General features: G+C 36.5%; 64 protein-coding genes, 1 tRNA gene and 2 pseudogenes. 28 read left to right on the plus strand and 39 right to left on the minus strand.

Annotated elements, in window-relative coordinates:
* Positions 1–318: 318 nt before the first annotated feature.
* The 8 genes from AC1DCD_RS03315 to rsmI form a co-directional block, all read right to left on the minus strand.
* Positions 319–391, minus strand: a tRNA-Phe gene (locus tag AC1DCD_RS03315).
* A gap of 181 nt (positions 392–572) precedes the next feature.
* The gene (locus AC1DCD_RS03320) at positions 573–1,508 is read right to left on the minus strand and encodes a DMT family transporter (RefSeq protein ID WP_464640326.1); all 936 of its coding nucleotides are present in this window, start codon (positions 1,506–1,508) and stop codon (positions 573–575) included.
* Between the two features lie 5 nt (positions 1,509–1,513).
* Positions 1,514–2,623 (minus strand): thiamine-phosphate kinase, encoded by a 1,110-nt coding sequence (locus AC1DCD_RS03325; protein ID WP_464640324.1) that lies wholly within the window; start codon positions 2,621–2,623, stop codon positions 1,514–1,516.
* A 19-nt stretch (positions 2,624–2,642) separates the two neighbouring features.
* Entirely contained in the window at positions 2,643–3,440 is a 798-nt protein-coding gene (locus AC1DCD_RS03330) for a purine-nucleoside phosphorylase (protein WP_455566625.1), read from the minus strand.
* On the minus strand, positions 3,328–4,515 hold the full coding sequence (gene lpxK, locus AC1DCD_RS03335; RefSeq protein WP_019035714.1) for a tetraacyldisaccharide 4'-kinase: 1,188 nt from the start codon (positions 4,513–4,515) through the stop codon (positions 3,328–3,330). The genes AC1DCD_RS03330 and lpxK overlap by 113 nt, the downstream gene beginning before the upstream one ends.
* A gap of 7 nt (positions 4,516–4,522) precedes the next feature.
* Complete coding sequence (sppA, locus tag AC1DCD_RS03340; RefSeq protein WP_464640322.1) at positions 4,523–6,301, minus strand: signal peptide peptidase SppA; 1,779 nt, start codon at positions 6,299–6,301, stop codon at positions 4,523–4,525.
* A gap of 224 nt (positions 6,302–6,525) precedes the next feature.
* Positions 6,526–7,437 carry a Cbp1 family collagen-binding glycoprotein adhesin gene (locus tag AC1DCD_RS03345; RefSeq protein ID WP_060933427.1) on the minus strand — a complete coding sequence of 304 codons (912 nt, stop codon included), beginning with the start codon at positions 7,435–7,437 and terminating at the stop codon, positions 6,526–6,528.
* Between the two features lie 30 nt (positions 7,438–7,467).
* Positions 7,468–8,163 carry a 16S rRNA (cytidine(1402)-2'-O)-methyltransferase gene (gene rsmI / locus AC1DCD_RS03350; RefSeq protein ID WP_464640320.1) on the minus strand — a complete coding sequence of 232 codons (696 nt, stop codon included), beginning with the start codon at positions 8,161–8,163 and terminating at the stop codon, positions 7,468–7,470.
* Between the two features lie 186 nt (positions 8,164–8,349).
* Here rsmI and AC1DCD_RS03355 point away from each other — a divergent pair, with 186 nt between their 5' ends.
* The 4 genes from AC1DCD_RS03355 (at position 8,350) to AC1DCD_RS03370 (ending at position 11,861) form a co-directional block, all read left to right on the plus strand.
* Positions 8,350–8,940, plus strand: a complete 591-nt coding sequence (locus AC1DCD_RS03355; RefSeq protein WP_464640318.1) for a thymidine kinase — start codon at positions 8,350–8,352, stop codon at positions 8,938–8,940.
* Positions 8,941–8,958: 18 nt separating this feature from the next.
* Positions 8,959–10,041 carry an AI-2E family transporter gene (locus AC1DCD_RS03360; RefSeq protein WP_060933424.1) on the plus strand — a complete coding sequence of 361 codons (1,083 nt, stop codon included), beginning with the start codon at positions 8,959–8,961 and terminating at the stop codon, positions 10,039–10,041.
* Between the two features lie 72 nt (positions 10,042–10,113).
* The gene (locus tag AC1DCD_RS03365) at positions 10,114–10,329 is read left to right on the plus strand and encodes a hypothetical protein (RefSeq protein ID WP_019035719.1); all 216 of its coding nucleotides are present in this window, start codon (positions 10,114–10,116) and stop codon (positions 10,327–10,329) included.
* 2 nt (positions 10,330–10,331) lie between these two features.
* Positions 10,332–11,861: a RapZ C-terminal domain-containing protein gene (locus AC1DCD_RS03370; protein ID WP_464640315.1), complete on the plus strand. Its 1,530-nt coding sequence runs from the start codon at positions 10,332–10,334 to the stop codon at positions 11,859–11,861.
* A gap of 236 nt (positions 11,862–12,097) precedes the next feature.
* On the opposite strand, the gene AC1DCD_RS03375 is transcribed toward AC1DCD_RS03370, so the two are convergent.
* The 3 genes from AC1DCD_RS03375 to AC1DCD_RS03385 form a co-directional block, all read right to left on the minus strand.
* Entirely contained in the window at positions 12,098–13,486 is a 1,389-nt protein-coding gene (locus AC1DCD_RS03375) for an MFS transporter (RefSeq protein WP_060933422.1), read from the minus strand.
* Positions 13,487–14,227: 741 nt separating this feature from the next.
* Positions 14,228–15,436: a bifunctional 3,4-dihydroxy-2-butanone-4-phosphate synthase/GTP cyclohydrolase II gene (locus AC1DCD_RS03380; protein ID WP_464640313.1), complete on the minus strand. Its 1,209-nt coding sequence runs from the start codon at positions 15,434–15,436 to the stop codon at positions 14,228–14,230.
* A 28-nt stretch (positions 15,437–15,464) separates the two neighbouring features.
* Positions 15,465–17,366: an LptF/LptG family permease gene (locus AC1DCD_RS03385; protein WP_008450456.1), complete on the minus strand. Its 1,902-nt coding sequence runs from the start codon at positions 17,364–17,366 to the stop codon at positions 15,465–15,467.
* Positions 17,367–17,649: 283 nt separating this feature from the next.
* On the opposite strand from AC1DCD_RS03385, the gene AC1DCD_RS03390 reads away from it, so the two are divergent.
* Positions 17,650–19,614, plus strand: coding sequence for a beta-N-acetylglucosaminidase domain-containing protein (locus AC1DCD_RS03390; protein WP_464640311.1), 1,965 nt, complete (start codon positions 17,650–17,652; stop codon positions 19,612–19,614).
* Positions 19,615–19,763: 149 nt separating this feature from the next.
* On the opposite strand, the gene AC1DCD_RS03395 is transcribed toward AC1DCD_RS03390, so the two are convergent.
* The 4 genes from AC1DCD_RS03395 to AC1DCD_RS03410 all read right to left on the minus strand — a co-directional run bounded on the left by AC1DCD_RS03395 (position 19,764) and on the right by AC1DCD_RS03410 (position 24,287).
* Positions 19,764–20,810, minus strand: a complete 1,047-nt coding sequence (locus tag AC1DCD_RS03395; RefSeq protein WP_464640309.1) for a hypothetical protein — start codon at positions 20,808–20,810, stop codon at positions 19,764–19,766.
* 30 nt (positions 20,811–20,840) lie between these two features.
* Positions 20,841–21,602 (minus strand): hypothetical protein, encoded by a 762-nt coding sequence (locus AC1DCD_RS03400; RefSeq protein ID WP_464640307.1) that lies wholly within the window; start codon positions 21,600–21,602, stop codon positions 20,841–20,843.
* A 27-nt stretch (positions 21,603–21,629) separates the two neighbouring features.
* On the minus strand, positions 21,630–23,759 hold the full coding sequence (locus AC1DCD_RS03405; RefSeq protein WP_464640305.1) for a TonB-dependent receptor: 2,130 nt from the start codon (positions 23,757–23,759) through the stop codon (positions 21,630–21,632).
* A 198-nt stretch (positions 23,760–23,957) separates the two neighbouring features.
* Positions 23,958–24,287, minus strand: coding sequence for a hypothetical protein (locus AC1DCD_RS03410; RefSeq protein WP_308532543.1), 330 nt, complete (start codon positions 24,285–24,287; stop codon positions 23,958–23,960).
* 465 nt (positions 24,288–24,752) lie between these two features.
* On the opposite strand from AC1DCD_RS03410, the gene AC1DCD_RS03415 reads away from it, so the two are divergent.
* Together AC1DCD_RS03415 and AC1DCD_RS03420 are read left to right on the plus strand one after the other, a co-directional pair.
* Positions 24,753–25,181, plus strand: a complete 429-nt coding sequence (locus tag AC1DCD_RS03415) for a hypothetical protein (RefSeq protein ID WP_019036237.1) — start codon at positions 24,753–24,755, stop codon at positions 25,179–25,181.
* 129 nt (positions 25,182–25,310) lie between these two features.
* Complete coding sequence (locus AC1DCD_RS03420; protein WP_464640302.1) at positions 25,311–26,009, plus strand: GDSL-type esterase/lipase family protein; 699 nt, start codon at positions 25,311–25,313, stop codon at positions 26,007–26,009.
* Between the two features lie 49 nt (positions 26,010–26,058).
* Here the strand turns inward: AC1DCD_RS03420 and AC1DCD_RS03425 are convergent, their stop codons facing one another.
* The 7 genes from AC1DCD_RS03425 to AC1DCD_RS03455 all read right to left on the minus strand — a co-directional run bounded on the left by AC1DCD_RS03425 (position 26,059) and on the right by AC1DCD_RS03455 (position 39,746).
* Entirely contained in the window at positions 26,059–27,159 is a 1,101-nt protein-coding gene (locus AC1DCD_RS03425) for an Mrp/NBP35 family ATP-binding protein (RefSeq protein WP_464640300.1), read from the minus strand.
* A 61-nt stretch (positions 27,160–27,220) separates the two neighbouring features.
* Positions 27,221–27,925: an HAD family hydrolase gene (locus AC1DCD_RS03430; protein WP_464640298.1), complete on the minus strand. Its 705-nt coding sequence runs from the start codon at positions 27,923–27,925 to the stop codon at positions 27,221–27,223.
* Between the two features lie 331 nt (positions 27,926–28,256).
* Complete coding sequence (locus AC1DCD_RS03435; protein WP_464640296.1) at positions 28,257–31,145, minus strand: PD-(D/E)XK nuclease family protein; 2,889 nt, start codon at positions 31,143–31,145, stop codon at positions 28,257–28,259.
* A gap of 25 nt (positions 31,146–31,170) precedes the next feature.
* Complete coding sequence (locus AC1DCD_RS03440; protein ID WP_464640294.1) at positions 31,171–34,593, minus strand: UvrD-helicase domain-containing protein; 3,423 nt, start codon at positions 34,591–34,593, stop codon at positions 31,171–31,173.
* Positions 34,594–34,614: 21 nt separating this feature from the next.
* A complete protein-coding gene (locus AC1DCD_RS03445) occupies positions 34,615–36,675 on the minus strand; it encodes a DUF5686 family protein (protein WP_464640292.1) in 2,061 nt (686 codons plus the stop codon).
* 89 nt (positions 36,676–36,764) lie between these two features.
* Positions 36,765–38,252, minus strand: a complete 1,488-nt coding sequence (locus AC1DCD_RS03450; protein ID WP_464640332.1) for an MBOAT family O-acyltransferase — start codon at positions 38,250–38,252, stop codon at positions 36,765–36,767.
* Positions 38,253–38,339: 87 nt separating this feature from the next.
* Positions 38,340–39,746: an SGNH/GDSL hydrolase family protein gene (locus AC1DCD_RS03455; RefSeq protein ID WP_464640290.1), complete on the minus strand. Its 1,407-nt coding sequence runs from the start codon at positions 39,744–39,746 to the stop codon at positions 38,340–38,342.
* A gap of 198 nt (positions 39,747–39,944) precedes the next feature.
* Here AC1DCD_RS03455 and AC1DCD_RS03460 point away from each other — a divergent pair.
* From AC1DCD_RS03460 to AC1DCD_RS03485, 6 genes and pseudogenes are all read left to right on the plus strand, one after another.
* Positions 39,945–41,228 (plus strand): annotated as a pseudogene (locus AC1DCD_RS03460) (malic enzyme-like NAD(P)-binding protein); the annotation flags it as partial.
* Positions 41,229–41,411: 183 nt separating this feature from the next.
* Entirely contained in the window at positions 41,412–42,092 is a 681-nt protein-coding gene (locus tag AC1DCD_RS03465) for a hypothetical protein (RefSeq protein WP_008450275.1), read from the plus strand.
* Between the two features lie 85 nt (positions 42,093–42,177).
* Positions 42,178–43,038: a LicD family protein gene (locus AC1DCD_RS03470; RefSeq protein WP_464640288.1), complete on the plus strand. Its 861-nt coding sequence runs from the start codon at positions 42,178–42,180 to the stop codon at positions 43,036–43,038.
* An 85-nt stretch (positions 43,039–43,123) separates the two neighbouring features.
* Positions 43,124–44,713 carry a phosphotransferase gene (locus AC1DCD_RS03475; RefSeq protein ID WP_464640286.1) on the plus strand — a complete coding sequence of 530 codons (1,590 nt, stop codon included), beginning with the start codon at positions 43,124–43,126 and terminating at the stop codon, positions 44,711–44,713.
* Positions 44,710–45,684 carry a DMT family transporter gene (locus AC1DCD_RS03480; protein WP_464640284.1) on the plus strand — a complete coding sequence of 325 codons (975 nt, stop codon included), beginning with the start codon at positions 44,710–44,712 and terminating at the stop codon, positions 45,682–45,684. The genes AC1DCD_RS03475 and AC1DCD_RS03480 overlap by 4 nt, the downstream gene beginning before the upstream one ends.
* Positions 45,681–46,379, plus strand: a complete 699-nt coding sequence (locus AC1DCD_RS03485; RefSeq protein WP_464640282.1) for a sugar phosphate nucleotidyltransferase — start codon at positions 45,681–45,683, stop codon at positions 46,377–46,379. The genes AC1DCD_RS03480 and AC1DCD_RS03485 overlap by 4 nt, the downstream gene beginning before the upstream one ends.
* 165 nt (positions 46,380–46,544) lie before the next feature.
* On the opposite strand, the gene AC1DCD_RS03490 is transcribed toward AC1DCD_RS03485, so the two are convergent.
* The 15 genes from AC1DCD_RS03490 to spt all read right to left on the minus strand — a co-directional run bounded on the left by AC1DCD_RS03490 (position 46,545) and on the right by spt (position 65,617).
* On the minus strand, positions 46,545–47,396 hold the full coding sequence (locus AC1DCD_RS03490; RefSeq protein ID WP_464640280.1) for a GIY-YIG nuclease family protein: 852 nt from the start codon (positions 47,394–47,396) through the stop codon (positions 46,545–46,547).
* A gap of 438 nt (positions 47,397–47,834) precedes the next feature.
* On the minus strand, positions 47,835–50,135 hold the full coding sequence (gene gltA, locus AC1DCD_RS03495; protein WP_464640278.1) for an NADPH-dependent glutamate synthase: 2,301 nt from the start codon (positions 50,133–50,135) through the stop codon (positions 47,835–47,837).
* A gap of 93 nt (positions 50,136–50,228) precedes the next feature.
* Positions 50,229–51,518 carry a serine--tRNA ligase gene (gene serS / locus AC1DCD_RS03500; protein ID WP_464640276.1) on the minus strand — a complete coding sequence of 430 codons (1,290 nt, stop codon included), beginning with the start codon at positions 51,516–51,518 and terminating at the stop codon, positions 50,229–50,231.
* 226 nt (positions 51,519–51,744) lie between these two features.
* A complete protein-coding gene (rpmA, locus tag AC1DCD_RS03505; RefSeq protein ID WP_008450267.1) occupies positions 51,745–52,035 on the minus strand; it encodes a 50S ribosomal protein L27 in 291 nt (96 codons plus the stop codon).
* Positions 52,036–52,053: 18 nt separating this feature from the next.
* Complete coding sequence (gene rplU / locus AC1DCD_RS03510) at positions 52,054–52,371, minus strand: 50S ribosomal protein L21 (RefSeq protein WP_008450517.1); 318 nt, start codon at positions 52,369–52,371, stop codon at positions 52,054–52,056.
* Between the two features lie 263 nt (positions 52,372–52,634).
* On the minus strand, positions 52,635–54,275 hold the full coding sequence (locus tag AC1DCD_RS03515; protein ID WP_464640274.1) for a dipeptidase: 1,641 nt from the start codon (positions 54,273–54,275) through the stop codon (positions 52,635–52,637).
* A gap of 28 nt (positions 54,276–54,303) precedes the next feature.
* On the minus strand, positions 54,304–55,941 hold the full coding sequence (locus tag AC1DCD_RS03520; protein ID WP_464640272.1) for a M23 family metallopeptidase: 1,638 nt from the start codon (positions 55,939–55,941) through the stop codon (positions 54,304–54,306).
* A gap of 7 nt (positions 55,942–55,948) precedes the next feature.
* Entirely contained in the window at positions 55,949–56,158 is a 210-nt protein-coding gene (locus AC1DCD_RS03525; protein ID WP_008450367.1) for a hypothetical protein, read from the minus strand.
* A 15-nt stretch (positions 56,159–56,173) separates the two neighbouring features.
* Positions 56,174–57,130: a DUF4296 domain-containing protein gene (locus AC1DCD_RS03530; protein ID WP_308532527.1), complete on the minus strand. Its 957-nt coding sequence runs from the start codon at positions 57,128–57,130 to the stop codon at positions 56,174–56,176.
* Positions 57,131–57,796 (minus strand): lipoprotein signal peptidase, encoded by a 666-nt coding sequence (locus tag AC1DCD_RS03535; RefSeq protein WP_353586552.1) that lies wholly within the window; start codon positions 57,794–57,796, stop codon positions 57,131–57,133.
* Positions 57,796–58,179 (minus strand): TraR/DksA family transcriptional regulator, encoded by a 384-nt coding sequence (locus AC1DCD_RS03540; RefSeq protein WP_019036253.1) that lies wholly within the window; start codon positions 58,177–58,179, stop codon positions 57,796–57,798. The genes AC1DCD_RS03535 and AC1DCD_RS03540 overlap by 1 nt, the downstream gene beginning before the upstream one ends.
* A gap of 79 nt (positions 58,180–58,258) precedes the next feature.
* Positions 58,259–61,921 carry an isoleucine--tRNA ligase gene (gene ileS, locus AC1DCD_RS03545; RefSeq protein WP_464640268.1) on the minus strand — a complete coding sequence of 1,221 codons (3,663 nt, stop codon included), beginning with the start codon at positions 61,919–61,921 and terminating at the stop codon, positions 58,259–58,261.
* Between the two features lie 464 nt (positions 61,922–62,385).
* Positions 62,386–62,508, minus strand: coding sequence for a HincII family type II restriction endonuclease (locus tag AC1DCD_RS03550; RefSeq protein ID WP_464640266.1), 123 nt, complete (start codon positions 62,506–62,508; stop codon positions 62,386–62,388).
* A complete protein-coding gene (locus AC1DCD_RS03555; RefSeq protein ID WP_464640264.1) occupies positions 62,505–64,049 on the minus strand; it encodes an Eco57I restriction-modification methylase domain-containing protein in 1,545 nt (514 codons plus the stop codon). The genes AC1DCD_RS03550 and AC1DCD_RS03555 overlap by 4 nt, the downstream gene beginning before the upstream one ends.
* A 377-nt stretch (positions 64,050–64,426) precedes the next feature.
* Positions 64,427–65,617, minus strand: a complete 1,191-nt coding sequence (gene spt / locus AC1DCD_RS03560; RefSeq protein ID WP_060933398.1) for a serine palmitoyltransferase — start codon at positions 65,615–65,617, stop codon at positions 64,427–64,429.
* Positions 65,618–65,824: 207 nt separating this feature from the next.
* Between spt and AC1DCD_RS03565 the strand changes: the two genes are divergently transcribed.
* The 6 genes from AC1DCD_RS03565 to AC1DCD_RS03590 all read left to right on the plus strand — a co-directional run bounded on the left by AC1DCD_RS03565 (position 65,825) and on the right by AC1DCD_RS03590 (position 74,215).
* On the plus strand, positions 65,825–66,820 hold the full coding sequence (locus AC1DCD_RS03565) for a diacylglycerol/lipid kinase family protein (RefSeq protein ID WP_008450260.1): 996 nt from the start codon (positions 65,825–65,827) through the stop codon (positions 66,818–66,820).
* Between the two features lie 2 nt (positions 66,821–66,822).
* Positions 66,823–67,527, plus strand: coding sequence for a tRNA1(Val) (adenine(37)-N6)-methyltransferase (locus tag AC1DCD_RS03570; protein ID WP_308532902.1), 705 nt, complete (start codon positions 66,823–66,825; stop codon positions 67,525–67,527).
* 83 nt (positions 67,528–67,610) lie between these two features.
* A complete protein-coding gene (lon, locus tag AC1DCD_RS03575) occupies positions 67,611–70,070 on the plus strand; it encodes an endopeptidase La (protein WP_464640261.1) in 2,460 nt (819 codons plus the stop codon).
* Positions 70,067–71,194, plus strand: coding sequence for a tRNA guanosine(34) transglycosylase Tgt (gene tgt / locus AC1DCD_RS03580; protein WP_008450233.1), 1,128 nt, complete (start codon positions 70,067–70,069; stop codon positions 71,192–71,194). The genes lon and tgt overlap by 4 nt, the downstream gene beginning before the upstream one ends.
* Positions 71,195–71,217: 23 nt before the next feature.
* Positions 71,218–72,435, plus strand: a complete 1,218-nt coding sequence (locus tag AC1DCD_RS03585; protein ID WP_019036261.1) for an LptF/LptG family permease — start codon at positions 71,218–71,220, stop codon at positions 72,433–72,435.
* A gap of 76 nt (positions 72,436–72,511) precedes the next feature.
* Positions 72,512–74,215 (plus strand): DEAD/DEAH box helicase, encoded by a 1,704-nt coding sequence (locus tag AC1DCD_RS03590; protein ID WP_464640258.1) that lies wholly within the window; start codon positions 72,512–72,514, stop codon positions 74,213–74,215.
* Positions 74,216–74,285: 70 nt separating this feature from the next.
* Here AC1DCD_RS03590 and coaW read toward each other — a convergent pair whose 3' ends face one another.
* Positions 74,286–75,134, minus strand: a complete 849-nt coding sequence (coaW, locus tag AC1DCD_RS03595) for a type II pantothenate kinase (protein ID WP_019036263.1) — start codon at positions 75,132–75,134, stop codon at positions 74,286–74,288.
* Between the two features lie 173 nt (positions 75,135–75,307).
* Here coaW and AC1DCD_RS03600 point away from each other — a divergent pair, with 173 nt between their 5' ends.
* The 9 genes and pseudogenes from AC1DCD_RS03600 (at position 75,308) to AC1DCD_RS03640 (ending at position 86,013) form a co-directional block, all read left to right on the plus strand.
* Positions 75,308–75,592, plus strand: a complete 285-nt coding sequence (locus AC1DCD_RS03600; protein WP_464640330.1) for an HU family DNA-binding protein — start codon at positions 75,308–75,310, stop codon at positions 75,590–75,592.
* Positions 75,593–75,885: 293 nt separating this feature from the next.
* Complete coding sequence (locus AC1DCD_RS03605; protein ID WP_008450301.1) at positions 75,886–77,457, plus strand: Rne/Rng family ribonuclease; 1,572 nt, start codon at positions 75,886–75,888, stop codon at positions 77,455–77,457.
* Between the two features lie 162 nt (positions 77,458–77,619).
* A pseudogene (locus AC1DCD_RS03610) lies at positions 77,620–77,748 on the plus strand (site-specific integrase); the annotation flags it as partial.
* A gap of 117 nt (positions 77,749–77,865) precedes the next feature.
* Positions 77,866–78,069 (plus strand): helix-turn-helix transcriptional regulator, encoded by a 204-nt coding sequence (locus tag AC1DCD_RS03615; RefSeq protein WP_036868481.1) that lies wholly within the window; start codon positions 77,866–77,868, stop codon positions 78,067–78,069.
* A 13-nt stretch (positions 78,070–78,082) separates the two neighbouring features.
* Positions 78,083–80,356 carry an N-6 DNA methylase gene (locus AC1DCD_RS03620; RefSeq protein ID WP_353586540.1) on the plus strand — a complete coding sequence of 758 codons (2,274 nt, stop codon included), beginning with the start codon at positions 78,083–78,085 and terminating at the stop codon, positions 80,354–80,356.
* Between the two features lie 5 nt (positions 80,357–80,361).
* Positions 80,362–81,717, plus strand: a complete 1,356-nt coding sequence (locus AC1DCD_RS03625) for a restriction endonuclease subunit S (protein WP_036868477.1) — start codon at positions 80,362–80,364, stop codon at positions 81,715–81,717.
* A 2-nt stretch (positions 81,718–81,719) separates the two neighbouring features.
* Positions 81,720–83,501 carry an ATP-dependent nuclease gene (locus tag AC1DCD_RS03630; protein ID WP_036868475.1) on the plus strand — a complete coding sequence of 594 codons (1,782 nt, stop codon included), beginning with the start codon at positions 81,720–81,722 and terminating at the stop codon, positions 83,499–83,501.
* A gap of 1 nt (position 83,502) precedes the next feature.
* Entirely contained in the window at positions 83,503–84,444 is a 942-nt protein-coding gene (locus AC1DCD_RS03635; protein ID WP_052044482.1) for an AlbA family DNA-binding domain-containing protein, read from the plus strand.
* Between the two features lie 24 nt (positions 84,445–84,468).
* Complete coding sequence (locus AC1DCD_RS03640; RefSeq protein WP_464640253.1) at positions 84,469–86,013, plus strand: RNA-binding domain-containing protein; 1,545 nt, start codon at positions 84,469–84,471, stop codon at positions 86,011–86,013.
* A 57-nt stretch (positions 86,014–86,070) separates the two neighbouring features.
* Here AC1DCD_RS03640 and AC1DCD_RS03645 read toward each other — a convergent pair whose 3' ends face one another.
* Positions 86,071–86,541: a hypothetical protein gene (locus AC1DCD_RS03645; RefSeq protein WP_480348967.1), complete on the minus strand. Its 471-nt coding sequence runs from the start codon at positions 86,539–86,541 to the stop codon at positions 86,071–86,073.
* Positions 86,542–86,601 lie beyond the last annotated feature (60 nt).

Genomic DNA, 86,601 nt, shown 5'->3' on the forward strand with positions numbered 1-86,601 from the left:
TCTTCATGATGCAAAGATAACAAATACTTATGAAATTATGTGCCTGAGAGGAGAGGGCTTGCAACTGGGTTTTACGACTGACCCATAATATACATCATTTGAAGATAAGAAAAACTAACTCATGCTTTTCTATAATAGAATAATGCTAAACAAAAGATATATCAAAGAAACTATCCATAACCCTCTGAACAAAAAAAATAAAGTAATAATAATACTTTTGCTTGTCTACATACGAGGAAACATAAATATAACAACAAACAAAAAGACATGAAAAAAGGACGAACCTATAAATAGATATCGCCCTGATGAAAGGAGGAGTGGTGCTTCTTGGAGTTGAACCAAGGACACACGGATTTTCAGTCCGATGCTCTACCACCTGAGCTAAAGCACCTCCAATTATTAATTTTTGAGTTATGAAAGGATATCTCTATATCCTTAATTGCGAGTGCAAAGTTACTGATTTTTTTCTTATCTGCAAGGTTTATGTAAGAAAAATTGTCTGTTTTAACATTTATTTTATATCTCTATACTTTTATCTTTCCTATTCCCATCACTAAGAAGGAAGATATAATCTATATAAAAAACATAGCCACACCAAGCACCGAGATAACAGCTCCTAATACGCTTTTTAACGTAATAGGCTGATGGAAAAGGAAATAAGTGGGTAAAAGTATCATTATAGGAGTTGTAGCCATGATAGTACTTGCCACACCAGCCACTGTATATTGCGATGCCATTAGCGAAAGTCCCACACCTATAACAGGCCCTGTAAGCACTGCAAGCACAATATAAAACATACTCTTAGCATCAAGACAACTACGCCTAAAGACTCCTCCCTTACCCTTAAAGATTAATATTACAGTAAAAAGTAACAAGCCAGCTACCAACCTAATAATATTAGCTGAGAAAGGTAATCCTAAGGAAAACCTATCTAAATAAGCCCTTGGAACAATGCTTGTGTAATGATGTAAGCCTATAACGCTCAACACATAGCCCACACCCTGCCCTATGCCAGCTCCTAAACCAAAGAGAACACCCTTAAGAGGCAAGTCAAGACTTATCCTCTTTTTGCCCTCTCCTCGCCCTAAAACAGATATTGCTATACCTAAAAGGGTTACTATCATGGCCATAATGCTCATAAAAGTCATGCGCTGTCCCATGAGCACCCATGCTGAAAGGGCAGAGAAAATAGGAGCTGTAGTCATAAAAAGCTGTCCGTATCGCGAACCTATAGACATGTAGCTATTAAGCAAACACATATCGCCCACAACAAAACCTACTGCCCCTGATGATAATAGCCATGCCCACGTCTGAAGGTCAGCATAACGAGGAAGAGCACTGCCCATAAAGATATAACATAATATCATAGACAAGACGAGCCCTAAGAGCATACGCCACACATTAGTAACAGCTACACCTACGCGCTTACTCGACACCTCACACGTAAGAGCAGCAACAGTCCATAGTACTGCCACTGCCAAACTTATAAATTCTCCTATAAAGCTCATGCCTTTTAGCCTTTATCTTCTGACCAACCCTGAGCCTTTAGTTCAAACTCATTACCATCACGAGTAATTAAGAAAGCACCCAAACTTGCATCTGTTATATATCCTATCTGGCGCACACCCTCTAAATGTTCTAACTTCTCATGGTCGCCTATAGGGCAAGTAAAGAGCAACTCATAATCCTCTCCACCATTGAGAGCTGCTGTGGTAAGGTTCATATTAAACTCTTCACAAGTAGCTGCTGTCTGGTAATCGATAGGTATTTTGTCCTCATACACCCTACAGCCACAACCACTCTGCTTACAAATATGCTTCAACTCTGAGGCTAAACCATCTGAAATATCTATCATAGATGTAGGGTGAATACCTGCAGCATAAAGACTTTCTATTACATCACCACGAGCCTCTGGCTTTAGCTGACGATCGATAAGATATTCTTTACCAGCAAAATCGGGCTGGAAATGGTCTATAAGCTCTTTGCCCTTAGCCAAAGCCTGCAAGGCTTGCTTGTCATTACTACCCTTAGAAGCCTTCAGCTTACTATTATATTCCTGCACTTGCTGATAATATACCGTCTTTTCTCGCTCAAGGATTTGAAGCCCCATATATGCAGCACCAAGATCTCCTGAGACACAGATAAGATCCGTAGGGTGAGCTCCTTTACGCGTAAGCACCCCCGCTTTAGACACTTCACCTAAACAAGTAAGAGTAATGGCTAATCCGGTATAAGAAGAAGAGGTGTCGCCACCTACTATATCTACATGCCATTTATCACATGCACGACGCAAACCACTATAAAAGCTCTCAAGATCTTCTACTATAAAACGTTTACCTATAGCTATGGCGCATAACATCTGACGAGGATTTCCACCCATAGCAAAAATATTACTCATAGTAGCCATAGCACACTTATACGCTAAATGCTCCATATCTATATAGGTAAGGTCGAACTGAATACCCTCCATAAACATCTGCGTAGTAACCAAAGTATGCTTATTCTCATAACTTAACACAGCGGCATCATCGGTGAGAGAAACTACAGTAGAAGAGTTTTTTTTCTTTATACCTTTTGTAAAATGCTCAATTAAGCCAAACTCGCCTAATTCTTTTATTTCCATCTTATATAATTCTTTTCTTTTAAGAACGCTTAATAATTTCACGGAATATCTCCGTCATATTAGGTTGGGCTGCATTAGCTGCTTGCTGCACCTCCTCATGGCTTACTCTTACAGGCACATCAAAGCCCCCAAGATCCGTAATAACACTAATACCAAACACCTTTATACCACTATGGCGAGCTACAATAACCTCAGGAACGGTACTCATACCTACCGCATCGCCACCTAAAATATGATACATTCTATATTCTGAAGGAGTTTCAAACGTAGGACCTTGCACACCTACATAAGTGCCATGCTTCACGTCAATATGCTTTTGGGCAGCTATCTCATCGGCAAGATTTACCAAAGCCTTATCATAAGCCTCATGCATATCAGGGAAACGAGGACCTGTAGGAAAGTTTTTACCATGCAAAGGGTGCTCTGGAAAGAAATTAATATGATCAGTAATAATCATAAGATCGCCTATCTTAAAGCTCGGATTCATTCCTCCGGCCGCATTAGAAACAAATAAAGTCTTAATGCCAAGCTCATGCATAACACGCACGGGGAAAGTTACCTGCTTCATATCGTAGCCCTCATAATAATGAAACCTACCTTGCATAGCCATAATATCCTTACCCCCCAGCTTACCAAAGATAAGTTTGCCAGAATGTCCCTCTACCGTAGAAATAGGAAAGTTTGGTATATCACGATATGAAAACTCATAACTTTCTGTTATCTCTGAAGCTAATTGTCCTAAGCCCGTTCCCAGAACTATTGCTGTTTTTGGGCTTGTTGTTATTCTTTCTCTTAGCCAAGATGCTGTTTCTTGAATTTTTTCGTACATAAGATTGTATTTTTTCATTAAATAGCTCTCCCCCGTTTAACATAAATTCCACTTTTATGGGTAGAGCATATATATTTTGTTTTACTTCTTCTGATAATCCTTTAAGACCTACAAGCCGAGCCTGATCCTTCTCAGTAGTAATAATACGCTTAGGAGAAGGCATAGAGGCAAATCTCTCGTTAAGACGCTCTATATCATGAGCGGTAAAATTATGATGATCGGCAAATGCCATCACCTCTGGTTGTGCACCACGAGTATATTCCATAATATCCGCTTGTAGATGCTCCGGAGACGCTATACCCGTTAGCAATAAGATATTTTCACCCATAATATCGCTAAGAGGAATATCACCCTTATTGTTAAAGATAGGCTTTAAGTCGCAATAAGATAATGTAGTAAAATATAAATGCTGAAAAGCCTTAAGATCCATCTTCTTAGAAAGCACACGATAATCGATAGGATTTAAAGTCTTAGGACATTTAGTTACAATAACAATATCGGCACGTATCTTAGCTTTATGTGGCTCACGCAGCCTGCCTGCAGGGAGAAGCTTGTCGTAAATGATAAACTTATGATAGTCCACTAACAGAATATTTATCCCTGCCTTTACGTACCTATGCTGAAAAGCATCATCTAACAAAATTACATCGACATCTTTAGTAGCCTCATCGGATATTAAACGCTCTATGCCATGACAACGATTCTTATCTACTGCGACATAGATGCCATCAAATTTCATCTTCATCTGATAAGGCTCATCGCCTATATCCCTCATTAATGTGCTATCATCTGCTATAACATAGCCTCTACTCTTACGCTTATAACCTCGTGATAACACAGCTACCTGAATGCTATTCTTAAGCAAACCTATAAGATACTCCACATGAGGCGTCTTTCCTGCGCCACCCACAGTGATATTACCTACCGAAATAACAGGTACAGAATAGCTCTTACTCTTCAATATCTTTGCATCAAAGAGGTAATTCCTAAGCCATACCCCTATGCCGTAAAGCCAACTGAAGGGTAACAGCCAATAACTTATTTTTATATAATCGCCTTCCAAAATATTATTAATGGATATTTGGTTCGAACGGTATACGTGCTTGAATAGCACTAAACTTATTAATATTTTTAAGCATTATATAAGGTTGATAGAAATCGCCAAGCTGCGCCTTTACCTTATCATCGAGATAACTACCTACTATATCTTCATCGAATATCTGCTCTACCCAAGACAAAGGCTCTGGATAGTCCTGCGTATAATAATCGCGTATCTTAGCAAGATTAGCTGCCTTTGATATTGCTACATCTAATCCTCCCAAATAGTCTACAAGCCCTATCGTCTTAGCATACTCTCCTGTATACACATGTCCTTGAGCGATATTGTTTACCTGCTGGAAAGATAACTTTCTTCCCTCTGCCACACGATTACAAAAGAGCTTATATCCACGACCTACATACTGACTAAGCAAGCGCATCTCCTCTATGGTGAAAGGACGAGATATAGTGCCAAAAGCTGCATGCTTATTAGTAGAAACTTCATCAAACTTTACACCTAACTTTTCTCTTAACAGTCCGCTAAAATCTGGGAACATTCCAAAAATACCTATAGAACCTGTTAAGGTAGTAGGATCAGCCACTATAAGATTGGCCGGAGCCGATAGATAATAAGCCCCACTGGCTGCCATACCTCCCATACTAACCACTACAGGCTTCTTTTTCTTTAGCTCCATTATATAATGCCATATCTGTTCCGAGGCATAAGCCGATCCTCCTCCAGAATTAACACGAATAACAACAGCTTTTACATCATCGTCGGCAGCTATTTTAGCCAAATCCTTACATACTTTCTGCGCATCTATAACGCTCCCTCGTGCCATCGGATTTGACACAGTACCATCTACTATATCACCTGCCATATAGTAAACGGCTATCTCTTCTTTATCGTTTATGCTTTTTACATCTTCATCTTCTATCAAGGTTTCTAAAGAAGTCTGCTGCAAATCGTCTTCCACTCCCATCTTCTTCTTTACAAGCTGCTTTATCTGATCTGAATAAAGCAAACCATCTACCAGCTTCATACGCTTATAATCGGTAGGAGCTGCAAAGGTAATAGCACTATCGGCATAGTTGTTAAGCTGCTCTACCGTAAGATTACGGCTCTGTGCTACCTCTTTCACAACATTACCCCATATACCTGATATATAGGCTTTAGTTTGCTCGCGGTTAGCTTCGCTCATCTTATCCTCTGTAAACATTTCTGTAGCACTCTTATACTTACCTACTTTTGCTACATGCATCTTAACACCAAACTTAGCCATTGCATCTTTTAAAAATAAAGGCTGGGCGGCTAATCCGTGCCAGTCTATCATTCCCTGTGGGTTAAGATATACCTTTGTAGCTGCTGATGCAAGATAATACGACTGCTGTGTGTAGCTATCGGCATAGGCTATAACCCATTTGCCACTTCCCTTCTGAAAGTCTAACAAAGCCTTACGAGCTTCCTGTAACGTAGCATAAGAATCTGCTTGAAACAAACCTGCCTCTAAATACACACCCTTTATTTTCTTATCTTCCTTTGCTATCTTTAACCCTTTTACAAAAGTATTCAAACTTATAGACTTTATAGCATTACCCATAAACTTATCTAAAGGATTATCCTCTTGCTGGTTATCAGCCATCTGACCTGTAAGATTTATTGTTAAGACAGAATTATCAGCAACCGACTCTTTATGGCTACTACCTATAATCATTAACAATATACTACCAATAAAAAAAGCTATCGCTACAAAGCCTGCCACAAAAATACCTACAACAGTAGAAAATACGTTGATGAAAAATGTTTTCATACGTTTACACAATTTTATATATATAATACCTCCCTGCAAAGATAGAAAAAAAAATGAATATAAAAAAAATACTACGTTTTTATATATCACAAAAACACTTATATACAAAAAAGAGTACCCCCACTATCTTTTATATATAAGGGATACTCTTTTATATATTACAGAAAACTATATTTTTTTATATAACCTTCCTTAAAATTTTAATTTAACGACATCGCTTTATTTTATTTTACTTGAACTACAAGATACTTACTTGTGCTCCAGAAAAGCTGTGGATCAGTAACACGAAGCATATACTGACCATTACTATCTGTAGTAAGCGTATAACTACCATTAGGGTGAACGGTAAGCAAACGAACACTCTTACTATAGAATTTCACCTCCTTAGTTACACGAATATCTATCTTTGTAAAGTAGTTCTTGTTAAAGTTGCCTTTAAGAACCTGACCACCAGCAAGGATTCCCTGCGACTTAAGCTCACGCTTTGTTCCAAACACATACCATGCCGTGTTAAGCTGCTTATCCTGAGAGTTTATTGTCTCTGTCTTCTTGCTGCTCTCTACCTGAAGGTTTTCCTTATCGGCCTGCAAAGCATGCTTTTCGTTTGTAAGGTTTTCCTTATCGGTCTTAAGATTGCTTACATCGGTATTCAATCCTGTAATAGCATCGTCAAGCTCTTTTATATGAATATTCTTAGATTCTAATTCTGAACGTAGCTGACGAAGCTCTGCATCTTTAAGCTGCAATTGTGTAGTAAGCTGAGATAACATCTTCTTCATAGCCTCGCCCTTAAAGCCTGTTGAACGCAACTGCTCCTCAAGACGCTTTATGAGATCTCTATTCTCTTTCATACGTTGCTGAATAAACTGCACATTCTCCTTTATCTGTGAAGCTTTATCAGCACGCTCGCCATCTTTAGCTATCGTTACACGATGCTCAGCAGCATTAATATCTGCAAACCCTTGCTGAATCTCATTCATAGTATTCATCATATCGTTAATCTCACTATCACGAGCATCAATAATAGAACGCAAAGAATCATTCTGCAACGCCATAGGATTAGCCGACTTCTTTCCCTGATTACAAGATGTTAGAGCTATCACTCCACAAATTGCCATTAAAAACAACTTTTTCATAATTATAATGATTTATATTACTATTTTTTTTTATTTTTTGTTACTCTGCTTTATCTTTTCTTTCCCTGCCACAACAATGACAAATTCGCCACGAGGCTCTATGGTCTTAAAATGGTCTATAAGCTCTGAAAGCGTGCCCCTAAGAGTCTCTTCATGCAGCTTAGATATTTCACGAGAACAACTCGCTTTGCGATCAGCCCCAAACACCTCAGCAAACTGTTCCAATGCCTTAACCACACGATAAGGCGACTCATAAAAAACCATTGTGCGAGGCTCTTCTTTCAAACTTTCCAACATCGTCTTACGCCCCTTCTTCTGTGGGAGAAAACCCTCGAAAGCAAACCTATCACAAGGCAAACCACTCGACACCAAGGCTGGAACAAATGCTGTAGCACCGGGCAAAGCCTCTACTGTAATGCCATTAGCAGCTGCCTCACGTGCTAAGAAAAAACCCGGATCGCTAATACCCGGAGTACCTGCATCAGAGATGCAAGCTATCTTCTGTCCTGCCTTAAGCCTACTTACTAAGCCCGAAGTAGTGCCATGCTCATTATACTTATGATGAGCCATGAGCTTATTCTTTATCTCAAAATGCTTTAAAAGCACACCCGATGTACGAGTATCCTCGCACAAGATAAGATCTACCTCCTTTAAGATACGAATAGCTCTAAAGGTAATATCCTCCATGTTTCCAACAGGTGTTGGCACTAAATACAATATCCCCATATTGTGCGCAAATGTAAATTAATAAAAGAAAAAGACAAAAGAAATTATATTTTTTTACAACTATGTCATTTTAATTCACACCTTTTTTTATATATTTACAATAAGAAAAATAGGATAACTTATTTGTAATTTTGTCCCTACTTTAATGGTAAAATAGCTATCTTTGCACTATATAAAATAAAAGCAATGGATAATATTAACGGAGAAAGACGGCATCAAGGTCGTATAGAAGTAATATGTGGTAGTATGTTTTCGGGTAAAACGGAAGAGCTTATTCGACGAATGAAGCGAGCAAAGTTTGCCAAACAAAGGGTAGAGATATTTAAGCCCGCTATAGATGTACGCTATTCTGAAGAAGAAGTAGTAAGCCACGACCACAACTCTATCCTATCTACGCCTATAGGCTCATCTGAAAGCATTCTCCTTTTAGCTTCAGACATAGACGTTGTGGGCATTGATGAAGCACAGTTTTTTGACCAAGGCCTTGTCGAAGTATGCAACACGCTTGCAAAAAACGGTATGCGTGTCATAATAGCAGGGCTGGATATGGACTATAAAGGTGTGCCTTTCGGGCCTATACCTGCCCTATGTGCCATAGCCGACAATGTTACTAAAGTGCATGCTATATGTGTAAAATGTGGTGCGTTAGCTTATCTTAGCCATCGGCTTGTAGCTAATGAGCACCGTGTTCTGCTTGGAGAGCAAGGCGAATACGAGCCTCTTTGCCGCGATTGCTACAACAAAGCAATACTCGCGGACGAGTCTATAAAGAAATAACCACCCCATTAAAAGCTTATGTTACACCCTATTTCATTAGATAAATTTCTACGCTGGACGGTCATTACACTGATTCTTGCAGCTGTGTTTTTTACGCTTAAAGCCCTCTCCGAAGTGCTTTTGCCCTTTTTCATAGCTTGGCTTTTGGCTTATCTGCTTTACCCTGTAGTAAAGTTTATACAATATAAGATGCATGTAACATCGCGAGCTATAAGCATCATTATTACCTTTATCCTTATAATAGCCATCATCGCAGGTATCGTCTTTATCATTGTGCCGCCTTTCATAAGTGAGATGGAAAAGCTCGAAGTGCTGGCAAATAAATACATACAAAGCAATACCCATTCTAACAACATTGCAGCCATGCTTAAGCAATGGTTTACCACTCATAGATTTGAGATAAACCATTTCTTAAAAAGTCGCGACTTTACAGATGCCATCAAAACTGCCATGCCACAGGTATTCGCCCTATTGGGGCAAACTGCTAACGTGGTGTTTTCTGTCATTGCCTCTTTTATCACATTATTATATATGTTCTTCATCTTACTCGATTATGAGTCGTTAGGAGAGAACTTCTTTAAAATGATACCACGAAAGTGGCGCTCTTTCTCTCGAGTGTTGGCATCTGATGTAGAAAAAGCACTCAATAGCTATATTCGTGGGCAAGGCATGGTAGCTCTATGTATGGCTATCATGTTTTGTATAGGCTTTTCTATTATCGACTTCCCCATGGCTATAGGCTTAGGAATACTCATAGGCATACTCGACCTTGTACCTTATCTACACGCCCTGGCTCTTATCCCTACTGCTATCTTAGCACTTATGAAAGCTGCCGATACTGGACACAACTTCTGGATGATATTCGGAGGAGCTTTGCTCGTTTTTATTATAGTGCAGATTATAACAGATATGGTAATAACACCTAAGATAATGGGGAAAGCTATGGGCTTAAACCCTGCCATGCTGCTATTATCACTATCCATCTGGGGAGCACTACTGGGATTTATAGGGCTAATCATAGCCTTACCACTTACTACCATCATCATTGCTTACTGGAAAAGATATGTTACAAAAGATGAAGAAGTAATAAAAAACAAGTAATGAAAACTCACAGAATAATATTTTAAAATAAATAATAACAGCACAAACTAAAATTATCACCTCTGCCACATTATGAAAGCAAAAATCAATTGGAAACATTTCTTAGTACTTTTCATCGTAATAGGTGGGCTATATTACATCACACGCTCCATATTGCTAACCTGTGCTATCATGGTTATTCTCCTGCTTATAGACGGACTACTTATGCAATACGAACACCGTAAACGAGGAGAAAAAGAAATTAAAGATATTACAAAAAAGCTAAACGACGCTGAAAAGGATTCTTGAAAATGGACAAACTAATAGCTCTATATGAAAAATATTTAGGATATACACCCCTAAACACTCAGAAGATACCACTATCAGGTAGCAATAGAAGCTACTACCGCTTTACTGATAAAGAGGGGAAAACTATAATAGGTGTAAAAGGAGTAAGCAAGGAAGAAAACCATGCTTTCATATATCTTGCTAAACACTTTTATACAAAACAGATACCTGTACCAAAGGTATTAGCAGTGAGCGATGATGAGTTATATTACCTACAAAGCGATCTGGGGCAATTATCTCTATACGATGCCTTAAAAGGAGGTCGTGAGGCTAACGGTAAATACAATCTTAAAGAAATAGAACTGTTAAAAAAAACTATACGTGCACTGCCCAACATACAGATAAACGGAGCACATGGGCTTGATTTTAGCAACTGCTATCCACAGCCTGAGTTCGATAAAGAAAGCGTACTATTTGACCTTAACTACTTTAAATACTGCTTTCTAAAGTCTACAGGCTTAGATTTTCATGAATTAAAGCTTGAAGCTAACTTTCAGATGCTTGCTAAAGACCTTACAGCAGAACCCATGCAAGCCTTCTTATATCGTGATTTCCAAGCACGAAACGTAATGTTAGACCATAACGGGAACCCCTTTTTTATAGATTTCCAAGGAGGGCGAAAAGGTCCTTACTACTACGATTTGGCGTCTTTTCTATGGCAGGCAAGCGCAAAATATCCCTTTAAATTGCGCCGACAACTTATAGCAGAATACTATGAAAGCCTAAAACAATACACCGAAGTGCCATCTGTAAGACATTTCGTAAGTCGCCTTTCGCTCTTCATACTATTTCGCACATTACAGGTATTAGGAGCCTACGGCTTTAGAGGATACTTCGAGCATAAACAGTATTTCATCAATTCCATACCATACGCGATACAAAACCTACGCGATATGGTTAACACCGATGGCTTACATTTCCCTTATCCGCACCTTATGGATATACTTAAAAGGCTCATTAACCTGCCACAGTTTAGCCCTAAGGACGAAACTTCAACTAAAACAAAAGACCATTTAAGCCTGCTACATATAGACAAATCGGGAAATACTTCCGATAATATCCAGCAGCATAAAGATAAAAGCAAACTGGTAGTTAAAGTGTTTAGCTTCTCTTTTAAGAAAGGAATACCTGACGATGATAGTGGTAACGGAGGAGGCTACGTCTTTGATTGTCGCAGTACACACAACCCCGGACGCTACCCTCTTTATAAAGACCTTAACGGACTAACAGAGCCAGTAATACGATTCCTTGAAGATGATGGTGAGATACTAAACTTCCTAAAACCTATTTACGCCCTTGCCGATCATCACGTAAAACGCTATATAGAACGTAACTTTACCCATCTTATGTTTTGCTTTGGCTGCACTGGTGGACAACATCGCTCTGTATATAGCGCACAACATTTAGCCGAACATATTCATAACAAATTTAACATAGAGGTGCATATCATTCACCGAGAGCAAGGCATTAAACAGATACTATTACCTAAATAAGTTGATGCAATAAAGCTACATTCTTTTTCCTTTCTAAGCTCTATGATATCACCTTGTTTAGCCTATACTGTTTAAAGTATATCATATACCAAAGAAAAAGCATTTTTTATAATATGTAAAGCTCACAAATAAAAAACAAATAATCCTTATATATTCTTTAAAAGAGAAACATATAAGGGTTATTTGTTATAATATTAAAGCCTCTTAATGTAAGATGCCTACAAAATAAAGATTTATTATTTGTTTAATTTTTTAGCAAGATACTGTTCTTCATGGTATGTTAAAGCCATAAAGACAATGGAAAGAATACAAGCTATGAGAAGCAGTATAAAGGTTATATCCCAACCCCAGTCTTTAGCAACATAGCCTATAACGATATTAGCAAGTAATGCTGTACCAAGCACATAGCCCATAAAGCCTGTTAAGCCTGCTGCAGTACCTGATACGTTCTTAGGAGCTAAGTCGAGTGCCTGAACACCTATTAACATCACAGGACCATAGATAAAGAAACCTATAGCTATTAAGCAGCCTATTACTACATTAAGATTGTCGAGGAATTGCCAATAAATAACAATAGCAACAGCCACTAACACCATAAATAATATAGTAGGTAGAGCACGACGCCCTTTAAACACTTTATCCGATAGCCAGCCACAGATTATTGTTCCGGGAATAGCTGCCATTTCGTAAGCAAAATAAGCCCAACCTGCACTTTTTATGTTAATACCCTTCTCGGTAAGAATGGCAGGAGCCCAGTCTAAACAGCCATAACGCACCATATAAACAAAAGCATTAGCAAAGGCAATATACCATAAAAACTTATTAGTAAGCACAGTGCGGAAAATCTCTTTAGTAGAAAGCACTTCCTCCGACTTTTCACTATACCCCTTTGAAGCCTCTCCAGACCACTTCTCGATAGAAGGTAAAGCGCACGACTGAGGTGTATCGCGTATCAAACAGTAAGCTATGATAGCTATAATTCCAGCTACTGCTGCAGGGAAAGCGTAAGTACCTATAAGGAAATAACGATCTTTGTCGGCTCCATAAAATAATGAACCAAACCATACAGCACCATATACTGCCATAGGACCTACCAAAGCACCACCTACGTTATGGGCACAATTCCAAAAAGACATCCATGTTCCACGCTCCTTAATAGAAAACCAGTGGGTCATAACCCTACCACACGGAGGCCAGCCCATACCGTTAAACCAACCAACGAGGAAGTTAAGTGCTGCCATTAAGATTATAGCCAGCGACTTATGCTCAGCACCCAAACACTGCACAGGCACTATCATAAACAACATAGCTACAGCAGCAAGTATTAACCCCAAAGGTAAGAATGTACGAGCATTGCTCCTATCGGAAATACTTGCCATGATAAATTTTGAAAAACCATAAGCTATAGCATTCATTGACAAAACAATACCAAGCTCATCTTTTCCAAAACCTAACCCATCTAACATAGGAATGGCCATAGAAAAGTTCTTACGAACTATATAAAAACCAGCATATCCTATGAATATACCAATAAATACTTGCCACCGCAATGAGCGATAACGTGAGTCGGCTTCAACTCCTGTTTGAGCCTCCTTATACTTAGGAGGATTTAAGAATTTCCACATAACTTTTTAAATTGTTTATTTTGTTGTTATTTTAAAATGTTAGTTTATAGATTTTATCTAAATTTAGGTTTCTAAAAAGATTTTATCCACCTCTTATATTAAAAAGTGGGCGTCCTTTTAAGCGTCTCTGATACATCTTATAGAACTCAGAGGCAAAGATAAACAATTATTTTATATAACAAAAGAAAAAAGCCATATTTTACATTAAAAATTTTACTTTGCGAAGAAGTGGCGTTTCCTATAAGGTTAGAAACGGACTTTTTTGGCTTCGATACGAAAAGACGCTTAACCTTTATTATAGCTACAAAAACGGCAGAGACAGGTATATTTACATGGAAAAAATATACCTGCTTTACATTATATATATAAGTAAAAGAAAAGAAATATTATTACTTAGAATTGCTATTGCTACATGGTAATAAGATACCAAAGCACATCTATATATAAATAAGAGGTAAACATTTTGCAAGGAAAAAGAATCGAGCAAAAAGGAAAAATAAATTATTTTTAGTATAAAAATAGATTAAAAATGCAGTAAAATTAATTTATTTTTATTTCCCGCCTATAATGTTTTTCTTTATAAAAGTAGGTTTTCTGTGGCTTAAAGGGCGAGCTATGCTCGTATGATTATAAGGCTATAGTATGGCTTTTATAAGGCAGTAAGTGGCTATATAAAGCAGCGTAGCCTCTAAAAAAAGAGGCTACGCTTATTATAACAATTAAAAAGCTTTATAACATTGTTTACAAATGAAGATTATGCCCCATACGTGTTTGCTTCGTTTTTAGGTAACGATAGTCGTACTTGTTAGGGGTAATCTCAATAGGAACGTTTTCGGTTATTTCCAGTCCGTATGCTTCTAAGCCCACTCTTTTGGTGGGATTGTTAGTTATTAACCTCATTTTGTGTACACCGAGGTGTCGGAGCATCTCTGCGCCGCTACCATATTCTCTCTCATCGGGTCGGAATCCGAGGTGTATATTAGCATCAACGGTGTCTAAGCCTTGTTCTTGCAGCTTGTAAGCAGCTATCTTATTCATAAGCCCTATGCCACGTCCTTCTTGCTGCATATATATCAGTACTCCCTTACCTTCTTTCTCTATCATCTCCATAGCTTTATGCAACTGTTCGCCACAATCGCACCGACAGCTTCCAAATATATCTCCCGTAGCGCATGAAGAGTGTACTCGCACCAATATGCTTTCATCTTCTTTCCACTCTCCTTTTACTAAAGCCATGTGTTCGATGCCATTGTTTTTTTGTTGGAAAGGAATGAGCTGAAAGTTTCCATACATAGTGGGTAGTTCTACCTTTTCGCCCACTTTGATACCTGCTTCTCTGTCTAAGCGATAGGCAATAAGGTCTTTAATGCTAATAATCTTCATTCCCCACTCTTTGGCTTTCACCTGCAAATCGGGCATTCGTGCCATAGTGCCGTCTTCGTTCATTATCTCCATTAACACTCCTGCAGGGTAACAGCCGGCTAAGCGGCATAGGTCTACAGCTGCTTCTGTATGCCCTGAGCGCTGCAACACACCATTCTCTTGTGCGTAAAGAGGATTTATATGTCCCGGACGTCCAAAGGTTTCGGGCTTTGAAGTGGGGTCTGCAAGGGCTTTTATGGTTTCGGCTCTATCGTGAGCAGATACTCCCGTAGAGCAGCCTTCAAGTTTGTCTACAGTAACCGTGAAAGGAGTTTCCAGCATAGAGGTGTTGTTAGGTACCTGATGTGGCAGCTCCAGTTCTGTAGCTCTTACTTTAGTGATAGGCACGCATAGCACTCCACGCGCATTTTTAAGCATGAAATTCACCTTTTCAGGAGTTATAAACTCCGCTGGCATTATTAAGTCGCCTTCGTTTTCACGATCTTCATCGTCTACAACGATAATGAATTTGCCTTTTTTAAAGTCTTGCAGTGCATCTTCAATGCTATCTAATTTAAAGTTTTCCATATAGTTACTATTTATAATTCATTTTTCTTTAACTTCTGCTTTTCTGTATTCTTTCTATGATATTATTATTAACTTTTGTTATTTCTTTTAGGTTTCGGTATAAGCGAAATCTGAAACGCCACATTCTTAAGTAAAAGAATATGCCCAGAGGTATTATGAGTGCTGAAACAATATTCAGCCATTTTTTCTCAAATGGGCGTGTGTGTGCCTTAGTAGCAATGATAGGATACTTGTTTAGTTCGCTTAGTATAAAGCGATCTTTAGTATTACTCAAATCGTCTATAATATCTTCCAAAAGTGCGTTTAGCTGTTCTATCTTATGGTCGGCATGATATTTAAAGAACACTTTTATAGGGTTAGGAGGCGATGTGAGCCGCTTATCCTTGTGGTATCTTGCAATGTCTTCATTAATCTGCTTAAGTGTCAGAGCATCTTTATGATAATCAGGATCAGAGATAAGCACTTCTTTTCTTAATATGTTTCGTTTCATTCTAATGCCCAAGATGCGTTTTAAGGTGTTCTTATATAAGTCGGCATTAAAGAACATAGAATCGTTATTAGCCTTATATGTAAAGAACAAAGCCATAGGTATCAGTACTGCCGGCGAGAGTCCTTTACCAAACCATATAGCCCAAGCACCTTGCTGGGACATCTTATACCCTGTATTATCTAAGATATAGAATATTATAAAAACTATAACACTTACTATAATAGGCAGCCCGAGCCCTCCTTTACGTATAATAGCCCCAAGCGGAGCACCTATGAAAAAGAAGATAAGACAGGTCAGGGCAAGTGTAAACTTGTTAATCTCCTCTATAGTATGCTGCCTTATTATCTTATCAGCATCGCTGGTTATCATGCTTTTAAACTCCAGTTCTCCCACTTCTTGCTGAACGTTAGCCAGAGCCATATCCACTACTGTTCGCCGTTTATCGGTGGGCAGATGAGCAAAAAGGGAATCGATATTAAAATGTTTAGAACTTTCTATCCTTCTAACCTTTTCCTGTTGTGCCGTTTTTAGTATAGGGTGTGGATAATATGCCTTCTGCATATCTTTATAATATGCTTTTCCTACGCTGTCATATACTTGTATTAGAGAGTCTTTATCGTGTTGTATCTTGGCTAAACTCTTTGTACGTGCATCGTTAGAGAGGCCTGCAACCTCAGTAAGACTAAAGTCGCCATTGAAGTCTATAACTATCTTTTTATGCGCAAAAGTTTCTCTACGATATGGCACGCTTGAGCTGTTTCCTATCTCTTGGTCGCGCATATTTTCAAACCACTCTCCATTCCACAGGTTAAGAACGAGGTGTTTTTTCTCTGCTGTAGACTGAAGCATACCCGAATCGGCAAGTATTATAGCCTGATCTTCGTAGCTATCGGTCATACGATACACCATTATATTATATAAATGGCCTGTTTTAAGATTTTTTTTCTCAACATAGAGGTTAGTTTGTGGAATGCCACTATAAAACACTCCTTCCGGTATTTCCAGCTCTGGGCTCTTTTGCTTCATAGATATAATAAGCTGATAGAGATGCTTCTGCGCTACAGGAGCAATATTATTCTGGAAATAAAACGATAATAGTGTTATAAGAATGGTTATGCCTATTAACCCTCTAAAAGACTGAAACAAAGATATTCCTGCCGCCTTTATGGCTGTTAGCTCCGAACTTTCGCCAAGGTTACCATAAGTCATCAGCGACGATAGCAACACAGCAAGCGGAAGAGCCTGTGGCACCATCATTAAAGCCATGTAACCAAAAAACTGTGCAAGCACATCTATGGTAAGCCCTTTACCTATAAGGTCGTCTACAAAACGCCATAAAAACTGCATCATCAGTACAAAAAGACTGATGAAGAAAGTGCCTACAAAGAGTAAACCAAACTGCTTGGCAATGAATATATCTAATTTTTTGAAGCGTAACATTTATTAATGCACCGATGCATTGATATTTTATATTAGGTGCAAAAGTACATAAAAAAAGGGAGAACTTTGCTTTTTTACTTTTTATTCTTACCAATACCTTTCAAAAGGATATACTTTTTTTTGATAGTGAAAAGACTTATTCCTTATTAACATTCTGATGTATTATCAAAAAAAGTTATACCTTTGTAGGGGAATATACATTTTATATATATAAAGATGTATAACACTAATATCACTTTTTTCTATTATAGCAAATAATATAAACCTAAATATAAAAGCTAAAATGTGTGTTAAAAAAATTGTAGCATGTATGTTTTTCTTTGCTACTTCGTTATTAATAGCAGCGCAAAGCGTGTATACTATTTATCCTGTACCTCACAGCCAACAGCTCTTAGGAACAAGGGCTTCTTTTACAAAGGTGGTAAATGTAGTAGCAGATGCTTCTATAGATAATGTTACTGTGGCTCGTATTAAAGAGCTATTAGCATCTAAAGGGCTAAGCGTACGGCTTGGTAAGGAAGCTAAGAATAGTCTTTCAAACGTCTTTCTTGGTGTGGCTCACAGCAATGGTGTAGCTAACAAGATAATGAAAAAATGGCATATAACGCCAGATGTAATTGATAAAAAAGGCAAGTTTGACAAGCACTTGCTTTATCTTACCTCTCAAAAAGGTAGGGCTAACGTTCTTATACTTGGCGAGAACACCGATGCTACATTTTATGGTATAGCGTCTCTTGAGCAGATATTAGATAATGGTACGCAAAACTTAGCTTGTGTAAAGATAGACGATTATGCTGACATACAATATCGTGGCGTTATAGAAGGCTATTATGGTGTGCCTTATACTGCCGAAACTACAAAAGACCTTTTCCGCTTTATGGCACGTTATAAGATGAATAGCTATATGTATGGTGCAAAGAGCGATCCTTATCATTCACAAAAGTGGGAAGAGCCTTATCCCGACTCTATTACTTCTGAACAAAAGGCTATAGGCTATTTATCTGCCCCTATGCTGCGTGATATTACCAAGACAGCCCATAATAATAAGGTAAACTTTATTTGGGCTATTCACCCCGGAAGTGCTTTCACCCAGAACAAGGACAACAATGTTATAGGCAGGATAATGAATAAGTTTGAGAAGATGTATCAGCTTGGCGTGCGCCAGTTTGGCATTTTTGTAGATGATATTGGTGTACCTTTAGATAGTATTAGTCTTTCACTGAACGCAAAAAGGCTAACAGAAGCTCAGCAGGCTGTGGAGGCTATGTGGAACAAAACATATAAATCGGCTGCCGACACGGTAAAACCTATCAACTTTGTGCCGCAGCTGTACGCTTATTCATGGTTTAACGACACCGTGCGACATAACTTTTTCAAGGCTTTAAGCCACACCCCGAAACAGGTTGTGGTATATATTACTGGGGCTAAGATATGGAGTGTACCTAATTCGCACGACTTATCTGTGGTATCAAAGAGCTTCGGGCGTCCTTTAGCATGGTGGTGGAACTATCCATGTAATGATAACGATATGAGCAAACTTTTCGTTAGCGATACTTATACTAACTTTGCCGACGAACGTTGGATAGACAACAACGCAAGGTTAGAAGCTACTTTAAATGGTGCAAGTGCATTAATCTCTAACCCCATGCAGCAAGGAACAGCCTCTAAGATAGCCCTTTTCGGCTTAGGCGACTATGCTTGGAACCATAAAGGGTTTGATAATGAGAAGAGCTACAGGGCAGCCTTGTGTGCCGTAGTAGGTAAACAGCGTGCTAAGGCTTTTTGTCATGTATCAAAATATCTGCGTTATTATGACGACAACCCTCTAAAAGACCTTATTGCTGCATATAAGAAAGATGGGAAAACTACAGCTTTAAAGGCTGAAATGGAGCTTTTGATAAACGAATGTAACACCTTTGAGGTGATGAAGCGTTCTGCTAACGAGCCAGATAGCTTGCTTTATGCCGACATTAAGCCTTGGATAGAAAAGGTGAGCGATATGGCTTTTCTTATACATGAGATGCTTACAGCTATAGACGCAAAAAGAGAAGGTAAGCCTTTTGCTGCTTTCTATCAAAACAAGCTCTTATCGCTTGCTGCCGATTTAGACGACAACGGCAAATATAAGTTTAGCATTCTTGATGGTATGGGTGATGATATAAAGCTAAGTCGTATATCGGCAGAGCCTTCACAAAAGGTTATGCGCCCATTTATAACTTTCTTAGCAAAACAATTGCAAGGAGAATAATTCTTTATACTTTATGCTTTTATATGTAAGCCACGAAGTAAATCAGGTTTACCTCGTGGCTTCTTCTTACTTTCTTCTTACATTATTGCGTTAGAGAAAAGTACTTTTCTTGTTTTCTTTAGTTTGTTATACCTTAAAGAGAGGTTTACTTAAAACCAGTATGTACCAGCCTCTGGGTTAGCATCACCTTTTAGTTGGTAATATAAGTTTTCTATTATTTCTTTGTAACTAAGCCCAAGATTGTTTTGTATAGTTTTTATTAATCGCTGCGTCTTTGGCTCTAAAGTTTCTATTTTGGGTAAAGATCCGTCTTCGCCCATTTCCACATCTCCAGAATATTCTTCTCCCCAACAAGCATAAACCATCACAGGTATATAGAATGTAGGGTACCACAAGTTATCTTCTTTCTGCTCTTTCGTTGGAGTCCATGATGCTACCTGCTTATAGTTATGTGTGTGTTCGTTTATATGGTCGTTAGTAATAAAGTCTACCTTCTTGTAAGTTATATCCTTTTTTCCTTTCGCTTCCATCAGCTTAACGGCAAGTTTGAAGGTTTGTCGACTATATCCAAAGGTCATATATCCCTTAAATCCCATTGGGTTTTTTAGTCCGTTATATTTTGCATTATCATCGTGCATGGTCTTTCCAAACGGTGTAGGATCAATATAATCATATCTAAAGAAATCGTTATTATTAGGATTATCTATATTTTTATCGAAATCGTTTAAAGGTTTTACATCTTCTGGCACAAAGAAGTGTTGTAACTTGTCTTCTTTCCCGTTAGCAACCATTTCTGCTGTAATATCTTTTCCATTAGCATCAAAATAGTGTATATCTAAAGCATAAGCCCTTGCAGCCTCAGTGTTAAAACTACTGTTAGAGCTAAAGGCATAAAGATATTTTGGATTATTTTTATCGGCTACCCACTGGTTGTTTTCTAATCTGAACTTAAAAGTAGGCTTTGGCGTTATAAACGTAGTGCCTGCCATTCTGGCGTTTTCATGAAAACCTGTATAACCATGTAGATGTCCGTAAACTATCTTAACCTCTACGCTTGCAGGTATAGGTCCAGAGAGGTGCTGTCCTTCTGTCTTCTTGCTATTATCTACAGGCATTTCGCTGCTGCATGCTATAAACGATACCGCTATAAGGACTACAATAGCAAGGGAGAGTAATATGTTAAAAGTTTTTTTCATTGTTGATATGTTTTTAATTGTTATTTTTCTTTACTTAATCTCTATAGGTAATATAGCCTGAAAGTCCCACAGGGCGTTAGTAATCTGACCATTTGAGGGGATATAAAAATCGGACGCTTTATGGTTTTCATCAAATTTGCTCATATTTCCAGAGTGCATTAAAGATATTTTTAAATCAAATTTCCTTCCTGCTTCCTTAAAGATAACAAACCCTTTAAATCCCATTGGGTTTTCTTTCCCTATAAATTTTCCTTTGTAATCATCTGCATAGACATAATCGAAAGGCAACTTGCTTTTATCCTTTTCACGAATAGAGATATTATTTTTATCTGTTTTAAATAGTTGAAAGAAATGTTGATGTATTTTATCTTGGTCGTTTTCAAAGAACTGATCATTCATAAGCTGATGGTCTTTATTATAATAATCTATCTTTAACATGTATACCGTCCTTGAATCTTTAGTGTTGTTTTTTACTACAAACTTATCACTACCCTTAGAAGTATCTATATGAAACCCCTGACTTTTCTTATCATGATTATTATCTACTGTATAGTAGATAACCTGCGTATTGTTAGTAAGTATTACATCTTCTGGCAAGAGATTAGCAGAAAAGCTCTTCCCCTCTTTGAGCTTACCTTCTATGAGTGTAAACACAGAAGAGAAAGGATCTTCATGATGCTTGTTATTAATTTCGTTTTCAGGCTGAGCAGGATCGCTGCTACAACTTGCTATCATTATGCTACTTAATATGAGTAAGCTACTCAGTAATGTTGTAAATGTTAATCTTTTCATTGTTTATAAAAGTATTAATAGTTATTATTAAAATTTCCAGCCCATTGTTATGCTGATGTTTCTTCCGAGATCGTGCGAATAATAACGTGCTCGGTTAGTATATTCTTTATACTCTTTATTAAAGACATTTTCGCCTATTACGCTAAGAGATAGAGCATTATGAGCATCTATAGTCCATGACACTCCAGCTTCAAAACCAAAAAGATTATATGCCTCAGGAGCTGTGTTTATGAGGTCGGTACTTGGGTCGAACCTATACTGCCGTGCTACAAAGTTGTGGTTAAGAGCTATCCATGATGCCCATTGCCTTATAGGTTTAGGTGTATAAGTAATGCTATGACTAAAGCGAAAAGATGGTATATATGGTAGGTAGTTGCCTGTACTCTGCTCGTTAGCCCATATCATAGAGGTCATAAAATGGTAGTCTATAGAGTTTATAGGTAATATATGTAAATCGAAGTCCATACCACGAAAGAAGGCATTAGTCTGCATATATTTAAATATAGGGTATGTGCCTGATATTACAGTGATATTTTCATGTGCAGGTCTGTCGTACATATAGTTTCTTATCCATTGTAGATAAGCATCAAGGCGTAGCTTAATATAAGTACTTTTATATTGCACTGACGTAACCCACTTATAGCTATTTTCAGAGCTAAGAGTAGAGTCGCCAATGATATATCTACCCGATCCAAGTTCGTTACCATTGCTATAAAGCTCGTAAACGTGTGGTGCGCGCCATGCAGCTCCGAAATTAGAATAAACTGTTAATAGCCTGTTTACTTTATATTGTGTACCGATGTTATAAGTAAAATTAGAGAAAGAGCGATGTCCACCATAATAATGTCCTGTCCAATCGTATCCTGCAGCCTTAGTATCCTGCTTGTCGTATCTTGCTCCAAGCTCCACATTCCATTTGCTTTTATTATATTTTTGAATAGCATATATACCTAAAGTGTTTTCTACATAGTTAGGTATAATAGGTACTACACCTGTGCCGCGTTCGTTTTTGTGATTAGTATAACAATGTTGTATTCCCATTTCTGACTGCCATTCATCATACCTTTTATGCCAACGTATTTTGTTTTGCAGTGATTGTAAATGCAAACTTACCGCAGGTATTTCAGAAAGATTCTCTCTACGTATTCTGTTTTCTTTACGATCATCTTTCTGAAAAGAAGATAACCAGCTAAAGTCTCCTATACCGTTAGCAGCGTAATACATCTTAAAAGTTACATTGTTATGTACCACATGCTGAAAAGGATATGTTATATGTCTGGTAAAAGGCGTAAAGACGACAGGCTTTCCGAGCGAGATACGTTCTGCAAGAAGGGAGGCTTCTCCCATCTGTGCATTAAAGAGCACACCCAGCTTAAGGTCGTATCTCGTAAAAAAGGTTTCCATACGTAGGCTTTTATGCTTAAATCCTAAAGCTCCGGAAAAATTAAGCTCACGCGTCCCAGTGTTGTTAAGTATATACTTTGCAGAGTATTGGTCGCCACTATTACTATATGTAGCTTGCACTCTCCATGCTAAATCGTTAAGAAAAGGCGCAGAACCCTCTGCCCTACCTACTACCTGATAGCGTTTACCATTATCGCCATACATAGTAAGCAGCTTACCCTTTACATGCCTCTTACCATAAGGCAACATAGCTTGCTGCATTACAATAACTCCACCAAGAGCTTCCGATCCATATCTCACCGCTTCTGCACCTTTAACAACTTCTATCTTATCGCTACTGTTTTTATCTACCTCAGGAGCATGATCGTCGCCCCATTGTTGTCCCGTTTGGCGCGCACCGTTTACTATCATAAGCAAACGGTTTCCATACATTCCATGCACCACAGGCTTTGATATCGTTGTACCCGTTCGTATGGCACTTACACCACTAATGCGCTCAAGCATAGTAGCAAGCGACTGACCTAAAGAACGATCTATCGTAGTTTTATCTATCTGGCTGCTAATGGCGTTTACACTAACAAGTTTTCTTTCTCCACTTACAGTTATCCCTCCCAAGCTATATGTTTTAGACTGAACAGAGTCTATCTGCGCACCTGCATGTTGCGGTTTTTGCGCATAGCTCTTAATAGAAGGAATCAAACTAAAGTTAGTAATACAAAAAAAAGTAAAACTAACATAGGCTTTTTTATTCATTCCTACACTATAAAATTTTTAAAAAATATATTAAACAACTTGGCACAACACTTCTTCTTAAAGCAACAACGTTAGTATAAACACAGATTATTAATAAACACACCTTTGTATATATAATATCCTATTTTATATACAAACGACATAAAAACATTGTGCCTAATAAAAAGAAACAAGCGTCTAAGCAAATCTTAGACAAGACTAAAAAGTGGGTGGAGAATGAGCATTAACAGAGCTAACAGGACGCCAAACAGTAATTTCTTTTATTTCATAATGTGCTATAAGAATACCTACAAGAATAGGAGTAAAGATAATATTCTTTGCTGATTCTGACTTTAGCCATATAAAATGACAGATAGAACAATAAGGCTTTATATCTGTGTCCTGATATACCTTTTGAGTTTTAGATGTTTGTGAGATGTTTTGGTAAAGGTGTAGGTCAAGACTTTTGCTTATATGAGATGCAGTGAACACTAATAACAGTATCCACGCATAAAACAAGCTATAACTCCTTTTCTTTACTAAACTCATCTTGCCGCTATATAGACTTTACAAATCTAATAATATCTACTGACAAAAGTATTATTTTTCATGCATTATCACGTATATAACATCTATTATTTAGCTAATATTAAGATTTCACCTGCTATAATAATAATGTATATATGCCTTTATATGCTGTGATAAAACATTAAAGACATTGATGCAAAACGCTTAAAAAGATAAGTGTTTTACCTACTATATGTTTTGGTGTTTATAAATCTTTCATTTCTATAATAAAATGTTTTTTCAAAGCTATCGCACATGATCTGTGTTAAGAATTACAAAGAAAACTGCTGTTTGTAAACAAGTTATGAAGATTTTCGACAGTCTTTTTATACCTTTGCATCAATAACATGAAGCAGAGGTACGGTGGTAACTCTTTCTCACATAGGAACGTACTGTGTAATTATACCCTTTTAAAGGGTTTTAATTCAGATGCTTCGAAAGTATTTAATGATGAGATTTTTAAAAGTAATTGTATTCAGTTTATTAATTAATTTGTTTTCTGTAAGTGTTAATGCTGAAGAAAAAGTAAATGGTAATGAGTTTAATTGGAAACCAGTAATAGACGCCATTATTCATTTAGAGAGTAGAGGAAAAGCAAAAGCTGTTAATGGGCAATATGCCGGAGTATTACAAATATCTCCTGTTCTTGTAAAAGAGTGTAATAACATTTTGCAAGCAAGAGGTAGCAAAAAGCGTTATACCCTGTCCGATCGCTTCAATGTTCAAAAATCAAAAGAGATGTTTTTGGTTATTCAGTCATTTCATAACCCTTTGAACAATATAGAGAAAGGCATTCGTATTTGGGCTGGAGGCATAAGATACAGCATTGCCAAAACTCAAAAATATGTGCAAAAAGTTTTTGCTGTTATGAAATAATGCTGGTTTTTAAATAAACTCAAGATTCATAAATTTGTATTTTTTCTGGCTTATTCTTTTTAAAAAAAAGAGTAAGCCAGTTTTTTTTATTACTATTATTCTTTACCTTTGCATAAATAATAGATAAAGATGAAATTGTTTTATCGTATAATAATAGCATTATATGTTACGTCTTTTTCCTTTTTACAAGTGATAAAAGCTCAAGAACAAGCTTTTAGCAGTTCTACGCATTATGCAAAGAGAATGGAGACTTTTCTAAAAGAAGGCAAATTGCCTACAGGCAAAGTAATAATGTTTGGTGATAGCCATATGGAATATGGAGGCGATTGGAATCGTTTTTTTCACACCGACCACCTTATTATAAACAGAGGTATTGTTGGAGATGATGCCATAGGAATGTATCATAGGCTGTCAATGGTCATTAAAGCTAAGCCTCGTGCGGTGTTCTTTAGCTGTGGCACGAACGATTTAAGCCATAACTTACCCATAGACAAGGTGTTTTGTAACATTGTCAAGACTATCGAAAAGTTACACAATGGAAGCCCTCATACACAAATTTTTGTTTGTAGCCTGTTTCCTCTTTGTCCTTCTAAAGGTGTGTGGAAACTGCTATCAGGTAAAGAAAAGATGATAAAAGAATTAAACAAAAAGTTAGAGCAATATTGCTTTCAGCACAGATATACATTTATCGACCTCTATAAAAAGCTGCTTTTATCTATAAACTCAGAATATATGAACCCTATCTTTTCCATAGATGGACTACACCTTTCTAAAGAAGGTTATAATGTTTGGGTAGATGAAATAAAAAAATATATCGTTACAAAGTAATGCTAATCTAAAAGTATTAGCCTAAACAGCTGTTTAGGCTAATATGCTTTTATGAGTTTGTCTTAACTATCTTTGTTGGTGCCTGAGAAGCATTACGCCGATTAACTACAGTTACTATAGCCTGTGCTAAGTTAATAAAAGCCTGCCCTATCATAGTGTTTAGATTTGTTACAATAGGTTCGCCTTTATCTCCACCCTCACGAATACTTTGTACAATAGGTATTTGAGCCAACAGTGGAGTATTCATTTCCTTAGCAAGATTTTTACAACCATCTTTGCCAAAGATATAATATTTGTTCTCAGGAAGCTCCTTTGGTGTAAACCACGCCATATTTTCCACTAAGCCAAGTATAGGGATATTCACCTTATCATTTTGATACATATCTATTCCTTTACGAGCATCTGCCAACGCTACTTCCTGTGGTGTAGATACTATTACAGCACCTGTGATAGCAAGAGTTTGCATTAACGTAAGATGAATATCACTTGTGCCCGGAGGAGTGTCAAGAATAAAATAATCTAACTCCCCCCAGTCAGCATCAGCTATTAACTGTTTCAGCGCAGAAGTAGCCATACCACCTCTCCACAGGGTTGCTGTCTTAGGATTTACGAAGAAACCTATCGATAGCAACTTTACTCCATACTTTTCTATAGGCTCTATAAGATCCCTATTATCCTTCTTTACTGCAGTAGGGCGAGCATCTTCTACACCAAACATTTTTGGCATACTTGGACCAAAGATGTCAGTATCTAATATACCTACCTTATAACCAAGCTTGGCAAGTGCTATTGCTAAGTTGGCTGATACTGTGCTTTTACCTACTCCGCCTTTCCCTGAACTAACAGCTATAATATTTTTTACATTAGGAAGAAGCTTACCTACTTCGGGACGTGGGGCAGTCTTAAATTCGGTATCAATTGTTACCTCTACTTCCTTCCCTACAGAATAGTGTATTTGTGCTTCTGCAGCCTTAATAGTAGATTTTAGGAAAGGGTCCGTCTCGCGTGGGAAAACAAGTGTAAATTTCACCTTATTCCCTGCTATACTCGGCATGTCTGCAAGCATACCGCTTGCTATTATGTTAGTTTTAGTCCCTGGATATATTACTTTTTCCAGAGCATCTATTATGAGTTTTGGATATAATGTCATAACGTTCACTTTTTTTATCTATATAAATATTTAGCTAAAATCATGCCAGATAACAATAATCTTATAAAAGAAAACGAGTTAGATCAGAAAAACTTTTCAATACTAACAGGTTATCGTGTGGAAATTCTTTCACCACCTCATGTTTCCAAACCGTATGAAAAGGTATGTGAATAGCACTCCCACCTAATTTTAAAACAGGCTTTATGTCCGACTTAAAAGAGTTGCCTATCATGAGAAGTTCTTCCATCTTTACTCCAAAACGATGACAAAGGTTATGATACTCCTCATGGGTCTTATCTTCTACCACTATAAAGCTATCAAAAAAACATGAAAGCCCCGATCTTAAATATTTGTTTTTTTGATCGAGCAGCTCCCCCTTTGTAAATACTATTAGGGGTATTTTACTATTGCTCCTAAGCTGCTTTAGCGTTTCTTTCACCCCTTTTAAAGGCTCTCCTAAAGATGTTAATAGCGTGTCAGACAATTCTAATATACGCATAACATCTTCCCCCTTTATCTTTTTATCTGTTATATTTACTGCGTTTTCTATTAATGATAAAATAAAAGCTTTACAGCCATACCCTAATAAAGGCATGTTTTTTGTTTCAGTAGCAAATAAAGTCAATGACGCTTCTTCAGGAGTAATGCCGTATTGTTCTAATATCTTTATATAACTCTTTTCAGCCTCATCATAAAAGCTTTGACAGTCCCATAACGTATCATCTGCATCAAAAGCTATTAGCCTTATCTTTTTTATATCAAACATAACTTTTATTTTTATTGCAAAGATACTGCTAAGTAACCTATAATACAAAAATAACACTTCCAATTATAAAAAAGAAATAGGTGCTTACACTATTTTCCTAAATATATTACCTTCTTTTATCTTGCCCCTTGTCTAAGCATTACCGTTGCTTCTGCTGCTGAAATGCTAATATTTACCACACTGCTTTCAAGGTAAAAGGAAAGGAGTGAGAAAGAAAAATAAATTATTTTTAGAGCAAAAATAAATTAAAAATGAATCAAAAATAAGTTATTTTTGCTTTCTACAGTCCTCTTCTTACTTCGTGAATGAGTATCTATAAAGGCTTACTTCGTTATCTTCCGCACATAAACTTAAACGGACAGCTGGCGCATATCTCAAGGTCGTCAGTAGGCATGAAAGGCTGCTCTTTGTCGTAAAGCCTCTGTAAGACGGCTTTCAGCTCGCTCATAAACTCATCTCTGTATTTAGCTACATCTATTACCTCTTGCTTATCTATAACAACTATGGGAGAATAGGCTTTTTTATTAGTTTTCTGAATGAAAAGAAGGGCAGGCGCCACCGGTCTATGCTCCTTATTAAAGAGCTCTGGGGGCGTCTTAGGAGTTTGTTTCACCTTGTTATCTGCTATTAACAAGCCATAGAGCATCGACTGCATAACATAGTCGCTTTTATTCTTAATATTATCCGCGCTAAAGATAGAAGGCACATCTGCCATGGGCTTAGCCTCTTTCCTACCTGTTTTATAATCTACCACCCTCATACGTCTTATCATGGTGTTCTTCTCTAACATATAGGTAGCTACATCAAGCCTGTCCACTCTCCCCCCTATACGCTTCTTATAAGGCTTACCCATGAGGCTTATCTCTACTTCGTCTTCCACATCAAACTCATGCGCTATAACCCTAATAGGTGCCACATCATAATCTAAACGCAGCAGCCTGATAAGATATTTCTTAACTACCTCTTTGTTTAATATCTGCAAGCCGTTAAGATTGAGCTTACTACCCTTTTTAAAATCTTTTTTGTTAAACAATTCTAAAGCAATGGCTTCTTCTATCACACTATCAAGAACGTTCGGCTTAAGGATAACCTTCTCTATGTCGGCTTTGGTTAACTCTTTAGCGCAAAAGATGTCATTATACATAAGCTCGGCAGCTTTATGAAAGATATTACCAAAAATCCTGTTATCTATGCTGTCTTCGTCTACTATGTTTTGCTCTTCTATACCCACAACATACTTATAGTAAAACTTTACTGGGCAGGTTATAAAAGTGTTAATTGCCGTTGGCGAGAACTTAGGTATATGCACAAGTTTCTCCATTACTCTCTCATCTTTTTGCACAGGCTCGATAGATATTTTGTGCTGCTGCTGCCCTGCCTTAAGCGTGTATCTACGCACTAAACAAGACGGCTTGCTCCATTCTACCATAAGCTGCAACATAAACCTGCTCATCTCTCCCGTCTTTACCCCCTGTGTAGAGTTGTTGTAAAGGATAGTAACATCGCCAGCACGCTGTATAAGTCGATGAAAATAATAACTAAAGATAGACACCTTATTGTTTACCGTAGTAAGGTCGAAGGCATGACGTATGGCATGAGGTATAAACGACGCATCGTCTACTCCTTTAGGCATATTACCCTCGTTACATGATAAGATAAGTACGTGTTCAAAGTCGAGGTTACGCGTTTCTAACACACCCATTATCTGCACTCCCTTTGCTGGTTCGCCATGAAAAGGCACACTGGTAGCATTGACAAGCTGTGTAAACAACCTACGGAAAATAATAATATCTCTATCCAGATAATAGCTCCCATCTTCTTCAGCTGTCATAAGTTCTATAAGTCTGCTTAGCAAAGTGTACATTCTAAAGACCGACTCTTGAAAGAAAGGATCGCCTTCCGAAGCACCGTTTATGCCCACTACCTTAGTTATCTGCGCAAGCCACTTTACAAAGGCAAGCATGTTTTGTGCATCGTGTGGGCAATATTCTATACCCTCCCACAACACATAAAACTGTCTGTCGGCATTCATCTTTGCTAAAAGCTCCTCTGCATTGCTCCAAACATATTTAGCATAAGGGTGTCTGAGCACGCGTGTGGCATAACGTAAGCGAAACTTTTCCTCCATGAGCGAATAGCCCTCTACCTGTAGCCTTATAAGCTGTGCTATGAAAGAAGCTATTAACGACTGCCTAAGGGGGTAACCAGTGGTAACGTTAAGCTCTTCTACCTCTGTAGGAACACAGTGTATAACGGTCTGTAACAAGCTCTCATCGCATAGCACAATGGCTGTTTTGCGTCCATCTTTATATCGAGAGTTTTCTTTTAGCCACGTTGTTATGTAACGTGCCTGCATATTTTCTGTAGGAGAAGCTATAAACGATATATCTTTTGGTGAATCTAAATTGTTAAACACCTCGTGGTTATAATGAGGCAACTCGTTAGGAAACATCTCTAACCAACGCTGTATATATCTGCCTGCCTCGCGCCCTTTAGAAAGATAATAGTTATCATAATCCCAATAAAAAGCAGCTTTATCCTTTAGCTTATAAAAGAGCTTTTGCTCTACCTTTTGCAGCACATTAAAGCCTACAAAAACATACTTTTTATATGGCAGAGAGAAACGTTCTTTCTCTATCACATCACGATAAAGCATACCCTCATAGGCAAGTCCTAAGGCTCGAAGACGACGTTTATACTCGGTATATATATCAAAGAGCTTGCTCCAAAACTCTTGAAACCTACGCCGCAAGCTATCCTCGTCGACGCTTATGTTAGTAAATACTTTTTTCAGTTCAGAGATCTGCTCTGGGGTAAGATAATCTAACGACTCCATCTCTTTATTAGCACTTAAAAGCCCGAGCAACTTCTCTGTAGGTGCAAGATTCTTATCAATATCATCAAAGTCGGCAAGGAGCAATTCGCCCCACCCATAAAACTGGTCTAAAGGTTCGGCTTTCCGTGTTATATCCATATATACCTTATGAAGAATGCAAATGCTCTTAATGGGGTCCGCTATGGTCAGATCAGACTGTGTACGAAACAGTTCAGATATTGTAATATAGTTAGGCGACCACACAGGGCCATCTGCTCTCTGTGCTATCTCCTGATTAAGAAATAACGCTGCTCGCTTATTTGGGAACACTACTGCCACATGTGCCAAATTGTCCTGACACTTTCTCAGTAAGTCTTCTGCTACGTATGATAAGAAAGATTTCATTTTTTCTCTATTGTTTACCGTTTTTTTAGTTTTCCTTGCTTACTACTTCCACTACTTCTCCACGCATAACATACCACAGATAGCCCGATATGTTACAATAGCCCATCTTCTTAAGAAGCTGCATATAACGTTGCACCTGCTCATGATATTCCTTGCGAGGACTACCAAACTTATAATCTACCACCACCACCTTGCCTTCTTTCATTATAACACGGTCTGGACGCTGCTCAAAACAGCTATCGGTAGTCTTGTCATACTGCAAGATAGCACACTCGTTATATACCTTCCACTCTTGAGAAAACCATTCCTTCACCTGCTCGTTATTGATGGCTGAGGTTATCTGCTGCCTCAGCTCTTTAGATGAAACGTCGTCGTTATATATAATCCCCTCTGCTTCTAAAGCCTGCAAATGGGGTTCTATATCGGCAAAGGTCTTTATAGAAGAAAAAATATTATGCAACACGCTACCCACCTGCATATACCTTTGCCTCTTGCTTACCTCTTGCCCATGTATAAAAGCATCGCTCTTATTACTTTGGCGAAAGCTCACCGCACTGTTAAAAGTTTCTATATCTAACTCCTTAGCTTGTGGCACTATGGTGAAGGGGTTTAGCATAGTCTTTTCTTGGCTTTCTGTTTTATCATATTCAGCTGCTGGTATAAGTGTGCCAAAGGTAAAGGTTATAGGCTCGTCGGCTCTTTGCTGTTCATGTTTATCCTCTTCTACGTATTCTGCTTTTTGCAGCTCTTTTCCTAAAGTCTCTAAGCAGTGCCATAACAGATAGCTACGCCTGTTGCTGTCATTAATATTCTTACCTGATATAAAAAGGTTTTTCCCGGCTCTTGTAAATGCTACATATAGCAGGTTAAGATTATCTATCACGTTTTGGAAATGCTCTTCTTTATAATCGGAAGCAAAGGCACTGTTTTCTAAATCTTTTTTAAAAGATACTGGTATTATAGGTAGTTCAGAGAAAGGTGCTTCTTTTTCCTTGCCATCTACCCAAAAGATAGTAGTCCACTTTTCTAACTCCCAGTCGCAAAAAGGTATCACTACGTTATCAAACTCTAACCCTTTGCTTTTATGAATGGTTAGAATGCGAATGCCATCAACATCTTCTGTCTGTATATTCACCCCACAAAGGTTATCGTCCCACTCCTTAATGAAATCGTCTATGTCTGATGTGTTATTACTCAAATAGTCGTTAAGAGTATCGTAGAAGGTACTTATGTACGCGTTTTCAGTGGGCAGATTATGAAGCTGGAAAAGGTGATAAAGACGGTCTACCAAGTCTACCATAGATAATCGCAATAGCTTATCTCTTTCTAAGACATATTCTTCTGGCAAGAAGCCGTTAAGATGTTTTGCTATAAAATCGGCTTTTTTCTCATAATAATTCTCATCGTATGGTATATCTACAACATCTGAAACTAATATGTGTGTGCGCTCTTTAGCAAAATCTTTATCATGGTTTATCACCTTATAATAAGCTCTTACAAGTTTTGCTCTTGTCAGATTGTCATAAGGCTGTACTATCAAGCGAAGTGCCTCTACTAATATGTTTACTGCCAACGATGCATCTAAGCGAAACGCCTCTTCAGATACTATTGTAATGTCCCTACCCCATGGCGTGGAGTTGATAGTAGTTACTATATCGGCTATCTCACGTTTGCTACGCACAAGAATGGCTATACTCTTCTGTGCATATCCCATATCAAGCAGCCGCTTTATGTTATCAGCCATGTCGCTTAGTATCTTTGCGTTATTATCAGCATCTTTACCGTATAAGCTGGCATGCACAAAACCTCTCTCTTCGCTCTTCGCGCTCTGCTGTTCTACATCAGAATAGGCAAGTTTTAGCTTATCGATCTGCAGTGTGGACAAGTGCTTGGAATTAGAAGAAGTAGTTTTTTTACTATTATCATCGGTGATACTATCCTCTGTTTGGGCATAAACATTAATGGCTTGAGAGAAAAAAGCATTATTAAAACTAATAATATTTTTCTCCGAGCGGTAATTGGTAGCAAGCGTTTTCACCTCTATGGAAGAAGTGTCTACGTAGCTTCCTTGAGAGGGCTTAATACTTTCCTCTATGTTGTTAAGCAGCTCCCAGTCGCCTTGCCGCCACCTGTAAATGCTTTGTTTCACATCGCCCACTAAAAGATTATGCGACCCTGCCTCTGCCATACAATTAAGTAAGAGCTTCTTAAAGTTGTCCCATTGCACCCGCGAGGTGTCTTGAAACTCGTCTATCATGATATATTTTAGCATTGCCCCGATACGCTCAAAGACAAAAGGAATATCGTTATCTTTCATCAGATTCTTTAAAAGCGACTGTGTGTTACTTAACATAAAACGATGATTCTCCACATTATCTTCTTCCACCTGCTTTGCTATCTTATGCAAAAGGCGCAACTTAGAAAAATGAAGCAACACTACCTTGCAGGTGTTATACCTCTTCCAGCCCGCTATGCGGTACGCCTCCATGTCGTACACTATCTTGTTTAAGGCTATGCTCTCTACAAAGGAGTTGAGGCTGTCCTTGTCTGCTTTCTTAGAACATTTAGATGAGTTCCATTGCTTCTTACCATCTATAATTTGTTGTATGGGGTTATATACATCGCCACTCTCTATCTGTCCTTTAGATAGCTTTACGATATACTTATAAGGATAGGCGGCAAAATAGCTGGTTGGGAAACCACTCTCAGCAATGAGCTGCACTATCTTTTCTGCCTTTTCCTTAATATTTTTTTCATACGCATCGCGTTCGCTTCTAAGAGTTTTTATAAAATAAGCTGAAAGGTTGTTGTCCTTAAAAAAGCTATCTAACTGCTTTTCATGTGTCTTATACAGCTCATCAAAGATTTTTTTACCAAACTCTTTAATGTCTTTTACCACATTCCAGTTTTTGTCTTCCTCTATATTAGATGATATATAATCGTCTATCCACTTTAAGACAGGGTCGTTTTCTTTAAGGTTATCAATGAGTTCGTCTACAGCTTTCGCTTCCACTTGTGCTGTGTTAAGGTCTACCCTAAGGTTAGCCGTTAGTCCAAGCTCTTTGCCAAGATTTCTTAACACGGCTTGAAAGAAGGCATCTATGGTCTGCACTCTAAAGTAATGGTATTCGTGTGTTAGCTTTTCCAGCACATAAAGGGCATTATTTCTTATAGTGGCTTCGGTCAATGCAGTGTTAGCCTTTACCTTCTCAAGATAGCTTTTAGACGATGCCAACCCATGCCCTATACCATATAGCTGTGAAAGTATTCGCAGCTTCATCTCGCTTGTAGCCTTATTAGTAAAGGTTACGGCAAGCATCTTGTTATAATCCTCTGGATATTTTACAAGTATTGAGATAAACTCTACTGTGAGCGTAAAGGTCTTTCCCGACCCCGCTGATGCCTTATATACTGTAAGTGTCTTGTTACTATTTGCTATACTCTTCATTACAAAATGTCATCTATACATTTACCAACCTTTAAAAAGCTCAAAGCCAAACTTTATTCCTATCCCCTCATATCGACGGCGGGAGAAGCCTGTAAAGACAGCCATTGAGAACAGCCTGTTAGTGAAGCTATACCCTACCTCTGCATAAGGGAACAAATATTTTACGCCTAATATGCTCATATAAACACGCTCCTTCTCTATTACCCTTCCTACAAAGGGTAACCACGACAACACTAACAACGGGCTTTCGTAAGTAACGTTGCCTCTTACATAAAAAGGAGAGGCGTTATACCAGTTAGAGTTTAACAGCTCAAAGCCCCCACTCCATTCGTCATGCCACCCTTGAGGTATATAGTTTTCGCGAAAGTTATAATAATCTAAAAAATAAGTAGCTCCCTTCCTACTAAAATATCCACCTGCTCCTATACGAAAGGACCATGCCCGCATACAAGGCAAGCCGTAGATATATTGCATATCTGCCTCTAAACGGCTATATAGAACGTTACCCCCAAACATCTTTACCCCATGCTCATACTGTGCTGCAACAGCAAAAGGAGCTTTACGCGTAAAAGGATACCACAACACCGATATAAAAGGAGCTATGGACCTATAAACCTTTGGTCTTCCCACTATGATAAAGCCACTATTATCTATGGCTGAACGATTATGCATAGAGATACCACCCTTTAAAGATAACCTTGTGTAAAGGACATCATAAGCAGCTGTTAAAGAGATGCTTGCATCTCTAAAGTAGTCGAGATTCATACTCTCCCAGTCTATCGTATCGTTATGGACTGACTCCTTTATGCTATCTAAGACACGAGAGTCTGTTATCCTATTGCCGTTAGAAAACTCTACTTTTACATATCCATTCCTATCATCATTAAAGGTATATGTTATAGGAAAATTATAAAACAACTGTTTTTGCTTAAAGGAATAGCCCATGCGCAAACGCCCATAAATGTCGCTATTACTATTAAAAGCATATCCTGCCCTTATATCTACCTTATAAGATACACCCTTTTTGCGGCTATAACTAAAATAAAGCGGATTTAAGATAGGAGCTATACGCATATATCCCTTATCATTATCTATAGGTGTGTAGATGTCATTAAGGATATTATCGCCTATAATATCCCAAAATATTGTTTTTAACCAATTCTTTTTTGTAGATACTATTACTGTGTCTTTGCTTTTATCTTGCTCTCGAGGGTAATAGGCTTTTATTAGTTCTTCCTCATCGTGGCTTAAGCCTGTGGGGCGCAAACGTGCCATAAGCATCACATCCTGCGAAGAGTCTATACTGTCAGAGAGCGTTTCTGGCATATCATAATAAGTATCTATAACAGCCTTTATATGATTTCCCACACACTTAATAGAGGCATCTACCTTACACTCTCGTGGAAAGATTACGCCATAGCCATCACTGCCCATTGTGCCTTTTATAGTAAAATGGTTCATATCGCTTTCGCCCTCTAAACTAAAACTTACTATACGACCCGTAGAAGTAACTATCTTTGCCCAGCCATGCCTTATAAGCTCGGTATGTATGCGTTTGCTTTTAAAGGTTAAGAGCGTAAGCGAATCGTTAATTTCGGTGAGCTTATATGAGTAATATCTATAATTCTTAACATTTAAAGGCGACAGAATCCTTTCACGAAAAACCTCTGTTTCGTAAATCCGTGGGGATACATAATCGAGCAAATTATAAAGGACCATACGCCCATGATATACCGTGCTTAAGAAAATGTTTCGCCTAACGCGCTTCGCTTTATCAGGAAACAGCACCTCATGGGCATAACTCTCTATAACAGCCTTACGCCTACCGTCCTTCATCATATAAAACATAGTGGGGATACCTATAAAGGTAAAATTGCGTTTCTTTACATCTATGAAACACTTTCTATAAACGTTCCTTTCTAAAGAGTCTGGAAAAGATGCTTTTACCTTATCACCATAAGCAGTTACACGTAACAATAACACCTTTTCTTTTTCGCCAGCTTTAGCCACTATAACAGCAAAAAAAACAAGGAAAAGCACCAATACCTTTTCTTTGACAGATGTTACCTTTACTTTATTCATGTGAGAACAAAGATAATAAAACTTGCAAGAAAAAGCAAAGAGCTATCTAAAAAAAGCAAATGGCTCAATACTTATTTACCTGTTTTAGCTCAAAACTGAAAATAAATAAACGGCTGCACCTCAGAGCTTTTTACCTGCATAATAATAAAGATAACCACTACCACGGCTATAGCAGCACCTATAACACCCGTGCGCCTAATAAGCTTAATGCCTGCCTCGTGCCATGAGAACGGCAGCCAATGACTAACCAAAGCAAAGAGCATGAGCAAAAACACATACTTATAGGCTACAAAAACATCTGGCAGCACTGCAAGATTAAACTTTGTAAAGATCTGACTAACCATAACCTTTACCGAATCGAAACTCCCACAACGAAACAGCAACCACGAGAACGTAATAACATGAAAGGTTATAAACACAGAGAAAAACCTCTTTAACCCTTTAGGGTGATAACGCTTATCATGGTGTAAGACTGTTTGCGACCAAAACTTATGTATACAAACAAACAACCCATGCAATACACCCCATACTATAAAGTTGAGCGAAGCACCATGCCACAAGCCACAAGCAGCCATGGCTATCATCTGGTTAAGATACATACGCCACTGCCCATGACGATTACCACCCAACGAGATGTAAACATAATCGCGTATCCATGTAGATAGAGAGATGTGCCAACGGCGCCAAAAGTCGGTCATAGAGTCGGCTTGAAGTGGAGCATTAAAATTGTCAGGAATAGTAAAGCCGAGAAGCAAAGCAATGCCTATGGCCATATCAGAATAGCCCGAAAAGTCGCAATAGATCTGAAAACAATAGCCATAAAGACCTAACAAGACCTCACCGCCTGAAAACAAAGAAGGGTTATCAAAGATACGATCTACAAAATTAGCCGAAAGATAATCGGAGATAACAGCCTTTTTAAACAAACCTATGATAATAAGAAAAACCCCTTTGGCAAACATTTCGTTAGAAAGGCAAAGCGGCTTACGTATCTGAGGAACAAAATCGTTAGCACGTGTAATAGGACCTGCTAAGAGTGTAGGGAAAAAACTAACATAGAAAGCATAGTCCATAAGGCTGTTTAAAGGCTGCATCTTCCCTCGATAAACATCTATAGTGTACGACACTGCTTTAAAAGTATAAAAGCTAATGCCTATAGGAAGGAAGATGTCCCATGGCTGAAAATTATTACCTATCATCTGGCTCACCATAGACGAAAAAAAGTTAGTATACTTAAAGTAAGCCAACATACCTAAGTCTATAACCAACGAAAGGCACAACCACACCTTCTTCTTATTACTTTGGGCAATACGACGGGCAATATAAAAATCGGAAACAGTAATGACTACTAACAACAGAAAGTATAAACCACTACTCTTATAAAAGAAATAATAAGAAAAGAGAGTTACAAACAATAAGCGAGCCGACAACTGTTTGCGCAAAAGACAATAACACAAAAAGAAGACTAATGCTACAAACAAAAAAGCACCCGATGAGAAAAGCAGCGGATTACGAGGATCGTACTGCACGACAGTTAATACCCTTGAGGCATCTATAGAAGAGAAATAACCTGACATATTAGCATATAAGCTACAGAAAAAAGCCACTATATTATCGATAATCTTATTAAAATCCATATTATTTTTTATAACACAAAAGACTTACTATTTACCCTTTCCCTCCATAAGCTCCTTACGGCGAACATAGTTTTTCTGCCCTGCCACTATCGACTTAAAGATGCGGTTTGCCAAAAATCTACCACCTTTATAGTTAATATGAGTATAATCCTTACTACCCATATCTTTCTCATCTACAAGACGTAGCATAGACCCTGCACCACCTATGGCATTAAACAAGCTATAAAAGCCCACCTTGCTTTCCTTAGATAGCTTCTTCTGTAAAAGCTCCAGCTCTACTATTCCTTTCATAGTGCCATTGTTAGAGGCTTTCGACCCACGATCAGGCACACCCATAATAAGAATGGATGTTTTAGGGAAAGAACGCTTAAAAAGAGAAATAACATCACGCATCTTACCTGTATACATTTTTAATCTCTCTTCGGTAGTATTAGCATTTACAGCATTAACACCAAACTGAAATACTATTAAGTCGTAAGGACGAATAGCCGCAAAACGCTTTAACATCTCCTCGGGCAGCTTTGCAAGCGACACCCCATCAGAGCCACGCATACTAAAATTGTCTACCACAATACCCTCTAAACCTTCTTGCGCAGTACCAAAGAGTATGGCTTTTTTACCATCTACCTTAATAAGCGCATTAGAAGTATTGCCCTTTAGCTCTACTTGCTGCACATTAGAAGACGGAGAAAGAACCACCCTTTGATGCCTTCTTCCATCTATCGTAATATCTACAGTAGCCCCTGCCATAGGGCGTAGATATAGCTTTGTAGAGTTCCAATGGTCGGTATGCTTATATTCGTGCACAACAAAAGGCGAGAGAGATATTTGCCCCTGAGCAGTTAAGGTATAGTAACGCTCTGATATAGCAGCCTTTGACACATCGTACGAAGCAGGCTTTTTTACCATATGCTCCACTAAACCAGAGTATTTATGAGTAGTGGTGTGCTTATACTCATTAATATCGTTACCAGCATCAAGCCACCCTACACCACAACCGCCATACTTACGTTGCAAAAGCTCACGAAGGTCGGCAAGCAAGATGTCGCCTTCTATATAAGAATCGCCAAAATAAGCTATCCTTACAGCACGACCTAATTTCTTATGAGCTGACAGCTTTGATATAGCATCATAAAAGTTATCTAAAGAGTTGTTAGTATTTATGCCATAATCTATAATAGGCTCTATGCCTTTACCCCATTCTTCTTTAAAAGAAATAATATCTCCTTTGCTCGTTTTCAGCTTAATGACATCGTTTTGAGATGTTATTATAGCAGCGTTTGCTTTATTTTCTTTTATAGTTAAATCGCTTAATATATCTATCTTACGAAGCTCTGTACCTGCTATTTTTATAGTAGGGATAAAGTGAAGCAACGTTAACATTATTATTACTAAAGCTACAAGCAATAGCGGCTTATAAATATTACTCCTCATTCGTTACGCCTTGTCTTAAAACACAAGGACTCTTTTTAAAGAAAAAACTATATTATTATATTATGTGTTATGAAGGGCAAAATTACAAAAAAATTATGAATACTCACATCGTTTCAACGTTAATTTGGTAACTTTGCAACATTGACAAATAAAAGATAAGCGTAGCAGGATAAAAACAACAAATTATATCAAAACATTATGGTTAAAGTAACTAAGGAGGCTGCCTTGAAATATCATAACACAGGGCGCCCGGGAAAAATTGAAGTAAGACCAACAAAACCTTTTAGCACACAAACCGACTTGAGTTTGGCTTATTCGCCAGGCGTGGCATACCCATGTTTAGAGATACAGCAAAATGCAAACGATGTTTACAAATATACTAATAAAGGTAATCTGGTAGCAGTGATAAGTAATGGCACTGCTGTTTTAGGGTTAGGCAACATAGGAGCTATGAGCGGTAAGCCAGTCATGGAGGGAAAGGGCTTATTGTTTAAGATATATGGCGGTATAGATGTGTTCGACATAGAAGTGGCAGAGGAAGATCCGGAAAAGTTTTGTGAAACAATAGAACGCATAGCACCTACCTTTGGAGGCATAAACCTTGAAGACATCAAAGCACCTGAATGTTTCTACATAGAAGACAGGCTAAAACGCACTTTAGATATACCCGTCATGCACGACGATCAGCATGGCACGGCTATAATATCAGCCGCAGGGCTTAAAAACGCCTTAGAGGTGGCAGGGAAAAAGATAGAACAAGTAAAGCTTGTTGTGAATGGTGCTGGTGCAGCAGCTATATCATGCACAAAGCTATATATAGCACTTGGACTAAAAAAGGAAAACATCTTAATGCTCGATTCTAAAGGTGTTATAACCACAGAGCGTAACAATCTCACCGCAGAAAAAAAGCTCTTTGCCACTACACGCAACGATGTACACACCTTAGAAGAAGCTATTAAAGGGGCTGACGTCTTCTTAGGATTATCAAAAGGTAAGATATTAACAAAAGACATGGTACGCTCAATGGCAAAGAACCCTATTGTCTTTGCTCTTGCTAATCCGGTACCAGAAATATCTTATGAAGAAGCCTTTCAGGCAAGACCAGATGTCATAATGTCTACAGGACGCTCTGACTATCCTAACCAGATAAACAACGTCTTAGGCTTCCCCTACATCTTCCGCGGAGCTCTTGACGTAAGCGCAACAGCTATAAACGAAGAAATGAAAATGGCTGCCGTTACAGCCATTGCTGACCTTGCAAAGCAGCCTGTTCCACAAGAAGTAAAACAAATATACAACAACAAAGACCTTACTTTTGGAACACACTATTTCATTCCTACCCCTGTAGACCCACGCTTAATTACAGAAGTAAGCTCAGCAGTAGCTAAGGCAGCTATTCAAAGCGGTGTTGCACGCAAAAAGATAACCGACTTTGATGCCTACAAAAAACATCTACAGCAGCTTAGAGAAAACGCAACAAAATAAAGATTATACACATCTTATATATTATATGTAAAGGAGCTATATCAACACATATAGCTCCTTTTTTTACATCGTAACATATATAATTTTACCTATTATAAAGAAGAAGATAAAAAAACAAATATAAAACTTTGGATAAACCCAAAAGAAATACTATCTTTGCCAAAAAGCAGAGAAGTGCTTATGATCACACAAGACAATTTTAACATAGAATATACAGACCCTATAGAGGTGCAACAGATACGCCACTTCGTATGTAAAGAGATAAGTAGGCAGATTCATCGCTATATAAAAGGTATGCATGGTAGCAAGCAACAGATGCTCTTATTTGAAGAACATTTAGAAGGACTATCCTTAGATGAAAAAGAAACTGTCATTGCCCAATATCTTGATCTTAACCGCAAAGCTTTAAAGGGTTTAGACATGAAACTTGTTTTAGCACGAGCCATGGCTAACTATTGTGATACTTATAGCTACCTTCTTACTCTTATAAACGATAAGCGAAAGGTGGTAAAATACCTACAGCTTATAAATGATATATATATAAGGTATCATAAAGTATTTGAAGAAAACGGGAAATTTGGCATTTCAGACTATAAGGGCAATATCGTTGTAACCCCTAAGTATAAGTTCTTACGCGCCTGCTATATGTATGTAGATACCTTCCAAATGCTACCTATCATAGCACAGAAAGACGACAAGATGGGGCTAATACTACCTGATGGCAAAGACACTATCATAGCCCCTTTCATTTACGACTCTATTACCCTTAGGGAAGAACCTCCTTATTTCGATGCAAAATGTAAAGGAAAACATATTTACTTAAACGTAGATGGTAGTAAATATGTAAAACAAGAAAAATAGGGAAAATACCTAACAATACACTTATATATATATTATAAAACATTAAGAAGACAGCATAATTATTTTAAATGTCAAGAATATAAAAATGGACAAACTATTACAAAAGAAGCTATTATCCTTATTTAAGGAATTTACTCTGTTCTGTAAAAAAAACAACTTGACTTATTATGCCGCATATGGAACTGCAATAGGTGCTGTACGCCATCATGGAATAATACCCTGGGATGATGATGTTGATGTTTGGATGCCACGAAAAGATTATGAAAAGCTCTTAAAACTAAAAACAACTCTATTAAAAACAAACTATGAAATTATAAATATAGAAAATAAAGGATATTATCTTTATTTTGCTAAATTTTGTAATCGTAATACCTCCATTATAGAACGTGAAGGAGAGCCTAATATAGGTTTATATATCGACATATTCCCCTTAGATAATTATAACACAAGTAGGGGGGGGTATTTAACTAAATTTAACAATGCTTATCGAATACTTTGGCTACTTTATGGGCATAGTAATCGTAATTATCATTGGCAGGAAATAAAAAAACATCTTTCTCACAAAGAATTTTCTCAATTATCTATTATTTTATTAGATAATCTTCTAAAAATTATTCGTATACCTTTAAAATTTATTATTACAAAAATAAATAATTGGGTAAAATCTGTACCATTCACAGGAAAAGTTTGGATGTATAGTATTATCAAATCAGAATGTAACATTTATCCTTCTTCTTGGTTTGGTGAAGGGATAAAAGTTCCTTTTGAAGACTTTGAAGTAATACTTCCTATAGAATATAATAAAATTCTACATATTATTTATGGCGATTATATGACACCGCCAATAGATGCAAATCGCACATCACACCATTCCAGATATTTTATAGATTTAAACCAAAGATTATCAAGGAGTAATATCATTAAAAAACTTTATAATCATAAATAAAGACTCAAAACAATGCTCTTTTTTATATTAACATCTTTGATAATAGCGTTCAAAATTTCAACATCTTTCTATCATCTACTTTCTCATGATTAATACGGCAGTAATCTTAGCAGCGCGCAAAGAGAGAAGTTCAAAGACACCTTATCCTCTATTGCAATTTTATGAAAATACTAATTTAATAGATCGTACATTATCTATTCTAAATGAAATTGGTGTCGAAAATATTTATTTAGTTGTTGGGTATCAAAAGGAGCTCTTCCTCGATTATCAGAAAAAAGGAATTTCATTAATATATAATGATAAATATGCTTATACCTCATCAATGGCATCATTAGCCTGCGCAGAGAAGTTAATACATAACGATTTCCTTTTAATAGAAGGTGATACTTTCTATGAAAAAAAAGTAGTAGAACAACTATCTAAAATAGATAAAGGAAATTGCTTCGTTATAACAGAAGAGTCTGGTAATGGAGATGAAGCTTTTGTAGAATTACAAGAAGGATTTATCACTAAGCTGAGTAAGGATAAACATCAAATGACACGCTTCGACGGAGAACTTTTGGGAGTATGTAGAATTACAGCAGATACGTATAAAAAAATGATAGACTGCTGGAAACAATGTTCTAACCCTTATTTAAATTATGAATATGCGTTTATGGATGTTACTTTACCGTTACAACGTCCATGCTTACAACTAAAAAATCTAATCTGGGGAGATGTTGACACAGACAATGATTTCCACCGACTTAGAGAGTATACATATCCTATGCTGCGTCGTAAAGAAAACCCTTTTGATTATGAAAATATAGTTAGTTACGTTCAAAATATATTTTCTAAACAAGATGTGGCTAAATATATAAAAATAGAGCAAATAGGTGGAATGTCTAATAAAAATTTCAAGATTTTATTAAACAACCACTCATATGTATTACGTATACCAGGTTTAGCTTCAGAAGAAATGGTAAATAGACGCTTTGAGGAACAAAATTCTATTTTAGCCTCACAAATTGGTATCAATCCAACTATTAAATACTTTAATTTACACACAGGTATTAAATTAGCAGATTACATAAAAGGAGCTGAAACTTTAAATTCTGGCACTATACAGCGCGCAGATAATATTAAAAAAATAGCAAATATTTATCATACCTTACACTATTCAAAAGTTAGGTTTTACAATGATTTTAATGTCTTTGCAGAGATTATTAAATACGAACAAATATTAAAACGTTTAAATATACATATGTATGATGGGTATGATAATATTCGAGACAAAATATTTGAATTAGAATATATGCTCAATGATATTGGTGTACAACTTATGCCATGTCATAATGATGCTGTACCAGAAAACTTTATAAAAGATATTGAAGGTAAATTATATTTAATAGATTGGGAATATTCTGGTATGAATGACCCTGTTTGGGATTTTGCCGCCTTGTTTTTGGAGGCTAACTTTACTCCAGAAAATCAAGATATGTTTTTATATTTTTATTATGGTGATAAATTGCCACTAAGAATAAAAGAAAAAATACATATATACACAATTCTTATGGATATATTATGGGCTATGTGGACAGTTGCAAAAGAAGCTAAAGGAGACAACTTTGGAACTTATGGTATAGACAGATTTCATAGAGCTATTAAAAATATTAATAAAAAAGGATTATTATGAAAGTTCCTCTTTTTAACAAGTATTGCATAGGCTATACTACAGGTATAGGATCAGGAATGACATGGGGGCTTGATACTGTTATTATAGGTTTAATTATGGCTATGCCTCCATTTACGACCCACACTTTGCTAATATTTAAAGGTTTTCTTGTATGTAGTATGCTGCACGATGCTTTTGCTGCCATATGGATGCTTGCTATTGAAATAAAAAATGGTGAAATTAAATATTTCCCATCTGCTCTTAAAAGTAAAGATGGAAAATATTGCATTTTAGGGGCTTTTTTTGGTGGTCCTTTAGCTATGAGTTTTTATTTTATGTCAATATCTACAAGTGGTCCCGCCTTAACAGCTACTGTTACAGCGTGCTATCCGTTATTAGGATCCATCATGGCAGTATTCATCTTAAAAGAGCATATACAATTAAAAGGTTGGCTCGGATTATTATTTTGCATAGCAGGTATTATTTTTATAGGATTTTCACCTAAAGACAATACATCTACTAATATATACAATGGCATCATCTTATCACTTGTAGCATCTATAGGATGGGCTACAGAAGCTGTTGTATGTGGATATGGTATGAAATCTAATCGCATACACCCTCGCATGGCATTACTCATTCGAGAACTTACTTCCGCACTAATTTATTCTCTTTTGGTAGTACCTATTACTTTAGGTAGCTATATAAATATGGTGAACAGTTTAAAAGAAATATTCTCTTATCAGCTTTGTTGGCTTTTTTTTATTATAACAGCATTTCTTGGCATGAGTTCTTTCCTTATGTGGTATACATCTATTAACCACATCGGAGCTTCTAAAGCACTCTGCTTCAATGTAACTTACTCTATTTGGGCTGTAATATTCACTTTTTTAATATTACACACAACACTTACTTTTAATATTATTATAGGTGCTATAAGTATCATTGTTGGAGTGTCATTATCTACATTAACAAAACATAAACAAAAATGAATGCAATTATTTTAGCAGCAGGTAAAGGTACTCGTTTAAGACCTTTAACCAATGATTGTCCCAAATGTATGATACCTGTATGCGGTATTCCTATAGTTGAACAACAAATTAGATTTTTACATGAAGTTGGGATATACGATATTATCTTAGTTTCAGGATATAAAGCTAATAAACTTCATAGACTAAAACAAAAGTATGGAGTTAATATTTTACATAATAATAAATACAATATATACAATAATATCTACTCTCTATATCTTGCACAAGATTTTTTTAGCAATAGCTATATTCTTGAAGGTGATATTTATATGCACCGCAATTGTTTGCAAAAAGAAATACAAACTTCCACTTATTTTTCAAGAGTTGTGGATGATTTTAAAGATGAGTGGCAGCTAATTCCAGATAAAGATAAGTTTCTTAAAAAAATTATAATAGGATCTGGAAAAGGAAATATAATGTCTGGCATTTCATATTGGACTGACTCTGATGCAAATCTTATAAAAAAAGAAATATCACAAATTATAAAAAATAAAGATAGTAAAGATCTTTTTTGGGACAATGCCGTTTTAAATATTTATACAAAATTAAATATTCACATACAGACAGTAAAAGATATTTATGAAATAGATACTGTTCAAGATCTAAAAGCTATTGAAAAAAATATTATATTTAGGGAATCACAGCTAATTCCCTAAATATAAAACTCAGTATAAAAAACTGTAAAAGCGGACTTTCCCATATCATATATTTACAAAGGTTAGATTCAACCTCAAAAAGCAACTACATTTGCAAGTCAAAAGTCTATATTCTACAGCCCACTTGACATTGATAAGCTGCCTATTGTCTCATAATTGATAAACCTATCTCTTTACTATCTCGCATAACTTCTTTCCTTCAGCATCTTTCCAATCAGTCCAGCCATTACTTGAACGACCAAGTACAAATCTCGATGCTTTACTTGGGGTCTCAAATGGGACATCGTGAAGAAGGATTATCTTTCCTCCGTCGTTCTTACAATGCTCTTTAATAAACTGGTCGCGTGAAGTTATAGAACTAAAACTATTCGTCACTTCGCTTGCTAACTGACTACCTTGCATAAGAATAAATTTCCTTTCTTGCCTATCATAGAAACCTTTAGCTTGTACTGAACGTTCATAAGACTTTACAAAGAACATATGCTCTATATGAGTTTCCTTCTTTACTTTTTCAAAGATACAGCATCCATAAAACATACACAGCAGCTGAATATCCCCAAAAAAGGCCTCCATATCACTTACTCTGTAAGAAGGAATAGTTGGCTGTTTAGGATTTGCCCCATTTAGAAGTTCATACGAACCTGCCTTTTGGGCTGCATCAATGCCAAGATATTCCAGATATTTAACATCATCACCATAGATTTTATGATTATCAGAAATAAAGACCAAAGCAGTACTCCAAAAATCTTTCTTTTGAACATGATCATTCTTTCTATTGGCAAAGTCCGTCGTTTGCCCGATATAAGCCTGTGGCTTATTTACCTTAGGTGAGCTAAGAAGAATATAAAAGGCAGGTCGCCCAGATATATCATTAATAGTATTTGCTAATGTAATTTCTTCACGTGGAATTACATAGAGATGGCATGTAGAATTAGCCCCCATATATATATTCCGTGCTCCATCGAGTTTACCATCAAGGAGTTCTGTATGTATGGTGAAAGTATTCTTAGTATTCATGATTTTCTATCTGTGGCAAATCCAACCTCAAAATACAACTACATTTGCAAAATTAAGTAAAAAGTCTCAAGTAGAGTTCTAAATTCCAGCTTTTTCTTAGTCTTGCTTTTGTTTTGTGTTGATATTCTTTAGTTTGCTTATCCTTAAAATCCCCTCTTTTAGGGAATATATTATCAATAGAGTTTGTTAGTATACTTTAATAAGTCCTTTCTACCATTAGCAGTAGGTGTGCAAAATATATTTTCGTTTCTAATGCCTTTTCCTACCACTTGATCTCTAAAGTTACTAAACGCTATACTTACATATATTTATAAACCATTTGAGCTTTCTATTTTTAAAAGCATATTAACAAATTATATTAAAAACATTAAACACTCTAATAACTTTAAACAACGTAAGTACAACGCTCATACATTATTTTTCCATCATCATACCAATCTATATCATAAGTTGCTCTGCCATAGCTTTAGCAGCCTTTCTACCATCTCCCATAGCAAGAACTACTGTAGCAGGACCATTTACGATATCTCCACCTGCATATATTTCAGAGCACGAACTTTGTCTATTATTATCCACCACAATAGTATCTTTCCAGCCTAAATTTAATCCTTTTATAGATCTTGGCACTAAAGGATTAGGCGATGTCCCTACTGCAACTATTACCTGATCACATTCTATAATAATTTCTTTACCTGTTGTCTTAGGTGAACGACGCCCACTTTCATCGGGTTCTCCAAGTTCCATTACGTCGAGAATAGCATTAGTAACATATCCTTTCTTGTCTATTATATACTTTTTGGGATTATGAAGTGTCAAGAGCTTGATACCTTCTTCTTTTGCTTGCAAGATCTCTATCCTACCAGCAGGCATTTCCATTTCAGAACGACGATAAACTACCGTTACTTCAGCCCCTAAACGCCGCGCCATACGACATGCATCCATAGCAGTATTACCTCCACCAACTACTATTATTTTCTTACCCACATAAAGAGATGTTTCTGCTTTTGGATTAGTAGCATCCATAAGATTTATACGAGCAAGAAATTCATTACTTGATAACACATTTACAGCATTCTCTCCTTGAATGCCCATAAAATTAGGAACACCAGCCCCACTGCCTATAAAAAAACCTTTAAACCCTCGCTTCTTAAGTGATTCTATCGTAATAGTCTTCCCCACTACAACATCTGTAAAGAAATGTACACCTGATTTTCGCAAATTATCTATCTCAATATCTACTATTTTATTTGGCAAACGAAATTCTGGTATTCCATATTTTAATACTCCACCCAATTCATGCAATGCCTCAAAAACAAATACAGAAAAACCTTTTTTTATCATCTCGCCAGCAAAACTTAACCCTGCAGGACCTGAACCTACTACTGCTACTTTTATACCATTCTTTGCTACTGAAGGTGTGTCTATTTGAATATGCTGCTCACGTACACTATCAGCAACATAGCGTTCTAATCCTCCTATAGATACAGGTTTACCACTTATTTTATTATGAATACAACCACCTTCGCATTGTTTTTCATGAGGACAAACACGCCCGCAAATAGCAGGCAAAGAAGATGTGTTACGTAACACCTTATAAGCTCCAAGAATATTCCCACGTTCAATATTCTTAATAAAAGCAGGTATATCATTACTAACAGGGCAGCCCTTTACACAACCAGGATTGCTACAATCCAAACAACGATGAGCCTCCGCAGTAGCCATCTGCATTGTATAGCCTTTTGCTACTTCCTCTATTCTTGTTGTAGCCCTATATATAGGATCAAGAGTAGGCACAGGAATATGTTCTAACGCCATACGATCCTTAGACTTTATCTGCTTTCTAAGAGCTTCACGCCACTCTGTCTTGCGATTAGACAACAGCTCTAAAGCATCATCTTCTTGTATTAAATTTATTGTGTTTTTATCAAAATCATTAATAGTATAGTTGGGTTTTTTATCTTCTATTTTTAAAGCCTTTACATCACTTGTACGCATTATAAGTTCTTCCCAATTTATCTTACACCCATCAAACCAAGGACCATCTATACAAGCAAATCTTATCTTACCTCCTATTGTTAAACGACAAGCACCACACATTCCTGTACCATCTACCATAATAGTTCTAAGATATACATCACACGGTATTTGATATTTAATAGAAAATATTGAAGACTGATGCATGAACTTTTGTGTACTTATACATATAATCTTATCTACTTTATTATTGGTCAAAGCAGTTTTCAGAGATTCTGTAATGTCATCATTATTAGCTCCAATATAAAACACAGCATCTGCAACCTCCCTAATATTTTCCATCATTAAACCAATGCCTTCGCCTTCTGATGACAAAAGTACTAAAATCCTATTATTAGCCTTTTTCAACGCAGATATAATAGGAATTGCTATAGCCGAGCCTATATCATCACAAACAAAAAGTATCGTACCATAAGTTTCTATTTTTATAGGCGTTCCCAAGGGTCCTACTATATCTTTTATAGCATCTCCAGGCTCTAAACTTACTAAACGAGCCGTAGAATGATTAACCTCCTTTACTACTATTGTGATAGAACCTCTCTCAGGATTAACTTTAGACACACTAATAGGCAAACGTTCGCTTTTATCTTCTACGCGAATAATAACAAAATTACCTGCTCTATAACTACGCGCAATAAGTGGGGCTTCCACCTCAATATTAAACGTATGAGCAGCCAACTGATTTTTACTTAAAATCTTGTTCATAGATATACGATAAGGTTAGGGGTTAGTAATATTTTATATAAAGATATTTCGCCCCACTATTTCATAAAACAATGAGGCGAAATTATAAGATTTTTAGAAATTCTTATCGTCAAGCATCTCAAAACCACAATAAGGTACCAAAACTTTAGGGACACGTACACCCTCTGAGGTTTGATTATTTTCTATAATTGCAGCTACTATACGAGGTAAGGCTAAAGCAGAACCATTTAAAGTATGACATAACTCTATCTTCTTATCCTCTAAATGACGATAACGACAATGCAAACGATTAGCTTGATAACTTTCAAAATTACTTACCGAACTAACCTCTAACCAACGCCCTTGAGCTGCACTCCACACCTCAAAATCGTAACAAATAGCTGATGTAAAGCTCATATCCCCACCACAAAGACGAAGAATATGATAAGGAAGCTCTAATTTCTTTAACAGACCTTCTACATGATCAAGCATTTCCTTCAACGAGTCATAAGAATGCTTTGGAGTATCTATACGTACTATCTCTACCTTATCAAACTGATGCAAACGATTAAGCCCACGTACATCCTTACCATAACTTCCTGCTTCACGACGAAAACAAGCAGAATAAGCACAACGCTTTATAGGTAAATCTTTCTCGTCAAGAATCTCATCACGAAAAATATTTGTTACAGGGACTTCTGCTGTAGGTATTAAATATAAATCATCTAACGTAGCATGATACATCTGCCCTTCTTTATCGGGAAGCTGTCCTGTACCCAATCCTGACGCTTGATTAACCACCAATGGAGGTTGCACCTCCAAATATCCACTCTTACGTGCTTCATCGAGAAAGAATGCCTCTAAAGCACGCTGAAAACGAGCCATCTTACCTATATAAATAGGGAATCCTGCACCGGTTATCTTTACGCCAAGCTCAAAGTCTATCAAATTATATTTCTTACAAATATCCCAATGGCATAATGCGTCCTTGGGAAGATCTGGCTTCTTACCTCCCTCTTTTACCACAACATTATCAGAAGCATCTTTACCCTCTGGCACATCATCATTAGCTATGTTAGGAATGGAAAGCAATAGCTCAGTCATGTCATTCTGAACTTTTTCCATGTCCTCTTGTAAAGATTTGTCTAAAGATTTCAACTCTCCCACCTTCTGCTTTATAGCTTCAGCATCAGCCTTCTTTCCCTCTTTCATTAAGCCTCCTATCTGCTTAGATAAGAGATTTTGCTGTTGCTTGTTATTATCGAGCTTTTGCTGTGCTTCACGGCGCATACGGTCTAAGCTCAAAACCTTTTCCACTGCGTCACGAGCCCCTTGAAAATGTTTCTTCTCAAGACCTCGTACTACGCGTTCAGTTTCCTCACTGATGAGCTTTAATGTAAGCATAATGTCATTAATTTAATTTTTACTACTGAAAGCAAAGTTACAATTTTTTTTTGAACAAAAAGAAAGTTGAGAGTTTTTGAAAAAGGAATTTCACCTACTAAAGCATTTCTTATAAAGTTATATCAAATAAAGAGGTAAAGACTTTAGTATATAAAAGCATAAGTCCCAATATCTTTTCAGATATTGGGACTATGTTGTTTGTTTGGAATAGTTGTTATTTTTTTATTTAAGCCTCAGGCTTTTTTGTCTTAGACGCGTAAACTTCCTCAGAAAGTACAGATACTGTACTTTTGTTAAACTTACCTTTATGGAAGTATACTACACCATCAGTGAGAGCATATAAAGTATCATCTTTACCTTGCGCTACACCCTCTCCAGGATAGTGACGATTACCACGCTGGCGAACAATGATGTTACCGGCAATGATCTTCTGACCACCCCAAATCTTGACACCTAAACGCTGTGAAGCTGATTCACGACCATTCTTAGAACTACCGACACCTTTTTTATGAGCCATTTCTAAATCCTCCTCTTTTTAAGCGTTAATTGATTTTATTTCAACTTGAGTAAACTGAGCACGATGACCATTTTTCTTACGATAGTCTTTACGACGTTTCATCTTAAAAACGATAACTTTATCGCCCTTTACTAAAGGATTAACAACCTCAGCTACTACTTTTGCACCACTTACAGTTGGTGCGCCAACTGTGACATCACCATTATTGTCTACCAATAATACCTTGTCAAATTCAACAGTTTTACCAGCTTCCACATCTTTCATGTGATTAACGAAGAGCTTTTTGCCCTCCTCTGCCTTAAACTGCTGACCGTTAATTTCTACAATTGCGTACATTTTAATATTATTTAAACGGGTTTCACTGATAGGCGGCTGAGCATCTTTCCAGCACTTAACACATTAGCCCATACAGCATAATTGCTTGCAAAGGTACGAAAAAATCATAACATACGATATATGTATAAGATTATTTACCTTTAATGTTTATAATAAATTAACTAATACTATATTTATAATAATTATATCAGTTCACATTATCTTATATAATGACTAACTTTATAAGGTACATCTACAAAACAAGCAAAAACTCATATCTCACTTTATTCTTCTTCTGGCAAAGCAAAACGATCACCTGTTTGCTTAACAAGCTCTTTCTTAAAATACTCGCTATAACCAGGACGTTTTACAGTTGCACCCATACCCGTAGGAGTAAGCAAAAACTTTCCATCTTTCTCTGGTTTTACTGCCATATCATTAAACTTTACAATAAGATAAGTAGCTAATTTCCTCCAACTATCCATCATCTCACTGGCTTTAGCAGATGAATACTCTGAAAGCAATTCTAAAGCAGCCGCCTTATCTGTATCGTAAAGTGCTTTAGCTTTAGCTTCTATTTCTGGTTGTGATCTTAAGAAAGATCCTTCTATATTATCACGTACCTTTTTTAATGCTGGGAAAAGTTGCGCATAACGAGGATACACCATGTTAGCCACCCAGTTACATACCCAATATGCATTCTTATCAGAAAAAGTTACAGCATCAACACCCGGAGTATTAAAACATTCTGGCTGCTTAGTAATACCACAATATATAGGTACATAGGCTACCATGTTACCATCATCATTACCCCACCATATAACACCTCCTATTTCACGTGGAAGGAATGAGCGAAGCTGTGCTATATAAGAAAAGGCTGTTTGCTGTGTTGAGGTAGGACGTTCATTAAAATATTTCTTACCATTTACCTCATAAACTAAAGGTGTAGGCCTATAAGGAGTATTCCAAGGACCTGCTGCAATATCATTATCAAGAGCTAAAGGTGTACCTTCGTAATGATCGCGCATACAAGCAGCCATTACAGATACGTCCAGCTTTTTATTTGGCTCAATCCATAAAGGCATATCTTCAGCAGCAGCATCTTTACCTAAAGCCCATGGCAACCAACGACTCATATCTTTAAAATGATTAAAAAAGCTCCATACACGAGCCTCACACCAACGCCTTCCTCCAAAAGTAGGCTTAGCATATACGTTCTTCCAACTAAAGTCTGCATCCTTACCTTTAAACCAGCCCTTAGACCGTGCAAACTTTATACAGTTTTTAGACTTTATCACCTCTGTATTATATTTAGAGAATTGACCTATACGACTTTGGTTAGCATGTGCAGAAATCATACCGTCAGGAATACGTACAGCTACCCACACTACCTTATTATTAGGAGCTCCACCACAGCCCTGCATCTCTAATATCCATACCTCATTAGGATCGGCAATAGTAAAAGTTTCACCACCAGAAGAATATCCATAAGTTTCGGCTAAAGAAGTCATTACCTTAATAGCTTCGCGAGCTGTTTTTGCACGCTGCAAGCCAAGATACATAAGCGACCCATAATCTATCTGTCCGCTCTTATCTATCATCTCCTTACGTCCGCCATAAGTAGTTTCGCCTATACTTACCTGATATTCATTAATATTACCTATAACATTATAAGTTATGGGAGCTTGAGGTATGAATCCATGCGAGGCATGTGTATCATAATCTATAATCTCATATTTATCACCTTTTTGATGCTTGCCACCTGCATAATGGCAAAGCTTTGCAAACAAGCCATAATCGTCGGCATTATAAGTAACAAGCACAGAACCATCTATAGTAGCTCCTTTTGTTGCTATAAAATTAGTGCATGCTATACCATAACTTGCTATAGCAAACAACATCACTGCTAAAAACGTTTTCTTCATATTATTAATATTTTAAAATTTAAGCTTTTTAATATCGCACCTTAGTTGTAAACACACGCTCATTATCACGATTATCTGTGGCTATTATCTTAAGCGTATGTTCTTTACCTGTAGAATGAATAGGTGTATCGGCAAGATCACAAAATATTATTTCCTTATTCTTACCAAAGGAAAAGAGCACAAACTTGTCGTCTACATACGCCTGATAACTTTTCATACCACTTCCTCTATCAAATATACGAAAAAAAAGATGTCGTGGGTTAAGGCTCATTTCTGTAATATGTGGAGCTTCATTATCTATTGCTAAATAATAAAAAAGCCCTAAATCGCGCATACGTCCTGTTACCCAACCATCTTTATAAATACCGCCACAATACATTGGCGCACCTCCTTTATTTAAACCATTTAATGCTGCAATATACAGTTTTGAAGTGGCTGAGCATACGTTTTTATCAAGCTTTATACTTATTTTAGTCCAGTCAAAAAGAGGATATGTTTTAGTAGAGAAGCTATATGCAGGAGAATAAGCCAAAGGCAGCATAGCTCTTCGCCCAACAACATAACCATTATTAGCTAACAAACCTCTCTTTATCGATACTCGACACCCTTCCAAATATACATTATTATATCTATTATAATAAACAGTAGTGCCTTTCTTTGGTTTTAAAGCATGAGGTATAGCTTCAGGATTACCAAGCACTGTAAATTTCTTTATAGTAGTATTACCATATACATCACTTAACTCATAACGTAGATGATACTCTCGAGGTTCATTAAAATTGATAATACCTCTACCCACAGCTTTAAGAATAGGCAAACGATTACCCGGATCTATAAACGATTTCAAATACCATATATGAGTAGATATAAAATGATCATAATCTCCCCATGAATTGATCATACGATTATCGATAACAGGAATATTGTTAACATCACTATAAAAAATCAATCTGTTATCACAATAGAGCTTAGTATAGCGTACCCCAAAGCTATTGTAAACATCGTCCATGTGATCGTTAGCACGAACGCCAAAGCCCACTTTCCCCCAAGCAAGAAAATGTCCCTTATCAAAAGTAAATATACGTAAAGATTGCGAATGCTGGAAAACACCTTCTCCTGCTTGCGGATACACTTTAAAAGAATAAACAGCAGGGGGCGTTTTATCCTTTAATATACCTTTTAAAGCATTTAAAGGGTCGGTCATATTACCCGTTTTTGTCTCATGATATTCTATATGAATATGTGGACCTTTTGAAGCTCCTGTGTTACCACTCAAAGCTATAAGCTGACCTTTACGGACAGGAAACTCGCCCGGGGCGAACTTAACATCGACAGCATAACTATGATGATTATACTGATATTTACGTACAGCTGCCTCTATCTGAGGAACAAACTTGTTTAAATGAAAATATTGACTTGTATAACCATTGGGGTGAGTAACATAAATAGCTAAGCCATAACCGTGTTTTTGCACTACTGCACCTGATATATAACCATCGGCAATAGAGTAAACACCTAAATTTACTTCACGATTAGTTTTTACGTCAATACCCCCATGAAAATGATTTGGACGTGGCTCGCCAAAGTTTCCCGCAAGCTCTACAGGAATATGAACAGGTGATCCGAAAGAAAGGGCTGCCAGTAAGAATGATAATAATATATGCATAAGCGTTTTATTCTATTCTGTTATAACCATAAAAAGCAACGAGTCTACCATCAAAAAGTTCTTTTACCTCTATCATTCCTTGTATCCATTCTGTATTATATATTTCACCAACAAGAGGATATATACGTGAAACGTATCCATCAACAAGCTCTATAACAGCTTGCTGATATACCCCACTGGGAGTTCTGATAAAGTTAGACGCTATTCGACGAACCATATATTAACAACCTCTCTATCGTGTTATAGGAATACCCCGCTCACGCATAGATTGCTGAGGTGTTCTCGTTGATTGCGATTTACTATCTTTATCTTCTATTGCCGCATGCGAAGATGATACGGGGGCTCCACCTATTGTTCTAATAGCATTTTGCTGCGTCAAAGAGTCTTTATGCTGCTTAGTATCGTCTGTTTTCCTTATATGCATTCGTACTAACTCTATGTTGCGAATAATAAGAAGTTTAAACGTAGTAGAAGGCTGCTGACCATGTAACATCAAAAAATAGCCTTTAACAGCTTTTATCCCAAGCGTATCATTATTCTCTATTGTTATAGTTTGGCTACCATCTGAAAAGATATGTTCCATTTGTGTAGCTATGCTATCATTACTAAATGTTACAGATAGTAAGGCTACAGCATCGCGCATGCCATCTTGTACCATAAATTGCGAATCGTAACGAAAAACAAAACGATCGCCCTTATAAAAAGAACTGTCTGCTTTAAACGAAAAACTATACTTGTTTACAAATGCATAAGGCGATAAAAGTAAGGTTCTATTACCACGCCATATATCCGTTGTATCACCTTTTGACCTAATATTACCAAACTGATTAAAATCGTTTTCAGACGCACCTTGTAAACGTGCCTCGTTTTCATAACGTTTACTCAGATCCTCATAAATATCTTGCAGCTTCTCGGTATGCCTTATATAATATTGCAACGATGCATCAAACTGCTCCTCCGTTATGCCATATTTACTAAAAACGGCTTGCTGATAAGCCTTTATTCGTATACTATCCTCAGCATTCTGATTGGCTATAGACATAGCAAGATGATAATCGTAAAGCACGTCCTCCATTTCATCTGGCTGTAAATATTTAGACGGAATGGAAGGCTTACACGAAACTATTATAATCAAAAATGAAAATATAGATAGACAAATAAATACTGATTTTTGGATACACGTTCTCATTTAATTGGACTGTTTTTCTTTTTTCAATATATTATTATTAGGCGTCCAACCATTAAAATCCTTACGATAAAACAAAAATAAAAGGAACACACCCACAGAAATACAAGAGTCGGCAAAATTAAATACAGGAGAAAAAAACACAAACTTCTCTCCTCCCCAAATAGGAAACCAATTAGGGAAAACACCATGGAAAAGCGGAAAATAAAACATATCTACTACCTTTCCCATAAGCATAGGTGCATATCCTTCCCCCCAAGATACAAGATGAGAAGGTGTGGCTGTAGGCAGATAATAAGGCTGCGATGCTGTGAAAATCTGACCATATATAAGAGAATCGAAGATGTTTCCTGCAGCACCTGCAGTTATCATGGAAAGCACTACGATATAACCTATACGCGCGCCACGCCTAATGCGCTGATACAGATACCATATTAAAGCTCCTACTGCTAAAATACGGAACATACTCAGAAAGAGCTTACTGCCTATTTCCACTCCCCATGCCATACCATTGTTTTCAACAAAAACAAGCTGAAACCAATCTGTAATATGAATAGAGTCGCCTAAATTCATATTCAACTTAATAGCTACTTTTATAGCCTGATCTATAAGTAGCAATATCAATATAAGTATTAAGGCTATACATGCCTTTTTGTTTTCTGATTTCATCAATGATTTTTATTAGCTTTCTTAGATGCCACACTTAATGTAGCATGAGGAACAACACGCAATCGCTCCTTTGGTATTAGCTCGCCCGTAAGACGATCTACACCATAGGTCTTATTATTAATACGAACAAGTGCAGCTTGTAAACCTTGTATAAACTTCTGCTGACGTTGAGCCATTTGCACTAACTCCTCCTTTGTTTGGTTACTACTACCCTCTTCTAAGGCTTTATAAGTGGGAGAAGTATCATCTACATCGTTTGTGTTCTTATTTCTAAGCACCTTCATTGTTTCTTCATAGTCGGATTTAGCTATAGCCAACTTTTCATTTATAATAATCCTAAACTCTTCCAGCTCCTCATCGCTATATCGCTTCTTCACTTCCATAAATATAATGGTATTAACAGGTTATACGTAAATAGGGATATAAGAAAATTATACATTCCTCATATCCCTATAATTGACATTATACTTTAGTTATATTAATACAAATTTTAAAATCATCAAAATCTGTCTCAACACCCTTATTATTAGCTATCTTAATGTCATTTGCCAATATTTGTGTTTTAATAAATTCTGCAAATTGATTTACTGCCGCATTAATCTTTTCATTAGGGGTTAGCTCTACATTGATGCGATCAGTAATCTCTAATCCGGACTCTTTGCGAATATTCTGAATACGATTAATTAGCTCACGTGCCAAACCTTCGTTTACCAGTTCTTCATTAAGTTCCACCTCTAATGCTACTGTAAGATTGCCCTCGTTGCTCACTAACCAACCCGGAATATCCTCTGAAATAATATCTACATCAGATACCTGAACAGATACAGGCGCACCGTCTATATCAAACTTAAACTCGCCCTCATTCTCAAAAGCTGCTATTTCCTCTTGAGTAAGCATGTCCATACGAGCAGCTACCTGCTTCATTAGTTTGCCATATTTCTTACCCATTACTCGGAAATTACATTTCACCTTCTTTACTAAGATACCAGAACCCTCTACAAAGTTAAGTTCCTTTACATTTACCTCAGTCTTTATTAAGTTAGCTACAGCCTCTATATGCTGCTTTTGCTTTTCATCTATAGCAGGAATCATTATCTGAGCCAAAGGCTGACGCACTTTTATATTTACCTTACGACGCAAAGCCAATACCATAGATGTTATGCGCTGAGCCATATCCATACGCTCCTCCAAATCATGGTCTATATCTGCCTCTTTTGCAACAGGCCACTTCGCAAGATGCACACTATCACAACTTCCACCAAGATCTTTATACAACTCATCAGCATAAAAAGGAGCAAATGGTGCCAATAAGCGCGATACAGTCATTAAGCAAGTGTACAAAGTGCTATATGCACTCTTCTTATCTTCACTCATATCCTTGCCCCAAAAACGCTTACGATTAAGACGCACATACCAATTACTTAAATCGTTATTAACAAAAGCGTCTATTAATCTGCCGGCACGAGTTGGATCGTAATTGTTCATCTCTACAGTAACTCCTTTTACAAGAGAATTAAGCTTAGATATTATCCAATGGTCTATCTCTGGTGCTTCTATAGACATACTAACATTAGCACCTCCCTCATAACCATCTACATTAGCGTAAAGAGCAAAGAAGCTATATGTGTTATATAATGTTCCAAAAAACTTACGACGACATTCGTCTACACCTTCCGGATCGAACTTTAAGTTATCCCAAGGCTCACTGTTAGTCATCATATAAAAGCGCACAGGATCTGCACCATATCTGTCCAGCATCTCAAAGGGGCTAATAACATTTCCTACATGCTTACTCATCTTATTACCCTTCGCATCAAGAACTAAACCTGTGGAAATAACATTCTTAAAAGCTACAGAATCGAAAACCATAGTAGCAATAGCATGTAAAGTAAAGAACCAACCACGAGTCTGATCTACACCCTCATTTATAAAATCTGCTGGAAAGAAAGCAGGCGCAACTGCTACACCTTCATAAGTAGAATGTACAAGCTTTTCACGATACTCTTCTTCTGTCATACCATGTCGCTCTAATCCTGACTTATTTATTTTACCTTCAAACGGATAATGAAGCTGCGCATAAGGCATTGAACCACTATCAAACCATACATCTATCAAATCGCTCTCACGATACATAGGCTCTCCTTTCTCATTAACGAGAACAATATCATCTACAAAAGGACGATGCAGGTCTATCTTATCGTAATTTTCCTGACTATAGTCGCCTACTATAAAACCTTTATCCCTAAAAGGATTACTCTTCATAACACCTGCTGCGACAGACTTTTCTATCTCTGCATACAACTCTTCCAAAGAACCTATACATTTTTCGCCACGGTTATCATCACGCCAAATAGGTAATGGAGTACCCCAAAAACGTGAACGGCTTAAATTCCAGTCATTCAAATTTTCGAGCCAATTACCAAAACGACCTGTACCTGTAGATTCTGGCTGCCAGTTTATGGTCTTATTTAATTCCACCATACGAGCCTTAACAGATGTATCCTTTATAAACCAGCTATCAAGAGGATAATAAAGTATTGGCTTATCAGTACGCCAACAATGAGGATAATTATGTATATGTTTCTGAATGTTAAAAGCAGAACCTTCTTGCTTCATTTCCATACAGATAACAACATTCAGATCTTCTGCTTTCTCTGAAGCCTCTTTATCCCATACTCCGTCACGATTATATTTAGGATCATAACTGTTTTTCACATAATCGCCTGCATGATGTCCATACGCTTCCTCATCTACACAAGCCTTGAGAAAACTTGCATCTAAATCGGTTATTGCATAATATTTTCCCTGAAGGTCTACCATAGGGCGCGTTTCTGCTCGCTTAGATATTAAATATAACGCAGGTATATGAGCGTCTTTAGCTACCTTAGCATCATCAGCTCCAAAAGTAGGTGCTATGTGCACTATACCAGTACCGTCTTCAGTAGTAACATAATCGCCAAGGATAACACGAAAAGCCTCACTTTCCATTTCTACAAACTTATCACGACCTTCCTCGCTTACAAACACTTTCTCAGGATGTGCTGCTGCATAATCGTTAACAAACTGTGGAGCAAAATCGCCAACCTTCTCTACTGGCTTTACCCAAGGCATTAACTGCTTATAATGCAACCCTTCAAGCTCTGTTCCTTTTATAGTTCCTACTACTTTAAAAGGTACTACTTTTTTACCTTGTTCAAAAGGAGGTAATGAGCCTTCTTTTATTTCAGCCTCTTTCTTAAAATATGCCTCTATACGAGATTTTGCTATAATAACCGTAATGGGAGTACCATTATATGGATTATAAGTTTCTATTATAGAATATTCTATCTTAGGACCTACACACAGAGCTGTGTTAGATGCTAAAGTCCAAGGAGTAGTAGTCCATGCTATAAAGCAAGGTTTACCCCAAGTAGCATTACCTAAACCTGCACGCTTTGATAGCTCTAACCAATCAGCTGTGGGAATATCAAACTGAGCCGTTACCGTTGTGTCTTTCACATCTCGATAACACCCAGGCTGATTAAGCTCATGACTTGACAGACCTGTACCTGCACCGGGAGAATAAGGCTGAATAGTGTACCCTTTATACAACAAACCCTTATTATATAGCTGTTTTAATAACCACCAAAGAGTTTCTATATACTTGTTGTCGTAAGTAATATAAGGATGGTCCATATCTACAAAGTAGCCCATCTCTTCTGTTACCTGACGCCATTCGGCTGTAAACTTCATTACATTCTCACGACATTTATGATTATAATCTACTGTTGATATATATTTTTCTGAAGCAGGATTATCTATATCTTTCTTTGTTATTCCTAATTCCTTCTCTACACCCAGCTCTACAGGAAGCCCATGAGTATCCCAACCTGCTTTACGCTTAACCTGAAAGCCCTGCATAGTCTTATAGCGATTAAAAGTATCTTTTATGGAACGAGCTAAGACATGATGAATGCCAGGATGACCATTTGCAGAGGGTGGCCCTTCAAAGAAAATAAACTTAGGCTCACCTTCACGCTCATCAACACTCTTGTGGAAAATATCTTTACTCTCCCACATTTTCAATACTTTCTTGTTAGTCTGCACAAGATCCAATCCCTTATGCTCGGCGAATTTCTTTGCCATAATTGTATATTGTTTTATCTTTTATGCTAAGTGATATGCAAAGATAATATTTTATAGCGAAACCACCAAATATTCATAAAACTGGTATGATTTTAATAGATTGCCTGCTTATTATTATTTAATTTGCACATTTTCACAATATAACCAAGACTGCCGATTATAAAAAATAAATACTTTTTTAAGGCGAGTGTTAAAAAACGTTACCAAGCATGAGTCTTAAAAAGAAAAAACATCTATTCGTATAAAGAAATATAGCATATACACACCACTGAAAGACATACTATAAAAAACATTTTTAATCTATTTTTTGAGCAAAAATAGATTAAAAATGCTACAAAAATAATCTATTTTTCATTTTAGCTAATGTTTCTTCTCAAGAAAACGCATTTGCTTTTTCATAACAAGACATAAGTTTCGGTAAATAGATAGACAAGTCCGAAATTAGTCTAATGACCGATTTGGGTTTATGTCTCTTTTTCAAAAGGTTCCCCTGCTGCATGCCCAGACAACGTGCCGTTCTCTATCCGATTAGGACGAGGAACTCTTTTCCCTTTAAGCTGCCTTATGAGTGCTGAATAATTTATCATCGCAATAATAGTTTGTTTATATTAAATCTAACATTCTTTAAATGATTAGAATCTAAATCCTGAAGATATGCTTTCACCTCTTCTGTAATTTTATGATGCAAATCCACTTCCTCCTTATTCTCCCACCTAATAGGTCTATATGGAATACTGGCAATAGGTGCTTCTGAAAATTCAATAATGGCACCTTTCACAATACCATTTAGGTTAAGCCAATCAAAAATAATATTGGAATTTAAATACGCAAGAAGATAATACAAAGACTCTTTGCAACATTCTTTAGGAACAAGAGCCGTAACATCTTGCAGCGGATATACACCTTCAGGGGCAAAACAAAAACGGAAATGCTTTTTTTTCGATATTCTTTCTTTACATGGAACAAATATCTTATCTTGTTGCCTTTCAAACAACTTTTGATTTCGCAAAAAAACAAATTCCCAAAAAGGAATATCCCGATGATAATTATATCTTGAATATAATTTATCAATATGCCTTTCTAACTGTGTATAAAAATGTGGATATTCAATCCTAAACAATTCCTTATTTATTTTTTTATCTTGCATAAACAAGTAATAAGATTCCTTTTTTGCGCTATAAGCCTCTATATCCTTAGCTTTATATACTCGTATAAGATGCCTTCTTTCTTTCTCATTAAGATCATCAATATTTGAAACAAGAAATGCTTTATCTGCGCCTGAAACCATACCATTACCTATATCGCAAATATCACCTATCCGATAAAGTTCTTTATCAAAAAAAGACTTTGAAGGCCTTGTACAAACCTCCTCAAACGATTTAAGCCTACTCTGTACTTCTTCTGTTGCCAGCAACCATCTTTCATATTGACGGAATTGAGGAATAATCTGCTTGTTAAAACACTTTTTTGATAAGAGTTCATCCTCTTTAGGTTTCCCTATTTTGTTATATGTGTAAAAGTCTATTGTTTTTTTTAGACTATTGGATTTTATATATTTAAAAATAACAAATGAAGCTGTTACCTTATCAAAAAGAGGAGCTTCCTTGAAATGATAAATTTCACAAATGTAACCATGCTGACACATATAGTTCCGCAAAGTATCTGAATGAGTAGTACTCATCCAATATTCAGTACAAATAAAAATTAATTCACCATTATCGTTTAGTTGCTCTATGCTTTTAAGAATAAACAGAAACAAATAATCACAAAGATTATTAAAGTATTTATTCCATAAAGGATTAGCTGTCAATTCATTCTTTAACTCTTGCTCCAGATTTTTCCATCTAATATACGGAGGATTTCCTATCACCACATCGAACTTTTCATCTAATGGAGAAGATACGAAACTTTCATATTTAATAAAATCATATTCACTTATAAGACTTTTATCGATTTCATAAGCAAATAAACTGCAAAATCCATATCTTTGAAGATATTTCAAAAACACGCCTTCCCCACAAGACGGTTCTAACACCTTAGCACCTTTGTCCTTACCTATCAAATTTACCATAAAAGAAGCTATCTCATCTATAGTAAAATATTGACCATACTTATTCTTTTCTGACATACCTAAGCGTTTATTGGGTATATATTTTTTTTTACCCTTATATACCTTCAACAATTGTTAATTCTTTCTCTATAAATACCATGTTTTGTTCACAAAGATACAGAAATTACATTAACATTGCAACACATCCATATTAAAAAGATATTTCATAGTTGGCTAAATCGTTCGCGTAGAGTCAACCAGCAAGTGCAAAATATGCTTAACTTTTTCACATGATTTTTTCAAAACTAAGCAAAGCCTCTCCTTTTTTATTTTATTATGAGCATTATATAAAAACATAGCTACATTGCTCTTTTCAAGAGCAATGTAGCTACGGGAAAGCAAAGTTTTTTTTATTTTCTTACACAACAGCTAATAAAAAGCTATAGCTATTGTCTTTATTTTATAATATTTTCTTCTTTAAAAATATCTCTAAGAGCAATTACACCACGTTCCACTTGCTCTTTTGTATGTGTAGCCATAAGGGCAAAACGTACGAGAGTATCTTGCGGAGCGCATGCCGGTGGTATAACAGGATTAATAAACACACCAGCTTCGTATGCTTTTTTAGTTACAACGAAAGTTTTATGAATATCCCGAACATAAAGAGGGATAATAGGACTTTCCGTATCGCCTATCTCGAAACCTTCTTCACGGAAACGCTTTAGCGCATAATTAGTAACTTCCCAAAGATGTTCTAAGCGTTCTGGCTCATTTTGCAATATATGCAAAGCTTCTAAAGCAGCAGCTGTGGCAGCGGGGGTATTACTTGCAGAGAAAATGTAAGTGCGACAATTATGGCGCAAGAAGTTAATAGTATCCTTATCAGCAGCTATAAAACCACCTATAGAGGCAAGACTTTTAGAGAATGTACCCATGATAAGATCTACCTCATCAGTTAATCCGAAATGATCGCAAACACCACGCCCTTGCTTACCAAAAACACCTAAACCATGAGCCTCATCAACCATCACCGAGCAGTTATACTTCTTTTTCAGCTCTATGATTTTAGGAAGATTAGCTACATCTCCTTCCATTGAAAACACTCCATCGACAACAATAAGCTTAACAGAGTCTTTAGGGAGCTTCTGAAGAATACGCTCCAAGTCCTCCATGTCGTTATGTTTATAACGTAACTGGGTAGCAAAGCTCAAGCGTCTTCCATCAACAATGCTTGCATGATCACGGTCGTCTGATATTATATAATCGCCACGCCCTACTACTACTGCTAACACGCCAGCATTTACAGAGAAACCAGTTGAAAAAACTAAAGTTTCATCTTTATGCACAAAAGAGGCTAATTCTTTTTCTAAGCGAACATGTAAATCTAATGTACCATTCAAGAAACGGCTACCAGCACATCCTGAACCATATTTTAGCATTGCATCACACCCAGCCTTAATTACTCGAGGATCGTTTGGTAAGCCCGTATAAGCATTTGACCCAAACATTAAAATATTTTTCCCGTCAATATCTGTTACTTCAGTGCCTTGCTTGCTTGTTATCTCACGAAAGTAAGGATAAAGACCTGCTTTCATGTATTCTTGTGGCTGCGTGTAGCTTTTAAATCTTTCTTGTAATTGTCCCATTATATCTTTATAATATGTGTTATTTCATCTTACAACAACACTTCAATTTTTATTTTAGAGTACAAAGATAATAAATTAAGAATGAATATATGGCTTAAATTTTAAGAAAAGTTTATAATGACGTTTTTTTTATTATATAAACGAGTATCTTAAAAAACTTTTTTTTATATTTGTATGAAAAAATAATATCTATCTTTTTAAAAGCAAATGAAGAAAAAAATTATTTTTATAATTAATCCTATTTCAGGAACAGTAAGTAAAGCGAAGATCCCATATTATGTAGAAAAATATATTGACAAAGAGAAGTTTGATTATCAATTTATAAAAACAGAATATGCCGGGCACGCTTCTATTATAGCTAAACAAGCTGCTCAAGAAAAAGTAGATATTGTAGTGGCTGTAGGAGGTGATGGGACTATCAACGAGGTAGGCAGGTCTGTTATTAATACAAGCACAGCAATGGCTATTATTCCTTGTGGGTCGGGTAACGGATTAGCTCGCCACCTTTGCATACCTGCTAAAGTAAAAAAATGTATTGACATTATTAACCAATGCAATATAAAAGATTTAGATTATGGACTGATAAACGGGCATCCTTTTTTCTGCACTTGTGGCATGGGGTTCGATGCCTTTATTTCCATGCAATTTGCCAAAGCAGGGAAACGGGGAGCGCTTACTTATGTACAAAAAGTGCTTGAGATAGGTTTATCTTATAAACCTGAAGTTTACGACATAGAAATAGATAATAAAGCTCTACATTACAAAGCTTTTTTAATATCTGCTGCTAATGCCTCTCAATATGGTAATAATGCTTATATTGCTCCACAAGCTACAATGAGTGATGGGCTGTTAGACATTACTTTAATAGAGCCCTTTGGAATTATAGACGCGGCTAAGGTGGCTATAGAGATGTTTAATAAGACTTTAGACAAGAATATCAAAGTCAAGACATTTAAATGTAGAAAGGTACATATTCACAGGCAGCAGCCTGGGGTTATTCATTTTGACGGCGACCCTATAGAGACGGAACAAGATGTAGATATAAGTATAGTAGAAAAAGGAATTAGGGTAATAATGAATCCCGATTTTAATATAGAAAAGATGAAACCTAATATTGCTCAAACGGCTTTATCTGAAATATTTGCAAGTTTTGGAAAGGTACAAAACATGTATCACAATTTATTAAACAAGATGAAAATATAGAAATGGGGTTTTCTTTTAAGTCTTTTCACATTGAGCAAGACTTCTGTGCCATGAAGGTAGGCACAGATGGTGTGCTTATAGGAGCATGGGGAAAGGGTGGAGAAAACATCTTAGACGTAGGGACAGGTACCGGGCTTATCGCTTTAATGATGGCGCAAAGGTTTCCACATAGCAAAGTAACAGGTATTGATATTGATGAAAACGCTTTAAAAGATGCTGTTCAAAACATCAAAAGCTCTAAGTTTAATGATAGAATACGCATAGAACCTATCTCTTTACAAGATCTTTGCAAAACACAAAGCAACACGTTCGATGCCATTGTATGTAATCCTCCTTTTTTTATTAATTCGCTTAAATCTGTTTCAGAAAGTAGAACAAAAGCCCGCCATACGGTATCTTTATCGTATACAGAATTAATGCATTGCACAAAAAAACTTTTAAAAGAAGATGGAACATTATCAGTTATTATTCCTATGGATAATGTGCCTATCTTAAAAACAGAAGCCATCTTCACTGGCTTTCAGTTAGAAGAACTTGTTAAAATATTCACTACCCCCAAAGCTACACGCGCTAAAAGATGCTTGCTATGCTTTAGGAAAAGTAATAATAATATAGATTGCCAAACCCAAACTGTTATTCTGAATGAAACAGACGGAGAACGTTCCCAATGGTATAAAGAACTTACAACAAATTTCTATATAAAATAGGTTTTACATAAAGGTATATAAAAAATAGCCTTAATCGGTTTTTATTTTGTATCTTTGCACACTAAAATTCGGATAAAAACTTTATGAAACAAAATAGTTCTATTCAAATGTTCACTGATTACGAAGGTGATTTACCAGAATTAGATATAAAAGTAGATGGCGAAGTGCCTGTTTTTATTACTCGTAATTTGGTTATTTTCCCCGGCATACTTTCTCCTGTCCTTGTAGGAAGAAAGCCAACATTAAAGTTAGTAAAATATCTGGAACAACATCCTGATACTATCTTTGCTGTGGTTTGCCAAAAAGATCCAAGTGTAAACGAGCCAAAGCTAAAAGATCTATACCAGACGGGTGTCTATGCTCGTTTTGTACGTGCTTTTGATATGCCTGCTAACTTTGAGAAAGGCACACGTACTGCTATTATTCAGGGATTAGGGCGGTGTAAGCTTAATGACATAAGCACCGAAAAGCCATTTATAAAAGGTTTTACAGAGGCTTTACCTGAAAACACTTCTATAAGCAAGGAAGAAGAAGTGATGTTTAAAGCAGCTGTAAAGGATCTGAAAAATGTTACAAAAGAATATATCCATGGAAATGAAGAGCTGCCCGATGATTCTGCCTTTGCTCTTGAGGGCATTTCTAATCCTATAGCCACGATTAATTATATTGCAACCAACCTACCTCTTTCTACGAAAGAAAAGATAGAGCTTTTAGAAGAACAAATGATGCATAAACGTATGTTTCATTTGATGAAAATATTAAATCGTGAAATTCAATATCAACATCTACAACAAGATATTCGCTCAAAAACAAGAGAGGATCTTGACGAGCAACAACGAGAATATTTCCTTCATCAGCAAATAAAAAATATCAAAGAAGAATTAGGTAATGGTGAAGGTTCGCCAGAGAAAAAGGAATTAGTAAAAAAAGCTAATGGTAAGAAATGGTCAGAACAAATATCTAAATTTTTCACTAAAGAGCTTGATAAGTTAGATACACTTAACCCACAAAGCCCTGATTATAGTGTCCAGATAAACTATCTACAAACAATAGTTTCTCTCCCTTGGGGCGAATTTACCGAAGATGACCTTGACCTTAAGCGTGCAAAGCGCATATTAGATAAAGATCACTACGGTATGGAGAAGGTGAAGGAACGCATCTTAGAGTATATTGCAGTATTACGTTTGCGAGGTAACTTAAAATCGCCTATCTTGTGCTTATATGGTCCTCCTGGAGTAGGTAAAACAAGTCTGGGAAAGAGCGTAGCAAATGCTTTAAAACGTAAATATGTACGTATCTCTTTAGGTGGTGTACATGATGAATCTGAGATTCGTGGACATCGTAAGACCTATATAGGTGCAATGCCTGGACGTATTATAAAAAGTCTGCAAAAATCGGGCTCTTCAAATCCTGTATTTATTTTAGACGAGATAGATAAAGTAACTCAAAACACTTTAAATGGTGATCCTTCTTCAGCCTTGTTAGAAGTACTTGATCCTGAACAGAATAATGCTTTCCACGACAATTATCTTGATTTAGATTACGATTTGTCGAAAGTACTGTTTATAGCTACTGCTAATGATCTGAATACTATACCAAGGCCATTGCTTGACAGAATGGAGATTATAAACGTATCAGGGTATATTACAGAGGAGAAAGTAGAAATAGCTAAACGCCATTTAATCCCCAAAGAGCTTAATAATACCGGGCTTGACAAGTTAAATGTTCAGCCTAAATTCTCTAAAGCTATACTTGAAAAGATAATAGAAGATTATACCCGTGAAAGCGGTGTTCGCCAATTAGAAAAGCAGATAAATAAGATTTTACGTAAAATAGCATATAAGCAAGCAATAGACGATAATGCTCAGTATGATAAGATCACCTTACCAAAAATAGAAGAACTTATAGGTAAAGCCCCTTTCTCCCGCGACATTTATCAGGGAAACGAATATGCTGGTGTAGTAACAGGGTTAGCATGGACAAGTGTTGGAGGTGAGATATTATTTGTAGAGACTTCATTATCTAAAGGAAAGGCAGGGAAACTGACCATTACAGGTAATCTCGGAGATGTAATGAAAGAATCTGCCATCATAGCATTAGAATATGTAAAAGCCCATATAGACAAATTAGGTGTAGACTATAAAATACTGGAACAATGGAACATACATATACATGTCCCTGAAGGTGCTACCCCTAAAGATGGTCCATCGGCTGGTATTACTATTGCAACAAGTATTGCTTCTGCTCTTACTCAACGTAAGGTGCGTAAAAACACGGCTATGACGGGAGAAATTACCCTTCGTGGAAAAGTTCTCCCAGTGGGTGGTATTAAGGAAAAGATATTAGCTGCAAAGCGAGCAGGGATAACAGATATTGTAATGTGTTCCCTAAATAAAAAAGATATAGATGAAATAAATGAAATTTATAGGAAAGGAGTAACTTTTCATTATGTAGAGACTGTTCAACAAGTATGGGACTTTGCCCTTAGCACAGAATTGGTTAGCGATCCTGTTAATTTCACAATAGAAGAAGAAAAGAAATGAAATTCGAGCTTCAACATACCGATCCTGCAAGTGATGCAAGGACAGGGATTATAACAACTGATCATGGTGAGATAAAAACTCCTATATTTATGCCTGTTGGTACTGTAGGGTCTGTGAAAGGTGTTCATTTTGAAGAATTAAGAAAGCAAGTAAAGGCACAAATTATTTTAGGTAATACTTATCATCTATATCTTCGACCTGGTCTTGAAATATTAAAAGCTGCGGGAGGATTACATAAGTTTAACGGCTGGGAACGCCCTATACTCACCGACTCTGGTGGCTTTCAGGTGTTTTCTTTAACAGGTATTAGAAAATTATCAGAAGAGGGGTGCGAGTTTAGAAGTCATATAGATGGCTCTAAACATATATTCACCCCTGAAAGTGTTATGAACACAGAGCGCGTAATAGGTGCAGACATAATAATGGCTTTTGACGAATGTCCTCCAGGGAAAAGCTCATACGAATACGCAAAGAAGAGTTTAGGGCTTACGCAACGCTGGTTAGATCGCTGCATTAAGCAGTTAGAAAAAACATCTCCTCTTTATGGATATAACCAAAGTCTGTTCCCTATTGTTCAAGGCTGTACGTATAAGGACTTACGTAGTGAAGCGGCAAAGTTTGTAGCTGATAAGGGTGCTGACGGAAATGCTATAGGCGGCTTGGCTGTAGGAGAGCCTACGGAAGTGATGTATGAAATGATAGAAGTAGTAAACAATATTCTCCCTAAAGACAAACCTCGTTACTTAATGGGTGTAGGTACTCCACAAAACATATTGGAAGCTATTGAGCGTGGTGTTGATATGTTCGATTGTGTAATGCCTACACGCAATGGACGTAATTCTATGCTTTTTACTTATAACGGCACAATGAATATGAGGAATAAGAAATGGGAGGCAGATTTCTCTCCTATAGACATAGATGGTTGTGATATTGATATAATTACGACAAAAGCTTACCTTCATCATTTATTTAAGGCTGGCGAATTATTAGCTATGCAAATAGCAAGTATTCATAATCTTGCTTTTTACCTTCGCCTTGTCAGTGATGCTCGCAAACATATAGAAAAAGGCGATTTCACAATGTGGAAATCATCTGTTATAGAACAGTTAGGCAGAAGAATATAGAAAGATTTTGTATCTTGATAATCATGCAAAAGATAAAGAATCTAATAAAAGTAATAAAGAATTTCTTACAAGTCCTTAGAAAGGGACTTTTACATGGGCTCCCATTTCTAAATAAGATTTGGTCTTACCTTAGGCATTGCCTACCTTCCCATTGGATAGGAAGGCTTGACTGGTATATCATTAAAAAGTTTATCGGTACCTATCTTTTTGCCATTCTCTTGATTATATCTATATCTATTGTGTTCGACTTTAATGAAAATCTTTCAAAGTTTACACAATATCATGCCCCATGGAGAGCTATAATCTTCGATTACTATGCCAATTTCATTCCTTATTATTCCAATTTATTCTCACCTTTATTTGTTTTTATAGCTGTAATTTTTTTCACGTCCAAACTTGCGAGCAACTCTGAAATAATAGCTATGTTGGCAGCAGGTGTATCATTTAAGCGTTTAATGCGTCCTTATATGATCTCGTGTATAGTCATTTCTGTACTTACGTTTTATTTAAATAGTTTTGTTATTCCACATGGAACAGTGATTAGACAAAACTTTGAGTCGCTCTATCGTAACAACAAGAAGAACACTTCTGCCGAAAATGTTCAATTAAAGGTTGCTAAAAACACTGTAGCATATATTCAATATTTTGACGACCACTATAAGCGTGGCTATGGCTTTTCTTTAGCTAAATTTGAAAATAAAAAGCTTGTTAGCCACATGACAGCCATGGAAATACAATATGATACAGTTGCAGACACAAAATATCATTGGAAAGTAAGCAATTACAAAATCAGGCAGCTTAAAGGATTAAAAGAACATATTACAACAGGAGATGAAAAAGACACCATTCTTTTAATGGAACCTACCGATTTAGTCTATTCTAAAGGACAACAAGAAACTTTTACTTCTCCAGAGTTACTTAACTATATATCAAAGCAAAATAGTAGAGGATTAAGTAATGTGGTGCAATATGAAGTAGAGTTTCATAAACGCATAGCAATGTCTTTTTCTGCTTTTATACTTACTATAATAGGTTTGTCGTTATCTGCACGAAAGCGTAAAGGTGGTATGGGATTATATCTTGGCATAGGGTTAGGATTGAGTTTTAGTTATATTTTATTGCAAACTGTTTCTGCTACATTTGCTATTAAAGCCAATACTCCTCCTATATTAGCAGCATGGATACCTAATTTTATATTTGTTTTTATAGCATATTTTTGCTATAAACATGCACCAAACTAAGGTCTTAAGACTTATAAAAATTATTAAGAAAATACTTATTACCAAAAGAAATGGTAGTAAACAACAAAAAGAAAATATGTATTTTGATGAATTAGATTTAAATGACGATGTACTTGATGCATTATATGATATGCACTTTGACAAGTGTACCCCTGTTCAAGAAAAATGTATCCCTCTAATATTAAAAGGTAAGGACATTCTTGCTGTAGCTCAAACAGGTACGGGTAAAACAGCAGCTTACCTCCTTCCTATACTTTCTAAGCTGGCAAAAGGCAACTATGCTGATGATGCTATAAATTGTGTCATAATGTCGCCAACACGCGAATTAGCACAACAGATAGACCAAGCCATACAAGGCTTTTCTTATTACCTCAATGGCATTTCTTGTGTAGCTGTATATGGTGGTAATGATGGCAATAGATATGATCAAGAGATTAAAAGCCTTAGCATGGGAGCTAATATCGTTATTGCAACACCAGGCCGACTTATTTCGCATATCTCTTTAGGCAATGTCGACTTATCTAAAGTTAGCTTTTTCGTTTTAGACGAAGCTGATCGTATGCTTGATATGGGTTTTTCAGAAGATATTAAGATGATAGCTAATAATTTGCCTAAAAGCTGTCAGACGATTATGTTTTCTGCAACAATGCCTAATAAGATAGAAAGTCTTGCTAAGAGCTTATTAAAAAATGCTGAAATTATTAAGCTTGCAGTGAGTAAGCCTGCCGAAAAGATACAGCAGTCTGCTTACATTTGCTATGAAACTCAGAAGATTGGAATAATAAAAGAAATTTTTAAATCTGGCAATTTAAAACGTGTAATTATCTTTTCTGGTTCCAAACAAAAGGTTAAGAAAATAACAGCTTCACTAAATAAACAGAATATCAAATGCGGGGAAATGCATTCAGACTTAGATCAAGCACAACGCGATGATGTGATGTTCAAATTTAAGAGCAGCCAAATAGATGTTCTGGTTGCAACAGATATTGTTGCAAGAGGCATTGACATAGATGATATTGCAATGGTTATAAATTATGACGTGCCACATGATGTAGAAGATTATGTTCATCGCATAGGGCGTACAGCAAGAGCTGACCGTGATGGCAACGCTATTACTTTTGTTAGTGAAGAAGATATATATTATTTCCGGCATATAGAGTCTTTCTTAAAAAAGACAATAGATAAAAAGCCTCTACCAGAATCTTTAGGTGAGGGTCCAAAATATAATTTTAATAGTAAAGCTGTTAGAAGCAAACAAGCTAAAAGTCATAAGAACAATAATAAAATAAAGAACAATAATAAAGAAAAGAAAAACAATAATTGCCACACAAAACAACAGAAAGACAATCAGTTGTTAGATGTTAAAAAAAATGACAGAAGCAACACACCAACAATTAATTCTAAGATAAACAAAAAGCAAGAAGAAAACAAAGGCGAGGTTGTTAATATCGATAAAGGTCAAAACAGTAAGCATACTTATAATAACAACAATAAAACTAAACAAAAAAAATATTCAAAAGATAATAAAAAAGAGCAGAACATTACAGGCAACGATAACCAATCAGGCAATAAAGGAAAAACAAAAGTTGCAAGTAATAATACGAAGCCAAAGAGAAAGCGTTCACAAAAACTCTCTAATCAAGAAAAACAGAATATCAAAAGAAGTACTAAGTATGATATTCGCGAAGATATTTCAAGAAAATATACTTCAAAAGAAAAAGGGATAAAAGCTTTACTAAAAAAACCTTTGAAGTGGTTAAAAGGGTTGAGTAAAAAATAAAATTTATGCAATGTAGCAGACTATAATAAAAAAAGCTACATTGCATGAAATATAATAGTATTTATAAATATTAAAGAACTCTACTCTTATCATTTTCATCTATCATAGTAGCCTGCAAAGCAACTCCTATGGTAGTACAAAATTCAGAATATTTCGGTATTATAAAATGTACATTATAAATTTGCTCCATTAAAGAAAAAATATGTTCACACTGTGGGAGCAAAGTAAGATTGCCTATTAAAACAAAGTCTTGAATATCGGTATTAAGTGCACTAAGGATTGACGCCGAGCCTATAGATTGCAATACCATACAAATAAGCCCTAAAGCAATATCTTCTCTGCTTGCTGTACCTTGAGCATTTGCAAACAAAGAAGCAGTAGCGTCCATAGGCAAACCCGGCAAAGGCTTTGATGAAATATCTTTTATTTGAAGATTAATATGAGAGATATCTCCTTTTCGTGCCAAAGAAACTATTTCATGAAAATCATCAGTTTTTAATAATAAACGTGATAATCCGCTTAAAGTTCCACCACCTATGCCAATACCACCAATATGATTAATCTTATTATTATCACATTTTACAAGAGATGTACCTGTACCCATCGATACCACTATCATCTTTTGCAATTTCGATTCATATTGTGCGCCTAACCCATCTGCAAGAAATTCGTCTGCCTTATAAGTAGGTAACCCATATACTGGCTTATTAATATAGGCAGCACCTACCCCTGTAAGTAACACTTTATCTATATCTGACAGACCTATTTTGTTGTCATATAGATACTTCCCAAATGCTCCATACAATGATGTTACAGGGTCAGTAGCCTTAATACGCATAGGCTTTACTACCTTACCTTCTCGTAGCCCTACAATCTTTGTGGTAGAAATACCCACATCTATACCTATTGATATTTTCATAAAACTTAATGTAATATAAGGAAACAAAGTTACAAAAATCAGAAGAATAACTAAGTAAAGTAGACTTAAAAACTAAAAAACAACTAAAAACATTTCCTTATTTCTCTGAAAATGAATACCTTTGCAGTCCGTAATATATTAAGATAAATAAGGAACAAATTATAAAAAATAAAATTAAAATGACTAAAGCAGATATTATTAATGAGATTGCCACAGGAACAGGTATCTCAAAAAAAGATGTTTCAGCCGTTGTAGAGTCTTTCATGGAGGCTATTAAAGATAGCCTTTTAGACAAGAAAGAAAATGTATATCTACGTGGTTTTGGTAGCTTCATAGTAAAGCATCGTGCAGAAAAGACTGCCCGTAATATTTCAAAAAACACTACGCTTACTATTCCTGCACATGATTTTCCCAGCTTTAAGCCTGCTAAGACTTTTATAGAGGATATGAAGAAATAATATAATAAATAACAATTTAAAAATTTAAAATTATGCCAAACGGAAAAAAGAAAAAAGGACATAAGATGGCTACGCATAAGCGTAAAAAAAGATTAAGAAAGAATAGACATAAGAGCAAGTAATCCCCTAATAAGGCTGAAAGCACTTAAGTATTTAAAGACTTTCAAAATGGAAATGGGGCATGTCTTCGCGTATAACCTTTTTTTAAAGATGCGATGACAAGTCCTGTTTTTTTTTAATTATTCATACTCTTCAAAAAAAATAGTAGAGTATAATTACTTAAAGTAAGGATAATGACAAGCGAAATTATTATTGATGTCCAAGAAAAAGAGATTTCTATAGCACTACTTGAGGATAAACGGCTGGTAGAATATCAGCGTGAACCAAGAGAAGCTAATTTCTCTGTTGGCAACATCTATATGGCAAAGGTTAAAAAACTAATGCCAGGACTTAATGCCTGCTTTGTTAATGTAGGCTATGAACGCGATGCCTTTCTCCATTACTTAGACCTAGGAAGTCAGTTTAATTCTTATGCTAAATATCTTAAACAGGTACAGAGCGATCGTAAACGCCTTTATCCTATACAGAAGGCCATTATACTGCCAGATATAGAAAAAGATGGTACAGTAAAAGGGGTAGTGCAAGTAGGGCAAGAAGTATTAGTGCAGGTTGTCAAAGAGCCTATATCTACAAAAGGTCCCCGCCTGACAGGAGAGATTTCTTTTGCAGGCCGTTACATTGTATTACTTCCTTTCGGAAACAAAATAAGTGTCTCTTCAAAAATAAAAAGTGGTGAAGAGAGAGCTCGCTTAAAACAACTAATTCGTAGTATCACTCCCAAAAATTTTAGTGTTATAGTACGTACGGTTGCAGAGGGGAAACGCGTTGCAGAACTGGACGCAGAAATGCAAATATTGCTAAAACGTTGGAATGATGTTATCACCAAAGTGCAAAAGACTCAAGAACGTCCACAACTTGTCTACGAAGAAACTGGTAGAGCAGTTGCAATGATACGTGATCTTTTCAATCCAACTTATGAAAATATTTATGTAAACGATAAAGATATTTGCACAGCTGTCCGCCACTATGTTTCTATGATAGCTCCAGAAAAAGCAAGCATAGTAAAGCAATACACAGGAAAGTTACCTATTTTTGATAATTTTGATATCACAAGACAAATAAAATCTAGTTTTGGTAAAACTATTAATTATGGACATGGGTGCTATATTATTATAGAACATACTGAAGCTATGCATGTTGTTGATGTAAATAGTGGTAATAGAGCTAAAGAAAAAGGTCAAGAGCAAAACGCTCTTGATGCTAATCTTGGAGCAGCAGATGAGCTTGCACGTCAGCTTCGTTTACGCGATATGGGTGGAATTATTGTTGTAGACTTTATTGATATGCATCTTGCCGAAGACAGACAGATGCTGTATGAACGAATGAGCAAGAATATGCAACAAGACCGGGCTCGCCATAATATATTACCATTAAGTAAGTTTGGCTTAATGCAAATTACACGTCAACGCGTTCGTCCTGCTATGGACGTAGATGTAGATGAAACGTGTCCAACATGTTTTGGTACAGGTAAGGTACGAGCAAGTATCCTGTTTACAGATCAATTAGAGCATAAGATTGACAGATTAGTTAATAAGTTTGGGGTGAAGAAATTTTATCTACATGTTCATCCTTATGTAGCTGCTTATATTAATAAGGGCTTTATCTCTTTAAAGCGAAAATGGCAACTAAAATACGGAATAGGAGTTCATGTTATTCCTTCACAAAAATTAGCTTACCTACAATATGAGTTTTATGGTGAAGATAAGCAATTTATAGATATGAAGGAGGAAACAGATAAAAAATAAAATACTAAAGTAAGAGGGTATGCCAATATTGACATACCCTCTTACTTTCTTATAGCTTACAACATATAAATCCCTTTTATTAAATCTACGCTCAACAAAAAACAAATATTACCACTGCTACTAAGAGGAATACGAAGCAAAACTCAAAACCATGACTGTACCAACGACGGAACGAATACCGTTGCAAGTTTTTTATGGCATAGCGGATTGAAACATACCGAGAAATATACTCGGGCGGTGGACAAACTGAAAAGTGAGGCGATAAATAGTTTGCCAGAATTGAACATTTAAGATGCAAAATGAATTGAAAAACATTTTTTTGATTCAACAAGACTGTTTTTTGCTTAAAAAAAGCATGTGCTTTAAGAAATAATGAATAACTTTATGGCGTTATCAAATTACATAAGCATGGAACGGAAGAAAATCAATCGCCTAAAGGTGGTACTTGCCGAAAAAGGTATGACAAATAAACAACTGGCAGAAATCCTTGACAAAGACCCTGCGGTTATATCCAAGTGGGTAACGAATGTTGCCCAGCCCAATGTCGAAATGTTCATTCAGTTGGCAAAGATATTGGGAGTGAGAGTTGATGATTTGTTGTGGACAGAATAAAGAAAAACTATATATGGAAATACAAATAAAAGACAATAAAATATATGCTCCTTTAAAAGACAAATGGCTCGTACTGAAGCCAGAGGAGGAGGTTAGGCAGACATACATTAAACGGTTGGTGGATAGTTATGGCTATACTATTAGCCAAATGGACCAAGAAATACAAGTTTCCAATTCTCAGCGTGGGCAAGGAGCTGCACGTGCTGATATTGTGGTTTGGAGAAGTAAAGAGGACAAAGATGCAAATAAGTACCCTTTGATAGTTGTGGAGTGTAAAGCAGAGTCTGTAACAATACACAAAGAAGATTATTATCAAGGGATGAACTATGCTTCATGGGCACATGCTGATTTCTTTGTAACTACCAACTTAAAAGAAACTCGTATATTTAAGGTTGTAAAAGGACAAATACCAGACAAATTGGATGAAATTGTAGATATTCCTAATGCAGATCAAGCTGGTAACCAAAAGGAAGTAGAGAAGCTGTTAAAGCAAACTAAAGCTTTTACACGTGATGAGTTTTCAAAACTATTGTTCAAATGTCATAATATCATCCGAAACAATGACAAGCTCTCACCAGAAGCAGCTTTTGATGAGATTAGCAAAATTCTTTTTATAAAAATACGTTATGAGCGTGAAAACGATGAGGGACAAATTTTTTCAAAAGAAAGATTTGTTGCAAACAGAAAGGCGTATGAGAAATTAAATAAGGAAATGGGAGTAACAAATGCTATTCCTTTCTATCAGAATCTGTTTGAAAAGACAAAACAGCAATTTGCCAACGACCATCTCTTTGATGATAATGCTAAAATAGAAATACGAGAAAATAGTTTTGAACAGATTGTTAAGGAATTGGAGATTTACAATCTCTCTACTACTTCTGACGATGTGAAGGGTATTGCTTTTGAAAAATTCCTTGGCAAAACGTTTAGAGGAGAGTTGGGGCAGTTCTTCACTCCAAGAACGGTGGTGGATTTTATGGTGTCTATACTTGACCCGCAAGAGGGTGAGCTGGTTTGTGATCCTTGTTGTGGAAGTGGTGGGTTCTTAATTAAAACTTTTGAGTATGTTCGAGAAAAGATAGAAAAGGATATTGAACTACAAAAAGACAACTTTAAAGCGGAACGCTATGGTGATGATTACGACAAGCTACCAGAGAAAAAGAAGCAAAAAATAGAAAAAGAAGTTGCACAAAAGTTTTCTTCTTTAAATCAAGAACTGAATATCAATAATGAAAAAGGGCGATTGCGCTCATTGTCATTTGACTGTATCTACGGAACGGATGCCAATCCTCGAATGGCACGTACTGCCAAGATGAATATGATAATGCATGGCGATGGTCACGGTGGTGTACATCATCATGATGGATTGCTGAATGTGAATGGTATTTTTGAGAATCGTTTTGACATTATTCTTACTAATCCTCCTTTTGGAGCAAGAGTAGAGAAAGACTTAAAAATATCAGAGGCAGACAGGTTCACTGATGAAGCTAAAATAGAAGCATATGTCAATCAGTATGGGAAGGCATATAAGCAAGCACTGCGTCAGGTAAATGATCATATAGGTAAATCACTGTTGAGCCTTTACAATATTGATAGTAGCCTTACGGAAGTGTTATTTATTGAACGTTGTCTAAACCTTCTAAAACCAGGTGGTAGAATGGGTATAGTATTGCCCGAAGGCGTGCTGAATAACACCAACTTACAAAAAGCTCGTGATTTTGTAGAGGGTAAAGCAAAGATATTGCTGATTGTTTCCATTCCTCAAGATGTATTCATTGCATCAGGAGCAACTGTAAAACCTAGTCTGTTGTTCTTTAAGAAGTTTACTGAAGACGAGGCTGCGACTTACTCTCAAATACAGAGTGAAGCTCAGATAACAGTTACTTCAAAATATCAGGAAGAGATAGATGAACTTCAAGAGAAGCTGAAGTTAAGAGGGAATGAAGCACCCTCAAAAGAAGAAAGGAAAGATTATCGAGCAAAACTAAAAGCTCTGCAAGAAAAAATCGAGATGGAGGTAAAAGCAGTAGTTAAAGAAAAGTTCGACTATGAAATCCCTATAGCGGAGATACAAAAAGCTGGTATCAGCACTACGGGTGCAGAGATTGAAAACGATCTTATTCCTTTGGCAAAGGAATATACACCTTATCGTATTGAAAACAATTTATGGGGAGTCCCGATAAAGAAAATTGGGTACAAGACAGATGACGAAGGATATACTTTTCGTTATAGGATGACAGACGGTATTGTCTCCGAGCCAGAACCATTTTATGATGCAAAGAAATAAAGTGTATGCATAGTAAAAATTATAACTACATTAAAACAGTTGACTATAAGCACCTCTCACTATGGGATGTAAAGCGATATGTGGAAGAGAATATATCGTTTGACAACTCCATCAAACTAAGCGAGGTCCTACAACCATATCATGTTCCCATCTCAAAGCAAGAAATGATTGCCAATGACTGGCAGATCATCTCAAAAATAAGTTTTGCAGGCAATTTGTTTCTAAGGGATAAGAATGACAATGTATCTTTCAAGGGTAATCTGAATAAAGTAGATGCAGACTCATTGATTTACTCTAAAATAAATATAAAGCATGGGTGCATATATTATCATTCCAAAGGTGCTATCCCATTCGGAGTAAGTTCTGAATACCCCGTTTACAAGATTGATTCAACAAGAGTTATAGGCGAGTTTCTCGTTATGGTTATTAGAAGCAATTTCTTTAAGGACATTCTGAATAAGAAGGTTACAGGCATTTCGAAGGCAAGGCTTAAACCAAATGAATTCCTTGATACGGAAATACCATTACCATCCCTTAAAAGACAAGAAGAGATGGTCTCTGCATATAAGTCAAAGTTGGAAGAAGCAAAAGCCTTGGAGTTGAATGCTCAACAAACTCAGCAAAGGATGAATTCTAATTTGCTGGAAATGTTGGGTATTGATAAAAGAGAAGATGGAGAAGATAACGTAGCTGATAATAATCATTATTTGAAACTTGTAAAATACAGCAAAATTTCAGTATGGGGGACTAGTTTAATTCGAAACAACCAGCATCAGAAAGATGGGAAATATCCTGTCATGAAAATAAAAGACCTTTGTCAATTGGGAAGCGGTGGGACACCTTCTCGGTCATGCTCGCAATACTACAAAGGTACTATCCCTTGGATAAAAACAGGGGAAGTATTAAATGAAGAGATATTTGACACAGAAGAGCATATAACAGAAGAAGCTATTGCAAATAGCTCAGCTAAACTATATCCCAAGGGTTCTTTGATAATTGCGATGTACGGGCAAGGAGAAACAAGAGGCAGGACGGCTAAAATGGGTGTTGATGCCGCGACTAACCAAGCATGTGCTGTACTATACAATATTAACAACAACATTGTTAGTACAGATTATCTTTGGTATTATTTGCAAGGATGCTATGATGATTTACGCTCTTTAGCTACTGGTAATAATCAACCGAATCTCAATGCAGGTAAAATTAAAAATTATGATATCGCGATACCTTCTATAGACATACAAAATAAAATAGCTACATATATCATGGAGCAGAAAGTGTTCATAAAGGAACTTAGGAACAAGATCCAAGATATGAAGGAGGAAGCTACAAAACAATTTGAAAACGAAATATTTAAATAAGTATGGCAAGTAATTTCTTAAAACTAATATCCTTGTCAATAAAAGGGTATAAAAATATCAAAGCTTTACAGATAGACTTTGAAGCAAAAAAGGGCATTTCTGTTCTAATCGGTAAGAACGGATGTGGAAAAAGTCATGTACTTGAGGCTTTTTCATCAATCTTTGCTGGTTTGTATAATAAAAAATTGTATGAGCCTTCTTTTAATTATGTAATAAAGTATGAGATTGCGGCCAAAAAAGTAGAGATACAGAAAGAAAAAAAGTATAGCTTTAAGGTTGATGATAAGTTTCTTGCGCAAACAAAATTCTTTAATGACGTTTCTCTTCTTCCAAAGAATGTGATCGCATGCTATAGTGGTGATAATTTACGCTTATGGAATGACTGCTATTGGCCATATTATAACGATTATATATCTACAATTAAGAATGCCGATAGTATTCCAGAATTACCAATGCTCTATATTAATCGGTATAACCTAACAATTTCTCTGTTATTATTATTTTTTCACGATTTTGAAGTCTTTACTGACGTAAAAGAATTTTGTAATAACACCTTAAATATACAGAGTATATCTAATGTGAAATTTACGTTTAATCTAAAGAAAATACGTGAATGGAAGGAAAATTTAGTCATACAAATGGTAAAGGCTCTTTGTAATATAGATAGCATATCAGAACTTTCAACGGGCACAATAGAGCTTACTACTATTCAACTTAGAGAACGGTTGGAATACATGGAACAAAGAGAATTTTTCAAAATCATGTATGCCGCTACAATGCCTAAAGAGGATAAAATTATAACCGATATATCATTCGATATTCTTTTAAACAATGGAGCTACAATCTCTTTGGAAGATTTAAGTGAGGGTGAACAGAAAAACTTGCTGATGTTTGTGATACTCGAAACTATTGCAGATGAAAATTCTTTGCTTCTATTTGATGAACCAGATTCTCATATTCATATAAGTAGGAAAGCTCAATTGAAAGAACTTTTTGAAAAATATCCTAACAGAGAGAATGTTATGACTACGCACTCCCCCACATTGGCTGTGAAATTTGAAGGACATATCGAAGGATTAGGTATAGACACAGAAGGGTATACTGTTAGTATTGATAATGAAAAAGCAAAACTTGTAACCTCTATTACAGATAACATGTGGAATGTCCATGAGCAGAATATGTTTTTAGCTTCAAACAAACAAATGACCTTATTGGTAGAAGGGAAAACTGACAAAACACATATAGAAGAAGCTTTTAAGCATCTCAAAGGAAACTTCCCATTACTTGATTTCGATGTTTATTCTATGAACAGTAGTGAGCATATTCGAGAGGTATTAATAGGTCTATCATGTTCGGAAATAGTATGGGGAAAACAATTTATTGGTATCTTTGACAATGATGATGCTGGGCAACAAGCCATAAAGAGTGGATTTGAAAAGGAAGCTAATAATGACAAAATTAAGCATGTAAAATACAAAGACGGTACACCTTCAAAGTCTTTCTATGCTTTTTTATTACCAAAACAAAAAGGATATAATGATAAAGGCTTTACGATAGAAAATTGCTATGATGCGTCTAAATACGAGGAGGCGTTCAGTTCCGCTTTAGAAGAAAAAAAAGGACATTTTATAGGATTATCCATTGACACCATATCAGAAAACCTAAGGAATAAATCTAAAACAATCTTAGCAGAGAAAGCCAAGACCTTTAATGACGAAGACTTTGAAGGCTTTAAACCTATATTTAGTTTATTAGACGAAATTAGATCTCTTAAAGAAATATAATATGGATTTTTATAATCTTGAAAATTATACGATAGACGACATCGAGTATCTCATAGCTAGTGAGATTGAGGAGAATATACATCTCGACTATAAGGCAGCTGGTGCTTTAGATAAAGATGATAAAAAACGTACAGAGATAACCAAAGACGTTTCTGCTTTTGCTAATTCAGATGGGGGAATTATCGTTTATGGTCTTTCTGAAAAAGACAATAGACCGCAAAGTCTAAGCCCAGTAGATGGACGAATATACACAAAAGAGTGGTTAGAGAATGTGATACAGCTTATTCAGCCAAAGATTGAAGAATTAAAAATATTTCCCGTCAGAATTAACAATTTAGACCAATCTATATATGTTGTTAAAATACCAAGGAGTGGTGCAGCACCACATATGGCAAGAGATAAGAGATATTATAAACGCTTTAACTTCAAATCTGAGCCGATGGAAGATTATGAAGTAAAAGATGTATATAACAGAGTTTCTGTTCCACAATTAGAAATATTGGGATGTTTCCTATCTAAAAAAGAGAAAAATGCAGATGAAGTCGAGTACATTCTTGGGGCAACTATTGGGAATTGGGGCAACAAGGAGTGCACTACTTACAAGTTGAATTTCTATATTAATCATGCCCATTATTGCCACAACATATCGTATTCACCCTTAGAAGTTAAGAACTCTTATACATGGATTGAAAGAGAACGTCTAAAATTAGGTTCACCATCACAAGAAGTAATTTTCCCCAACGAGCAATTAGATATAGGACATTTTAGGGTTTCTGTAAAAAAGGAGAATGAAAACATTTTCTTAGAAGGTCTAGTAATAGATATGATTCTTTTTTACCCAGGTGGTCATCAAGATATAGCATATATACCATCTAAAAATGAATATGTAGAAGGACGTGATAAAATAGAAAAATTGTTAGAGAAAATTAATTCTGAAAAGTAAGAATTTCTAAATAGCTTAAATAAAATGTCTATAGAAGAAGTACAGAAGCATAAAGAAGACCAAACTTTTGACTGCAAGAGTATTCAAATTGATCCCAAAACATTGGCAATTACCATCGTGGCATTTGCGAATGCCGATGGTGGAACGATTGCTATTGGTGTGTCTGATAAGACGAGGAAGATAGAGGGCGTGGATCAACATACAGAGAAGCTGAATGAGTTGCTGCGTGTTCCTTTGGATTTCTGTAATCCTTCTGTGCCTATTACCAGCGACCTACTGCCCTGTACTGATAAGGATGGGAATGATAATCACATCTTGTTAATGTACATCCCTGCAAGTTCTGAGTTGCATGCTAACCAAGTAGATGAAGCCTATATGCGTGTTGGCGATAAGAGCAGAAAGTTGACTTTTGAAGAACGTATACAATTAATGTATGACAAAGGAGAACGCTACTATGAAGATACGGCTGTGTATGGTGCTACGGTAGATGATATTGATATGGCTGCTGTCGAAAGATATAAAGAATTGATAGGTTATGCCAAGTCGGCAAAGCAATATCTACAAGAGAATAATCGCTTCTTGACGACAAATGCAAAGGGAGAAGAGCAGGTAAGCGTAGCTTGTATTCTACTGTTTGGCAAGTATCCTCAGAAGTTCTTCCCTCGTGGGCGCACTCGTTTCATCCGTTATAAGGGAACAGAGGAGCGAGTGGGGGCAGAAATGAATGTGATTAAGGACGTAACTTTTGAAGGAACGATACTTGATCAGGTGAAAGCCACGATAGCTTATCTTGAAACCCAAGTAGAAGAACACACTTTTCTTGGACAGCATGGACAGTTCGTAACCAATAGGGATTACCCAAAGTTTGTGATTCAAGAGATGGTTGTCAATGCTTGTTGCCATCGTGCCTACAATATCAAGGGTACGGAAATCCAAATTAAGATGTTTGACAATCGACTTGTATTCGAGTCGCCCGGTAGGTTACCCGGAATGGTCAAGCCCTCTAACATCCGTCATACGCATTTCTCACGCAATCCGAAAATTGCTCAATTCTTAAAAGCATACGACTATGTAAAAGAGTTTGGAGAGGGTGTGGATCGTGTATGCAGGGAATTGGAAGCTAATGGTACACCACATCTATCTTTCCATCTTGATGATTTTATTTTGAAAATTACAGTGCCAAAGGTTAAGTCAGTACAAGAGAAATCTGTGAAAGGGAATGAGGATAACGTTACTGATAACCACTTAAAGGTATCTGAAAAGGTGACTGATAGTCTGTTAAAGGTATCTGACAGGGTGTCTGATATGCAAACCAAGGTGACTGATAGGCGAAAAGAAATAATAGAAAAAGTAGTAGAAAAGGCATTAGAAAATGGTGATAAATTAACATCAAATCGTATTACCATATTGCAATTAATGGCTGAAAATCCTTATATTACCAAGATAGAACTTGCTGCTGCCGTAGGAATCAGTGCCACCTCTATCATGCGTAATATCGAATATATGCGTAATAAGTACCTCCGTCGTATTGGACCAGATAATGGCGGATTTTGGGAAATTATAGAATAGACAATATAACAAGCCCAACCAAATTTATGATTGGCTGGGCTTGTACGTTCTAATATCTTACATTCTCCTTCCTCTCGAAGTCCTCTGCGCTCGTTCAAGAGCTTCTCTCTGTTTCCTGTCAAGATACCATTGATTACGCCTGTTCCGTATCATATCATCGATGGATACGTCATTGATAAACAACTCACGGTAGCCTTGCTTCACCTTTCGGGAAGAGAATATGGCAGAATCGAGCTCAAACGGGACTTTCTCACCCATTGGCGTGAACTTACCTGAACATACCACTCTTTTGTCATTCAATAACTGTCTGACGATCTCATCGCTGATTCGATAAGTATGTGAACACCTATTGGCAAAAGCCACATTCATACAAGTATCAGGATACCATTTCTCAATATCCCGCTTGAACTGCTCCAAATCCTTTTCTGCTGATTCCACGTTTTCTCTCTCCGTTTCAATCACAGCTTCACGTTCACGGATGGTATTCTTAAGCGTAGTGATTACTGCGTTTTTCGACCTATAGCTCATTTTGCAGGATAGAATCCTCCTTAACTACCGATATACACTGGTGTTCTCAGCAATTCAAAC

It is taken from the genome of Prevotella sp. C0209C1 (assembly GCF_056583855.1).

Bases quoted from the DNA above. Each gene is read 5' to 3' on its own strand.
- AC1DCD_RS03320 (WP_464640326.1), bottom strand. From the start codon at position 1,508: ATGAGCTTTATAGGAGAATTTATAAGTTTGGCAGTGGCAGTACTATGG.
- AC1DCD_RS03325 (WP_464640324.1), bottom strand. From the start codon at position 2,623: ATGGAAATAAAAGAATTAGGCGAGTTTGGCTTAATTGAGCATTTTACA.
- sppA (WP_464640322.1), bottom strand. From the start codon at position 6,301: ATGAAAACATTTTTCATCAACGTATTTTCTACTGTTGTAGGTATTTTT.
- AC1DCD_RS03345 (WP_060933427.1), bottom strand. From the start codon at position 7,437: ATGAAAAAGTTGTTTTTAATGGCAATTTGTGGAGTGATAGCTCTAACA.
- rsmI (WP_464640320.1), bottom strand. From the start codon at position 8,163: ATGGGGATATTGTATTTAGTGCCAACACCTGTTGGAAACATGGAGGAT.
- AC1DCD_RS03355 (WP_464640318.1), top strand. From the start codon at position 8,350: ATGGATAATATTAACGGAGAAAGACGGCATCAAGGTCGTATAGAAGTA.
- AC1DCD_RS03360 (WP_060933424.1), top strand. From the start codon at position 8,959: ATGTTACACCCTATTTCATTAGATAAATTTCTACGCTGGACGGTCATT.
- AC1DCD_RS03365 (WP_019035719.1), top strand. From the start codon at position 10,114: ATGAAAGCAAAAATCAATTGGAAACATTTCTTAGTACTTTTCATCGTA.
- AC1DCD_RS03370 (WP_464640315.1), top strand. From the start codon at position 10,332: ATGGACAAACTAATAGCTCTATATGAAAAATATTTAGGATATACACCC.
- AC1DCD_RS03375 (WP_060933422.1), bottom strand. From the start codon at position 13,486: ATGTGGAAATTCTTAAATCCTCCTAAGTATAAGGAGGCTCAAACAGGA.
- AC1DCD_RS03380 (WP_464640313.1), bottom strand. From the start codon at position 15,436: ATGGAAAACTTTAAATTAGATAGCATTGAAGATGCACTGCAAGACTTT.
- AC1DCD_RS03385 (WP_008450456.1), bottom strand. From the start codon at position 17,366: ATGTTACGCTTCAAAAAATTAGATATATTCATTGCCAAGCAGTTTGGT.
- AC1DCD_RS03390 (WP_464640311.1), top strand. From the start codon at position 17,650: ATGTGTGTTAAAAAAATTGTAGCATGTATGTTTTTCTTTGCTACTTCG.
- AC1DCD_RS03395 (WP_464640309.1), bottom strand. From the start codon at position 20,810: ATGAAAAAAACTTTTAACATATTACTCTCCCTTGCTATTGTAGTCCTT.
- AC1DCD_RS03400 (WP_464640307.1), bottom strand. From the start codon at position 21,602: ATGAAAAGATTAACATTTACAACATTACTGAGTAGCTTACTCATATTA.
- AC1DCD_RS03405 (WP_464640305.1), bottom strand. From the start codon at position 23,759: ATGAATAAAAAAGCCTATGTTAGTTTTACTTTTTTTTGTATTACTAAC.
- AC1DCD_RS03410 (WP_308532543.1), bottom strand. From the start codon at position 24,287: ATGAGTTTAGTAAAGAAAAGGAGTTATAGCTTGTTTTATGCGTGGATA.
- AC1DCD_RS03415 (WP_019036237.1), top strand. From the start codon at position 24,753: ATGATGAGATTTTTAAAAGTAATTGTATTCAGTTTATTAATTAATTTG.
- AC1DCD_RS03420 (WP_464640302.1), top strand. From the start codon at position 25,311: ATGAAATTGTTTTATCGTATAATAATAGCATTATATGTTACGTCTTTT.
- AC1DCD_RS03425 (WP_464640300.1), bottom strand. From the start codon at position 27,159: ATGACATTATATCCAAAACTCATAATAGATGCTCTGGAAAAAGTAATA.
- AC1DCD_RS03430 (WP_464640298.1), bottom strand. From the start codon at position 27,925: ATGTTTGATATAAAAAAGATAAGGCTAATAGCTTTTGATGCAGATGAT.
- AC1DCD_RS03435 (WP_464640296.1), bottom strand. From the start codon at position 31,145: ATGAAATCTTTCTTATCATACGTAGCAGAAGACTTACTGAGAAAGTGT.
- AC1DCD_RS03440 (WP_464640294.1), bottom strand. From the start codon at position 34,593: ATGAAGAGTATAGCAAATAGTAACAAGACACTTACAGTATATAAGGCA.
- AC1DCD_RS03445 (WP_464640292.1), bottom strand. From the start codon at position 36,675: ATGAATAAAGTAAAGGTAACATCTGTCAAAGAAAAGGTATTGGTGCTT.
- AC1DCD_RS03450 (WP_464640332.1), bottom strand. From the start codon at position 38,252: ATGTCAGGTTATTTCTCTTCTATAGATGCCTCAAGGGTATTAACTGTC.
- AC1DCD_RS03455 (WP_464640290.1), bottom strand. From the start codon at position 39,746: ATGAGGAGTAATATTTATAAGCCGCTATTGCTTGTAGCTTTAGTAATA.
- AC1DCD_RS03465 (WP_008450275.1), top strand. From the start codon at position 41,412: ATGATCACACAAGACAATTTTAACATAGAATATACAGACCCTATAGAG.
- AC1DCD_RS03470 (WP_464640288.1), top strand. From the start codon at position 42,178: ATGGACAAACTATTACAAAAGAAGCTATTATCCTTATTTAAGGAATTT.
- AC1DCD_RS03475 (WP_464640286.1), top strand. From the start codon at position 43,124: ATGATTAATACGGCAGTAATCTTAGCAGCGCGCAAAGAGAGAAGTTCA.
- AC1DCD_RS03480 (WP_464640284.1), top strand. From the start codon at position 44,710: ATGAAAGTTCCTCTTTTTAACAAGTATTGCATAGGCTATACTACAGGT.
- AC1DCD_RS03485 (WP_464640282.1), top strand. From the start codon at position 45,681: ATGAATGCAATTATTTTAGCAGCAGGTAAAGGTACTCGTTTAAGACCT.
- AC1DCD_RS03490 (WP_464640280.1), bottom strand. From the start codon at position 47,396: ATGAATACTAAGAATACTTTCACCATACATACAGAACTCCTTGATGGT.
- gltA (WP_464640278.1), bottom strand. From the start codon at position 50,135: ATGAACAAGATTTTAAGTAAAAATCAGTTGGCTGCTCATACGTTTAAT.
- serS (WP_464640276.1), bottom strand. From the start codon at position 51,518: ATGCTTACATTAAAGCTCATCAGTGAGGAAACTGAACGCGTAGTACGA.
- rpmA (WP_008450267.1), bottom strand. From the start codon at position 52,035: ATGGCTCATAAAAAAGGTGTCGGTAGTTCTAAGAATGGTCGTGAATCA.
- rplU (WP_008450517.1), bottom strand. From the start codon at position 52,371: ATGTACGCAATTGTAGAAATTAACGGTCAGCAGTTTAAGGCAGAGGAG.
- AC1DCD_RS03515 (WP_464640274.1), bottom strand. From the start codon at position 54,275: ATGAAGAAAACGTTTTTAGCAGTGATGTTGTTTGCTATAGCAAGTTAT.
- AC1DCD_RS03520 (WP_464640272.1), bottom strand. From the start codon at position 55,941: ATGCATATATTATTATCATTCTTACTGGCAGCCCTTTCTTTCGGATCA.
- AC1DCD_RS03525 (WP_008450367.1), bottom strand. From the start codon at position 56,158: ATGGTTCGTCGAATAGCGTCTAACTTTATCAGAACTCCCAGTGGGGTA.
- AC1DCD_RS03530 (WP_308532527.1), bottom strand. From the start codon at position 57,130: ATGAGAACGTGTATCCAAAAATCAGTATTTATTTGTCTATCTATATTT.
- AC1DCD_RS03535 (WP_353586552.1), bottom strand. From the start codon at position 57,796: ATGAAATCAGAAAACAAAAAGGCATGTATAGCCTTAATACTTATATTG.
- AC1DCD_RS03540 (WP_019036253.1), bottom strand. From the start codon at position 58,179: ATGGAAGTGAAGAAGCGATATAGCGATGAGGAGCTGGAAGAGTTTAGG.
- ileS (WP_464640268.1), bottom strand. From the start codon at position 61,921: ATGGCAAAGAAATTCGCCGAGCATAAGGGATTGGATCTTGTGCAGACT.
- AC1DCD_RS03550 (WP_464640266.1), bottom strand. From the start codon at position 62,508: ATGATAAATTATTCAGCACTCATAAGGCAGCTTAAAGGGAAAAGAGTT.
- AC1DCD_RS03555 (WP_464640264.1), bottom strand. From the start codon at position 64,049: ATGTCAGAAAAGAATAAGTATGGTCAATATTTTACTATAGATGAGATA.
- spt (WP_060933398.1), bottom strand. From the start codon at position 65,617: ATGGGACAATTACAAGAAAGATTTAAAAGCTACACGCAGCCACAAGAA.
- AC1DCD_RS03565 (WP_008450260.1), top strand. From the start codon at position 65,825: ATGAAGAAAAAAATTATTTTTATAATTAATCCTATTTCAGGAACAGTA.
- AC1DCD_RS03570 (WP_308532902.1), top strand. From the start codon at position 66,823: ATGGGGTTTTCTTTTAAGTCTTTTCACATTGAGCAAGACTTCTGTGCC.
- lon (WP_464640261.1), top strand. From the start codon at position 67,611: ATGAAACAAAATAGTTCTATTCAAATGTTCACTGATTACGAAGGTGAT.
- tgt (WP_008450233.1), top strand. From the start codon at position 70,067: ATGAAATTCGAGCTTCAACATACCGATCCTGCAAGTGATGCAAGGACA.
- AC1DCD_RS03585 (WP_019036261.1), top strand. From the start codon at position 71,218: ATGCAAAAGATAAAGAATCTAATAAAAGTAATAAAGAATTTCTTACAA.
- AC1DCD_RS03590 (WP_464640258.1), top strand. From the start codon at position 72,512: ATGTATTTTGATGAATTAGATTTAAATGACGATGTACTTGATGCATTA.
- coaW (WP_019036263.1), bottom strand. From the start codon at position 75,134: ATGAAAATATCAATAGGTATAGATGTGGGTATTTCTACCACAAAGATT.
- AC1DCD_RS03605 (WP_008450301.1), top strand. From the start codon at position 75,886: ATGACAAGCGAAATTATTATTGATGTCCAAGAAAAAGAGATTTCTATA.
- AC1DCD_RS03615 (WP_036868481.1), top strand. From the start codon at position 77,866: ATGGAACGGAAGAAAATCAATCGCCTAAAGGTGGTACTTGCCGAAAAA.
- AC1DCD_RS03620 (WP_353586540.1), top strand. From the start codon at position 78,083: ATGGAAATACAAATAAAAGACAATAAAATATATGCTCCTTTAAAAGAC.
- AC1DCD_RS03625 (WP_036868477.1), top strand. From the start codon at position 80,362: ATGCATAGTAAAAATTATAACTACATTAAAACAGTTGACTATAAGCAC.
- AC1DCD_RS03630 (WP_036868475.1), top strand. From the start codon at position 81,720: ATGGCAAGTAATTTCTTAAAACTAATATCCTTGTCAATAAAAGGGTAT.
- AC1DCD_RS03635 (WP_052044482.1), top strand. From the start codon at position 83,503: ATGGATTTTTATAATCTTGAAAATTATACGATAGACGACATCGAGTAT.
- AC1DCD_RS03640 (WP_464640253.1), top strand. From the start codon at position 84,469: ATGTCTATAGAAGAAGTACAGAAGCATAAAGAAGACCAAACTTTTGAC.
- AC1DCD_RS03645 (WP_480348967.1), bottom strand. From the start codon at position 86,541: ATGAGCTATAGGTCGAAAAACGCAGTAATCACTACGCTTAAGAATACC.